The sequence below is a fragment of the Flavobacterium foetidum genome (assembly GCF_004634245.1).
Taxonomy (GTDB): Bacteria; Bacteroidota; Bacteroidia; order Flavobacteriales; family Flavobacteriaceae; genus Flavobacterium; species Flavobacterium foetidum.
In genome coordinates this window covers 403699-519041 of sequence record NZ_SJTF01000002.1, presented here as the reverse complement: position 1 = coordinate 519041, position 115343 = coordinate 403699, and the positions used below count along the sequence as shown (strand labels likewise).

The following is a 115343-nucleotide window of genomic DNA, read 5'->3' as shown; positions in this document are numbered from 1 at the left end:
ATCCGTACTTGGATTTGATGTTTGAAGAGTACAATAAACCCAAATCGACCTACTTTGTTGTCGATAATGAAGGAGATATCGTAGGTTGTGCAGGAATTGCGCCTTTGGAAAATGGCGATCCGAAAATCTGTGAACTACAGAAAATGTACTTCTTGCCCAAAACAAGAGGTTTGGGAATTGGAACAAAGATGATGGAAAAATGCTTAGAGAAAGCAAGAGAATTTGGTTTTGAGAAATGTTATATCGAAACGATGCCTTTTATGCATGCAGCTCAGAAATTATATAAAAAGTCAGGTTTTGAATATTTAGATGCTCCGCTTGGCTGCACGGGGCACAGTTCTTGCCCTGTCTGGATGCTGAAAAAATTATAAAGAATTTGTAACAAAATTTATTTCAAGATACTTATCAGCAGTGAAGAAAAAACCAGTGAATACTGGTGATTAATGTTCAAAAGCTTAAAATGAAAATTAAACAATACCGCACTCAATTTATTAAAGAACTGGCTCCTTTGTACGATGCTTATGAAGCGGAAAGTTTTTTTTATTTAATACTTGAGAATAAACATAAACTCAGACAGATTGATCTGGCCCTAAATCATGAATTGTTTTTTTCAGATGAGGATTTTACAGTCTGGAATTCGCTTTTAAAGCAACTAAAGAACGAAGTGCCTATTCAGTATCTGCTTGGAAAGACGAGTTTTTATGGACTCGACTTTGAGGTAAATGAAAATGTCTTGATTCCGAGACCAGAAACTGAAGAATTAGTCGAATGGATTATTGATGAAAACGCTTCTGCTGATAAAACCAGAAAATTAAAAATTCTAGATATCGGAACCGGAAGTGGCTGTATTGCCATTTCGCTGGCTAAAAACTTGCCCAATGCAGATGTTTATGCTATAGATGTTTCGAAAAAAGCACTTGAAACAGCCAAAAGAAATGCATTAAATAATAATGTAGAAGTCACTTTCATGTTCAAGAATATTCTGGATCTTGAAATTATGAAGTATGACTACGACATTATTGTTTCAAATCCGCCTTATGTCCGGAATTTAGAAAAAGAGGAAATCAGAAAAAATGTTTTGGATTATGAGCCTCATCTGGCGCTTTTTGTAGAAGACAACGATGCATTGATTTTTTATAGAAAAATAGCTTCGCTTGCGCAGAAGAACCTTTTGGAGAACGGACAGCTGTTTTTTGAAATCAATCAGTATTTGGGCAAAGAAACGGTCGATTTGTTAGAAAAAATGAATTTTAGAAATATCGAACTCCGAAAAGACATTTACGATAATGACCGTATGATCTCCTGCAAGGTTTCCAAAACCTTGTAGGTATTATTGAAGCAGTTGAATATGAAATTACAAATCAGAGATTTCAATACAAATCAAATAACTGAAAAAATTGATATCGAAATTCTGTCTGCTGATTCTTCAGGTTTAAAAGTTTTTTATGTTGACTTTGATTTTGAAGAAATGTCAGAATACAATATGACTGCAAAATTTTTTCTCAATGAAGATAATTTGAAATTAGATGATTCTAACTTTTTTTATTTCAATAGTTTAGGTTTTATTTTCTATCGATTTTTGTATCAATGGGGAATACATTGATGATTTATTTGCCGAAACTTTGACATTTCATGGAGAGACAATTGATGCAATTATGATTAAGCAACCTCATGAAGTTAATGAATTTGAGGATTATTTTGAATTCGATATCATTGGTGTTGCCAAAAGAAAATTATTGAAAAAATGAAACGTCTAATCTAGCCCCGATAGAAGTGAAAATCCTTTTGTATTGGGGTTCAATACAAAAGATTGCAACGGATAGCGGGACAGGTCGTTCTTTTGAAACGATTGTTTCTGCTTCAAATAATTACTCGTATCGCAAAGCTTCAATAGGGTCAAGTTTTGAAGCTTTTATTGCGGGATACAAACCAGAAACAATGGCAACCATAAAACTCGTTCCAAATGCTATAATAATGGCGAGCCACGGAATGACAAATGTAAATTTCATTGCTGTCGCTATTCCAAAACCTATCAGTATTCCGAGCATAATACCTACAAGGCCGCCTATTTGTCCTATAAGCAATGTTTCTATAAAAAACTGAAAAGCAACCGTGGATCGTTTGGCTCCTAAAGCTTTTCTGACTCCGATTTCGCGCGTACGCTCGGTCACAGATACAATCATAATGTTCATTAAGGCAATTGAAGAGCCTAAAATGGTAATAATACTAATTACAGCAGCGGCCCAATCTAAATATTGTGTAATTCCCAAAATACGGTTGATTAAATCGTCGCTTCGACCAATTCCGAAGTTATTTTCTCGGACCGGACTTAGTTTTCGAACTTTTCTCATCGTACTTGTAGCATTGTCGATTGCCTGGTCTAAAAGCTCTTTTTTAGAAACCATCACACTTATCGTATAATTGATGTTGGGAGCGGTAAATAAAGAGCGCGCTACCTGAATCGGAATTAAGACACGCAAATCCTGGCTGTTTCCAAATGTAGATCCTTTTTCTTTTAAAACACCAATCACTTTAAATCTTGCGCCACGTATCGAAATGATTTTATCAATCGGATTCACATCTTTTAACAGCCCTTTCTCAAAATCAGAACCTACAACACAAGAGTAGGTGTTGTTTTCGATATCAAACTGATTGAACGACCTGCCCAATGTCGTTTCTAGACCTGAGTTGTTTATAAAATGCTCATCAACTCCGACAATCTTTATTTCGGGATCGGTTTTGGTATCTAAATACTTAACTTCGGCTTTTGAGGTAGCCGTAAAAGAAAGTGAAGTTTCTGTAAACGGATATTTGTATTTGTTCTTAAAAGCAACAGCTTCGGGATATGAAATAATGGGATTGATGACTTCTCGTTCATTGCCGCCTCGATTACGAACAGTGTTTTCGTATTGGTTGATGTTGAAAGTATTGGCTCCCATCGATGCAAAATTGGTCGAAACGGTGTTTTCAAGAGCCGTAACAACAGTCAAAATTCCAACCAAGGCGGTAATTCCGATGGCAATAATTAATACAGTAAGAATGGTTCGCAGAATTTGAGTTTTGATAGAACCAAAAGCAATCCGGATATTTTCTTTAAATAATTTTAGCATCATGACCAATTTGTCACGAAAATACGGTTTTTGTTACAAGTTTGTTTTCGAAGTGTTATTATTTATTTTAAAAATAAGATATTTGCAGGCGATTTATGATTTTGAATAAAAATCAGAATAAAGAAATTAAATAGTAAAGTTTCTTGAGATTAGGATTGGAAAACAATCTAAAATCAGAAATCTAAAATCTAAAATAAGAAAGAGATGGCTTCAAAACCAAGCATTCCACAAGGTACAAGAGATTTTTCGCCTGCTGAGGTGTCAAAACGTCAATATATCATTCAGACGATTCGAACTAATTTTGAAAAATTTGGTTTTCAGCCAATCGAAACGCCTTCGTTCGAAAATTCAGATACTTTAATGGGGAAATATGGGGAAGAAGGCGATCGTTTGATTTTTAAGATATTGAATTCAGGGAATTTTTTCTTTAATAAAAATAAAATTGAGTTGCCAGAATCTTTAGAAGCACTTCAGTCTAATTCTGCTGAAACCATCAGCCTTGAGCAAAGAATTGAGCTGAACAAATTCACGGGAAGAATTTCAGAAAAAGCATTACGTTATGATTTAACAGTGCCTTTTGCAAGATATGTGGTGCAGCACCAAAACGAAATTGAATTTCCTTTCAAAAGATATCAAATTCAGCCAGTATGGAGAGCAGATCGTCCGCAGAAAGGCCGTTACAGAGAATTTTTCCAATGTGACGCCGATGTTGTTGGGTCAAAGTCACTTTGGCAGGAAGTAGAATTGGTTCAGTTGTATGATACTGTTTTTACTGCTTTAGGTTTAGAAGGTGTTACTATCAAAATCAATAACAGAAAAATTTTATCTGGAATTGCTGAGGTTATTGGTGCTTCAGATAAATTAATTGATTTTACGGTTGCTCTTGATAAATTGGATAAAATCGGCGAAGACGGTGTAAAGAAAGAAATGATTGAAAAAGGAATTTCCGAAGAAGCTTTGGTTAAAGTACAGCCGCTTTTTAGTTTTTCTGGAACTTTTGCAGATAAAATCAAACAGCTTTCAGAATTATTGTCTTCATCAGAAGAGGGAATGAAAGGTGTGGAAGAATTGAAATTTATTTGTGACAATGTTGCTGATTTGGGACTTTCGACTGCAATTTTAGATCTCGATGTGACTTTGGCACGTGGACTAAATTATTACACAGGAGCAATTTTTGAGGTGGCAGCGCCAAAAACCGTTTCAATAGGTTCTATTGGCGGTGGCGGAAGATACGACGATTTGACTGGTATTTTTGGTTTGAAGAATATGAGCGGTGTCGGAATTTCATTTGGATTGGATAGAATTTATTTGGTTCTGGAAGAATTAAACTTGTTCCCTGAAACTGTTGCAGCCACTTCAAAAGCAATATTCTTAAATTTTGGAGACAAAGAAGCTTTATACGCCTCAAAAGCGATTCAGAAATTAAGACACGAAAATATAAAAGTAGAATTGTATCCTGATAATGTAAAAGTAGGAAAGCAATTCCAATATGCAGACAAGCGTCTCATTCCGTTTGCAGTAATTGTGGGCGATCAAGAAATTGCTTCCAATTCTTATGCACTTAAAAATTTAGTAACGGGAGAACAAGTTTCTGTAGATTTTGACGGATTGAAGAATGTTTTGCTGCAATAAAGAGATTTTAATTTTTTATTCCACGCAGATTTCAGCAGATTTAAATTGATTTCTAATTGAAAGTCTGTTCACATCTGCTAAAATCCTTTTAAATTTGCGTGAAATAACTTTTTTTTATAACAGATTCTTAGAGTAAATGACTTTGTTTTGCTCAGATTATGAGAAACTTAATAGATTTAATTTGATTAAAAATCTATTTACATCTGCTGAAACCCTTTTAAAATCTGCGTAAAATAGTTGCGGGGCAAGAAAAAAAACTCTTAATTTGCCGACCTTAAGTTACGGGCGTAGTTCAAGGGTAGAATAGCGGTCTCCAAAACCGTTGATGGGGGTTCGAATCCCTCCGCCCGTGCAAAAAATAAATGACAGTTCTGTCATCAAAAGCTCAAATAAAAAAAAGCTTCGTCTTTATAGGCGAAGCTTTTTTTAATATAAGGTCAACTTGAATTAATAATTATTTTAATAGCCCGAGGCTAACCCTTAAATTCAATTTTAGATGATAATATTTAGTTGTTGTTTTCGTCTCAAATTTACAGCAAACTAAAACGTAATAGTCTTAAAATTATACTAAATTTTCTAATCTTGAAAATAAATTTTAATTTGCTCATTTTTAATAAAGTGACAATTTGACATTTTATTAGATTTGGCAGCACTTTTGCGATACAACAGAAAGAATAAAAAAATGAAGTTTAAAAATATTTTTAAAAATAAAAGCAATATGACTACGGAAAATACAGAATTCAATCAGGAATTAGATGATGCAACGATAGAGAATAACGCTAATGGAGAGCAATTAATTGTTGAAGAATTAAGTGTTGAAGAGCAACTGACTCAGGATTTGGCTAAAGAAAAAGATAAATTTTTGAGATTATTTGCCGAATTTGAAAATTACAAAAAAAGAACTTCAAAAGAGCGCATCGAATTGTTTAAAACTGCCAATCAGGACGTATTAATGTCGATGCTTCCGATTTTAGACGATTTTGACAGAGCTATGGTGGAAATCACTAAATCTGAAGATGAGACTTTGACGAAAGGGGTTGAATTAATTCACGAGAAATTAAAGAATGCTTTAGCTTCTAAAGGTTTAGAGATTGTTGACGTAAAAGCAGGAGACGCTTTTGATGCTGATTTTGCTGAAGCGATTACTCAAATTCCAGCGCCTTCTGATAAATTAAAAGGTAAAATCGTTGATGTTATCGAAAAAGGATACAAATTGGGAGATAAGATTATTCGTTACCCTAAAGTAGTTACTGGAAACTAAAAATGAAAATGAAGTTCTGAAAATCAACTTTTAAATATTGGAATTCAGAATTTTAAGATTTGGATTTTTAACTAAATTATGAAAAAAGATTTTTACGAAATACTTGGCATTTCAAAAAATGCTGACGCTGCCGAAATAAAAAAAGCATACCGAAAAAGTGCGTTGAAATACCACCCTGATAAAAATCCGGGCGACAAAGAGGCAGAAGAAAACTTCAAATTGGCTGCAGAAGCTTATGAAGTTTTAAGTGATCCGCAGAAAAAAGCGAAATACGATCAGTACGGTCATCAAGCATTTGATGGTTCTGGCGGATTTGGTGGTCACGGTGGCATGAATATGGATGACATTTTCAGTCAGTTTGGTGATATTTTTGGTGGCGGATTTGGCGGTTTCGGAGGCGGAGGCGGAGGTCCTCGTCGTGCCAAAGGAAGCAATCTTCGTATCAAAGTGAAACTTACTTTGGAAGAAATTGCAAATGGAGTAGAGAAAAAAGTAAAAGTAAAACGTAAAGTTCAGGCCAAAGGCGTAACTTATAAAACTTGTACCACTTGTAACGGTCAGGGGCAGGTTATGCGTGTAACCAATACTATTTTAGGAAGAATGCAGTCTGCGTCAACTTGTCCTACTTGTGGTGGTTCTGGTCAGATTCTGGACAAAAAACCTTCTGAGGCAGATGCGCAAGGAATGGTTCAGGAAGACGAAACCGTATCAATCAAGATTCCTGCTGGTGTTGCAGACGGTATGCAGCTAAAAGTTGCCAATAAAGGTAACGATGCACCAGGAAACAGCATTCCAGGAGATTTAATTGTGGCGATTGAAGAAATTGAGCACGAATTCCTGAAACGTGAAGGCGAAAACGTTCACTACGATTTATACATCAGTTTTCCTGAAGCGGTTTTGGGCGTTTCAAAAGATATCGAAGCCATCAACGGAAAAGTTCGTATCAAACTAGAGGAAGGAATTCAGTCTGGAAAAATTTTAAGGTTAAAAGGAAAAGGAATTCCAAGCTTAAATGGTTATGGTAACGGAGATTTACTGGTGCATGTAAACGTGTGGACTCCTAAAACATTGAATAAGGAACAAAAACAATTCTTTGAAAATGCCTTAAACAATGAACATTTTACGCCAAGTCCAGAGAAATCAGAAAAATCATTTTTTGAAAAAGTAAAAGATATGTTTTCATAATAGCTTTTCGAAAATGTTTAAATAAATTTAAAAAACCCATTCTAAGAAAAAAATTAGAATGGGTTTTTGCTTATTCATAGCAGGAATAACTACTAATTCTTTATTTTTACAACGCCTAATAGGCAATAGTCATTTTGACATCGAAAATCTAGAAAACAGCATGAGCAACTTACTCGAAGTACATAAAGTCGTAAAACAATATGGCAGTTATGTAGCGCTTAACGAAGTTTCATTAAATGTTCCTAAAGGGAGTATTTACGGGCTTTTGGGACCAAATGGAGCAGGAAAAACTTCTCTTATAAGAATCATTAACCAAATTACCCTGCCAGATCGCGGCGAAGTAATTCTGGACGGCGAAAAATTACAGCCGAAACATGTGCAGACCATAGGCTATCTGCCAGAAGAACGAGGATTGTACAGCTCAATGAAAGTTGGCGAACAATGCCTCTATTTGGCTCAGATGAAAGGCCTGTCTAAAGCCGAGGCCAAAAAACAACTCGATTACTGGTTCGACCGTTTAGGCATTCAAGGCTGGTGGAACAAGAAAATTCAGGAACTTTCTAAAGGAATGGCACAGAAAATACAGTTTGTCGTTTGCGTGCTCCATAAACCTAAACTGCTTATTTTAGACGAACCGTTTTCTGGTTTTGACCCCGTAAATGCCAATATAATAAAAGATGAGATTTTGGCCTTGAAAGAACAGGGCTCTACCATAATTTTTTCTACACACCGAATGGAAAGCGTAGAAGAACTCTGTGATCATATTTCTTTGATCCATAAATCGAATAAATTATTGGAAGGAAAAGTCGGAGATGTAAAACGACAGTTCAGAACCAATACCTTTGAAGTCGGAATCCTGACCAATAATGTTGAAGGCTTGATGTACGATATCACGCAACGATTTACAGTTTCGCCAGCAAGTTTTAAATCGTTGAATGATGATTTAAAACTGAATATCGAAATCGGAAATGCTACTCCAAACGAATTATTGAACATTCTGACACAGAGAGGACAAGTCACACACTTTGTAGAGAAAATTCCAAGCATAAACGATATTTTTATTCAAACAGTTACTGAAAACTCAAAGTAAAATTCCAAAAAAAGAATTCCAAATTCCAATATAAAAATGCTTTAAATTGGGATTTGGAATTTGAAAATTTAAACATTTATGAATATTATTTCATTAATTATAAAAAGAGAATTTATTGCCAAAGTCCGCAATAAGTCTTTTGTTGTCATGACTTTTTTGAGTCCGCTCTTGTTTGTTGCTGTCGCAGTTTTTATTGGATATCTGAGTTCGATGAAAGCAGAGACCAAACGTATTGCAATTCATGATGAAACAGGACTTTTTGCCACCGATTTCTTAAAAGAGAATAAGCAAGGCGCCGAATTCAAATATTACGATTTATCTCAAATTGAGGTAAAGGCGTTAAAAGACAGTATCACAAAAGAAAATTTTAGCGGTTTGATCGTTATTCCAAAATCGGATAATGTTAATGATTTAGAAAGCAAAATCGAGTTTATTTCTAATAATAGTCCGAGTATTTCTTTTATCGAAAACACTCAGGATGTAATTGCGTCAAAAATTACGAAACTAAATCTGGAAGAAGCAAAACTCGACACTTTGGCGATTCAGAAAGCACAATCAAAAGTTAATATTCATCTGGTTAAAGCTTCTGGTGAAGAAAGTTTAAAAGGATTGAATGAAATTAAAATCGGAATTGGAGGAGCTTTTGGCTATCTCATTATGATGTTTATTATCATTTACGGAAACATGGTGATGAGAAGTGTAATCGAAGAAAAAACAAATCGTATTATCGAAATCATTATTTCATCTGTAAAACCATTTCAATTAATGATTGGTAAAATTGTGGGAACTTCGTTGGCAGGAATTTTACAATTTATGATTTGGGCCATTATTGGGTTAGGATTAATGTTTGCGGCTTCGGCATTTTTTGGAGTAAATGTTGGGCCGACGTCGCGAATTTCGCCAGAAATGATGCAGTCTGCACAACATCAGTTGTCAGGTTCAGCCCAAATGTATATTGCTGAATTATGGAATCTCCCGATAGCAAGCATCATAATCGGATTTGTGGTTTATTTTATTGGAGGTTATTTCTTGTACAGCTCATTTTATGCTGCGATTGGTGCGGCAGTAGACAATCAAACCGATTCACAACAATTTTTGCTTCCTATACTAACACCGTTGATATTAAGTGTCTACATCGGATTTTTTACAGTTGTCAATGATCCTCACGGAACTATAGCAGTTGTCTTTTCAATGATTCCGCTAACATCCCCGATTGTAATGCTTATGCGAATACCGTTTGGTGTTCCGTGGTGGCAAATCGCAATTTCGGTATCATTATTGTTTGCAACCTTTTTCCTTGTGGTTTGGTTCGCTGCCAAAATTTACCGTGTCGGTATTCTAATGTACGGCAAAAAACCAACTTGGAAGGAATTGTATAAGTGGCTAAAATATTAGTTTTAAGTTACAAAGTGACATAGGGACAAAGTTGTAAAGGTTTTATTTTGATACTTTGAATCTGTGAAATTTGAATCTTAAGAAAAATTGTATAATAGTTGCAAGGTGTAAATAGCGACAAAGATTTTGAGCTTTGTCTCTTTGTCCCTTTGCAACTTTGAACCTTAGAAAAAAATGAGTAAAATACTAATCATAGAAGACGAAGCAGCGATCAGAAGAGTTTTGGTAAAAATTTTATCAGAAGAAAATGATTCGTATCAGGTAGATGAAGCAGAAGATGGAGTGAGCGGACTTGAAAAAATTAAAAGCAACGATTACGATTTGGTTTTGTGCGACATCAAAATGCCAAAAATGGACGGTGTCGAGGTTTTAGAAGAAGTAAAAAAAATAAAGCCCGAAATTCCGATGGTGATGATCTCTGGACATGGAGACATGGAAACCGCAATTCATACCATGCGTTTAGGAGCTTTTGATTATATCTCAAAACCGCCAGATTTAAATCGATTGTTGAATACGGTTCGAAATGCTTTAGATAAAAAACAATTAGTTGTTGAAAATAAAATCCTAAAGAAAAAAGTCAGTAAAAATTATGAAATGATTGGCGAGAGCGAATCTATCAATCACATAAAAGTCATGATTGATAAAGTTGCTCCAACCGAAGCCAGAGTTTTAATTACAGGACCAAACGGAACAGGAAAAGAACTGGTGGCACATCAGTTACATGAGAAAAGCGAAAGAGCAAATTTTCCTTTGATTGAAGTAAACTGCGCTGCAATTCCAAGTGAATTGATAGAAAGCGAACTTTTTGGTCACGTAAAAGGAGCTTTTACGTCGGCAGTAAAAGATCGCGCTGGAAAATTTGAAGCGGCAGATAAGGGAACTATTTTCTTAGACGAAATCGGAGATATGAGCCTTTCTGCACAAGCCAAAGTTTTACGTGCCTTGCAAGAAAGCATGATTACAAGAGTTGGTGCCGATAAAGACATAAAAGTTGATGTTCGTGTGGTTGCTGCAACCAATAAAGACCTAAAAACAGAAATTGCCGAAGGACGTTTTCGTGAAGATTTGTATCACAGATTGGCAGTTATTTTGATAAAAGTGCCACCATTGAATGAAAGACGAGACGATATTCCGGCTTTGATTGCGCATTTTGCTGAGAAAATCGCTTCAGAGCAAGGAAACGCTGTAAAAGGATTTTCGGCACAAGCCATAAAATTGTTGCAAGAATATGATTGGACGGGAAATATTCGTGAACTTCGAAATGTCGTGGAAAGACTTATTATTTTGGGAGGAAGCGAAATTTCTGAAACTGATGTAAAAATGTTCGCAAGCAAATAATGATTTAGTTTTTAATCTGAAATCTAAAATCATAAATCTAAAATTTAGAAATGAAACTAAAAAAAATAAACGAGAAATTACAAGACGGCTTAATCGAAAACGGTTTGACTGAAGCCAATGCTTTACAGTTGGAAACTTTTTCGACCATAAAAAGCGGCGCCGATTGCGTAATTATTTCGCCAAAAGGAAGTGGAAAAACGACAACAATTGTATTGAATGTTATTCAGCAATTGGCAGGAAAAAATGAAGAATCTCCAAGAGCCTTAATTGTTGTAGAAGACAAAGAAAAAGTCTTGGAGATGGAAGCGCTTTTTGAGAAATTTGGAAAATACACCAACCTCGAAGTGTATGGCGTACATGACAAGGGAGATATGGATTATGATAAAAATTATGTTTCTACAGGAATAGATGTTTTAATAGGAACGCCGACAAAACTGAATGATATGTTTAGTACGGCAGGCTACAATGTCAACCGTTTAAAAATGTTTATTCTAGATGATGCAGATTCAATTCTGAAATTGCGCCATGAACCTAAAATTATGCGTATTTCAAACAGTATCGCCAAAACACAGCGTATTGTTTTTGCCGAAAGCCTCACAGAACGCATTGAGATTCTTGCAGATAAAATGCTTATAGAGCCTTATTTATTTGATATGGATGAAGATGGCGAGGAACTAGACGAAGAAGAGGATGATATTGAAGAGGAGGAATAATCTAATCCGTATTTAGTAATAATGAAAAAAATACTTTTAATCGCTTTGGTCATTTTTTTTGGCGATTCACTATATTCTCAAAACCTGTATCCTGAGAAATATGAGGGTTGCCATTTGTCAAATTTTTGTTTGGATTGCGGAGACACCAAAGCAAATCCACCAAAAAGTATTTTAGATGAATTAAAAGAAAATTTTGATAAAAAAATAATAAGCGAATTAAAAGGCACGATTGAAGTACAGATTTTAATTGATGAAAACGGCAAACCATGTTTGTTAAGTTCGATAAATAAAACGAATATTCCGTCAAAGAAATTAAATCTGCCAAAAGTATTTAATAATGTGTCTGCATGGAAACCCGCCATTTCAAAAAACAAGCCACAAAACAGCTCTGTGTCTTTTGTTTTTGAATTTAATGATGGAGATTTTTCTATGAGAAGAAGAATACTTGATTTCAAAAATCAGACAAATATGAAATCAGTTGGGACACCAGCTGTTAAAGGAAGTGATAAAGATCAACTCACAAAAAACTGGATTGTTTATAAAAAACAAAATTCTGAATTGCCTTGGGACATGACAAGAGCGGTTGCTAATGATTTAGAAAACAATATCTGGATTGGAACAGATAACGGAATAGTTGAAATACAAAATAATAAATGGCGTCATTTTAATTCAGAAAACACAATCATTTCTCCAACTCCTTATGATAAAAGTAAAACACAGTCTGTAAGGGATATCGAAATCGACAAACAGAATAATAAGTGGTTTCTGATAGGCTGGGATGCCTATAAATATGACAATAATAACTGGACTAAATATGATTCCATAAATTCTCCTATTAGTTGGGCAAGACAGTTATTTGTTGATCATTCCAACAATGTTTGGTTTACTTCAAGCAAGGGAGTTGCGAAATTTGATGGTAAAACTTGGACAAAAATTGACAAGCAAAATTCGAATCTTCCAAGCGATAAAATTTCTGGTGTCTATGTTGACAATAAAAATAGAATTTGGATTGGAACTTCGGAAGGAAATGTGATTATTGAAAACGGAAGTACTAAATTGCTGGACCAGAAGAATTCTCCATTAGCAAAAGCATTCATCTCAAAAATGTATGAGGATAAAAAAGGAAATTTATGGTTTTGTCTAGAGAAAAATAAATCTTCTGATGCTGGAATTTATAGGTTAGATGTCTCTGGAAAATGGACTAGAATCAGTCATTCTGATTCTAAAATGTTTAGCGAAAATACTGTAAACGATTTTTATTTAGATGAAAATAATGATTTTTTATGGCTGACTCTAAATGGAGTGGGAGTTCTGAAATATGATTTGAATCTAAAAAAATGGGAGATTTATACTAATGAAAATTCTAATGTGCCTAGTATTCATTCCACGAAAATAACGAAAGATAAAGACGGTGCAATTTGGATAGCAACTTATGCTGGAGTAATAAAAACGGAATAAATCGTAAGTTAGATTTTTGGTAAGAAGCCAGCAAAAACGAGAAATTAGGTCAATGCTAAATTAAGATATGGAGATTTTAAAAATATTTAAATTTTTAGGGATTGTGCTTATATGCTTTTTCTTGATAATTTATGTTTTTGATTGTTTCGTACGTGTATTTTAATCAAGTCGGTATGGTTTTTCATAATTCAAAACTTCCAAAAAACTTCCAATTTGATTACCAGCAACCATTTATAGAAATGAATATTGCGTCTTTTGACGGAGCGGTTTTGAACGGATTATTGTTTAAGGCAGAAAACTCAAAAGGGCTTGTTTTTTACCTTCATGGAAATGCCGGAACACTTGAGACTTGGGGTGATATTGCAAAAGTATATACTGCCTTAGGTTATGATATTTTTATTTTAGATTATAGAGGTTTCGGAAAAAGCGAAGGCGAAATCGATGATGAAGAACAGCTAAGTAAAGATGTTTCTATCGTATATAAAAAAGTAGCCGAGAAATATCCTGAAAGTAAAATTATTATTACGGGCTACTCAATTGGTTCTGGTTTTGCGGCAAAATTGGCTTCAGAAAATAATCCGAAAGCTTTGATTCTTCAAGCGCCGTATTATAATTTCCTAGAATTGTCAAGTTCTAGAGTGCCATTTTTTCCTGATTTTATGAAAAAATTTAGCCTAGAAACAAATTTGAATCTTCCTAAAGTAAAAAGTCCGATTTATATTTTTCATTGAACGGTGGATCAGTTAATTCCAATTGAAAATTCAATAAGGTTAAAGAAATTATTGAAATCAAATGTGTATTTCTATCCGCTAAAAAACCAAGAACATGTTGGCATAAATGAAAATGAAGATTTTCAGGAACAATTAAAAAGAATATTACAGTAGATATATAAGCTATAGTCACAATTTTCGATTGTAGAAAACGACCAAAATTGCGACGAGAATTGAAAACTCCCAAAGATAAAATGCAATACAAAATGATTGTGCTCGACATGGACGATACCTTGTTGACCGATGACCACAAAATTTCTGATTTAAACAAAAAAGTATTATTAGAAGCTCAAGCTAAAGGCATCTATGTGGTTTTGGCTTCTGGCCGACCAACTACAGCAATGACGGCTTATGCAAAAGAACTGGAATTAGACAAAAATGATTCTTATATCATTTCGTTTAACGGAGCAGTTGTCAGCCGAGCCAAAGACGATTTGGTGTTTTTTGAGCAAAAGCTCACTCCAGAGCAGATTCATGAATTGTATGATTACAGCGTAAAAACGAAAACGCATATCATTACCTACCTTGATGATAAAATCATTAGCGAAACCGATTCGGAGTATATCGAAGTAGAGAAAGAAATAACAGGTATGGTGCACCATAAAGTGCCTAGCTTTAAAGATTATGTAGATCGTCCTGCCGTAAAATGCATACTTCTCGAAGATCCAGCCTATCTGGAACCATTAGAAAAAGATTTAAAAGCTGCTATGCCGCATTTAAGCGTTTCAATGTCGAAACCATTTTTTCTTGAGGTAGCGCAGCAAGGTATAGACAAGGCGGCCAGTCTGGCGCTTTTGGCAGAGAAACTGAATATCAAGCAAAGCGAAATCATTGCGGTAGGAAATGCAGGAAATGATTTAACGATGATAGAATATGCTGGTTTAGGAGTTTGGGTAGATAATGTTACGCCAGAATTGCGAGATAAAGCAGATTTAATCGTATCTTCAAATAATAATGATGGAGTTGCTGAGGTGGTTCAGCGCTATATATTGAATTGTCATAACATCTAGACAACATAATCTGGCTTTCAGAAGGGTTTTTCATGAAAATCTATTGCGTCTTTAAGCTTGGATTTATGTTTTTTAGCTGTTGAAAAATACGTTTAAATGAAAAAAACAATTGAAACCGAGCGTTTAATTTTAAGAGAATTACAACTTTCTGATGCCGAAGGTATGTTTGAGCTAGATTCGAACCCAAAAGTGCATCTTTTTCTTGGCAACAAGCCAGTGAAACATATTGAAGAAAGTATAGAGAATATCAAATTTATTCAGAAGCAATTTGCTGATTTAGGAACGGGCCGTTGGGCAGTCGTCCTCAAAGAAAATAATGAATTTATTGGCTGGTCGGGAATAAAATATAGTACCGATGAAATAAACAATCACAAGAATTTCTACGAATTAGGATATCGTTTTATCGAAAAACATTGGGGCAAGGGTTATGCAACAGAAGCAGGGCAAGCTTTTGTAGATTATGCTTTTACTGAAATGAATGTCGAAAAGCTGTATGCGTATACAGATGCGGGAAATGAAAACTCAAGAAGGATCTTAGAAAAATTAGGCTTTCATTTTGTGAATTCTTTTGAATACAACGAAGAAATAGAAGTCTGGTACGAACTTAAAAAGCCAGAGTAACAAAGAAATGTTTTCCAAATCTTTACATACTTAATAAAGTGAGTAAAGATTTGGAAACAAATCAGAGTTAAATGATATTATTTTTTAGCTACAGAAACAAAATATTTATTTCCGTCGCCCATTGTTAGTTTTACGCGTTCGTCGCAAAGGTCGATAGCAAAAGCTGCGCTTTCGTAACAGCTGCAAGTTGTGTTTTTGTCTTTAGACATTTCAGTTTTACAGTTGTTGTTTTTGAAAGTTGCCAACTGAGGTGTGTACAAACTTACAAGATCTGTAGAAGCTGTTACTAATGAAATGATACTTGCCGAATTGTTGTTGGTAATTCTGTACACAATTCTATCCGTGTAATTTACTTCATTAACAGTTACTTTACGAATGTAGGTGTAAGCAGTAGATTCTGCACCTGGTTCTTTTACTTCAAATTTAAAACCAACAGCACGAATTGCAACGTCAAATTGCTGCTGTGAGTTTAAACTTGCCCAGGTCGTTAATGTACTGATAGAAGGAAATGGATTTGTAGCTGGAACATTAGTTTGCGCTTGCGCACTAAAATAGGTTAAGAACATCAAGCAGATCGTGGGTAAAAATGCTTTCATAAAGTGGTATTGTATTTTAATTGTTGCCTACTCTCTTTGGTTTTCGGCTTTCCCATTTCATTTTGTTACACAAAACAACAACATAACGATTAAAATTCAAAATTGTTATGTCGGAATTATCATTTAATTAATCAACTTTCTGAAATTTTATTATTCGGATTTTTTTACATCCGAAAACTATTTAAAAGTAAATGTAAGATTTTTTGAATTTAAACCGAAGAAAAATGCATTTAATCGATGAAATTTGCATTTAATCGATTATTTTGTCATTTTATTCTTATCGAATTCCTTAAATCTTTTTATGAAAATAATTTGATCCTGAAATTGTTTCTAAAAATACGCCCTTTTTTTGATTCCATAAAATCTTTAGCAATCAAATTATTGATCAGAAGTCTATTATTAGCTTTCTTTTAATGAATATTGTTTGTAAATTTGCAACCTTAAATTTTTTGACAACGATTTCATTAATTTAAGAAAATTATGGAAAACAGAAAAAAAGTTGCCTTTTACACGCTGGGCTGTAAGCTGAATTTTTCAGAAACTTCTACAATTGCCCGAAGCTTTAACGACGAAGGTTTTGACCGCGTCGATTTTGAAGATGTTGCAGATATCTATGTGATCAATACCTGCTCTGTAACAGAAAATGCCGATAAACAATTTAAACAGGTTGTAAAAAAAGCAATGAAGCTTAATGATAAAGCTTTTGTTGCCGCTGTTGGCTGTTATGCACAGCTCAAGCCCGAAGAACTGGCCTCGGTTGATGGTGTCGATTTGGTTCTAGGAGCGACAGAAAAATTTAAAATTACGGACTATATAAATGATCTGAGCAAAAACGATATGGGTGAAGTGCACTCGTGCGAGATTGCTGAAGCCGATTTTTATGTAGGCAGCTATTCTATTGGCGACCGTACACGTGCTTTCCTGAAAGTTCAGGACGGTTGCGACTACAAATGTACTTATTGCACGATTCCGCTTGCTCGCGGCATTTCGCGTAGTGATGCCCTTGAGAATGTGCTGAAAAACGCCAAAGAAATTTCGGCTCAGAATATTCGCGAAATTGTTCTTACTGGTGTTAATATCGGCGATTACGGAAAAGGCGAGTTCGGAAACAAGAAACACGAACATACTTTCCTAGATCTGGTTCAGGCTCTTGATAAAGTAGAAGGAATCGAACGTTTGAGGATTTCGTCTATCGAACCAAATTTATTGAAAAATGAAACAATCGAGTTTGTGTCTAAAAGCCGCACTTTTGTACCGCATTTTCATATTCCGCTGCAGTCAGGAAGCAATGATATTTTAAAATTGATGAAACGCCGTTACTTGCGAGAAGTTTATACTGACCGCGTAAGCAAAATCAGAGAAGTAATGCCTGATGCTTGTATTGGTGTCGATGTTATTGTTGGTTTTCCGGGAGAAACCGACGAGCATTTTTTAGAAACATACCACTTTTTAAATGATTTGGATATTTCTTATCTGCACGTTTTTACCTACTCAGAGCGAGACAATACAGAAGCAGTCGGTATGGAAGGAGTTGTTCCGTCAAATGTTAGGGCAAAACGCAGCAAGATGCTTCGAGGCTTGTCTGTAAAAAAACGTCGTGCTTTTTATGAAAACCAATTAGGAACCAAAAGAATCGTTCTATTTGAAGGTGAAAATAAAGAGGGTTATATTCACGGATTTACCGAAAATTACGTAAAAGTAAAAACACCATGGAATCCGGAATTGGTTAATACTTTGCAGGAAGTTAACTTGACCAAAATTGATGAAGACGGAAGCGTTCGCTTAGAGTTTTTAAATAAGCTTGCTGAGGTTTAAACAATAAAAAGAGTTGTCTAAAAAATATAGCTCATTTTTTATAAGTTTCAGATGAGCAAAATATTACAATATAGAATAAAAAAAACTCCAGCAGAGCGACATATTTTTTCCTCAATATATGTCGCTCCGCTGGAGCTTCTTGCATTTAAGCATTGGAAATCTATAAATTTTCACCCCGCTGGAATTTGCCTGCAAATAATTTTTTGCAACTATTCTGTTTTTTTTTAAACTATTTCTGATCTTCTGGAATTACCAGTTTCAAAGAATTAATGTAATCGGTATCAAATTCAATGACACGGATTTTTTCGGGATTAAAGCCTAATTCTCCTCCAAAATTACCTCTGGTTTCAAGGAAATCTATGAGAAGTTCATCTTCAGTAAGGGAAATTAATCGTCCTAAATAAACTGCTTTGGAAGATTTTTTAGCAAGCTGAAAAATATCGTATTTGTGATCGAGAAATTGTAAAATCGAACTCAAGTCTTGAATTGGAATAATATCTTCGGCATTTATGTTTATGCCCTTCAAGCGAATTACTTTTTCGGTAAAAATGTGTCCTTCGTCTCGGTGGATTGCTTCGATGTTTTTGTTTCTTAAAATAACAAAACCATCCAGAACATAATCAACAGGATTGTTTCGAAGTAAAATCCAGTCGTCAGAATAATCAATTAGAAATCCTGTGTAAGTTTGTTTTTTATCCTGAAATTCTATTTCAATTAATTGTCTTAAATATTTTTCCATCATGATATGTTTTTAAAGTCTCAATATTAAAATTCCAAATTTCAAATTCCAAACGCAAACTCCAAATTCCAATGCTTGAGATTGGAATTTGGAATTTTAAAAATTTGTGATTTGCCTTTATGGATTGGTAGACCAAATACTGCTGTTTTTTATGAACACTCTTCGGTTCAGCTTCAGTTGAGAAACAATCAATTCTGCCATATCTTCAGCCTGCATTACTTTTTCAGGATTCCCGTCTGTCAGGTTTAAATCTTTTGCCATGTCAGTTGCAACTGTACTCGGAGTTAAAGCGGAAACTCGGATATTGTGTTTTCTCATTTCTTGCATCAAAGAATCGGTAAGACCCAAGACAGCAAATTTTGACGCGCTGTATGCACTTGTCAGTGCATTTCCGTTTAATCCCGCAGTAGACGAAATATTGATAATATCTCCAGTTTGTCTTTCAATCATATTCGGAATTACGGCACGTGTGGTATAATACGTTCCCATTAAATTAACCTGAATGATTCGTTCCCAAGCTTCTGGCTCTAGTTCCAGAAATTTCCCAAAAGATGCAATTCCGGCGCTGTTGATTAGAATGTCGATGCTTTTAAATTCTGCCAAAGCTTTTTGGACAGCCTTGTTTACAGAATCAATATCAGAAACATCTGCAACAAGTGCAACTGCTTTTACGCCAAGATTAGACGCTTCGTCAGCCAGTTGCTCAATATCGGTCTGAGTTCTTGAAACCAATATTAAGTTTACGCCTTCCTTTGCCAATGCAATTGCCACAGCTTTACCAATTCCTTTTCCAGCACCTGTAATAAGTGCGTTTTTATTTTTTAAGTTTGTCATGATTGTAGTTTTTAGAAATGCAGAAAGCATCATTTTGAGTGGTACAAAAATAAGCTTTTACACACAAAATTGATGCTTTAAGTTGGTTTCTTAATCTAAGTTTAACAACTTTTAAAACACATTAAATTTATTTTTTCACTACAACATCGATTAACAGATTATGGCTCTAAAACATCTTTTATCTTACGTGTGGTAACAATAATTGCGCCGTCTTCGCCTTTTGTTCCGTAAAATGCAACTGCTTCTTTTCCTTTTAAGACTTTTAGGCTTTCAATATCGTTAGGATTGATTTTTGAAAATTCTGCTGCGTTTACCGAAACTCCATCCAAAATGTACAAAGGCTCTTTTCTAAAGATAGTAGTTTTTGCTTTACAATTCTCTTTGTTGTGAGAAATTGTATCTGAAATTGGTTTTGCCTGTGCCGTAATTATGGTGCATATCAGCATAGTAAAAAGGGATATGACAAGTTTAAAATTTTTCATGATTATTTTTTTGGAATCGGTTTTCCGGTTTTGGTCGTAATGATTACCACGCCTTTTTTCCCTTTTTCACCATATTTTGAAGTTGCTTCCAGATCTTGTAAAATAGTTATCGTTTTAATCTCCTGCTGATTTAAAGGCGCGTAGGGACTGGTAGGATTGTCTCCAAACAAGTCGTTTTCAGAATAATAAATACCGTCAATGATATATAATGGTTCATCAAGAACCACAAGAGATTCGACATTTTCTGGATTAAGGTTCGGAAGTTCTTCCTGCATCATTTTGTCTCTCTTCACTTCATTGCTGTGTGCCATCGCAGTTCCGTTTAAAATTACAAGCGGACTGCTTTTTTTAGCTTTCGCTGATGATCTTTCTGCATAAGCAACTCGAGCAGCTTCTTTTGCGCTATTATAATCGGAAGCCGCTTTATCTTTATAAGACAACATATTCTTGTCGTTTTCGTCTTCAAAATAACCCTTAGCTGCAGAATGCGTAATTATGCTGTCTGCGGCAACAGTAGGGGCGGGAGGCGTCAAGACCATATCTGCGGCTGGAGCTGCTTCCTGCGCAGCAAAACCTCCACTATTTTGAATGTGATGTTCGATGATTTTAGCTCCTTCTTTATAAGAGATAATACCGCTATCAGCAGGAATCGTTTCTTTGGGCTGATCAAAAGCTGGTTTTTGATTATTTTCTTTTTGGTCGAAAACCACTTCTTGAGTTTCAGAATTTACGGTTTTATCAGAATTTAAAAATTGAAAACCGATAGAAAGCAATAGAAGAAAAGATGCAGCTATGGCAATTTTTTTCCATAACGAAATCGCTTTTTTATCTTCTTTTTTGTCTAGTTTTTCTTCAACACGCGACCAGACTTTTTCCATTGCGTCAAAGCCTTGAAATTCGGCATTTTTTGAAGCCTCTTTTATTTTTTCGAATAATTTATCTTGATTGTCCATGACTACTTTGCTTTTTGATAATACAATTTGTTCACCAATTCTTTCAGTTTGGTTTTGGCAGCGTTCAATTGCGATTTTGAGGTGCCTTCCGAGATTTTCAGCATTTCGGCTATTTCTTTGTGTCCAAAACCTTCTATCACAAAAAGGTTGAAAACAGTTTTACAGCCGTCGGGAATGTGGTTTAATAAATTGAGTAGGTCTTCTTCTTCTAAAGTATTGATTTCGTCGGTAAAAGGCTGTGAAAGCACTTTTACATCGTCGAGATACATATTAAAATTGGTGTTTTTTCGAATAGAAGCCAGACAGTGATTTACCGTAATTTTTCTGGACCAAGCTTCAAAAGCCTTGTCTTCTTTCAGTTGTTCCAGTTTTGTGAAAATGGTAAAAAAGGCGTCGGCCAGCACTTCTTCAATTTCCTCTTCTTTTTTAAGGTATCGTTTGCAAACGCGATACAATTTCGGAGCCATATGCTCGTAAACCTGACGCTGTGCCTCACGGTTCATTTTTTTGCAGTTAGAAATTATAGTTTCGTCTATCACAATTTTGGTCTTTATTTATAAAGAGAACTAAAAAGATAAAAAGGTTGGGAGGGAGTATAAAAATAATTTAAAAAAGTGATATAAAATCTTTTGCGGCCCTTGTTTGGAATCTCGCGACTATACTTTTGCAATCAGTAGCAATAAGTCCCATAAAAAATGGCAAACCATCAAGATTTTGATGTTTCGATATTTTTCGTACTGAAATGCAAATACAAGTCCGATAACGGTTGGTCCAATGATATTTAAAAGCGTTCCATAGCCAATATGAAGAAATCCAAACAAAATGCTAGAAAGCACAATTCCTAGATTTTTGCTTTTCAAAACAAATTCTAATCTTGGCAACAAGTAACCTCTAAAGATTAATTCTTCTGTAATTCCTGCTGTTACGCAAGTGAAGAAAAGCAAAAAGTGGCTTTTTTTAAAAAGTGCCAAAGCTTTGTTTAAGGCCGCGCTTTCTCCAGTGATTTTCAATAAAACGATAAGTAGAGTTGTAACATAAACAGCTACAGCTAATTTTATGAAAGTAATAAAGATTGCTTTTAGGAAAGCCGAAATAGAATATTTAGTTTCTGCCCAAACTAAAAAAGGCTGTTTTTCAATTTTTATGGAATATAGAAATAATAACAGTAGCGAAATCCAAAGTGCGAATCTCGAAATGTAGAATTGAGTTTCATTGTCAACACCTAGTTTTTTAATTAGCATTGAGAAATACATTGCTAAGAATGGCAGAAGAACTGAAAGTATTATGCCAATTAAAATTGTTTTTTTTGTTGTTTGCTTATTTTTAGGCATTTATTGGGGTTAGTAATTTTTATTTGTTCTGTACCAGGCTTCAATTTTTTTAATTGCTTCTTTATCTGTTTTCGGACTAGAATATAAGCCTAGATTGATTTTTTTTCTATCAATGTATGAATTAAGGAAAATTATTGCAAAACCTCCTACTTCTGCATCCTTATTAGGGAAAAAAGAAGAAAATACATTTTGGTAACTGCAGCATTTTTCCTTCGAATACATAATAGAAATTAAATAGTCTACATCATTTGGTTTAACCCAATTATCAGGAAAATCACCACTCATTGTTACAAATTTATATTCAGGATTTTTATTGTATTTCTTTTTTAAAAGCGAAATAAATGACTTGACATTTAAATCCTGTATTCTAATAAATTTTTCCTGATGTTTTTTAGTTTCATTAATGGGAAATCCTTCCATCTGAAAGACAATCAGAAAAAGTAGAGACGATAGAAGAATTCTTTTTTTCATTTTGTTAGATGAATTTATAGTAACCAATCACAAGTTTTTTTATTTAACAGGCAATGTCAATTTATAAATCTTAGTTTCCAAAACTTCAGTATCATTATCTTCGCAAAGTAAAAACTCGATTTTATTATTTTCTTTTTTATAAAATGTCAAGCCTTCGAATTTATTAGTTGAAGTAATTTTTTGTGTAAAATCAATTTTCATGGTTTTAAGGTCGATTCTACCAATGAAGCTTCCCAAAATTGCACCGTCGTCGTAGGTCGATTTGGTGTCTTCTGCTGTTGATAGAAAATAGATTTTGTCGTCGACTAAAACGGCATCAGTAAAACTAGAACGAACGCCTTTTATTTTCGGAAGTTTGTAATTCACCGAAATCAAAGCAAATTCTTCGTCGAGCTTTTTGGCATGAATGGTAAAAATGGTGTTTTTGTTTGAAACTCCATTTCCTCGATTGAATAAATACCAGTTTTCGCCATCAAAAATAGCACCTTCCAAATTGAAGTCTTCGGGTTTTATTTCGCCAAAACTCTGCATCAAAGCATACAAGTCGACTAGATTGTTCTTTTTTAAAACGGTTTTGTTTTTCAGGTCAAACTCAATCATTTTATTTCGACTTTCGGTTGAACCAGAACCAAAAACATAAAGCGTGTCATTATGAGCAGTCATGGATTCAAAATCGGGTTTTAGGTTTTTCGGAATGTTCTGTGTCGGATTATCAATTAAAGCATGTTGATTTAATTGTTGATGCTGCATATTGTATTCGTACAAAAAACCGCTGTTGTCGCCAATTACATAAAGTGCATCGTTATTATAAAATAATCCCGATGCTGAACCGATTCCGATGATTTGAAATAATATTTCTAAGGTGAATTTTTCCATGAATTGTTGTTTTTATAGTCTTAGATTTTTCTTGACTTTACTTTTTAAAATTATTGTTTTTTTCAGCTTCTGAAGTTGTTTTTTCGAGTAAATCAATAATTAATTTACTTTTTAAGTTGATGTTATGTTTGTAATTGATATTTATTAAGCCATCACTTTCTTTTTGTAAATTAAATATATCGAATAATTTTTCTGTTTTATTTCCATTTACTATCACACATAATTCCTGAAAGGTCGAATTGCCAATGCCGATGGCATATTTTTCCTTTTTAATATTTATATATTCGAAAAGCTTTCCTTTTTCATTATCTATAACTGTTTTATTTGAAAAATATATATTCCAAAATGAAGTATCTTCAGGTGTTAGTATAGTATACTCGTGGCAATAATTAATTTTTGTTAAAAAAAAACTGCCCTGTTTTTTCCAAAAGACATAGACAGGAGGATTGACTAAATCATCAAAACAGGTGTCTTTTTCATCTGAGGAAGGCTCTACAATAAATATTGGACGTTCAGGAGTAATTTTTTTATAAGTAATGAGAGTGTCGATTTTTTGAGTTGTAATAAAATCTGAAACTAATTCATTAATATTTACTTTTTGATAAGTTTGTGAGTTACTGACAAAAGTTAAGAACAAAAAAAATAAAAGGAATGCATTTCGAGTCATTATACTGTTTTTAAATTTTTATATGTTCTTTACAAAATAAATGCCTAACCCTAATAGCAATCAAAAGTATTGCGATGAATAGCAGTTCCAATAGCTATCGGAATTCGTAAAATTACTATATTTATAAGATATAAAATGAAAAAGATATGAAATCGATAGATCCGAATGATTTTAAAGTTATAGAAAAGATTAAGTTAAAAAAACTTCCGACCCGTTTAGATATTGAAGCAGATGATGATGAAAAAGAAGAAAAGCTGGAAAACGTAAAAGATAAACTGAGTGATTTGCAGGATGTAATGTACGCACATAATAAATATGCAGTTTTGATTTGCTTGCAAGGAATGGATACTTCTGGAAAAGACAGCCTTATTCGCGAAGTATTTAAAGAATTTAATCCGCGTGGGGTAGTGGTGCATAGTTTTAAAACGCCTAGTTCGGCTGAACTCGAACACGATTATTTATGGCGCCATTATATTGCATTACCCGAAAAAGGTAAGTTTGCGATTTTTAACCGTACTCATTACGAAAATGTGCTGGTAACACGTGTGCATCCGGAATACATTTTAGGAGAAAATCTTCCCGGAATTAATTCTGTTGATGATATTACACCCGAATTTTGGGAAAACAGACTCGAGCAAATCAATAATTTTGAAAAGCATATTGCGCAGAACGGTACGATTGTATTGAAGTTTTTTATGCACTTGAGCAAGGAAGAACAGCGAGAGCGACTGCTTCGCCGACTTGAGCAGGAAAAACACAATTGGAAATTTTCTCCTGGAGATTTAAAAGAACGCGGGTACTGGGATGAGTATATGAAATATTACGAAGAGGCCATCAATAAAACCTCGCAACCACACGCTCCTTGGTACATCATTCCGGCCGATGACAAAGAAATGTCAAGATATATTGTAGCAAAAATTATTTGGGAAGAAATGAAAAAATATACCGATATAAGAGAACCCGAACTCGACGAAAAAACTAAAGTTAATATTGAATTGTATAAAAAGGAACTTGGCGAAAGGTGATTTTGATAAGATAGTAGAAAAACTGCCAATTTGATGATTTTATCCCAATTGGTTCTCGAATTGGTTGGGATTAATTTTTAAATCAAAATTCTCAAAAATACAAAACCCGGCAGATTGTGGAGACTGCCGGGTTTTTACCAAAAACAAAAAAATAAATTAAACCTATATTTTATAAATCAAAACCATAAGCTAGACGCAATGCAACCTGATTGGTTTTGAATTTGTTATAGTCCTCATAACGGACACTGATATCGATATATTTGTTGGCGTATCCAATTCCTGGCGCCCATAAAAAAGTAGTGTCATTGTATCCGTTTGTTACGGCAAAACCGGCACCTACTTCACCTAAAACGTAAAATTGATCTTCCCAGATAAAAGCTTTAAAACCAGCTTTTGCAGGAATAAATCCAAGATCTTTTACGTCTACTCCGTTTTCATCCTTTCCTGTAAACAAATTGGTAAAACCGGTTGTTAATGTCAAAGATGTTTTTTTAGATAAATCGTATTGAAGACGAACGTCTCCACCAAGAGACCAGTCGTACGCATTGTCCGTCGGTAATCCTCCGTTTAATCCGAATCCTAATCTAAAACCCTGATCGTAATTTTTTACTTCACTGTCTTGAGCGAAAGTTGAGTTGGCGGATAAAAAAGAAAAGGCAGCTAGGCATAAAATTTGTAATTTTCTCATGACAATTAAATTTTGAATTATTAATAATGTAAAAGTAGATTTACACCCTTTCGGATTTGTTATATAATTTTTACAAATTGTTATATAATATTTGACTTTGGTCAAAATAGCCTTAAGATTTGCTTATGTTTTTAATAATTTGAGAGAATTGAAAGCTTCTAACTATCTTTGCGGCCTAAATAAGATTGAAAGTGAATTTAAAGCAGTACACCAAGGAGTTTTCATACAATTTAAGACTTGCCTATCCTGTTATTTTAGGAATGGTCGGCCATACTTTAATTGGTATTGTTGACAATATTATGGTTGGTAAAATTGGGGCTACCGAATTAGCGGCTGTATCGCTGGGAAACAGCATGATTTTTATAGCCATGTCTTTGGGAATTGGTTTTTCAACAGCCATCACGCCTATTGTTGCCGAAGGAGACGCAGAGAAAAATGATGGCAAAATCCGTTCTGCATTTCACCACGGTTTATTTTTGTGCACTATTTTAGGACTGATTCTTTTTGGCGTCATTATGATGGCTAAACCAATAATGGAAATGCTGCATCAGCCAGCTGAGGTAATTGTGCTGGCAAAACCTTATTTAGGCTGGGTCGCTTTTTCGCTTATTCCATTGATTATGTATCAAGGCTACAAACAATTTGCCGACGGTTTATCACTGACCAAGTATTCTATGTACGCCATGGTGATGGCAAACGTGCTTCATGTCGGGTTAAATTATGTGCTTATTTACGGAATCTGGTTTTTTCCGAAAATGGGTATTATTGGCGCAGCTTTGGGTACTGTAATTTCTAGAATTTTTCTGGTAATGTTTATGCACATCATGCTTTCGCGAAGAAAAGATCTGCAGCACTTTTTTCAAAATTTCAGTTTTGATGAAATAAAAACTGCAACGATAAAAAAAATAATTAGCATCGGATTTCCATCGGCGATGCAGATGCTTTTTGAAGTTGTTTTATTTACTGCTTCAATCTGGTTGTGTGGCAATATCGGAAAAACCAGTCAGGCAGCCAACCAAATTGCATTGAGTCTCGCTTCGATGACTTTTATGTTTGCAATGGGATTAAGCGTTACTTCGATGATCAGGGTGAGTAATCAGAGAGGTTTGACCGATTTTAAGAAACTGATTGTCGTAGCGCGTTCGATTTTCCTTCTTGCAATTATAGTCGAAACTTTTTTTGCCATTTTGTTTATTGCTTTTCATGACTATCTTCCTCATATTTTTCTGAATATGGAAAATACCGGACAGATTTTAGATAATACAGAAGTTATTGCCATTGCCTCCAAATTGCTGTTGATTGCGGCTGTTTTTCAAATTTCAGACGGAATTCAAGTAGTAGTTCTCGGTGCGCTTCGAGGTCTGCAAGATGTCAAAATTCCGATGTACATTACTTTTGTCGCTTATTGGGTAATTGGTTTTCCGATTTCATATTATTTGGGAGAACATACCGAACTGAAAGCTCAGGGTGTTTGGGTCGGACTTTTGGCAGGGTTGACGGCTGCCGCAATTTTGTTATATCTTCGCTTTAATTACCTAACCAATAAATTAATCAAAAATTCATTTTCAAATAACTAAATTTGGAAAATAATTGGCTAAAGTTTTTTAGAATCTGAAAAAACAGAATGCCCTTTAATCAAAAAATTAAAATTAAAATAATACTATGGAATTACCTAAATTTTTACTTGGAGACAATACCGATTTTCCAGACGATATTTTTATCATTCACCTTGATTATCCTCGTTTTATAATTAATTTAAAAGACGATGAGGTTGAATTTTTAGAAGAAGCCGAAGATCTTGACGAAGCGGAACTAAATGCAGAAATGGAAGGTCTGATTGAGCAGGCAAACGAATTTTACGATCGCGAGGTCAATCGTTACGAAGAATAATTTCTTTGTTTATTCTTACGTTCTTATCTGATGAAAAACTTGCGCTTTCTAAAACCTATCTTCAATTTTATAATAATCGGATTGTTGATTACAACTTTAAGCCGTTTATTTTTGTTTTTTCTTTTTAAAGAAAGAGTAACCGAAACGCCAAATTTCTGGTATATTTTTCCAATCGGTCTTCGAATGGATTTGATATTACTGTGTTATTTGTCGTTTCTTCCGGCCTTACTAATTACATTTCTTCCTGAAAGATGGATGAAATTTACCAATCGGTTTTTAGTATTTTACAGCTTTTTATTTCTTTTTTTGATTTTGTTTGTAGAACTGGCTTCACCAGATTTTGTGAAACAGTACGATACACGTCCGAACAAGATATTTTTGGATTATTTGATTTATCCAAAAGAAGTTCTTGGCATGCTCTTAAAAAGTTATCTGACTTCTATAATTCTGACTTTCTTAATTTTAGGTGTCACAATTTATTTTGCCTTCAAAAAAGGTAAAACGCTTTTTCATACAGAAAATGCAGGTTATAAAAATAAGCTGATTCTTTTTCCTTTTGTTGCATTTTTATTGTTTTTTGGAGCTCGTTCAAGCCTGACTTCTAAGCGTCCGATTAATGCCAGCAATGCAGTTTTTTCTACAGATCAATTGACCAATACATTAGGTTTGAACTCATTTTACACAGTTGCTTTTGCAGCTTATTCGATAAAAAATGAAGGAAATACCAAAATGTACGGCAAAATGGATGAGGCTGAAGCGATTTCTCGTGTCAAAAAATACATGATGGCAGGCAAAAATGATTTTACTGATGCTGAAATTCCTTTTCTCCATTTGCAGAAAGCAGATTCAGCTCAAGCAAAACCGTATAATCTTGTTATTTTTCTGCAGGAAAGTTTAGGTGCAGAATATGTTGGTGTTTTAGGTGGAAAACCCTTAACGCCCGAGTTCGACAAATTGTCTAAAGAAGGATTGTTGTTTACAAACTTATATTGTACAGGAACCAGAAGTGTTCGCGGTATAGAGGCTGTAGTTACAGGATTTTTGCCATCACCGTCTGAAAGCGTTGTGAAATTAGGAAACTCTCAGCAAGGATTTTTTACTTTGGCAGATGCTTTAAAGCAAAAGGGATATGATACAAGTTTCATTTATGGCGGAATGGCGAATTTTGATAATATGGCTTCCTTTTTTAACGGAAATGGTTTCAGTGATATCGTAGATCAAAGTGATTTTGAATCGGATGGTAAGAAATATGCCTTTAAAGGAACTTGGGGTTATTCTGATGAAGATTTGGTTACCAAAGCCAATGAATATTTTAAATCGAAAGGAGATAAACCGTTTTTCTCCTTGATGTTTTCAACGTCTAATCACGAACCTTTTGAATATCCTGCTGGAAGAATTAAACCATACGATAAAAAGGCAAATACGGTAAATAATGCGATGAAATATGCCGATTTTTCGATTGGGAAATTTTTCGAAATGGCGAAGAAAGAAGCCTATTTCAAAAACACGATTTTCATCGTCATCGCAGATCATAATACTAGGACTTACGGAAAAAATCTAGTTCCGATAAATAAATTCCATATTCCGGCTTTTATTATGGGGCCAGGTGTTCCAAAAGGTGCCGTTTACGATAGATTGGCAAGCCAGATTGATATTCCGCCCACTTTGTTAGGGTACTTAGGAATTCCTTTTGAAACGCCAATGGTAGGAAGAAATTTAGCGAAGTTAGATTCTAAGGTGCCGGGAAGATCAATCATGCAGTTTAACGACATCAATGCTTTTAGGGTCGAAAACCAAGTTGTGATTATGCAACCTAATTTGAAACCACTTCAATTCGAAATCAAAAATGACACAACTTTGGTTCCAGTAAAACTAAACGAAGAATTAGCAAAAGACGCTCTAGCTCACGTTGTCACTGCGGGGAATTTGTATAAGGAAAATAAGTATAAGCTTAGACCTGCAAAATAGGTTCAAAGATGCAAAGCAACAAAGTTTCAAAGATTTTACTTTGAAACTTTTTTATGAAGATTTATCACAAGATTGTGTGTAGAGATTGTTAATGATAATTGGTACAAAGATTAAAATGAGCAAGCGATATATTTTTTACTCTGCATCTTTGTCACTTTGAGCCTTTGTTCCTCTATCAAAATACAATTTTAATAAACTAGAAGCGGCTGCAAACGATGAAATCTCATTGTTTTGCACTGCTTTTTTGCTTTCTTCTAAAAGCGAAATTATATCAGGCTGATTATAGAAATTTTGTTTTAACTGCTCGTTGATGGTTTCCATCATCCAGAAATGATTTTGTTCGTTTCTTTTTTCTTGAAAAAATCCGGTTTCTTTCGTCATTTCAAAATATTCAGAAATTGTATTCCAAACTTCAGGAATTCCATCTTTTGTGAGTGAACTGCAAGTCGTTACTTTAGGCTGCCAGCTTGATTTTTTAGGAGGAAATAAATGCAAAGCTCGATTAAATTCAACTTTCGCCTGATTGGCTTTTTTAACGTTATCGCCATCGGCTTTGTTGATTACGATTGCATCTGCCATTTCCATTATACCGCGTTTAATTCCTTGAAGCTCATCTCCGGCACCTGAAATTTTCAATAATAAGAAAAAATCGACCATGCTGTGAACCGCAGTTTCGCTTTGTCCGACACCAACAGTTTCTATAATAATAGTATCAAAACCAGCTGCCTCGCACAGAATAATCGATTCTCGGGTTTTACGGGCCACACCTCCTAAAGTCTCTCCCGAAGCGCTTGGTCTGATAAAAGCATTTTCATTCTTAACCAATTCTTCCATGCGAGTTTTATCGCCCAAAATGCTTCCATGAGAAATAGAACTACTTGGGTCGACAGCCAGAACTGCTATTTTTTTTCCTAATTGCGTTAAATGCGTACCAAAAGCTTCTATGAAAGTGCTTTTTCCGACGCCGGGTACACCTGTAATTCCAATTCGGACCGATTTATTGGCATGAGGAAGACAGCCTTTGATGATTTGATTTGCTTTTTCGGCATGTTCAGGATTTGTACTTTCGATTAATGTAATCGCGCGGCTTAAAGCCGTTCGGTTGCCTTCGAGAATTCCAGAAACTAATTCGTGAGCGGTTGGCTGTTGTCTGCGTTTTATTTTAATTTGATTAATAGCCGAAAGGTTGGTGATTTCGGGAGATGAAATTCCAGCTTTTTCATATAAGCTGCCGGCTTGTTTATTAAAATCAGACAAAACGCATTTTTTAGAAATGTAAAAGTACTGAAAACAAAAACAGTTTCAAAAAATTAGTTCGCCACGACCCGAGCGATAGTGAACAGGCGAAGCAATTACGCGAATTTCCGCTAATTTGTTATTTTAAAATATGAGTAGAAAAAGGTTTGCCACGAATTACACGAATTTTCACTAAATTTTTATTTTCAAAAGAAGCTAAAAAAAGTAACTATTAAAGTTGTCATCCTGAAGAAGGATCAAGTAAAACAAAAATAATTTGTGTGAATTTGTGTAATTTGTGGCAAAAAAAACTTTGAAACTTAGAACCTCAGTATCTTAGCAACTCTTCTTAGTATCCAGCAGTAAATCTTACTTGGTGGTGTTTTGGATTTTCGGTTTCGTCTGCGATAACAACGGCTAGATCTTCTACAGAAAGAATACTTCTTTGTTCGTCATTAAAAACAGGATTTTCTAAGCCCAAACGGTATTTTCCAGTTCTGCCGGTTTTAGTTCCAGCATGCATTTCGAAAGCAGGACTAAAAAATGCCCAGTCTAAATCTTTTTCTTCTTTGATGATATTCAGATAATGTCTTGCGGCATTAGCTCCAGGGAAAATTTCTTTTGGAAAATCTGGAGTATCAACTGCTTGTAAATCTGGAGCAACGTATAAGCTTCCCGCTCCTCCAATTGTAATAAAACGTTTTACGCCCGATTTCTTCACCGCTTCCTGAATCGCTTTTGAACCTGCTAAAAAGTCATCGTAGATATTTGGATTCGTCCATCCAGGATTGTAAGCGTTGATTACAGCGTCGTGACCTTTTAAGATTGCCGCCAAAGCATCTACGTTAAAAATATCAGCCGCAACCCATGTAGCATTTGCCGTATCCTTTGGTGTTCTGGCAATAGCCGTAATTTCATGTTTTCTGTCTGCGAATTCGTTTACTAATGCCGAGCCTACAAATCCTGTGGCTCCAATAATTGCGATTTTCATAATATATAAATTTATTTAGTAATAAAAAATGTTACAGTTTTGAATAAAAAAAATCCTAAAATTGATTTGAAAAATCTTCCAGTGAAATGTTTTCAAGCTGTGCACTGACTTTTTGATTCATTTCATTGTACAAAGTTTCCAAATGCTTATTGATGTTTTTACCAACTGGACAGTCAGGATTCGGCTGGTTTTTTGCAAAGCCTAGTCCAATCGATTCAAAAGTCATTTCGAATATTTGTCTTAATGTGAGTTCGGTCGCATTTACTGCCAGTTTCGTTCCTCCGTTTTTTCCTTCTTTACTTTCTACGATATGATGTGCTTTTAGGTTGGCAATTTCTTTGCGAACCAAAACAGGATTCAGATTGATGCTTCCCGCAATAAATTCCGAAGACAAATAATCGTTTGGAAATTTATGCAGCAAGGTCAAAATGTGAATCGTTATGGCGAATTTACCTGAAATCATACTGTAATAAAATTTATTACAAATATAGTGCGTTTTGTAACACAAAAAACAATTTTAACTATTTTTTTGGAAATGAGTGATTAGTAAAAAGTTAAAAGTGATTGGTAATTAGCTTTTTGTAAGATGTGAAAAGTTATTGGGTTTAGAAATTAATGGGATGATGGGTGTTTGATTTTTGATTATTCCTAATAGAAGAAAAATATACCCAAAGTATAAAAAGAAACTGCAGTGGTATTCTAAGCCATAAATAGGATAGACCTCTGCCTGTATAGTCTGCAGTTTGCAAATTTATATTTTTACTTGCCGCATAAATGTTCGCTGGAAGTAGGAGGATGAAAAATAGAATAAGCAATTTTCCAGTAAACACTTTGGTGCTTGGCAATAGGAGTCCGATTGAAGCGATTAACTCTATAATTCCTGTAGCATATACAATGACATTTGCCCAAGGTAAAAAAGAAATCATCATTGCCATTCCTTTCGTAAAGGCAAAATGACCTATAGCGGTAAATGCCAGCATCAGTGCCATAGCAATTCTTCCTGAAAATGATAGTTCAAGTCGTTTGGTTTTAAGCCAGATAATAAGTAGAGTTGCAGCAAAAGCACCAAATAATACAATTAGGGTTTCCATATCTTTTTTTTATTGTACAAAGTTGCACAGTAAAAAAACTTAAAACAATGAACCTGGGTTAATAAATGCGCTTTCTAATTCGGCTTAAAGCTTGTGGAGTAATACCGATATAAGAGGCAAGGTATTTTTGAGGAATTTTTTGAATTAATTGAGGTTGTTCTGTAAATAAATTGAGGTAGCGCTGTTCTGCAGAATCATTTAGTAACGACAATTCTCTTTTTGATTTTTTAAGAAATAATCCTTCACTTGCAAAGCGGCCAATAGTATTGCCGATTTCGGTTTCGGCATAAATGTCCTGAAGATCGTTATAAGAGATGCGCCATAATACGGTGTCTGCAAGAGCTTCAATAGTATAATTTGCGGGTATTCGGGTAATAAATGAGTCGTAGCCGCTTGTAAATTCGCCATCAAATACGAAAGTAAAAGTGAGATCTTTATTTTCTGAAGGAATGTAATATCTAACGATTCCTTTTTCTATAAAGGAAAGGTAACCTTCAACGTGGCCATTTTGGAGAATTGTCGTTTTCTTTGGAAATTCCTGACGGATAAGTTTTGATGAAAAGATATTCCAGTCTTCATCAGAAAGTTTTATCATTCGTTCGAAATTGTCTCGTATTTGTTGCATTACTTTTTTTATTTATTAAAAGTAACAAAAAACTTAAAGAAGCGATACAATTTGTTCAGTATCGCAATTTATAAATCCCTATTTTTGTGGTGATTTAATAATATGACCAACTTTATACTAATATTTCTCTTTCTTTCGCTTGGTTTAGTTTTGCAGCATGTAAAACAGTTTCCTAATCATATTTATAAGACGCTCAATAAAATTGTCATTTATTTTTGCCTTCCTGCTATTACTTTATACCATATTCCAAAAATAAAATGGAGCAACGAATTGCTTTTTCCAATAGGAGCGGGCTGGATTACTTACATTTTGGCATTTTTGTTTTTTCATATTTTAGGAAAAAAACTAGGTTGGTCTAATAAACTCATAGGATGCCTTATTCTTACTGCGGGTTTAAGCAACAGTTCTTTTTTAGGTTATCCGATTATTGAAGCTTTATTTGGAAAAAAAGGTCTTGAAACCGCTGTTTTAGTTGATCAACCAGGAACCTTCGTTGTGGTTTCGACGTTTGGCGTTTTTACGGCCACTTTTTATTCTAAAGGAAGTCCGAATACTTTTGAGATTCTCAAAAAGATTATTTTGTTTCCGCCTTTTATCATGTTTGTTTTGTCCTGCCTTTTAAATGTTTTTGATTATGACTTGCATGAAAGTATCCAGTCACTATTGTTAAAAATTGGAAGTTTGGTCACGCCTTTGGCATTGCTTTCGGTTGGTTTACAGCTGACTTTTGATAAAAAAAGCAAACACTGGAAGTTTTTACGTCTAGGATTATTTTTCAAACTAATTCTGGTTCCGTTTACAATTTTGATTTTATATGTTTTTATTTTCAATCAGCGTTCTGAAGCGATAAAAATCACTTTGCTAGAAACCGCAATGGCACCTATGATTACCGGTGCAATTCTGGCATCGACTTATGGTTTGAAACCAAAATTGAGTAGTATGATGATTGGTTTCGGAATTCCGATTTCCTTTATTACGCTTGCGGTTTGGTACTTTGTTCTCACTTTTATTTAGTTTTAAAATAGTAACTATATCGAAAAAGTAGAATTTTAACTTTTTTTTACCTTTTGAATGTTTTCTAAATGCATTTTTTAGTTAATTTTAGATGAACTAAAAAATTAAAAATTATGTCAACATTAAGATTAGGTGATATAGCTCCAGATTTTCATGCAGAAACCACGCAGGGACCAATTAATTTTCACGAATGGTTAGGAGATTCATGGGGCGTTTTATTTTCGCATCCAGCAGATTTTACTCCGGTTTGTACAACTGAATTAGGAACAGTAGCGAATTATGTTCCTGAATTTTCAAAAAGAAATACAAAAGTTATTGCTTTGAGTGTTGATGGATTAGAATCGCACAAAGAGTGGATAAAAGACATAAATGAGACTCAAAATACGGAAGTGAATTTTCCGATTATCGCAGATGAAGATAAGAAAGTAGCAAACCTATACGATATGCTTCATCCAAATGCTAGCGATAAATTTACAGTTCGTTCTGTTTTTGTAATCGGACCTGATAAGAAAATCAAACTGACTTTGACTTATCCTGCTTCTACGGGAAGAAATTTTGACGAATTGCTTCGTGTGATTGACAGTCTTCAATTAACAGCAAATTACAGCGTTGCAACTCCTGCGAACTGGAAAGACGGTCAAGATGTGGTGATTGCTCCTGCAATTCCAGACAGCGATATTCCAGCTAAATTTCCGAAAGGTCATACACCGATAAAACCGTATCTGCGTTTGACACCGCAACCGAATAAGTAGTTTAAGCTTCTAAGTTTCTGAGCTGCTAAGGTTCTAAGTTTTGAGGTTTTATACTGCTAATAAAAAGCTTCTGAAATTCTAATTAAATTAGAACTTCAGAAGCTTTGTTTTAGGATGAGTTAAGATATCCAAGAAAAAAACTTAGAACCTTAGCACCTCAGAACTTAGCAACTTTTAAAAAAAATCTATACCTTCTTAAACAAAGCATTCATTTTCTTTTTGTCGCCGACTACCCATATTATATCATTTTTTTGCAGAATAATATTAGATTCCGGATTAAGATTTCGATTTCCGTTGCGCTCGATTCCGACAACCAGACCTCCGGTTTTTCCTCTAAATTGGCCAACACTTTTCTCTATAAAATCTTCATCTGCGATTTCAAGCTGACGCAACACAATTTCAGTTTCCTCCACTTCTTTAGCGGCTTCTGTTTCGTTTTGATTTAAATATTTGGTAAACTCTGCAATCTGTGCATCAGTACCGATAACGCATATTTCATCGCCTGGAAAAAGGCGCTCCGTTTTCATCGGAATCGAAATCGTAACATCGCCTCGCTTGATGTAAGCAATATTGATTCCCATCTGTTCACGAATGCGAAGTTCTTCTAATGTTTTTCCTGCTAGATTTGATTCCTTTCCGATATCAAAAAAAGACATATGCCCGTCCCAAGGCATCAAGTTGGCATAACGGCGATCTATTTTTTTGTTTTCGCGATCGTTTAGGTTTTTCAGGAAATGGCTTTCAATTTTATGATATTGCTCGTTCAGTTTTTTTGGGAAAATCTGGTACGCTCCGATTGCAATAATCAAGGCAACAAAAGCAACCAGCGGAGAAAAGAAAATATTCAATAAAAACCCGACGAAAAATAGGCCAAGACTCATTCTGATTAAAATCAGCATTAAAAGCGCTCCTCTGTACTTGCGTTCTTCCCATAATGATTCTACTTCCTCTACCTTTACACGACGTAAAGAAAGCGCCCATAAAAATGGTGCAATTATTCCAAGTGTAATCAGGGCCGCCAAGGTATTTCCGAATCTTGTATCGGCTACAAGAGGGGCTACAAATTTAGAAGACAGCAAAATAATCGCTGTAATGATTATGGTGTGCAGAATGATTTGCGTAATAGATGCTCGAAGCACAACTTGCCAGGTACTGACAGATTTAATCGCTTGCGCATTTACACTGTAACGATTGATGTTTTTAATCCATTTTTTAGGCAATTTTTGCTCTAGAGCGAATGCAAAAGGTTCTGAATATTTAATCAGAAACGGAGTTGTAAAAGTTGTAATGGCAGAAACGGCCACAATAATTGGATACAGAAAATCGCTGGTCACTTTAAGCGTCATTCCGAGAGTGGCAATAATAAAAGAAAACTCTCCAATCTGAGCTAGACTCATTCCGGTTTGTACAGATTGTTTTAAAGGCTGTCCCGAAATAAGCGCCCCTAATGAAGAACTGAATGCTTTTCCGAAAATGGTTAAAAGTGTAATAATTGCTACTGGTAAAGCATAGGTAAGCAATGTGTCAGGATTTATTAACATTCCAACAGATACAAAGAAAACGGCGCCGAATAAATCTTTTACTGGCTGAATGAGATGTTCTATTTTTTCGGCCATTGTGGTTTCTGCGATAATAGATCCCATGATAAACGCACCCAGAGCAGGTGAGAACCCAACATTGGCAGCAAAAATTACCATCATTAAACAAAGAGCCAACGAAATAATTAGCAACATTTCGTCTGTTAAAAGATGTTTTGCCTTTTTTAAGATTGTTGGGATGATAAAGATGCCTCCTAAAAACCAGATAATTAAGAAAAATATCAGTTTTAAAACAGATTGCAGTAATTCGCTTCCCGAAACCTGATCACTTACCGCAATCGTAGAAAGTAAAACCAGCATCAGAATAGCTACAATATCTTCAACAATCAAAGCGCCAAACACAATTCCGACGAATTTTTTTCCTTTTACACCGAGTTCGTCAAAGGCACGGATAATAATTGTCGTGGAAGAAATAGAAAGCGTCGCTCCAAGAAAAATGCTGTCCATTTTTCCCCATCCCATCCATTGTCCGACGCAATAGCCTATCAGAACCATGAAGATAATCTGGGTAATGGCCGTTACCGATGATGTGCCACCGACTTTCATTAGTTTCTTAAAACTAAATTCGAGTCCGAGACTGAACAACAAGAAAATCACTCCGATTTCTGCCCAAACTTCGACACTGTGCATGTCTGTAATTGAAGGGAAAAAATCAAAATGGTTTCCGGCAAGAAATCCTGCAATCAGGTAACCCAGAACCAGTGGCTGTTTCATTCTTTTAAAAAGCAAAACAGCGATTCCGGCAGTCATTAGGATTAATCCTAAATCACTAATCAGAGGTTTCAAATGGTGTGTAGTTTCAGCAGCGGCGCTTAAGGCAATCATAAAGTGGTATTTTTTTCTTTAAGAGCTGATCCAGCTTTTTATTTTTGTTTTGGGCTGGTTGCTCGAAATAATTAATAAAAAAAGCTATCTCGATAAAGATAGCTTTTTTTGACAAAATATTTTAGATTTTATTTAAATTCCTGTGTAATTGCTAGGAGTTATCTGCAATAATTCTGCTCTTACCGCATCAGAAACTTCCAAAGTGGCAATAAAGTTATGAATTGCATTTTTATCAATTGCTTCATTTGTTCTTGTCAGACCTTTTAAGGCTTCATATGGGTTTGGATATGCTTCGCGACGTAAAATAGTCTGGATCGCTTCTGCCACAACAGCCCAATTTTTCTCTAAGTCTTCGGCAAATTTACTTTCGTTTAGCAGTAATTTGTTAAGCCCTTTTAACGTAGCTTCAAAAGCAATTATTGTATGTCCCATCGGCACTCCCACATTTCTTAAAACCGTACTGTCGGTTAAGTCGCGCTGTAATCTTGAGATTGGAAGTTTTGCAGCCAAATGTTCAAAAATAGCATTTGCGATTCCTAAGTTTCCTTCAGAGTTTTCAAAATCGATTGGGTTTACTTTGTGCGGCATTGCAGAAGATCCGATTTCGCCCGCTTTGATTTTTTGTTTAAAGTAATCCATTGAAACGTAGGTCCAAATATCACGATCTAAATCGATAATGATATTGTTGATTCTTTTTAAGCCATCAAAAAATGCGGCAAAATGATCGTAATGCTCTATTTGTGTTGTTGGAAAAGAATGGTGCAAACCTAAATCGGTTTCAACAAATTTATTTCCGAATTGTTTCCAGTCAATTTGCGGATATGCTACGTGATGCGCATTAAAGTTTCCTGTTGCACCACCAAATTTAGCAGCAAACGGAATGTTGAACAACAAACGCATCTGCTCTTCTAAACGCTCTACGAAAACCAAAATTTCTTTTCCTAAACGAGTAGGAGACGCTGGTTGTCCGTGTGTGCGAGCCAACATCGGAATATCCTTCCATTCGCCGCTTAATTCTTTTAATTTTGCAATTAAGGCAACCAAAGTCGGCATATAAACCTGCTCAAAAGCTTCTTTCGTAGAAAGCGGAATGGCAGTGTTGTTGATGTCTTGTGATGTTAATCCGAAGTGAATGAACTCTTTGTATTGAGACAAACCTAATTTTTCAAAAGCGTCCTTAATGAAGTATTCAACCGCTTTAACATCGTGGTTGGTTACTTTCTCGGTTTCCTTAATCCAAAGTGCATCTTCGGTTGAGAAATTTTTATATATGTTTCTCAGGCTTTCAAATACATCTGAATTAATGCCTTGAAGTTGTGGTAACGGAATTTCGCATAAAGCAATAAAGTATTCAACTTCAACTAAAACACGATATTTTATTAAAGCTTCTTCAGAGAAGAAAGGTGCTAAATTTTTGGTTTTACTTCTATATCTTCCGTCAATAGGCGATATAGCATTCAATTCGTTTAGAGTAGTCATTGTTATGTTGTTTTTCGAAAGGTGCAAATATAAAGAGAATTTAGCGATTAGAAGTAACCAAAAGATGCATTTATGTGTTTAAAATGAATTTAATCGGTCTCTTAAATCGGCAACTCCTTCTGATGCAAATTTTGCAATGGTTTCTACTTTGTTTCGGATATTCGGAATAGAAATCGGATTTGGGTCGATGTAAAAAACAGGTGTTGAACTTGGTGTATAAGAAATTAATCCGGCCGCAGGATAAACTTGTAATGAAGTGCCTATTACGGCAAAATAATCTGCTGTTTCGGTAATATCAATCGCTTCTTCTAGAGCTGGAACTTCTTCGCCAAACCAGACAATATGCGGTCTCAACTGATTTCCATTGTCATCCAGATCTCCGGTTACCAAATCATCTGTCCAATCAAGGATATGATTTTTATTTTTTATGCTTCTTACTTTTAATAATTCGCCATGGAGATGCAAAACTTTGGTACTGCCGGCTCGTTCGTGTAAATCGTCTACATTCTGCGTAATAATGTGTACATCAAAATCTCTTTCTAATTCGGCTAAAATAGTATGTCCTAAATTGGGCTTTACTTCTTTGAGCTGTTGGCGTCTTTTATTGTAAAAATCTAAAACCAAGTCCTGATTTTTATGCCATCCTTCAGGTGTTGCCACTTGCATAACATCATGACCTTCCCATAGACCGTCGCTGTCTCGAAAAGTTTTTATACCACTTTCGGCACTAATTCCGGCGCCAGTTAAGACTACAAGTTTCTTTTTCATTGCTTAAAATGTATTAAAACATAAAAATAATAATTCTATAATTTATCCAGCTGAAAAAATTTAATGAAAGCATTTTTTGAAAGAAAAACTTCCAGTGTTTATACCTATTGTTTTAATGTCAGAATATTTTTATTTTTAGGCTTCAATAAAAATCCAAAAGCTAAATGATTCTAATACAGTTTACAGGGTTGTCAGGATCTGGAAAAACAAGTCTAGCTGAAAACGTATGTAATTTGCTTCGACAAAATGGCTATCAGTCCGAAATTGTCGATGGAGACGTGTACCGCAAAACATTATGCCAAGACTTAGGTTTTTCTAAAGAGGACCGATGCGAGAATATCAGAAGACTTTTTAAAGTCGGACAGGATTTTGTTGAATCGAATAAGATTGTTTTAATGTCTGTCATTAATCCCTATGAAGAGGTGAGGAGTGAAATCAGAAAAAATCAATTTGTAAGAACAGTATTTTTAGATTGTTCAATAGATAATCTGATTAAAAGAGACCCGAAAGGATTATATAAAAAAGCTTTGCTTCCAGAGAATAATGCTGAAAAAATAAGAAATTTTACGGGTATTGAAGATGTTTACGAAAGACCCTTAAATGCCGATTTATTTCTTAAAACCGATGTAGAACCCTTGTCTCTCTCAATCCAAAAATTATACAATTTTATTATCGATAACCTACCTACAAACCATTCAAAACTTAATTTTATGAATCCGTCAAGCTGTCAACTGCCAGTTTCTTTCTCTATCGAAAAACTGCAAAATGATCTTTTAGTATGCGAGACCAATTTATGGACTCCTCATTTTAACACCAATCGTTATGAAGGCAATTGGACAAGTGTGTCTTTACGTTCGCAGTCGGGATTAGAAACCGATATTTTTTCGTTTCCGGATAGAGAATATAAAAACACACCTTTGCTGGAAAAGTGTTTTTATTTTAAAGAAATCATGGATTGGTTTGAATGCGAAAAAGAAGCAGTACGTTTATTGAGGCTCGGATCTGGAAGCGAAATCAAAGAACATGTTGATAATGACACTTCTTATGAAGACGGTTTTTTTAGAATTCATATTCCTATTATAACAAATGATGAAGTGTTTTTTTATGTAGATCATAAACGTGTTGAAATGAAGATGGGAGAGTGTTGGTATGCCAATTTTCAGTTACCACATAGTGTAGAAAACAAAAGTTCTGAACCAAGAATTCATCTTACGCTGGATTGTATCAGAAACGAATGGTCTGATGAGTTGTTCTCTAAAATGGGATTCGATATCTACTTTAAAGCCACTAAGAAACAATATTCTGATGCTGAAAAGCAGTTGATTATTGAAGAACTTTTGAGAAATCCTTCTGAAATCAGTGCTCAGATTATTGCCGAACTTCAGTCAAAATAACTTCACAATGGAGAATGTAAAACACCCTATGTTTAATTGGATTCCGATTAAATTAGTAGAAAACGAAAACAAAATTTATTTTGAATGGATTTATTTGTCCGATTTAAAAATCATAGATCCATTTTTTGACGATACATTGGCAAAATGCAGAAGTTTTGCTCAAAATTCTACACGCTTTAAAGTGGTTAGTACTGTAGAAAATCTGATACAATGGTCTGAAGAACTAGAATCGGTAGAACTGAAAGGGTTGGTTTTTCATGTTTCAAGATGCGGTTCAACCATGCTCAGTCAGTCTTTGGCATCTTCGGAGGAAAACATTATGATTTCTGAAGCTTCAATACTAGATCAAATATTAAGAAGCGAGATTTTAAGTCTGGCGGCTAAAAGTCAAGTACTGAAATCGGTAATTAGATTGCTGGCTCACAAGCGTTTTTCGCAACAGAAAAATACAATCCTAAAGCTTGATGCTTGGAGTATTTTTAAGGTTGATTATTTAAGAAAAGTTTTTCCGGAAATTCCATTTGCTCTCTTGTACAGAAATCCAGCAGAAGTTTTGCGTTCACATCAAAAGATGTCGGGAATGCATATGGTGCCAAATATAATCCCAGCAAGCGTTTTTGGCATCAAAAAAAATGAGATGCAAGAATTATCTTTACCGCAATATCGAGCATTGGTTTTAGAAAAATATTTTAAAGCTTTTCTGGATTTCTATAGAAAACACAATAATGTCACTTTGCTGAATTATAATGATGGAATGAAAAATGTAGTCGAGAAGTTTATATCTTTTGCAAGCCTTCAATATTCTGATGAAGAAACAAATATTATGCTAGAGCGGCTTACTAAACACTCCAAAAATGAGAATGTTGTTTTTTGTGGCGATTCTTATGAAGGGGATGCTGTACTAGCAAATCTGGCAAATGTAAATGCCGTGCATGAAAAATTGAATGCTGTTTATGCAGGAAATCCGGTTTAACTAAAATACCTAAAGATACTTTTTGCTCTTGTATTTATGTGTATTTTTGCGCCAAACATAAATAAAATGATTGATTTAGATTACCTCGCATTTTTAGAAAATATTTTAACAGAAAACAGAAAAGCTAATTTTTTAAAAGTGTTGGAAAACCGCACTAAACATTTTACAGTTGCTGTAGAAGATGTGTACCAAATGCATAATACCAGTGCGGTAATGCGCAGTTGTGAAGTCTTTGGAATTCAAGAATTGAATGTAATCGAACAGCGTTTTGGCAAAAGAATAGATAAGGAGATTGCTTTGGGCGCTCAGAAATGGGTAGACATTAATCGTTTTGATTCGGTTTCAGGTTGTTTGTCTGACCTAAGAAGCAAGGGATATCAGATTATTGCAACAACTCCGCACGAGAAAGACTGTATGCTGGAAGATTTTGATATCTCAAAACCAAGCGCTCTGTTTTTTGGAACTGAAAAAGAAGGTTTGTCAAAAGAAATTATGGACAATGCCGACGGTTTCTTGAAAATCCCGATGGTTGGGTTCACCGAAAGCCTTAATATTTCGGTTTCAGCCGCAATCATTATTCAAAATCTAACCAACAGATTGAGAAGATCCGATATTGACTGGAAACTGACTGATGATGAAATTCTGGCAAAACGTCTGGATTGGGCAAAAAACTCTATACGAGATATAAAAAGAATTGAAGCGCGTTATTATCAAGATAATCCAAGATAAATTAGATTCTAAGCTTCTAAGTTTCTGAGATGCTGAGGTTTTTAAGCTCGAACTTCTGAGATTCAAAAAACTGTTTCTAAAAAAAATCCCTGGCTACCATTTTAAAGTAATCAGGGATTTTATTTTGAAGTATTCGATCATCAGTAAAGAACTGGATGCCGAACCACTGTAATAATTTATTATTTAACCAAAACCCATTCGCCAGAAGCGATTAAAGTCTCAGCTTTTTTAAATTTCATTGTTTCTGTTTTTCCAGTTGCAACTTCTTGAACTGTAACAGTGTCATTTCGGTTGATTTTCGGCATATCTCTTACGATAGTTTCTGTAACCTGACGCTGTTGTGTTTCGCCCGCTTCGCGGTTGATTTCTTCGCTGCTCGGAATTTCGTCTTTGCTTAGCTTTAAGTTCTCCTTTGGACGAGCTACTTCTCTTGCTTCGTGAATTTCAGGAGTATTCTGAGCTGGTAAATCACCTTTGAACAAGAACGAGATTACTTCTTTGTTTACATTATCCAGCATTCCTCTAAACAAGTTGAAAGCTTCTAGTTTGTAAATTAGCAATGGGTCTTTTTGCTCGTGAACAGCCAATTGAACAGATTGTTTCAATTCGTCCATTTTGCGTAAGTGTTTTTTCCAAGCTTCGTCAACGATAGAAAGTGTAATGTTTTTCTCGAAATCAGCGATTAACTGAGCACCTTCGCTGTCATAAGCTTTTTTCAAATCTGTTACAACATTCAGCGTTTTGATTCCGTCTGTGAACGGAACAACAATTCTTTCGAAATGATTGTTTGGCTCTTCAAAAACTCCTTTAATGATTGGGAAAGCTTCTCTTGCACTTCTTTCGGTTTTTTCGGTATAGAATGCTAAAGCCTCTTTGTATACTTTTCCTGTGATTTCGATTTCAGATAATTTTGTGAATTCTGCTTCTGAAACGGGAGATGTGATTCCGAAATAACGAATCAAATCAAAATCAAATCCTTTATAATCGTTTGTAACTTTATTCTGGCTGACAATCAATTCGCAGGTATCATAGAGCATGTTTGCAATATCCAGTTTCAAACGCTCGCCAAACAATGCATGACGACGACGTTTGTAAACCACTTCACGTTGTGCGTTCATTACGTCATCATATTCTAATAAACGTTTACGAACACCAAAGTTGTTTTCTTCTACTTTTTTCTGTGCACGCTCGATAGATTTTGTCATCATCGAATGCTGAATAACTTCGCCTTCTTTTAATCCCATTCTGTCCATTACTTTTGCAACTCTTTCAGAACCGAACAAACGCATAAGGTTGTCTTCAAGAGAAACATAAAATTGAGAACTTCCCGGGTCTCCCTGACGACCAGAACGACCACGCAACTGGCGGTCTACACGACGAGAATCATGACGCTCAGTACCCACGATTGCTAAACCTCCTGCAGCTTTAACTTCTGGAGATAATTTAATATCGGTACCACGACCAGCCATGTTTGTAGCAATGGTTACAACTCCCGCTTTTCCAGCTTCTTCAACAATTTGCGCTTCTTGCTTGTGCATTTTAGCGTTCAATACATTGTGTTGGATTCCTCTCATTTTAAGCATACGGCTTAATAATTCTGAAATCTCTACAGAAGTTGTTCCGATAAGGACAGGTCTTCCTGCTTGTGAAAGTTCTGTTACATCCTCAATAACAGCATTAAATTTTTCACGTGTTGTTTTATAGATATAATCTTCTTTGTCTTGTCTTGCAATCGGACGGTTGGTTGGAATCTCAACCACATCCAATTTGTAGATCTGCCATAACTCTCCAGCCTCGGTAACAGCAGTACCTGTCATACCTGCTAATTTGCTGTACATTCTGAAATAGTTCTGTAATGTTACAGTTGCAAAAGTTTGAGTTGCAGCTTCGATTTTTACATTTTCTTTTGCTTCAATCGCCTGGTGTAGACCGTCTGAGTAACGACGTCCGTCCATGATACGTCCTGTTTGTTCATCGACAATCAAAATTTTGTTGTCCATGATAACGTATTCTACGTCTTTTTCAAATAAGGCGTAAGCTTTTAAAAGCTGTGTTAACGTATGGATACGTTCGCTTTTTACGCCAAAATCCTGAAATAATCTTTCTCTGGCTTCTGCTTCGGCGTCTTTGTCTAATTTTTGTTTTTCGATTTTAGCGATTTCTGTTCCGATATCTGGTAAAACGAAGAAATCGGCATCAGTATCTCCAGAAAGGTATTTGATACCGTTGTCTGTCAATTCAACCTGATTGTTTTTTTCTTCAATCACAAAATACAAAGCTTCATCCACTTTGTGCATTTCACGATTGTTGTCCTGCATGTATTGATTTTCAGTTTTTTGAAGCAATTGTTTGATTCCTTCTTCACTTAAAAATTTAATTAATGCTTTGTTTTTAGGTAAAGATCTATAAGCTCTTAATAATAAGAAACCTCCATCTTTAGTATTTCCTTCTTTGATTAATTTTTTAGCTTCAGCTAAGAAACCATTCGCTAACTGGCGTTGTTGTGCAACTAAGTTTTCGATTTTTGGTTTCAATTCGTTGAATTCATGACGATCTCCCTGCGGAACCGGTCCAGAAATAATAAGCGGCGTTCTGGCATCGTCAATTAAAACCGAGTCAACCTCGTCGACAATGGCAAAATTATGTTTTCTTTGAACAAGGTCGCTTGGTGAGTGCGCCATATTGTCTCTTAAGTAGTCAAAACCAAATTCGTTGTTGGTTCCGTACGTGATATCAGCATCATAAGCTTTTTTTCTAGCCTCAGTACTTGGCTGGTGATTATCGATACAATCAACAGATAAACCATGGAATTCGAATAAAGGAGCTTTCCAAGTGCTATCACGTTTAGCCAGATAATCGTTGACAGTTACCAAGTGAACACCATTTCCTGTCAAAGCATTTAAGTAAAGAGGAAGCGTTGCTACCAAAGTTTTACCTTCACCCGTTTGCATTTCGGCCACTTTACCTTCGTGCAAAACCATACCTCCGATTAATTGGACATCATAATGAATCATATCCCAAGTAATGTCTTTTCCGGCCGCATTCCATTTGTTTGCCCAGATAGATTTTTCACCTTCAATAACGATATATGGTTTTGTTGCAGAGAATTCTCTGTCTTTTGCAGTTGCAGTAACTTCAATATGTGAGTTTTCTTTAAAACGACGAGCAGTTTCTTTGACAACCGCAAATGCTTCAGGAAGAATTTCCATTAAAGTTTTTTCAGAAATCTCATAAGCTTCTTTTTCAAGAGCATCTATTGCATCATAAATGTCTTCTCTTTTGTCGATGTCTTCGATGTTTTCTACCTCTGCCTTAAGCGCAGCAATTTTAGCATCTTTATCAGCTCTGGCATCTTTAATCTTTTGTTTAAAATAAGCGGTTCTAGCTCTCAATTCGTCGTGAGACAAATTGATTAGTGTAGATTCGAATGTTTTAATTTTGTTTAAGTAAGGTTGTAAAGCTTTGACATCTTTCTGCGATTTATCGCCTACAAAGACTTTAATAATGCTGTTTATGAAACTCATGATTTATTGTATTTCTGTTTTATGTATATATATTTGAGCCAAAAAAAAAGTCTCTATGATGAGAGACTTTTTCATTTGGTTTATTTTCTAATATTCATCCTCATTCCAAAGATAATCTTCGTCTGTTGGATAATCAGGCCATATTTCTTCCATAGATTCATATATCTCACCTTCATCTTCGATAGACTGAAGGTTTTCTACTACCTCTAATGGAGCACCAGCTCTAATAGCGTAGTCTATAAGTTCGTCTTTGTTAGCAGGCCATGGCGCATCACTTAAATAAGATGCTAATTCTAATGTCCAATACATCTGTTATCTATTTAGTTTGTGCAAAAATAAATTTTTTACTGAAAAAGACAAGTAAATTTTGATTTATTTTAATAAAATTTAAGAACGTCCGTTGATAAAACCCAATTTTTAGATTTCAAATTCCAAAAAAGAAGCTTGAAACCTCCAATTTTAAAGCTTTTAAGCATAGCTTAAATTCGAAGAATTTTAGTTTTTCATTGGAATTTGGGATTTCAATAATTTGGAATTTTTAGAAATTTATTTTCTCGGTATCCACTTCACTTCTTCCGCTTTTAAGTCAGAGGACAACTTCCGTGCCAAGACAAAAAGGTAGTCAGAAAGTCGGTTTAAGTACTGAATTGCAATTTCTGGAACGTGCTCATTGTGGCTTAAATGCACTGCCAAACGTTCTGCTCTACGGCAAATACAACGAGCTATATGACAATGTGACACAGTTGGATGTCCGCCTGGCAAAACAAAATGAGTCATCGGCAGAAGACTTTCGTCCATTTTATCTATTTCGTTTTCTAGTAATTCGATGTCCGAATCAATTATGCCGAGATTTTCTAAACGAAGTTTTCCGTTTTTTAGAACTTCTTTTTCTTGCGGAGTTGCCAAAATGGCGCCTACCGTAAAAAGACGGTCCTGAATTTCGATTAAAATGGTTTTATAATGAGAATCCATTTCTTGGTCACGAATTAATCCGATATAAGAATTCAGTTCGTCAACAGTTCCATAACTATCAATCCGAATATGGTCTTTTGGAACTCTTGTGCCTCCAAATAGAGCTGTTGTTCCTTTATCGCCGGTTTTGGTATATACTTTCATTTGATTTAGATGCTGAGGTTCTAAGGTACTAAGTTTTTTAGATTAGTCTTTTGAAAAACTGAGTTCACTTGTTAGCTTTTTGAGTTCTAATTTGGCTTTTTGGTTAAAATTTCCATTTAAATCGGCAGTTTCTGCAGATGATTCGAGCTGTGAGCACGCTATGCAAACTATGGTCTGGCATATCACTTCGTTGTTTCTAAAATAAACGAATCCGAGTCTTGGCTGGTAACAGCCTGCAATGTTAGGGTTCTCGAACATTTTCTTATTACTCAAAATTGAATTTAATCTTGAAATCTGCTCCCGACTAAGTTTTTGTTTTTTGCGAATGGTGCTTATGTAATTTCCTTTTTCGTTAATTGGAGAATAATAATGTTCGCCAGAAAATCCTATATAATCAATTCCGATAACCGAATCACATTCAAAACCTTTCAAGTAAGATAAATTACTTTTGGTTTTTATTTTAACTGGATTTTCTATCACCCATTTTATTTCTGTTTTCGGTGCTTTAGTCGGCAAAGAAATATGAGTGTTTTTATTCTCTATCTCCTTTTTGCAACAGGCAAAAGTTAGAAGGATAAATAAAAAGTAAAATAAACGCATATTCTTATTTAGATTTCTTTAACTTTTCGATGTAAAAACAAAATTATTTTGCTGTATCACTTTCGATTAAACCATCTCTTAAGCGAATAACGCGATGTGCATAAGCCGCAATATCTTCTTCGTGAGTTACAAGAATAACAGTATTTCCTTGCGCGTGAATATCTCCAAAAAGCTTCATGATTTCTACAGAAGTTTTGCTGTCTAAGTTTCCGGTTGGCTCATCGGCTAAAATTATCGAAGGTTTATTAACCAGAGCTCTGGCTACAGCTACACGCTGGCGTTGTCCTCCCGAAAGCTGATTGGGTTGGTGATCCATTCGGTCTGCCAGATTTACCTGCTTTAAAACCTCTGTGGCACGAGCAGTTCTTTCCGATTTTCCGTAACCAGCATAAATCATTGGTAGTGCAACATTATCGAGGGCCGTTGTTCTTGGCAGAAGATTAAAGGTCTGAAAAACAAAACCGATTTCTTTGTTTCTGATTTCGGCCAACTCATCATCTCGCATCTTGCTCACATCTTTGCCATTTAAAATATAAGTTCCCGAAGTAGGAGTGTCTAGGCAGCCCAGTAAATTCATCAATGTTGATTTTCCAGATCCGGATGGGCCCATTAAAGCTACATACTCACCTTTGTTTATCTCTAAATTAACACCTTTTAAAACGTAAACAATTTCATTTCCCAAGACAAAATTTCGTCTTATGTCGGTTATTTTAATTAATGGTTCTGCCATCTGTCTTACAATTTTTGGATTTAAAAGTACAAAACACTTTTCAATATTTAATATGTAGCAACGAAATGGTTTTTGTTACAGATAATGTACGCACTAAAATTAAATTACTAAACATTATAATCTACCTTCAATACTATAAATTGTATTACAAGATTTTGATTTGATTTTATATAATTATCATATTTTTTAAATTAAACTGAAAATAATTTATTTTAATCGCTAAATTTTTAAAAATAATTTACAAATATTCAAATTTTTAATTATATTTGTTTTATAAATTTTAAATATCAGTATTATGAAAAATATACAAGTTTTAGCAGGCGCATTGGTAATCGCCTTAGGTTTTACTTCATGTAAAGATGAAAAGCAAGAAAAAGCTCAAAAGACAATCGACTCTTATGTAGCTTATGTAGATTCTGTAAAAAATGTTTCAGCAGAAAATTTAAAGGAAAATTGGACAGCTGTTGAAGCAGAATATGACAGAAAATCTCAAGAAGCAAATGCTGCTTTGGCAGATTTGAAAGATAATACGGCAGCGACCGAAAAAATCAATTCTAGTAAAACAAAATTCGAAGAATTTAAAAATGAAATGACCACCGTTTTTGCCCCTCCGGCCGCCGCTAGTCCGAAACAGCAATTAAGAGATGCGCTATTTGGTGCAGGGAAAATTGGAGACGATATGAATTTCAGCTGGGTAAATGCACAAAATATTCATAGCGTTTATCAGCAATTTGTTCATACTGTAGAAGATAATAAAGATAAATATTCCCGTGAAGATTGGGACGAAATCAAGCTGATGTATGAAGCATTAGACAGCCGTAAAAATACAGTTGAAAAAGAAGGCTTAACAGCTGAGGATAACAGAAAAATTGCTGGTTTGAAAGTTAAGTTTGCCCCAATGTATACTGTAAACAGAATGGGTGCTAAATCTGAAGAGAACAAAGATGCAAAAAAATAATCTGTTATTATTTTGAATTAGATAGAACGAAAAAGACAATCGGAAATGATTGTCTTTTTTTTATGCTCGAATTATAAAATGTTCTTTTTCTTGTTCGTATCTAAAAAATACAAATCCCCATTGAAAAGTATCAATCGTAACCTTTACTTTCGGATGTTTTTTAATAATCTCCCAAGCTTCTTCCATATCTTTTGACCAGTGTATATCATCAAAAATCCAAACCGAATCGTTATGGGTTGTGCCCAACAACAATTCAAAATACTCTAAAGTTGCTTGTTTTGAATGATTGCCGTCAAAGTATATTAGGTCAAAATGCTCACTTTCTGGTTGTGAGCCGATTTTTTGAAGATAATTTCCAAATTCTGTTACAATCGGATTTACATTCAAACAATCAAATTTATTGAATTGATTTTTCGCTATTCCGCCAGTTTGAGGACATCCCTCAAGAGTAATTACTTTTGCTTTCAGATTTCCTAGTGACAAGGCTGCTGTCGCCAGGCCCAAAGATGTTCCGATTTCTAGGATGTTTTTTGGCTGAAAATAACTTGTAACACGAAAAAGCAACCTCGCTCTTTTGGAAGTAATTCCAGCGGTTTTTGCAATTTTAGAAATCTGCCTTTTATTGGATTTGAAAACTCTAGATCCAGCTCCAAAATCGGTGACTTCAATGAAATTACGATTTTCTAAAAGAGATTTGCGGTAATACTTTAAAATTGAATATTGCGATTTTTTCTTTTTATCGTAAAAACATTTCGTCAGCAGATTAAAAACGAACGGTGAATGAACACCATGTTCGTTTTTAGATTCCCAGAGAAATTTTAGGTAAGCTTTTAATTGAAAGAACATTTATGAGTTTCAAATCAGATTTAGTTATTTACAGAAATTAATTTTACATCAAAAATTAAAACTGAACCTGCTGGAATCCCATTTGTAGAGTAGCTCCCGTATCCTAAATGCGCTGGTACCAAAAGAACACCGCTGCCGCCTTCTTTAAAATAAGGAATTCCTTCTATCCAGCCTTTAATCAATCTGTCTAGTTGAAAAGTTGCTCCTTCAGCAGTACTTTGGTCAAAAACAGAACCGTTGGTAAGATATCCTTTGTAAGCCACAGTGACACTATTTGTGCTAGTAGCTTGTTTGCCTGTTCCAGGCTCATTAACAATTATATACAAGCCAGTTCCGGTTGCCATTGCTTTAGATGTAAGATTGTTTTTGGCTAGGTAATCTGTGATTTGTGCTTCGTTTTCAGCAGAATAATCTTTCGGTACGATATCTGCAGGATTTTTTCCGCCGTCTACAGAACAAGATGAAAGTACTGTTACGGTAAATAATAATGCTAATAGTTTTTTCATGATGGTATTGTTTTTTTAAGATTGCTAATATAATAAAAATTAGTTCGTTTGTTTTTTTAGCTATTTCACAATAAAAACGCAATAATCCTAGATTTAGTTTCCAAACAAGGTTTTAGCCTTCAAGTTTGGCCGAAAGCTCAAACCATCGTTCTTCTTTGGCTTCTATTTTGTTGATGATATTCTGAAGTTCGTTTGCTTTTTTTTCTATATCATTGTCAGCGACTTTTCCGTCAGAGAAAAGTTGTTCGATTTTCGATTTTTCGATTTCTAAATCTTTGATTTCTCGTTCGATTTTTTGATATTCTTTCTGCTCGTTAAAAGTTAGATTTCCTGATGTATTATTCTGTTTCCAATCTTTTTTTTCTGTTTTTGTTTCTTCTTTCACAGCAGTCACATCAGCACTGTCTTCGTAAGCCCTGAAATCGGAATAGTTGCCCGGGAAGTTTTCGATTTCGCCTTGTCCTCTAAATACAAATAAATGATCGACAATTTTATCCATAAAATAACGATCGTGAGAAACGACTAATAAACATCCTGGATAATCTAATAGAAAACTTTCAAGAACGTTCAGCGTAACGATATCCAAATCGTTGGTAGGCTCATCAAGAATTAAAAAATTGGGATTCTGAATCAAAACGGTACATAGATATAAACGTTTTAATTCTCCACCGCTTAATTTCTCTACATAATCATATTGTTTTTTAGCATCAAAAAGAAAACGCTCCAATAATTGCGAAGCCGAAATTATCTTTCCTTTTGCAAGCGGGATATATTCACCATATTCTTTTATGACATCTATAACGCGTTGTCCCGGTTTTGGATTAATTCCAGATTGTGTATAATAGCCCACTTTTATAGTATCGCCTTTTACTACACGTCCGCTGTCTGGCGGAATTGTACCGGTAAGCAGATTTAAGAAAGTCGATTTTCCGGTTCCGTTTTTACCAATAATTCCGATACGTTCTCCACGTTGGAAATCAAAGCTGAAATCATCCAGAATAATACGGTCTTTGAATTTTTTAGAAAGTTTGTGAAGCTCGATGATTTTGCTTCCCATTCTCTCCATATTAATTTCAAGTTCAACTTTATTTTCTTTTCGTCGGCTTTGTGCTTTTTCCTTAATAACATAGAAATCGTCCTGACGCGATTTAGATTTGGTTGTTCTCGCTTTTGGCTGACGGCGCATCCATTCTAGCTCTTTTACAAACAAGTTTTTGGCTTTGTCTATGCTGGCGTTTTCAGAAGTGATTCTTTCTTCTTTTTTCTGTAGGTAGTAAGAGTAATTCCCCTTGTATTGGTATAATTTACCGTTGTCTAATTCGATGATTTCATTGCAGACGCGTTCCAAAAAGAAACGGTCGTGAGTAACCATAAACAGGGTAATATTTTCTTTGGCAAAATAACTTTCAAGCCATTCAATCATTTCAAGGTCTAAATGGTTTGTCGGCTCATCAAGAATTAATAAATCCGGACGATTGATTAGGATGATGGCCAATGAAAGACGTTTTTTTTGTCCTCCCGAAAGGTTTTTTACCTTAAGTTTAAAATCTTCTAGTTTTAGTTTGAATAGAATCTGCTTGTATTGCGTTTCAAAATCCCAAGCATTATGCTGGTCCATGGCATCAAAAGCTTTTTGATAGGCCTCTGTATCATCGGGATTTTCTAATGCTTTTTCGTAAGCTTCAATTACTTTTAAAGTCTCATTATCAGAAGCAAAGATGCTTTCTTCTATGGTTAACTCATCCTGTAGATTATTGTCTTGAGAAAGAAATGCCATTCTGATTCCTTTTCTCAACACAACCTGCCCCGTATCAGGTTCTTCGGCGCCGTTAATGATGCTCATAAGCGTGGTTTTGCCCGAACCGTTTTTGGCAATAAAAGCAATTTTTTGGTCTTTGTTGATTCCAAACGAAATATTGTCAAAAAGAACTCTTTCGCCAAATGACTTTGATATATTTTCTACAGATAAGTAATTCACAAGAATAAAATTTTTTGCAAAAGTAAGGTATTATATTACGATTTACGAATTATTTATGGAGATACAAACCCAAAACAGAGCTCAAGTCTAAATAATGAATTTGTTGTGGTGTATTTATAACGGGTTTCCGAATCAAGGCTTCATTTGTAATAAAAAAATGTAAGCCGTCTTTTGATGTAATACCTTCTATTTGATGAAAGGGAAGTTTTAAGTCGATTTTTCGTTTGTTTCCCGAGGTAAAATCAAAGTCTTTAAAGTCATACAAAAGATATAAAAATGATTTTCCGGTTTTGGAATAGCCACACAAAACAATCAATTTTTTGTCTTCGAAATAAACAGCCCCCGTAACCAAGCCTTTTGTGTCTAATGTCGTTTTTAATTGAGCAGTATGATTTCCTGATTCTTTAGATAGGCTGTATATGCTTGTTTTTGAAGAGCTCCATTGTTTGGTAAACAAATAAATACTGTCTTTTGAAACAATAAAAGCTTCGCAGTCAAAATTGGTTTTGTTAGGTTTTAAAGCAGAAAAATCGGTTTGGTCAGAATAATTGAAAGAGATTTTTTCGATGATTGGATTTTCTTCTAAAAATGTTCTTTTTTCAATTTTCAATATCTGAAGATTTTTTCTGTTGCCCGAATAATTGTTTCCAAAATCGCCAATGTAAATGTATAAGCTGTCCTGTGCTATTTCTTCCCAATCATGATTAATGACATTTGCAAGAATAATTTTCTTTTTGATTACACCTAAAGAATCTAGTCCGTAAATAGTTTTATCGTGGTCATCATTATGTGTCCAGAGAAGATTATTAAAATCGATTAATCCTGATGTTTCTTTTATAGAATCACTTAGTTTTTTAGAATATCGAGGTCTGATTTTAAGATTTTCATACTCGCAACTTCCATCATTTAAAGTTGCATTCGGATTGTAGTTTAGGGAAAGAGAGTCTGTACAGCCGGGAATTTGGCTATAAATAGAATTTAGAAATAGAAAAAAGAATATTGCGATTTTTTTCATTTAATGCTGGTAATTACTGCAAAAAAAAAAGATTCTTACATTTTAAAGCTTGTTTGTCAATTAAAATAGAAATTGTCTTGCAGTTCAAATTTATCATAATATATGATACTCTAAAATATGCTTTAAAAAAAGTCTAAGTAAATTAAGAAAACGATAGCGGATTTTTGAACCGCCTTTTTTAATTTAACTTTTTAATAATCGACTTAAAGATGGTATAAGAATAATTAAAATATTATTTTCGTCTTAAATACACAACCAATAAATCTTCTTCGGATAAAGAAATTAAAGATGACATTTTTACAAAAACTATCTAGTTATCGATTTTCAAGATATTCAAAATTGCTTTTTGTCTGTTGGGATTTAATTATTCTGAATCTTGCTGTCTATCTATCTGCATTGGTTCGATTTGGAAACATTGACGCACTTTTGACCAAGGATGAAAGAACTGTTTTGTTGCTTGCAAATATATTCTGGATTGGCCTGTTATTACAAAAAGATGCGCATCGTATCATCAGGATAGAATATATTGAGACGATTTTGCAGAGAACAATAAAGAAAATATTCATACATGTTGCTCTCGTAATTCTATTTGTTGTTTTTTTAAAATTTGATGACATATCAAGACTTAGACTATTATATTTCTATATATTTTTCTTCTTTTTTTTAGTTTTTTCCAGATATGCTTTTATGAAAGTCTTAAAAATTATAAGAGCTAAAGGATATAACTTCAAAAAGATCATCATTGTTGGCGCCAATGAAACCGGCGAAAAAATGCGTAAAATTTTAGCTAAGGATTTAACGTACGGCTACAAATTTTTAGGTTTTTTTGATGAAATACGACAGACGGAAATAGATGTTCGAGGAGGATTTGATGAAGTGCAGGAATTTATAATCAAAGAAAAAGTAGATGAGGTTTATGTTGCCTTGCATATTGATAAAGTTGATGTTATTAATAAACTTATAAAAGTATGCGAGCAGAATATGGTCAGAATTAAGTTTATTCCAGATTTCCAATTGTACACAAAATCCAGCAAAGTCGAAGTCTCTTTTTATGAAAACACTCCGGTTTTAATGCTTCGATCAGAACCTCTTGAGTTGGCGGCAAATAGAATCATAAAAAAAGTCTTTGACGTTTGTTTCTCGCTATTGGTAATTCTTCTGATTTTTCCTTGGCTTTTTCCGATTGTGATGATTCTCATAAAGCTAGAATCTCCAGGACCGGTATTTTTCAGGCAGATTCGGTCAGGTCGTGACAACAAATCTTTCATCTGCCTAAAGTTTAGAAGTATGTATGTCAACGATCAGGCCCACAATAAACAAGCAGGAAAAGGAGATCTTCGAGTGACCAAATTCGGTTCGTTTATGCGAAAAACCAGTATTGATGAATTGCCACAATTTTTTAATGTTTTTGTCGGCAGTATGTCGGTTGTAGGGCCACGACCGCATATGATTAATTTAGCGAAAGAATATAGCGAATTAATAGGCAATTATTCTGTTCGCCATTATGCAAAACCAGGAATTACGGGTTGGGCACAAGTAAATGGTTATCGTGGCGAAACCAAAAAACTCATCGATATGGAAAATAGAGTAGAGTGTGACATCTGGTATATCGAAAATTGGAGCTTGCTTTTAGATATCAAAATTATAGTCCGTACTTTAATTAACATTGTACGAGGAGACGATAACGCTTATTAAAAAGTCGTTTTTTTGATTAAAATCTAAAAAACTCATTATTGGCGATAATTTCTTTTAAAGCTGGCAAACTTTCGATTTTGATTTTTTGATTCAGTGACTTAATATGATTTTGATGATGAATATCGGTTCCGGCAAAATCATACATTCCTTTCTTTAAAAGCTGTTCGGCGGTTTTTGTAACCTGATCGCCATAATACCCTACGGTAGATAAAAGATTCAATTGAAATAGACAGCCTGATTTTTTTAACTTCTCGTACTCGGCAAAATTTTTATGATAGAATATATACCTTTCCGGATGTGCTAAAACGGGAATATAACCTGCGACCTGAATTTCGAACAAAATCTTGTAGAGCTGAACCGGTGCGTTTAGGTAAGACATCTCAACCAAAACATAATTATCTTTTAGAGTAAGCAGTTTTTCTTCTTTAAAATGATTCTCGAACCAGTCGTCCATAAAATATTCTGCCGCGGTTCTTATCGGGATTTGTATTTTGTTGTCTTCAAGAGCAAGCTGTGTTTCCTTAAGTTTTGAAATAATAGTTGCGACAGAATTATTCCAAACATAATGGCTGATGTGTGGCGTGGTAATGATTTGCGATATTCCCAAATCCTGAAATGATTGAACGAGCTGCATCGATTTGGCCATAGAATTGGCACCATCATCAATTCCAGGCAGCAAATGAGAATGAATATCTATATAATCTCCGGCAAGAAGATCTTTTAAAAAAGGTTTTGATTTAAAGAAGGATAACATGACGCAAATGTAGATAAAAATGATTGCTTTCTCAATTTTAGAATTATGGTATATTTGAGAGATAGAAAAATATAGAGTTTTATGAAAATAAAGGAACAATTATTCAACAAAAGAATCATTTCGATAGATGCTCTTAGAGGTATTACCATTTTTGTAATGATTTTTGTAAACGAACTTGCAAGCGTTAAAAACATTCCGCAATGGATGAAACATATGCCCGCTGATGCAGACGCAATGACCTTTGTTGATTTAGTTTTCCCTGCTTTTTTATTTATTGTCGGAATGTCTATTCCGTTTGCCTTAAATGTAAGACTGATTAAGGGCGACAGCGCAATAACAATCTGGATGCATACTGTAAAAAGAGCATTGGCCTTGATTATAATCGGGGTTTTTATGGTAAATGCCGAATATGGTTACGATGCCTCGAAAATGATTATAATTCCGGCCTTGTGGGGACTTTTGGCGTACGCACTTCCAATTCCGATTTGGAATAAATATCCTAAAGATTTTCCTGTTTGGTTAAAAAATGTTTTGCAATATGGCGGAATCTTAGTTTTGATAACGCTCTATTTTCTATATGTTCAAGACACAGGCGAAAGAGGGATGACACCAAAATGGTGGGGAATTTTAGGACTGATTGGTTGGGCGTATCTTTTTACTGTACTTTTTTATTGGCTGGTTTCAGGCAATTTATGGTCAATGATTGGATTCTTGATTCTATGCGTATTACTAAATTCATTCAATTTAACAGAAGGCTCTTTTGTTCAAAATAGTTCTTGGCTTAGTTTTATTGCAGGTCATCTTACACACGCTTCACTAGTTGCTGCGGGAGTGATTATTTCTCTGTTGTTTTTTGAAAAGAAGGGCAATTCAGTCATCAATTGGCCGGTTATTGTTTTTATCTTTTTATTTATGCTGACAGCTGCTTTACTCCGTCCTTATTTCGGAATTTCAAAAATAAAAGGAACGCCGTCTTGGACCATGTATTCAGCTGCTATCTGCACAGTGATTTATTATTTTTTATTTTGGCTTATCGAAGTACGAAAACAGATCAGATGGAGTGAATTTTTTATGCCCGCGGCAGCGAATCCGTTGCTGATTTATATTCTTCCTGGCATAATTTATTATTGCAATGAGGTGTTTGGTCTTCATATTATACCCGATTATTTTAAAGAAGGGTTACCAGGAATTTTATGGTCGTTGCTGTTTTCTATCCTTATGCTTTTGCTGATGAAAATCTGTAACAAGTTTAAGATTCAGTTGCAGTTGTAAAGCTGTTTATTTAAGATTCAGATAGATCAAGTGCTTATGGAATCAGTAAAAACGACTAATCTTTGCGTGTAGATTAATCCGAAAATTTCTAACTTTCCGCCAAAATTTACAGAATCCTTTTTCATGCAATTATCAGTTGTTATCCTTAATTATAATGTACGCTATTTTCTAGAACAGTGTGTTTTAAGCGTTCAGGAAGCAATTTCTACGATAGATGCCGAAATTATTGTAGTCGATAATAATTCATCTGACGAAAGTCTTGTCATGATGAAAGAAAAATTCCCCAATGTAAAATTGATAGAAAACAAAGAAAATTTTGGTTTCCCAAAAGGAAATAATATAGGTTTTCGTCAAGCGAAAGGGAAATACGTTTGCATCTTAAATCCAGATACTGTGGTGGCTGAGGATACATTCGTGAAAATTCTGGCTTTCGCCGAAAGGCAAAACAATCTCGGAATTATAGGCTGTAAACTGATTGATGGAACTGGAGAATTTCTGCCCGAAAGCAAAAGAGGAGTTCCGACTCCTTGGGTTGCCTTTACAAAGATTTTCAGCTTGTACAAAATCTTTCCCAAAACAAAACTTTTTAATCAATATTACGCACAGCATTTAGACGAAAGCAAAACGGGAAAAGTGGATATTCTCGTTGGTGCTTTTATGTTTCTAGAAAGCAAACTTTACGAAAATTTAAACGGTTTCGACGAAAACTGTTTTATGTACGCCGACGATATCGATTTGTCGTATCGCGCCTTAAAGCTGCAAAAGAATAATTTTTATTTTGCCGAAACTATTGTATTGCACTATAAAGGAGAGAGCACGATAAAAGATGAGCATTACATGAAAAGATTTCAGGAATCTATGAATTTCTTTTATCAAAAGCATTTCAAAAAATCTTGGTTCTTCACTGTTTTTATTAAAATTGGTGCTTTTTTGTTTTCGTTCGCTAAAATGTTTCAAGGAAAACCACAAGATAATCCGTTGCCAGAAAGTTATTTTTTATACTCCCAAAATGAGAATTTCACTAAAAAACTGGCTTCGATTTTGGAAAATAAAGTTGGTTTTTTAGATTTCAAAGAGGAAAAAATGGTAAATTCGTGCCTGATTTTAAAGGGTAAAAAGACAGAGGTAATTTTGGATAATCACTATATTTCATTCAAAAAATGTATCGAAATCATAGAAACTCTTAAAGATAAGAAGGTTACTTTTAAAATATTTCCTAAAAATGCAGGTTTTATTATTGGAAGTAATTCAAGAAATGACAGAGGGCAAATTATAAAAATTGAGTAAAAAATTATATTAAGTGTAATTTATGTTTAAAATTTTAGTTAATTTCGCAATCTGAAAATCAAAAACATCTTTTAGATTAACAATATGGCAAGATTTGAATTAAAGCTTCCTAAAATGGGAGAAAGTGTCGCTGAAGCAACCATTACAAATTGGTTGAAAGAAGTTGGAGACAAAATTGAAGCTGACGAAGCGGTGCTGGAAATTGCAACTGACAAGGTTGACAGTGAAGTGCCTAGCGAGGTGTCGGGAATTTTAGTTGAGCAGTTGTTTGGAAAAGATGATTTAGTGCAGGTAGGGCAGACAATAGCAATTATTGAAACTGAAGGAGGTGAAGAAGCTCCAAAATCGGTTGAAGAAAATTCGGCGCCAGCAGAAGTTCAGGCTATCGAACAGACTATTGAAGCAGTAAAAGAAACTGTTGCACCAGTCCAGGATTTTTCGGGTTCAGAAAAGTTTTTATCTCCTTTGGTGAAGAACATCGCAAAAGAAGAGGGGATTTCTGCAGCAGAACTGGATAGTATTGCAGGTTCTGGAAAAGACGGACGTATTACAAAAGAAGATATTTTAAAATATATTGAGGGTCGCAAGTCGGGTGCTGTAAAAGTTGAGGTGGCGCAAAAAGAAGAATCAGCGCCTTTAGCTGAAACTCCAAAGCCTGAAACTGCAGCTCCAAAAACAGTAGAGGCTAGACCTGAACCAATAGTTCAAAAAAGCCAGCAAGTAGTTCCGGTTTCTGTAAACGGTGGAGACGAAATTGTTGAAATGGACAGAATGCGTAAACTGATTTCCGGTTATATGACAGCTTCAGTTCAGACTTCGGCACACGTTCAGTCATTTATTGAAGTTGATGTTACGAATATTGTAAAATGGAGAGACAAAGTAAAAACGGCTTTCGAAAAAAGAGAAGGTGAGAAACTTACTTTTACTCCAATTATGATGGAGGCTGTGGCAAAAGCGTTAAAAGATTTTCCGGGAATGAATATTTCTGTTGATGGAGATTACATCATCAAAAAGAAAAACATCAATTTAGGAATGGCGGCAGCATTGCCGAACGGAAATTTAATTGTGCCTGTAATTAAAAATGCCGATCAGTTGAATTTGGTCGGAATGGCAAAAGCGGTAAATGATTTAGGAAATCGTGCAAAAGCAGGAAAACTGAAACCAGACGATACGCAAGGCGGCACTTATACGGTAACAAATGTGGGTACTTTCGGAAGCGTTTTCGGAACGCCGATCATTAATCAGCCTCAAGTTGGGATTTTAGCTCTTGGAGCGATTCGTAAGGTTCCTGCGGTTATCGAAACTCCAGAAGGAGATTTTATCGGAATCCGTCAGAAAATGTTCTTGTCGCACTCTTACGATCACAGGGTGGTAGACGGAGCTTTAGGAGGAAGTTTTGTAAAAAGAGTGGCAGAATATTTAGAGGCTTTTGATATAGATAGAGATATTTAAAAATCTGCTTTAAATAAATTCAAATCCGGTAAGTTTTAAACTTGCCGGATTTTTTTATTTTGTAAGAAAAGGTAAAGTGTCGCTGAGCTGGCTACAAAAATCAGGCTTTTTAAAAGTTAAAAATGACAAAATGAAAGCATTTTTAGACAAAAAAAACAAGAATAGAGCAGGAATTTCGGCTTTAAAAATTACATTTGTAGACTTATAAAAATTAGAAATGGAATTAAAACTAAACAAACCAATTTGCTTTTTTGATCTCGAAACAACGGGAATTGATATCGGTAAAGATAGAATCGTAGAAATTTCAATATTCAAAGTTTTTCCGAACGGAAACAAAGAAAGTAAAACATGGTTGGTTAATCCGACAATTCCAATTCCGCCACAGACAACCGCTGTTCATGGTATTACCGACGAAAGAGTAGCCGGCGAACCAACATTTGCAGAACTGGCGCCTCATATTCATAATATGATTAAGGACAGTGATTTGGGCGGATTCAATTCTGATCGTTTTGATATTCCTTTGCTGGCAGAAGAGCTGTTGCGTGCAGGGGTAGATTTTGATATGAAGAATAAAGTTTCTGTAGACGTTCAGACTATATTCCATAAAATGGAAGAACGTACACTTAGTGCGGCCTTGAAGTTTTACTGTGGCAAAAGTCTGGAAAATGCGCATTCTGCAGAAGCAGATACTATGGCGACTTACGAAATCCTGAAAGCGCAGTTGGATCGTTATCCAGAATTGGAAAATGACATTAAATCTTTATCTGAATTTACAACTCGTAAAAAAATAGCTGATTTTGCCGGAATGATTGCTTTTGATCAAGACGGAGAGGAAATTTTTACTTTCGGAAAGCATAAAGGCGCCAAAGTGGAGAAGGTCTTAGAGGCAGAACCGGGCTATTTCAGCTGGATTCAAAATGCAGACTTCCCTTTATATACCAAGAAAGTTTTGACTGGAATAAAGTTGAGAAAATTAAACACAAAGTAAAGTATGCAGTATTCAGTTTTTAGTGTTCAGTCTTTGAATGCTAAAGGTTTTTCTGAATACTAAAAAACTGAGAACTGAACACTAAATAGTAATGAAGATTATCTGTGTCGGCAGGAATTATGCCAATCATATTGAAGAGTTAAAAAACGAACGACCAACTGAGCCGGTTGTTTTTATGAAACCTGATTCTGCGGTTTTGCTGAAACAGCATCCGTTTGTCATTCCGGAATTTTCGGAAGATGTTCATCATGAGATAGAGATTATTGTCAAAATCAATAAGGTTGGAAAGTACATCGAACCTAAATTTGCGCATAAATATTATGACGAAATCAGTGTTGGGATTGATTTTACAGCAAGAGACCTTCAGAGCAAACTGAAAGAAAAAGGGCTCCCGTGGGAAAAGGCAAAAGCCTTTGACGGTTCGGCCGTTGTTGGTGATTTTTTGCCAAAAAGTGATTTTGTTTCTATGGAAAATCTTAATTTTGAGCTCAAAAATAATGGCGAAACAGTTCAGAAAGGCAATTCTGAAATGATGCTTTGGAAGATTGATGAGCTTATTTCGTATGTTTCGCAGTTTTTTACCTTAAAGATAGGTGATATAATTTTTACAGGCACTCCAGAAGGAGTGGCAGCCGTAAAACCAAATGACGTTTTAGAAGGCTTTTTAGAAGATAAAAAATTATTCAGAATACAAGTAAAATAATGGCTTTAAAATACAACCTTTCGAAAGTCTATGCGCTTTCAGATAATGATCCTGAATTTGTAAACGAAATTCTTAAGTTATTTGTTACCGAGGTTCCTGAGGATTTAAAACAAATCAAAGAAGGGATTAAGAAAAAAGATCATAAATATGCCTATTCTTATGCTCATAAAATAAAGCCAACTTTAGATTTAATGGGGCTGAATGTAGCTTTTGAAGAAATTCTTCAGGTAGAAGCATGGACAAAAGCCGAAGGAAAGAAAAAAGATATTATCGAAACTTTTAAAAGCATCAAAATACAAGTTAAAGAAGCAATCAAAGAAATAAAAAAAGACTTTGATTTGTAAATACAATCATAAAACCCAATTTAGAAACTTGTATTAAGTTGTAAATTGGGTTTGTTTTTGCTTATTCTGCAATAAATCTTTCCGACCTAAGGTTTTGAAGTTGTGTCTGCTAAGCCACAAAGCAGAGAATTCTTTTTAAATAATAACTTGCTCGAGGCAAGTGAAAAAACAATCCAAGTTATGAAAGCAGCAATCGTTACAATCGGAGACGAGATTCTGATTGGGCAAATCATCGATACAAATTCGGCTTTTATGGCCAAAGCTCTCGACAGGATAGGGGTTGAGGTAACCGAAATGCTGTCAATCAGCGATGACAAAAAACATATTTTAGATACATTTGCTCATTTTCAGAATAAAGTAGAAGTCGTAATTATCACAGGAGGTCTTGGTCCGACCAAAGACGATGTTACCAAAAAAACTTTCTGCGAGTATTTTGACGATGAGTTGGTGGTAAATCAGGAGGTTCTGGCTCATGTAACAGAATTGATAGAAGGTTTTTATAAAAGGCCTATTTCGCAGCTTAACAAAGACCAAGCACTGGTGCCATCAACCTGCACTGTTCTTCCGAATAAGGTTGGGACCGCTCCGGGAATGTGGATGAAAAAGGAAAATACCGTTTTTATTTCGCTTCCAGGAGTTCCGTACGAAATGAAATATTTGGTTGAAGAAGAAATTATCCCAAAGATTGTTCGTGAATACAAACGCCCGTACATTATTCACAAAACCATTCTGACTTACGGTCAGGGAGAAAGCCTAGTTGCAGAACGTATCGAGCAATGGGAGAATAATCTGCCCGAATTTATAAAGCTGGCCTATCTGCCAAATCCAGGGCGTGTACGTTTGAGAATGACAGCATGTGGTACAGATAAAGAGCTTTTAGAAAAAGCAATTGAAGAAAATGTACAGTCGTTAGACGCTATAATTCATGACATTATTGTGGGTTATGACGAAAATGAGACCTTGGAAACTGTAGTGGGGAAATTGCTTGCCAGAGAAAATGCGACGATTTCTACAGCCGAAAGTTTTACAGGCGGAAAAGTGGCTTCGCTGCTGTCTGCCGTTCCCGGGGCATCGGCTTATTTTAAGGGAAGTGTCGTTTCTTATGCAACCGAAGCCAAGATAAATGTGCTTGGGGTTCCAGAAGGTTTAGTAAATGAGTTTTCTGTAGTTAGCGCCGAAGTTGCAAAAGCTATGGCTTTGAACGTGAAAAACTTACTGAAAACAGACTACGCCATAGCAACCACGGGCAATGCAGGCCCTTCAAAGGGCGATTCTGATGCCGAAATTGGCACTGTTTTTATCGCTTTAGCAACGCCAAACGGAGTGGTTGCAGAGGAATTTAACTTCGGACAACCACGTGAAAAAGTGATAGATAGGGCGACAGTTAAGAGTTTGGAAATACTGCAGAAAGAAATTTTAAAAATTGTGCAATAATTTTTTGCTACAATGGTTTATTTTTCTTTTCTTTGCACCCTGATTTTGAATAACGATAAAAGATAAGTATAATGTCAAGAGTTTGTGACCTTACAGGTAAAAGAGCGATGGTAGGAAATAACGTTTCTCACGCTATGAACAAAACTAAGAGAAAGTTTTCTGTAAACTTAGTTAAAAAGCGTTTTTATCTTCCAGAAGAAGATAGATGGATTACTCTTAGAGTAGCAGCATCTACGATAAAAACAATTAATAAAAACGGAATCACTGCTGTTTTGAAAAAAGCGCAGTCAGAAGGATTTATCAAATAATCTTTTCCTAAATAAATATATAGCAAGATGGCAAAGAAAGGTAATAGAATCCAAGTAATTTTAGAATGTACTGAGCACAAAACTTCTGGTGTTCCAGGAACTTCTAGATATATTACAACTAAGAACAAAAAAAATACTCCAGACAGATTAGAGATTAAAAAATTTAATCCAATCTTGAAAAGAGTAACTGTTCACAAAGAAATTAAGTAATAATTAGAGATTTTGATAAAATCTCAAATGGTTTTTCATTTGAAGATTTATTGAATTTCAAAACATTTGAATCATGGCAAAGAAAACCGTAGCATCGTTACAAACATCTTCTAAGAGATTATCAAAAGCCATCAAAATGGTAAAATCTCCTAAAACTGGTGCATATACATTCGTAGAATCTATTATGGCTCCTGAAGAAGTTGATGAATTCTTGAAAAAGAAATAATTACAATTACATTATATAGAAAAGCTACTTTCTTGCGGAAGTAGCTTTTTTATTACCTATATTTGTCTAAATTTTGAAAGAAGCACAACAATTTGCCTCTTTTAAACATTTTTCCCGCTATCCGCTATATCTTTTCTTGCCTAAAGAAGGCAACAAAAGGATATCGCTGCTATCGGGGCTAAATACAAACAATTCGCTTTTTTTAAGCATTCGGATTATCAAGAAAAAAAAATCTTGAAGTTCAAAAAAAACTAACAATCTATACAAAATGAGTTTTTTTAAAAAATTATTCTCTAGTGATAAAAAAGAGACATTAGACAAAGGTCTTGAAAAAACGAAAACTACTTTTTTCTCTAAACTGAGCAAAGCTGTTGCAGGAAAATCTAAAGTCGATGACGATGTATTGGATGATCTTGAAGAAGTTCTTGTAGGTTCGGATGTTGGGGTTAACACAACCTTAAAAATCATTCAAAGAATAGAAAAAAGAGTTGCTGAAGACAAATATTTAGGAACCGATGAACTGAATCAGATTCTTCGTGACGAAATTGGTGCTTTATTATCTGAGACCAATACAGGCGAAGCGACAGAATTTGAAATCCCAAAAGACAAAAAGCCTTATGTTTTAATGGTTGTGGGGGTAAACGGAGTCGGAAAAACAACTACTATCGGTAAGCTGGCTTATCAGTTTAAAAAAGCGGGGCATAAAGTGGTTCTAGGTGCTGCAGATACTTTCCGTGCGGCAGCTATCGATCAATTGCAAGTCTGGGCGGATCGCGTAAATGTGCCAATTGTAAGACAACAAATGGGAAGTGACCCAGCTTCTGTAGCCTTTGACACGTTGCAGTCGGCTGTTGCACAAGATGCAGACGTGGTAATTATTGATACTGCGGGTCGTCTTCATAACAAAATCAACCTAATGAACGAATTGACAAAAGTAAAACGCGTGATGCAGAAAGTTGTTGCTGATGCTCCACACGATGTGCTTTTAGTTTTGGATGGTTCAACAGGACAGAATGCTTTTGAACAGGCAAAACAATTTACAGCAGCAACTGAAGTAACTTCGCTAGCGGTAACTAAGTTGGACGGAACAGCAAAAGGCGGTGTTGTAATTGGAATCTCGGACCAATTTAAAATTCCAGTAAAATATATTGGTGTTGGCGAAGGAATTGAAGATTTGCAAGTCTTTAATAAATATGAATTTGTCGACAGTTTCTTTAAATAAAAAAATAATGAGTTTTGAATCTTTAAAAAATATATCCGCCGTTACTTTTTATTTTGTAAGCGTGATATGTTTTGTTTTGGCAAATGTTATTAAAGGCAGCAGTCTTTCGTTTTATTATATTTTATTAGTGATTGGTTTGGTTCTTTTCTTTTTGGGAGTCTTAAAAAGAAATCAGACTAAGCGATAATTCTAGAAAAAAAAGTTTTTAGCTTTTATGAAATATTGTGTTTGGATTTTGCTATTTAGTTTACTGTCATGTGTAAATAGAAATGAAGATTCAATAAAAGCTCAAAAAGTTATTGTTATTCAGCCTTTAGGCAATTTTCAGCAAAAACAAGCTCAAAAGGTTTTTGCTGAAATTAAAGCCATTAATCCGAAAGTGGTTTTAATGAAAAATATTGATTTTCCTGAAAACTCTTTTTACAAACCGCGTAATAGGTATCGGGCAGATAGTATTATTAAGAATCTTAAAAATAATATTGGCAGTGATTCTGTTATTGTTGGTTTGTCGCATTTTGATATTAGTACGACAAAAAATAATATCAAAGATTGGGGTGTGATGGGTTTAGGTTATATGCCTGGAAAAGCCTGTGTTGTTTCCGATTTTAGGTTGTCTAAAAAGCATAGAAATAGCCAATTTTATAAATTGGTTTTGCATGAATTAGGTCATACAGCGGGTTTACCGCATTGCAAAATTAAAACTTGTTTAATGCGTGATGCTGAAGGCGGAAACCCACTGAATGAAGAAAAAGATTTTTGTAAAAACTGTAAAGGCTTTTTAAAAAATAAAGGATGGCAATTGATTTAAACTGCAATTCATAATTTACTGATACAAAGCATTAATTTTCTCCCACAACGTTTTGTCAAAATCAGATAGAGCAAGATTGACATTGTCAGCGACATCCCCCATTCTGATTACGACCATTTTCTTGCTTGGAATAACATATATTTTCTGGTCGTTTTTGCCCAAAGCCATAAACATATCGCTTGGCGCGGTCGGAATTATACTGCCTTGAAATGTGAGCTGCGATTGTGGCAAGTGATAAGAAGCTTTTCCGTTGAGCCACCATAAATAACCATATCCTAAATTGATGTGTTGCGAAGTTGTGGTTGCTTCATTGAAATAGGCTTCGTTTAAGATTGTATTATTATCCCATTTTCCTTTGTTCAGCATTAATAATCCAAAACGTGCCATGCTTCTTGTGTTGCTTGTATAAACACTGTTTACGCCAAGTTGCACCCAAGTGCCGTTCATGCCGATTTTGTCTCTTAATTTGGCATTAAAATAGGTTTCCCATTTTTGTCCACTTGCTTTTTCGACTACATCTTGAAGTTTAACGTAGACATTATGATATGCCCATCTTGTTCCGGCATCGGCTTTATAGATTAAATCTTCGGGATCGACATCGTCTGTACTGTCATCAAGTCCAGAAGTCATCGTCAAGAGATGTTTGCAGGTAATCAGGTTTTCTTTGGCGAGTGCTTCGCTTGTCCATCCTGTTCCTAAATATTGTGAAACTTTATTGTTTATGTTCAATGCATTTTCTTGTTGTGCAATTCCGATAACCGTTGAAGTAAGTGTTTTGCCAGCGCTTGCCCAATACCAGCTTGTTGTAGCGGAATGTCCGTTGAAGTAATTCTCTAAGACGATTCTTCCGTTTACGAGAATCATAAAAGATTTAGAGTTTTTTAGTTGTAAATAATCTAAAAGGGGCTGTACTGCTGTCTGCTTCCATCCTAATTCGGCTACTGTTTTGGTTTCCCAGGTTGTGCCTGTTAGAGGTGGGAAATACATTTTTTCTTCTTTAGTGGGAGATTCTTCTTTCGGATCGGTGCTGCAGCTGATAAAGCTTAAGATTATCAGTGCTTTAAAAATGGTTTTGGTCATGTTTTAGTTTTTTGGTTTCAGGCTTTGACCAAAAATATAGAAAATAGTTTAATGTGTTTCCTTATTTTTATTTCTTTTGAGGATTATAAGACTATCTTTGTAGTCCGAAAAAATCTTTTGGAAACTGAAGCCCTAGCCCTGATGGAAGCGGCATCTCCCGATTTAGAAAGCAAGGCTTTTTAGCCGTAGTTTTGTTTATCGGGAATACAGCGGACAGCAGGTATCAGCTCCTTATAAAAATTCAAATACTTATGAAAAACACTCTTATGATTTTGGTTTTATCACTCTTGTTTGTAAGCTGTAAACAAGAAATTAAACCTGAAGATATTGCTAAACTGAACGGATATTGGGAAATTGAAAAAGTGATTATGGAGAAAGGCGAGGAGAAGGATTATAAGATGAACGAGACTTTTGATTTTTTTCAAATTAAAAATAATAAAGGGGTTCGAACTAAAGTGGCTCCGCAGTTTGATGGTACATTTTTAACGACAGATACTTTTGAAAATGTTTCGGTTCGTTTTGCAGGTGACCAGGTATTGTTAGATTATAAAACTGATTATGCGAAATGGAGCGAAGAAATTATTTCGCTATCAGATGATAAATTGGTAGTTAAGAATCCGCAGAAAATAGAATATCATTATAAAAAAGCAGGACCCATAAATCTTTTGAAAGATGGCAAAGAGACTAAATAACGAATCGACAATAAGTGCTGTATTACAGCAAATCATTCAGGTAAATAAATTGCAGCCCGGAATGGATCAGATTGATGTGCGTGATGCCTGGAAAAATCTTATGGGTAGCGGTGTAAATACGTACACCCGAAATGTTGTGTTGAAAGGCAGCACACTTTACGTTGAATTGGGCTCTTCTGTTCTTCGTGAAGAGTTAAGCCACGGAAAATATAAAATCGTAAAAATGATTAACGAAGAGCTTGGGCGTGAGGTCGTGAAGGATGTAGTTCTGAGATAGTGGTCAGTGTTCAGTTTTTTTAGTGTTCAGTTCTGATCAAAATAAAAAAAATCCCGATTTTTTGAAAATCGAGATTTTTTTATTGTAACTGCCAGCTAAAAAACTGAACACTCAATACTAGAACTGCTCTCTTCCTGCAAAGTGGAATGCGCTTTCGATTGCAGCGTTTTCGTCGCTGTCAGATCCGTGAACTGCATTTTCACCGATAGAAGTTGCGTATGCTTTACGAATAGTTCCTTCAGCAGCTTCAGCTGGATTTGTAGCTCCAATCAAAGTTCTGAAATCTTCTACAGCGTTTTCTTTTTCTAAAATTGCAGCAACAATTGGTCCACGAGACATAAATTCAACTAATTCTCCGTAGAAAGGTCTTTCTGCGTGAACTGCATAAAATGCTTTTGCATCTGCTACAGTTAATTGAGTCAATTTTAATGAAACGATCTTGAAACCTCCGTTAGTAATCATTGCTAAGATATTCCCAATGTGTCCGTTTGCAACAGCATCTGGTTTAATCATTGTAAAAGTTCTATTTGTTGCCATTTTTTATTTATTAAATTTTGTGCAAAAGTAGACTTTTTTTGTGAATTGATTTTAATAAATTCATAATTAAAACGTTTGAGAATGGCGTTTTGACCAAAAAAAACTTTTTTCAGAGATTTGGTAGAGACGCACCGCAATACGTCTATCTGCATAAATATGGAAAAATTAGACTTTGAAAATCAATTTGTTTCGGTAAAAGATCCATAAAATAAATGTCCAGATACAAACGTAAACCAATGCTCCGACCAATGAAGCCGTCATCGGATTGCTAAAAAACGGCGCTATCCAGAAGCTGTACAGATAATTTAAGAGATTGATTTTTTCTGAGGAATTATGAGGGTTTCGAAATTCAATCATGACCAATGCCTGTGGAATAATCTGAGAAGCAAAAAACACAATCATTGGGTTTACGCCCCAGATCACGAACAGTCTAAAAGCCTTTCTATAATCGACAATGTCAATTAGGTAATATAAAATTGTAAAAAATACGGTGGCCAAACCCGTGGTGTACAAGACATAACTGCTGGTCCAGAGCGATTTGTTGATCGGGAAAACCAAGTCCCACATTAATCCTAAAAAAATAAGCAAAGTCCCCACGATACCCATTTTCTGTGCTTTTAGAATTTTTGAAGCATCGCGCAATAAAAGCTGCCCAATTAGGAGTCCGATAATTCCGTTAACAATCGAAGGTACGGTGCTTAAAATTCCTTCGGGGTCCCAAGTTACGGTTCCTTGATACATATGTCCTTTTAACAGAATACTGTCAATCCAAGCAGATAGATTGGTTCCTTTTTCGAGATTAGCTTCTCCGATGCCGGGAACTGGAATTAAGGTCATTACAGCCCAATATCCCAATAAGAGAACTAGTCCTGTTATAATTTGTGTTTTTTGGGAAGTTTTTAAATAAAGAAGCGAAACAACAAAATAAACAATCGCAATTCGCTGCAAAACACCCGGAAGACGTACATCCTGGTAAGCTTCGATGCCGCTGTAAGCCAAAATGAGATAGCTAAAAAGTATTAACCAAGCCAGAATATTCTTGAGCTTTAGATTGAAATTTCCCATTAGGGCATAACCTACCGCAAAGGTGATCAGTAAGCGTCCTGTAAGCAACGGAACTCCGTCTAATCCAAACAGCTGAATTTTTCCGAAAAAATTAAAGAAAATACCGAGACACAACATTCTAAGGGAGCGAACCAAAATTTTGTTAAAGGTACTGCCGTCATAAAATTTTTCAGGCATTGCGAGCGGAACAGCAACTCCCATTATGAATACAAAAAAGGGAAAAACCAAATCTGTTGGGGTGCATCCGTTCCAGTCGGCATGAAGTAAGGGCGGATAAACATTGCCCCAATCTCCGGGATTGTTGACGATTGTCATTAATAAAATAGTGAGTCCACGAAAGACATCTAGCGAAATTAAGCGTTCTTTTACCATGGTTTTGGATAAAAAGGTTAGTTAATAATTTTAAAAATCGCTATTTGGTTTATATAACAATAATTTAGAGAAGAGGTGGTTATTTGGTTCTCGTCAATTATGTTTTGTTTTTTAGCCACGAATTACACGAATTTTCACTAATTTTTAAAGAATTTAATTCGTGAAAATTAGTGTAATTTGTGGCAACTTATTTAAATTGTTATAATGTTGAAATTCATTTCTAAAGGTTTTAATTTTTGCACTAAAAGCGGAATCAATTGCTCGCCGTTTTCCAAGTAAAATTCAGAAAAATTATTCTGGCGTTCTTGCAAACTGTTATTTGGGAACAATTCAAATTGCAAATCAGTAATGCGTTGTAATTGGTCTTGCAATTTTCTTTTTTGTGCTTTTAACAAACGTTTTTCTAGATTTTCTAAACCTTTCTTTTGTTTTGTTTCCTGAGCCTTTACAGCTCCAGAAAACGATTTGTCGGTTTGTTCGGCCAATTCAAAAAGATATTTGAACTGATTTTCTAATGCTTGTTTCTGCATTGTCAAATCAATTGGAAACGGTGAAAGTTTATGCGTAACTTGATTGATTAAATTTTCAGGTTTCGAAAATAAATCTTTCCAGCTTAAGTTTAAATTGTCTGCTTTTTTTGCTTGTTTTTCGGTTGCGAGAAGAACAGAATTACGAACTAAAAGTATTGGGAATGTAATGTTTACAGCATCAAAAAAAGCTTTTAGTTCCAACCAATAAGCAATTTCGCCGCCTCCGCCAATGTAACATAGATTTGGCAAGATAATTTCCTGATATAATGGGCGCATAATTACATTTGGACTGAATTTTTCCGGATGGTTTTGCAATTCAGAGAAGATTTCCTCCTTAGAAAATGAGATTTTGGTATGGTTTACATAATATTTGTCATTTTCAAAAATGATTCTTTCACGCAGTTTATCTTCAATGTAAAATAAATTGATTTCGCGCGGATTTACCTGTACACTATATTGGTCCAGTTTTTTGATTGTTTCCTGAACAGTTTTATAAGAAGTTTGATTTTCTAATTCTTCTTTTGCAAACGGAATAAAAGCACGTTTTAAATCGGCGTCGTCTGCATCAATAATCACCAATCCATACGAAGCAAATAAGCTGTTGGCTAAAAAACGAGTGGCATCGGCAAGATTTTCATGTTTTAAATAAGCGTCTTCAAAAAGTTTTTTTAGTGTATTGGCATTGGTGCTTGATCCTAATTCTTTAGAGTATATTTCAAAAAACTCTTCAAGTCCTTTTGTAGAAAGTCTTCCAACCGGGCCGGTGCTTTCTGCGTTCCAGCGGAACTTTTTTCCTCTAAAGTTAAAGTAGTTTATTTCCTCAAAATCATGATCTTCTGTCGCCATCCAATAAATGGGAACGAAATTGTAAGAAGGATAGTTAGACTTTAATTCTTTAGTTAAATTGATTGTCGAAATAATTTTATATAAGAAATACAATGGTCCGCTGAATAAATTCAGCTGATGTCCGGTTGTAATTGTGAATGTATTTTCGAGCGCTAAAAGTTCAATATGCTGCTTCGTTAAATCTGAAATTTCAATATTGGCATATTGCTTTTTTAAGGTATTCACTAAAGTGCTTCGATTGGCCGAATCAAAATTGGATTGTTTTTCTTCGATTTGTTTTTCAAAGTTTTCCAGAGTTGGAAAATGATTGTACAGCGGTTTTAATTCTGATTTCTGATCTAAATAATCTTGCATTAGTTTAGAGAAATATCCTGAAGTTTGGTAGCTGATACAGTCGGTAGGCATAATTATAGATTTATTTTTGACAGCTGTAAATTTAATGAAAATATACTCTTAAAAATGGATTTAACGAATGCTTAAGATTTGTTTTTTGGTATGTGTTTAAGATCTTAAATATCAGTAATTTGGTTTTTGATTATGCATTTGAAAATATGATTCTCTAAAGTCGCATTTTCCAATAGCTGATTTGTGTTTTTTGTTAAAATATTGAGAGTATGATAAAAGTATTGTTTGTGAATATGTGTTTTTAATAATGAAACTCTATTTTTGCAAGAAAATGTTTTTTGTAAAGACTCCGTTTGTTTTTTGAAAAGCAGTTAAGAAAAAATATCAGAACTAAATGAAAACAACTTCTAATCAAAAGAACTCACTAAAACATGTTCTTTTTGGCAGCTTAATTGGCACCACAATCGAATTTTTTGACTTTTATATTTATGCCAATGCTGCAGTCCTGGTTTTTCCGCAGTTGTTTTTTCCAAGTTCTAATCCGGCAATGGCAACTTTAGAGTCTTTAGCGACTTTCTCAATAGCCTTTTTGTCGCGTCCGTTGGGATCGGCATTTTTTGGACATTACGGAGATAAAATTGGTCGCAAATTTACCTTGGTTGCAGCTTTATTAACCATGGGAATTTCGACAGTAACCATCGGATTTTTGCCGAGCTACGATAGTATCGGTTTCGCCGCTCCTCTGCTTTTAATGCTTTGCAGATTCGGACAGGGAGTGGGCTTAGGAGGCGAATGGGGTGGGGCAGTGTTGCTCGCCATAGAAAATGCCCCACCCAATAAACGTGCTTGGTACGGAATGTTTCCGCAATTAGGTGCTCCAATCGGATTACTGCTTTCCGGCGGGACTTTCCTTTTATTGACAGATTCGATGAGCAATAAAGATTTTATGGATTATGGCTGGAGAATCCCGTTTATTGCCAGTTCGCTGTTGGTTGTAGTTGGTTTTTATATCAGAACAAAAATTACAGAAACGCCTTCATTCGAAAATTCTAAAAAAGAGCACGAAGAAGTAAAAGTTCCTTTTTTGACTCTAGTCAAATCATATAAAAACCAATTGATTTTTGGAACATTTGCGGCAATAACAACATTTTTGGTCTTTTATCTTATGACGGTATTTACCTTGAGCTGGGCAACTTCAGACTTGGGAATTGTAAAAAGAGACGGATTGTTGATTCAATTATTCTCAGTATTGTTTTTCGCACTTTTTATTCCAGTTTCGGCTGTTGTGGCAGATAAAATAGGTCGCCGTAAAATGTTGATTGCAGCAACAGCAGCCATCGGTATTTTCGGTTTTTTCTTTTCTTATTTTTTAACCGAAGGAAATATCGCATTGGTCGCTACTTTTGCCTGTATCGGAATGACCTTGATGGGATTCACTTATGGCCCGCTGGGAACTTTTCTGTCTGAATTATTTCCGACAAATGTTCGTTATTCTGGCGCATCATTAACTTTTAATTTGGCAGGAATATTAGGAGCAGCATTTGCGCCCGTAATTGCAATCTGGCTTGCTTCTACCTATAGCGTAAGTTATGTAGGTTTGTATTTAACGGCGGCGGCATTAATATCTTTGATTTCATTTTTAGTGATAAGTAAAGACGAACATAAGTTTTAACGGGTTCATAAAAATATTTAAAAGCAGTAATGTAAAAAATTACTGCTTTTTTTTTGCTAGTTTAAAAAGTATTTAGATATTTGTCTAAATATGTAAATAGATGAATGATATTTTTAAAGCATTAAATGATGCAACCCGAAGAGAAATTTTGGAACTCTTAAGGCAAAAGGATTTGTCTGCGGGCGAAATTGCAGATGCATTTAGTATATCTAAACCTAGCATTTCGCATCATTTGGATATTTTAAGACGAGCAGATTTAATTACGTCCGAAAAAAAAGGGCAATTCATCATTTATTCCATCAATACCACCATAATGGAAGATGTTTTGCAATGGATACTAACCTTTAAAAAATAAAAAATGAATTTAGAATTTAAAAAAGAGCTTCCAATTATTGGAATTGTTTTGATGCCTTTTGTTTATTTGGCTCTAATTTGGAATAGTTTGCCTGAAAGAGTACCTATTCATTGGAATTCTGACGGAGAAATAGACAATTGGGGAAGCAAATTTACTTTAATCCTTATGCTGTTTATGCTTCCTGTTCTAACATATGCAATTATGTCTGTGGTTTCAAAAATCGACCCTAAAAACAAAATGCCGTTAATGGGAGGCAAATTCTACCAACTTAAATTTTTCTTGGTTCTTTTTATGTCATTGCTTGCTTTGGTCATCGTTTATATGACTAAAACAAAATCTTCTAGTCCGAGTTTTGTTTTTGTATTAATAGGTTTTTTATTTACATTTTTTGGTAATTATTTTAAAGTAATTCGACCAAATTACTTTATCGGGATAAGAACGCCTTGGACTTTAGAAAGCGAGGAGGTATGGAGGATAACCCATAATTTTGCTGGCAAGCTTTGGTTTGTATCCGGATTTTTAATCATTGCAGGGAGTTTTGTTATCGAAAGTTCCGTTTTTGTGATGGTCTTCTTAGGAATTGTTCTTGTTATTTCGCTTATTCCTGTTATTTATTCGTTTTTGACGCATAAAAGATTAAAGAAGTAAAATATATAAAATCGATGCTAGTGATTCATGTTTTGATGCTTTTAAAACAGCTTTTTGTTTCACTATCAAATAATTGCTGCTGATTTTAAACATAAAGGTTCGTAAAAATAGTATTTACGAACCTTTTTGAATTAATGCGAATTGATGATTTTTTATCTCTTCAAACTAAAATGGCCTCTAAATTCGGCTCCATTAAGTCGGGTAACAACAAACCAGTAGTCTGAAGAAGGCTCTTGATATCCTAGATAAGTTCCGTCCCAAGAAGTGTCGGAACGTAATTCCTTAATTAACTTTCCGTAACGGTCAAAAATTCGGATACTGCTGTTAGGAGCTAAATAAGCAAAATCAATTGTCCATGTATCATTATGACCATCATTATTTGGAGTAAAGAATTTTGGATAAGGAAGTTCCTCAACAAAATGGATACAATCACCAGTTGTTGCTTCTAAAATGTTTATGGTAACAGGAATTCTATCGCTTTCACATTTATTAATAGTTTGAGTAGCATAATAAGTAATTCCATTTTCAAGAAGTGTTGATTCCGATAAAGGATTATTTGAAGAAATACTTTCATACCATTTTATATCCTGTCCAGAAATCTCAATATTTTTGATTTTTGCATTTTTTTGAATACAAAATGATTGCGGAGAATCTGAAATAGGAATTTGCGTATCGTGGATTTTTACTGTTACAGCAAATCGCAGACTTTCGCAATTATCTAAAGTTTGTGTAGCATAATAAACTGCGTTTTGTAACAAGGTTGTTTCGGGTAAAGGTATTCCGCTTGTCGCTGTTTCGTACCATTGTATGTTGGTTCCTACTACATTTAAATTTTCTAAAGTAGCAATTTCATCAATACAGAATTGTTGGCTGTTATTTCCAGTTGGGAAAGCAGTATCATAGACCTTTACTAAAACAGCTATTCGGTCGCTTTCACAACCAATAGTTTGCGAAGCATAATACGTTTTGTTGTTTTCTAATACAGTTGAGTTGGGTAAAACTGCTGCTGCGAAATTAGTATCGTACCATCTTATATTTTGTCCGTTAATCTGAATATCTTGTAGAGTCGGGTTTTCGCTTTTACAAAATTCTGTATTCCCATTTGCATTTGGCGCAATCGGTGTGTCTATAAGTGAAACTGTAACTCCAAACCTAGAGCTTTCACAATTGTTTTCTGTTTGAGAAGCGTAGTACGTTTTGCCATTCTCGATAGTTGTTGTTTCAACTAATAACTTTCCATTTGTTAGTGCATCGTACCATTTTATTGAAGTACCTGCAATTTTTACGAGTGCTAAAGTCGGATTTTGTCCTGTGCAAAATGTCTGATTCGCATCAGCAGAAGGCGCAGGAGTATCTTGAATTTTTATAGATACAGCTATTCTCTCGCTTTCACAGCCGTTTATTGTTTGTGAAGCATAATAGGTTTTGTGGTCTTGAAGTAAAGTTGTGTTAGGCAAAAGAGATCCATTTGTTAAGTCGTCGTACCACTTTAAGTTTTGACCAGTAACAACAATTGAATTCAGTGTAGCATTTTGTTGAATGCAGAAGATTTGAGGGGTCTCTAAAGTAGGTTTTTGAGTAAAATTTGTAAAAGGAGTTATAACAACTGTGGTTGCATTCGAAACACAGCCATTGTTATTTTTGATCTTAACAAGATAGTTTTTTGGGTCAAGGTTTGTTTTTGTAGCATTTGTAGTCCAGCTAATACCATCGTCAAAACTATATTCTGATGCAATTTCGGTAATTGTAATACTGCCTTTAGGATTATTGCAATCGGGCTGGATAGTTGTAAATGCAGGATTGTTTGGATAATCTGTTGGAGTATTAATGGTCGCAGCTAATGGAGCAGACTCGCATCCACTACTGTTTTTGACGCGAACCATATAATTTCCAGCGACTAAATTTCCAGAATTTGGATTTGTTGAATAATTTTTACCATTATCAAAACTGTATTGATCAGCGGTACTTGTAATTAAGATTGAGCCAAACGGATTACTACAAGTAACAGGCTGCGTAATATTTAAAGTTGGAATTGCGGGAGCATCTGGTGCTGCATTTATAGTGGCTTTATATGCAATAGAAGCACAGCCGTCTGTGTATTTTATGCGGATAAAATAACTTCCAGGAGATAAACTAGCCGTATTGTTGGTATTCCAAGTAAAGCCGTCATCAAAACTATATAGATTTGCAACCGTAGAAACCATAACGGTACCCGAAGCAGAATTACAGCCAGTTGGGTCTGTGACTACCACTTGCGGTGCTGCAGGAATTGCAGGTGCCGCTTGTATAGTGACAGATGCTGGAAGAGAAATGCAACCAGAACTATTTTTAATCACCAAATCATAGGTTTTCTCAAGTAAATTAGATTTTGTATTGGATGTGCCAAATGTGATTCCGTTATCAAAGCTATACAAATCGGCAGCAGTATTGATTGTAATTGATCCCGTAGAATTGGTACAGGTGGGGTGAGTTGCTGTAAAATCAGGAGCAGGAAGTGCTGATACAGGAGAAATTGTAACAGGAGCAGCATCTGAAATACAACCTGATGCATTTTTAATTTTTATAAAATAAGTTCCAGGAGAAAGATCTGTTTTTGTATTCGAAAAAACATAGGTCAATCCGTTATCATAGCTATAGGTTGCTGCATTTGTTGTAATGGTAATAGAACCTTTTGATGAGTTGCAGCTTGGCTGAGTCGTTGTAAAATCTGGAGCCGCAATCGTAGTGCCAGAACTCAGATTCACAACAGTTGTTGCCGATTCGCAACTATAGGAGTTTGTTATGATTTTAATAATATAAGTACCAGCTCCAATATTTGTTTTTGTAGGATTTGTTGTCCAGCTATTTCCGTCATTGAAACTGTAACTTAAGGCTGACGTAGTTATAGTGATGCTGCCATCAGTAGCACCACAGGAAGAAGGTTGTACAATCTTTACAGCTGGTGCCGCAGGAATTGCTGGAGGAGTATTTATATTAGCGTAACGCATTGAAGAGGTACAGCCTTGAGCGTTTTTTATCATTACATCGTATGAGCCGCCAGCTAAATTTTTCTTTATGGGGTTTGTAGTCCAAGTTGCTCCTCCATCAAAACTATATTGGTCTGCAGTAGAATTAACTATAATAGTTCCAGTAGGAGTGCCGCACGTAGGCTGGATAGTATTTATAGTCGGAGTTGGTAAATAATATTTGTTTATAGATACATATTTCAAATTTGATTTACAGCCTATTGCATTTTTAATTAGGATGTTATAAAATGAATTTGAAGGATTTAAAAGAATGGGATTTGTAGTCCAAGTGCTTCCCCCATCAAAACTATAATTGTCCGCAGGAGTTGTAACAGTAATACTTCCTCCGTTGCCACAACTTGGTTGAACTACTTTTACGTTTGGAGTGGGAAGATAATAAGGTTTGATGTAGATGGATATGCTATTAGATTTACAACCTGTTGCATTTTTTATCATAATACTGTAATAACCAGAAGTAAGTCCGGAAAGAACTGGATTAGTTGTCCAAGTATTTCCATTGTCAAAGCTGTAAGAATTTGCAACTGTTGCAATAGTAATACTTCCATTCGTACCACATGTTGGCTGGATTACTGTAAAATCTGGATTAGGTAAATAATATTGTTGTAAGTAAGCGGATGTACCATACCGATAAGACGTGCAACCAGAAGCACTTTTTACTACTAAAGCGTAAGAGTTTGGACTTAGATTAGTAAAGACAGGATTAGTACTCCAAGTTGTACCTCCATCTATACTATATTGTGTTTCAGTTGAGGTAAAGGTTATGCTTCCTCCAACTCCACAAGTTGGTTGTGTTATTTTATAAGTAGGTGCTGGAAGATAAAACTCTTGAAGTGATACTTGGGTTGAGTTAGAAATACAGCCTTGAGCATTCTTGATTATTGGATAATAATACCCAGCTGAAAGATTCGAAAAAACAGGATTTGTGGTCCAAGTTATCCCGTCAATACTATAAGAGCTAGCGGTTGTATTGATTGTAATACTTCCTTTTGTTCCGCATCCTGGCTGTATGGAGATTACTTTGGGCTGTGCCAACTTCGAGGTATCCATATAGATAGAAATGTAATTGGATGTACAATTATCTTTTTTTATCATTAAATTGTAATATCCCTGACCTAAATTATTAAAAACATTACTTGTACTCCAGGTTGCACCAAAATCGATACTGTAATAATCTGCAGTAGTGTTGAATGTGATATTGCCAATATTCCCACAACTTGGATTGGTAACCGTATAATCTGGATCAGGAAGTTTTGGATTGTTAATCGAAATGCCTACGGAGTTAGAAACGCATCCTAAATTGTTTTTTATTGCAATGACGTAACGCCAGTAAGAATTAAGATTTGTTAAGGAGGGAGACGTTCCCCAGGTATTACCTCCATCAAAACTATAAAAATCTGCAACTGTATTTATTGTAATGCTGCCTGAGGATGTACATGTAGGTTGAACAGCAGTATAATCGGGTACATCTATATTTGGATTATTTAAGTAAATAGTATATGGAGAAGATGTGCAGCCAAGATTATTTTTTATAATGATGCTGTAAATACCTGGAGGTAATGATTTAGAATTAAGGGTTGTCCACGTCGCTCCATTGTCAAAACTATAGAAGTCGGATAATGAGTTGATGGTGATTCTACCATTTACACCACAAGTTGGCTGTTCTGAGGTGATAATTGGCGAATTCAGGTAAGGCTGATACAAATAAACATAATTAGCGGCGCTGATACATCCCGCACTGTTCTTTATTTTTATCTGATAGGTTCCATAAGGTAAAACTTTAACATTATTGCTAGTCCAAGTCGCACCATTATCAAAACTATAGGAATCTGCTACTGTATTAATAGTAATGGTGCCATCCGTTCCGCAAACTGGTTGTTCAGTTGTATATTCAGGATAGGAATCTTTAAAATCATTTAAATATGCATAAGTGTAAAAAGACGTGCAGCCCAAAGCGTTTTTGATTCCTAAAGGATAACTTCCCGGATTTAAATTGCTCATTGTATTGTTTGTAACCCATGTAGCTCCTCCGTCAAAAGTGTAAAAATCTGCAACAGTATTGATGGTTATACTGCCTTTTGTGCTACAAGCGGGTAATACAACGGTATAAGTTGGGGTTTCTAGCGTATTGCTGCTGATAAGTACATTGTTTGCCGACGAAATGCAACCTTGTAAATCTTTGGTACGAATTTTATAATTGGCTGGAGAAAGATTGTTTGCAGTAGAATTATTTACCCAAGTAACACCATCATCAAAGCTATAGTATGAAGCTGGAGTTGTGATGATAATACTGCCTTTATCTCCACAAAACAAAGGATTGGTATAGGTGTAATTTGGATACAAAGTAGAAGCACCTGTAATAGTTACGCTTTGAGAATAGGAAGTACATCCATTTACGGTCTTTATTTTTACTAAATAAGTTCCAGGGTATAAATTGCTTTTTGTGTCGTTTGCGCTCCAAGTCCGGCCGTCATCAAAGCTATATTCTGATGCTGGTGAGGTTACTTTTATTGTTCCAGTTGTAGAAAAACAAGAAGGTTGCGTAATTTGCAAGGCAGGCGAAACAGCGGTTTGGCTAGGTTCAATGGTGACACTTGCATTGCTCGTGCATCCAAACGAATCAGTAACAGTAACCGAATAATCTCCTAAAGAAGTCACTCTAATACTTTGCGTTGTTTCTCCTGTGTTCCATAAATACGAAGATCCTGAAGAAGCAGTTAATACAGTACTCCCAGAACAAACATTTAGTATTCCACTAATGTTTGCAGTAGGATTTCTTACCTCCAAACTGGCAGAAATTATTTTGTAGCACGTAGCATCCTTACTTACCCTAACAAAGATAGAAGCGCTTGAACTTGGATAACTGGTAAAATTTGTAATCGGATTCAAGTTTGACTCTGCTTCGTTGTAATTTTTGAAGTAACTAAAATTTAAACCAGCAGTAGAAGAGACAATTAAAGGATTTAATTTAGATAAATCAAAATTTTCACTTCCATCACGGTTTGCATCGCATTCTGATATTTTAGCAGTCGTTACATTAATGGTACAATCTGAAGAGCAATTCAAAAAAGAAATATCCCACCCAGGATTTGCATCAGAGTCAGTGGCTGAGTCAAAGGTGGTTCCGGTGCAAGAATTCCCAGAAATGTCATAATCTATTTGTACACCTACATTATAATTTGCATTTGTAATGTTTGGAAAATCACTAGGTTTTAATGAAAAGCAAAATTTTTTGTTTGCAATATCTAAGCTTGATGTAGTCGATGTAGTATAAACCGAAACATTATTGCTGTTGTAGACATTTAAGGTGATTTGTTTTACTGATGCAGAGATTCCTCCAGAGTTAGGAATAGTATAACTGCCACACACTGAAATTGGTAAAGTTGGACAAACTTTGTTCAAAGGATCAAGCTCAATAGATCCTTGCAGGTTTTCTGCAGAATTTAAGACGCAGACATCGTCTACATACATATATCCGAAATGCCCACCTAATCCGCATCGTGAAGCCATAAACTCAACTGTAAATTCTTCGTTGTTCGGAATTGATGAAATGTTCAATAATCCAGATTGCCAATTAGAAGTATATAGGGTAACATAACCCGAAGACTGACTCGGAACCTTACTGAAAATGCAATTTTTTTCATCTCCTACCAAACAAAATTCACTAACAACAACCTTGTTCTTATTTAAAATGCGTGCTTTTACAAAAGCTTGGTTATCAGTATGACTATTGTCGTAAACACTTTGCAATACGGCTTTGTAGTTAAACTTTAGATAATTTTCATTATTTGTTTTAAATCGTTTTCCCTGAACAATAGACCCGTAAGTCGACGAGTTCTCGTAATTAATTTTAAGAGCATATTGATCAAATGCTTTGATGTCTCCTATATATGGGTCAACTAGATTGGCAGAAACGGTAGTTGCCATAATGTTCATATTATTAGGATTATAGCGATTGATATAGGAATCGGCAGTATTAGAAATAGATCGGCATTGCGTTGGGCCAGGAGGGTCGCCAATTGTGTACAGAAAATTTTTGAGATAACTGCTTCCGCTAATTGTTTCATATTGTTCAAAACCTCCGTTTGTACACATTTCTACTCCCTGAAGGATTGTGGCTGCTTTAGAAGTCAGACTGCCATCATTCGAATTAAGAATTATTTTTCTTAAACTAAGGACTTCAGCTTTTCTTTTTTCTTCTCTGATTTTCAAAAACTGTTTTTGTTCTTCCAAATTTTGAATTATGTGACCGTATTTATCTTCCAATAAAGATAAATTCGGATTAGCTTCTTGTGCAAAAACACAAGTAATTTTCATGAAAACAGTAAATAAGAGTAAAATTCTAAGCTTCATTTAGTAAAATTTTGTTGACAAATATAGACAAAAAACTATGCGCTAAATCTTAAACCCAAACTGTTTTTGTAAGTTTTATATCGATAAAAAAAACTTAAAACATTTTAGTGGCATAAGCCTAATGCTACGACTTATTTCTTTTGTCAAAACAAAGCTAAATATCCCGTACTTTTGCAAAAAAAACTCTTTTGAAAACAAAACTTTTTGTAATTACACCGCCATTTACCCAACTGAATACACCGTATCCGGCAACGGCTTATATAAAAGGTTTTTTGAATACTAAAAACATCGAATCTGTTCAGGCCGATTTGGGTATTGATGTAATTTTGGAATTGTTTTCGAAGAAAGGACTTTTGGAACTGTTTCAGGTTTCAGGTTCTAAGTTTCAAGTTGTTGGAAATGAAATCTCAGATAACTCGAAACGTATTTTTGCTTTACAGGACGAATACATTAAAACGATTGATTCTGTAATCCAGTTTTTGCAGGGTAAAAATCCGACTTTGGCATTGCAGATTTGTCAGGAAGATTTTTTGCCAGAAGCTTCTCGTTTTGCACAGTTAGAAGAGCTCGACTGGGCCTTTGGGACCATGGGAACTCAGGACAAAGCGAAACATTTGGCTACTTTATACCTAGAAGATATTTCGGATTTTATTGTAGAATGTGTCGATGAGAATTTTGGCTTCAGCCGATATGCCGAACGTTTAGGACGAAGTGCCAATTCGTTTGACGAATTATATTTCGAGCTTCAAAAAGAACCGACTTACATCGATTCAATTTTAATTTCGCTTTTAAAAGCAAAAATTGAAGCGATAAAACCAAGCTTATTTTTAATCTCTGTTCCGTTTCCGGGAAATTTATACAGTGCATTTCGATCAGCACAATGGGTAAAACAAAATTATCCCGAAATTAAGATTTCGATGGGTGGCGGTTTTCCAAATACCGAATTGCGTTCGCTTTCGGATAAACGTGTTTTTGAGTTTTTCGATTTTATTACTTTAGATGATGGTGAAGTTCCGATTGAAGAGTTAATAACCAATTTAGAAAAACCTGATTATAATTCATATAAAAGAACTTTTCTGCTAGAAAATGGAGAAGTGGTTTATAAAAATAATTCGTTAAAACACGATTACAAGCAATCTCAGGTTGGAACTCCGGATTATTCCGATTTACCTTTGGATAAGTATATTTCGGTAATCGAAATCGTAAATCCGATGCACAGAATGTGGAGCGATGGTCGTTGGAATAAACTCACCATGGCGCACGGCTGTTATTGGGGAAAATGTACGTTTTGTGATATTTCTTTAGATTACATAAAAGTTTACGAACCTGTCGCGGCAAGCCTGCTTTGCGACCGAATAGAAGAATTGATCGAAAAAACAGGACAAAACGGATTCCATTTTGTCGATGAAGCGGCTCCGCCAGCTTTGATGCGTGCTCTGGCACTCGAAATCCTAAAAAGAAAACTAGCTGTAACCTGGTGGACGAATATTCGCTTCGAAAAAAGTTTTTCTAAAGACTTATGTTTGTTATTAAAAGCTTCTGGTTGTATTGCTGTTTCTGGCGGCTTAGAAGTTGCTTCAGATCGATTACTAAAATTAATCGACAAAGGAGTTACGGTTGAACAAGTCGCAAAAGTGACACGAAATTTCACCGAAGCCGGAATCATGGTTCATGCCTATTTAATGTACGGATATCCTACTCAAACGATTCAAGAAACTGTGGACAGTCTTGAAATGGTACGCCAATTATTTGAGGCTGGAGTTTTGCAGTCTGGATTCTGGCATCAGTTTGCTTTGACGGCTCATAGTCCTGTCGGATTGTATCCCGAACAGTTTGGCGTAACTAAGAAGACAGAAACAATTGGAACTTTTGCCAATAATGATATCGAATATACGGATGCAACGGGAATCAATCACGATAAATTCAGCTTCGGATTAAAGAAATCGCTGTTTAATTTTATGCACGGAATCTGTTTTGATTACGAATTGCAGGATTGGTTCGATTTTAAGATTCCGAAAACCAAAATTCATCCCGATTTTATTTTTAATGCACTCGAAGAACAAAATGATTTCAACACAAAGCCAAATGCAAAAGTGGTCTGGCTTGGCGGAAAACCATCGGCAGAAATTTTTACAAAATCAAAAAAAGGAAGAAGCTGGGAAATGATGGCTCTTACTTTTCATGATAAAAAAGAAAGTTTTGATATTCAGACCAGCAAACAAGAAGGTGAGTGGTTGATTTCGATTCTATCTAAAATTTCAATTTCGAATAACAAAAATTACACTTTTCAGGAAGTAAAAAATGATTTTGAAACTGAATTAGAAGATTTTGAATTGTTTTGGTATTCCAAACCTGTAAATACTTTGCGTGAATTTGGATTATTGGTTTTATAGCTAATATTCTACACATTCCCCATCATTTGGAACAACTGTTTTTCCTAAAAGACCATGGTCAGACAATGCTGTTTTTAATTGCAATCTTGTGGTCGGGCAATGATTTAGGGCTTCTAAATGATTCGCAAAAACTTTTCCGGGAGCGAGTTCAGTAAATTTTAAAATTTCATCCATTCGCATCAGTAAAGGTTGTCCAAAATCTAATCGAGCAGTTCCGCAAGCTACGATGGAAATGTCAGGTTTATGTTCCGTTAGAACTTTCTGGACATGGTCAGTAAATACAGTGTCAGAACTTACATAGATTGATTTTTCTCCGTCTAGCTCGATGAGAAATCCCATTACGTTACCCATTACTTTTGCAATAAAACCATAACCGTGGATTGCGGGAATTCCAGTTATTTTTCCGTCTAAGAATTTTTGGGGTTCCCAGTAATCTAGTGTCTGAATTACAGACAGGCCTCTTTGAGTCAATGCTTTTTCATCTTTTGAACTACAGATGACAGAAACGTTGTTTCGTCTCAAAAAGACTTCACCAGCCTTGTCGATGTGATCGGGATGAAGATGTGTAATCAGGCAATGTGTCACTTTGCTTAAAATTTCCCTGCTGTTTTTGGGCAGCGCCACAAGCGGATTTCGTTTTGGCTTATATCTAAAAATGGTAAATGGCGGAATGGTTTTTCGTTTGCCTAACATTGGGTCAACTAAAATGACATGCTTTTCTGTTTCAATTACCAAAGTGGCATTTCGCAAATGATGTAATTTCATATCTGGGAAAATTTAGATATTAAAAATACAAAGTTTTTAGAAAATTAATTTGCACATTTTTCTTTATTTTTAGCAGAATTGTTATTATTTAAGTTTACGTCTAGTATGTCATTTCGACCGAAGGGAGAAATCACACTAGGAACTCTGCAAAGTATATCGACAATCTTTGGCGATCAACGTGTGTGATTTCTCCCTTCGGTCGAAATGACAAAACGTTTTCGTTACTTTGCTTCAAAAGAAAAGTTTACCCAATAGAAAACCTAAAGCCAATTCCATGCAGGTTTTCTATCGAAATCCCATCCTCGTTTGCCAGGATTTTCCGCAGTCGCGAAATAAAAACGTCTAGACTTCTTCCCATAAAATAATCATCTGTTCCCCATAAAGAGGTTAAGATTTGTTCGCGTTTTAAAACAGAATTTTTATGATCTAAAAATAACTTCAATAATTCGGCTTCACGTTGCGTAAGTCCGACTTTCTCTTCATCATTAAAAAGAATAAAGTTTTTAGTGTCAAACTGATATTTTCCAACTTCATAGATGGTTTTTGCAGCCGGAATATTTTTCTGAGAACGCTTTAAGAAGATTTCAATTTTTAATAATAATTCTTCAATGCTGAAAGGTTTTACCAAATAATCATCTGCTCCAAGACGCAAACCTTTAATTCTATCTTCTTTTAAAGTTTTAGCCGAAAGAAAAATAATCGGAACATCAACATCAATTTTTCGAACCGCTTCAGCCAAATCAAAACCGTCCATTTTAGGCATCATTATATCAAAAATGCAAATATCGAATTCTTCCTCTTCAAAAATTTTCAAAGCTGATTTTCCGTCAGAACAATGTGTTACATCATAATTGTTTTGCTCCAAATTGTCTTTGGTTAAAAACGCAAGAGTTTCATCGTCTTCGGCATAAAGTATTTTGAAGTTTCTCATTTTTTATAAGGAATAGATAAAGTTATGGTAACGCCCTTCTCAGGATTATTTTCGGCTTTTATTTTCCAGCTCTGAAGACTGCAGATCTCTTTTACATAATACAAACCAAGACCAAATCCGTTAACTTCATTGCTTTTTTCGTTCTGAACGCGATAAAACTTATCAAAGATAAAAGATATTTTTTTAGGATTAATCCCAATTCCATTATCATTAAACTCAAGTTTTAAACAATTGTTTTCTTCTGTGATTTTAATTTTAATTTCAGGTTTTTCATTGCAATATTTCACTGCATTGTCCAATAAATTATAGACCAGATTACCAAAATGAAAAGCATCTGTTTCGATTAAATATTGAGTTGATGCTGTTTCAATAGAAAGAGAAGCTTCAGGATATTTCAGCTTGATATTTTCGATAGCTTCTTCAATTATCGGAACAATCAGAATACTTTCTTTGTTGAGTTCCAAAGGAGCATAATCCGATTTGGCAATATTTAAAATCTTTTCAATATGACTGTTTAGCTTATTCCCCTGATTGATAATAATATCAGTATAAGTAAAAAGTTTTTTGTCTTCTTTAATAGGTTTTTGTTCGATCAAATATTTAGAAGCAATAAGAATGGAAGCCAAAGGCGTTTTAAATTCATGCGTCATATTGTTGATGAAATCGCGCTGCAATTCTGAATATTTTTTTTGCTGAAGGAGCTTAAATATCGAATAAACATAAATCAGTAAAATAAAGATTAAAGCCGTCGAAAGAATAAACCAAAATCGCATTGAACTGAATAAATACGTAGTTTCGTTCGGAAAGCGAACGGCAAAATAATAAACCAGATTTTTATGTTTCGGGAAATAGACGGTTTTTTTGCATTCTGCTTTTTTCTTCGAAAGCGAAATATAATCGCCATAAATCATCTCGTCGCTCTGACAGTTGTACATGGCATATTCAAAGTCGGTGGTGATGTTCATTTTTTTGAACTCTGTCTGCAGATAAAATTCTAAAATATCGGGTTCAAATTCGTTATCAACATTTACAATATAATAATCATTTGATATTTTCTGCACCGGATTCTGAGCCGGAAGTTCGTGATTGGTTCCTTCATAAAGCTTTTTGGCAACTTCCAATAAGGCAATATGAGCTTTCTGGCTGAGCTTTTTCTGCTCAAGCGTAAAAGCTTCTTTAGTCCAAAGCAATTGAGCGACCAATATGCTGATGATGGCAATTAGTCCTAAAAGTATGATGCTGTTGAGTTTATTAATTTTCAAGAAAATGAGTTTTGAAAGTGTAATATTAATCAATTTTATACTGAAAATAAGCGATTAACAAGTCGTTAACAAACATTTGAGAGCGGTTAACAGCACTTTGTTTTTTTGAGAATTACTTTTGAAATATAAAATTTGAACTTTAAACCATTTAAAATAAACCGTTATGAAAGTAATCAGAATTTCAATGTTAGCTTTGGCTTTAGGCCTTATGTCTTTTTCGGCAGTTGCGCCGGTAAAATCTTTGGTTTCAAAAATTGAAACTGTAGAAACAGCTGCTTCTACAATTGTTTGGAAAGCAGAAACAATTGATGTTGGACAAATTCCACAAGGAACTCCAAAAGCGATTGTTTATGAATTTAAAAACACTGGAAAAACTGCTGTAGTAATTACAAATGTTCAGGGTTCTTGCGGTTGTACTGCTACAGATTATACAAAAGAGCCTGTTCTTCCTGGAAAATCGGCAAGAGTTATCGCAACTTACAACGCTGCAAATAAAGGTGCATTTAGCAAAACAGTTACCGTAACGACAAGTGCTGAAACTACACCAAAAATCCTTACTTTAAAAGGTACTGTTATCTAAAATTTTTATTAGGTTAGTTATATGGCAAAGCTTCAGATAGACAATTATCTGGAGCTTTTTTTGTTACTGTGAAACGTTTTTTTTTGCTTTTTAATACACTCATTAATTGGTTAGGAAAAATTTTCAACTCGATTATGTTTGTAATGTATTTTTTTTACTTTTATTAAAAATTTTACTATGAAAATCTGGTATCCCTTAACCGCCTTATTTGTTATTTTTACGATAGCATCTTGTAATTCTAAAGCCGATAAAAAAGAAGAAAATGCCAAAACTTCTGAAAAAATTATACCGGAGTTAAAACTGACTATAGACAGCAGCCGAGTGGCTTCTTTTTATGAAACATATCCCAAACTGATTAAGTTTCAGAAAGATGTAGCTGCGTTGTACCTTAAAAATAAATCGACACAATTATGGCTTGATAATAAAGGTGTTGTAGAATTCGGAAATACCTTATTCGATAAATACAAAGGTTTAAGTGATGAAGGCCTGAAAGCTAATTTTCCGTATAACGAAAAACTGAGCGGTATTTTCGAAAACAATTCGGTCAATAAAATGAACAAAGAAGAAACCGACTTGATGATTTCGAATCTGTATTTTTATTACGCTGAAAAAGTATATGCAGGATTTGATGAAAAGACCTCGATTTCTCTCGAATGGCTGCTGCCTAGAAAAAAGCTTAATTACCAAGTCCTGACCGATTCTATCTTTAAGAAATCTACCATTAGCGACGACAAGAAAAGCAAAATGTTCAGCCAGTATTACAAACTTCGAGATGCCCTTAAAGAATACAGGGAAATTGAGAAAAAAGGAGGATGGGCAGCAATTGAAATTGGAGAAGATTATAAAGGTCTTAAATTAGGAGATTCTAGTACAATAATTGGCCAAATTCGGGAACGACTTTATATCTCCGGAAATTTAAAAGAAAACACTAAAAGCAATGTTTGCGATTCTGTGCTGATGAAAGCGGTTAAGGAATTTGAACTGCGTCATGGAAACACACCAAAAAATACTATTTTAAAAGAACATATTGCCGAGATGAATGTTCCGGTTTCAGACAGAATCAAAACGATTATCGCCAATATGGAGCGTTGCCGATGGATTGATCCCGAGCTTGAAAAGGGAAAAGAATTTATAGAAGTCAACATTCCAGAATTTAAGCTTTACATGGTTCGAAACGGCGAAATAGTATTCACTTCTCCAGTTGTGGTAGGAAAAGCAATGACAAAAACGGTCATTTTCAGCGGTATGATGCGATATATTGTTTTCAGTCCGTATTGGAACGTGCCGCCAAGCATCATCAAAAGCGAGATTAAGCCTGGAATGGCAAGAAACAAAAATTACCTCGCACAGAAAAATCTGGAATGGAATAATGGTGCGGTGCGACAGCTTCCGGGTAAAAATAATTCGCTCGGACTGGTAAAATTTCTTTTTCCGAATTCTAATAATATATATCTGCACGATACTCCTTCAAAAAGTTTGTTTGAGAGAGAAAGCCGAGCCTTCAGCCACGGATGTGTACGTGTAGCAAAGCCTAGAGAATTGGCTATAGAACTTCTCAAAGACGACCCGAAATGGACACCCGAAAAAATAGATAAGGCAATGCACGCCAGCAAAGAAAACTGGTACACTTTAAAAAAGCAAGTTCCGGTCTATATTGGCTATTTTACTGCTTGGGTTGATCGAGAAGGAAATTTGAATTTCTATAAAGATATCTACCAAAGAGATGAAAGTCTGATAAAATTATTGACAGAAGAATAAAAGTTTAAATTCCAATCTCGAAAATCCAAATTCCAAAATTGGCATTAAAATTTGATGAGATTTGATTTGTAGGAAAAAGTTAAAGCCCCAGATTAAAAAGATTAACACTGATTTTTTATAATCTATTTAATCCTTTTAATCTGTGGCAAAAATTAATTCGCGAAAATTCGTGAATTGCTTCGCCTGTTCGCTATCGCTCGAGTCGTGGCTAACAAAAAACTATTTAGCCAAAACATCAACACATTTATAAAAGCGTTTGGTATAATGTTCTGTATTAAGTTCTGTTATAGTAACTTGCTGTGCTTTTCCTGATGAAGCATGAATAAATTTGGACTGCATTCCGTTGGCTTCGCAGATGATGCCTACGTGCCCCACAATATTTCTGTTTTTGTATCCATAAAAGACTAAAACATCACCCACTTTAAAGTCTTCCGGTTTTAAAGCCGTTCCTAAATTTTTGTAGCCGCTTGAACTTCTTGGCAGTGTTACTCCAAAATTGCTGAAAACATAACTCACAAATCCCGAACAATCAAAACCTTTTTTCGGATTGCTGCTTGCGTATGCATAGGGAGTTCCTAGATATTGTTTAGCGAAAGCGATGATAGAATCACGATTTATTGTGTTCTCAATTCTATTGTTTTGAACTACTATTTGTGGTTCTTTCTTTTTTAAATTAAAGGAAGAAAGTAAAATAACGGGCAGTAGAAATAATAGTAGGCGCGATTTCATATTTTTAGTTTTGTATAAATTGAAACGCTAAAGATAAACTGTTATTTTACTTTAAAAAGAACAACAATACTCTAAATAGTATAAATACGTATCATTTAGTCATTAATTGATGTGTTTATGTGGTGTTTTTTTATTGCTTTTTGACATTTTAGTATCTTTCTGTGTAATTCATTTCAAATATATTTGTGAATCGTATTTATATTTTAACAAATAAATTATGTTTCTCAAAAAAATAACTGTTTTAATTTCGTTTTTGCTGATTTCGGCTGTTTCGAATGCACAAACTCAAAATTCTAAAAAAACTTTTTTATATCAAGGCCGAGTGGATCAGCTGCAAAATGATCAGGTTATTTTAATTGGTACTGCCTCTTCGGTCTCTTTTAATTTTACGGGAAAAGAATGCTCAATTTCGCTTCAAAGTGTAGATTCTTACGAGCATCATAACTATGTTCAGCTGGTTTTGGACGGAAAATATATCGGAAAAATCAGAATCGAGAAAGGAGCCATACAGTCATTTCCAATAAAAGTGACTTCAAATCAAAAGGAGCATCGATTAGAAATTTACAAAAATACAGAAGCACAGAGTGGCAATATTTTGTTTGCAGGAACAACCGCAAAACTGACACCCATTTCATTTAAAAAGAAAAAGAAAATTGAATTTATTGGTGATTCTATTACCTGTGGCGCTGCCAGCGACGGTTCTGATGTTCCCTGCGATAAGGGAGAGTATATGGATCATCATAACGGATATTATGCTTATGGTCCCAAGCTGTCAAGAGCGATTGGTGTCGATTATTTGATGAGCTGTGTTTCGGGAATCGGTATGTACCGAAATTGGAATGACGAAAATAAAGAAGAAGCCATCATGCCAGATGTATATCAGAATCTGTATTTGACAAAAGATGCATCAAAACCAAAGTATGATTTTGCTTTTCAGCCAGACATTATAAGTATCGCTTTAGGAACAAATGATTTTTCTGGCGGAGACGGCAAGAAAGAACGTCTGCCCTTTAATCCTGAAAAGTATGTTTCAAATTACATCAATTTTATAAAAATGCTGTACAAACATAATCCGAATATTCAAATTGTGATTACCAATAGCCCGATGGTCGGAGGAGAAAAAGGAGTTGTTTTTGAAGATTGCCTGAATAAAGTTAAAAACGCTTTCGCGAATGATAAAGCGCATAAATCAATCCGAATTTTCAAATTTAAGCCAATGATTCCAAATGGCTGTTTGGGACATCCAGATGTGGCAGATCAAAAAGTAATGGCAGAACAATACGGACCTTTTTTAAAGAAGCTTCTCAATGAAAAATAATATATTTAAGTTTGTTCTCTTTCTGTTGATTTCCAATACTATGATAGCAAACGTTTCTCTTCCGAATATTTTTGGCGACAATATGGTTTTACAGCGCAATTCTGAAGTTAAAATTTGGGGTTGGGGCAATCCAAAAGAAGAAATCAAATTGGTTTCGAGCTGGAATAATCAGGAATGTAAAACGGCTGCAAACAATCAGGCAAAATGGGAATTGACCATTAAAACTCCTGAAGCAGGCGGACCTTTTACCATTTCGATAAAAGGTTATAACGAAGTTATTATCAAAAATATTCTAATTGGAGAAGTCTGGCTTTGTTCTGGACAATCAAATATGGAAATGTCTGCCAGCTGGGGAATTGACGATGGCGAAGAAGAAATGAAAAATGCCACAAATCCGAATATCCGATTTTTTACGGTTCCGAAGTTGACAGCCGAAAATCCACAGCATAATTTATTGGGAAATTGGACTGAATCAACTCCTGAAACCATGAAGTATTTTAGTGCAGTGGGGTATTTTTTTGCGAAACGTCTTCGCGAGGATTTAAAAAATGTTCCCATCGGATTGATTTCTTCCAACTGGGGCGGCACTCCTGCGGAAATCTGGATGTCATCAGAAGTTGTTAATAACGATTCTGTTTTATTAGAAAATGCTAAAAAACTCAATGAACAAGAATACGGACCCAGACAACCTGGACGCGCTTACAATGCCATGATTTATCCAATTATCGGATTTAAAATTGCGGGAGTGCTTTGGTATCAAGGAGAATCAAATGTGGGTTCTTTGGTTTATGATAAAACGTTGGGTGCTTTGATTACTTCCTGGAGAAAAGAATGGAAACACGAATTTCCATTTTACTATGTTCAGATTGCGCCATTTAAAACAGGTTCGAATAATTTCTCCAATGTAACAGTTCGAAATTCCCAGAGAAAACTGCTGAAAGAGGTTTCGAAAACCAGAATGGTAGTTATCAGCGATGTTTCAGACACTATTGATATTCATCCAAAAAATAAAAAAGCGGTTGGAGTTCGTTTGGCCAATTTAGCTTTAGCTGATACTTATAAAATCAATTCTAATTTAGTTAATGGACCGCTCTTTAAATCCATTAAAATAGATAAAAACAAAGTTACCGTTTCTTTTGATTATGCTGAAGGATTATATTTTAAAGACAAAAAATCGAATCAGTTTGAAGTGGCCGGAGTAGATGGAGTTTTTTATCCAGCCGAAGCTTCAATTAAAAACAACGAAGTTATTTTGAGCAGTAAAAAAGTGTCTTCTCCGGCAAAAGTGAGATTTGCGTGGGGAAACACAACGCAATCGGATTTGTTTAATAAAGCCAATCTGCCAGCTTCTTGTTTTGTTTCTGAGTGAATGTTTAAAGAATAAAGAAACAAGATTTTAGATTTTTTGTCAGGCTGAGCGAAGTCGAAGTCCCGCAAAGTGATATGCAAAGTTTGTCATTTCGACTGAAAGGAGAAATCAGAATAGAAACTCCACACAGAATTTAGCCAATCTTTGTCGAATCCCGAGTGTGATTTGCTTCGCCTGTTCGCTGTCGCTCGGGTCTCCTTCGTCGAAATGACAAGATTGCGTCTTTTGAAACCGATTTGCGTGAGGGATTGAGGCGGTATCCTTTTGTGGAGAGAAACGGAACAAAAGATATAGCCGAAAGCCCGACCCGCCTTTTTCGGCGGGACACGCCCAAAGAAAACTTAGAACCTTAGTATCTCAGATCCTTAGCAACTCAAAAAAACTAACCACGCTATGAAAAACAAAAAAATAATATTTATTGGGGTCTTTTCCCTTTTTACGATTGGAAATATGAATGCACAAAAAAAGCCGTATCTGGATAAGAATAAAACTGTTGAGCAGCGTATAGATTTGCTTTTGCCTTTAATGACATTGGAGGAAAAAGTCGGGCAGATGAATCAGTATAACGGTTTTTGGGATGTTACTGGACCAGCGCCAAAAGGCGGAACGGCAGAATTAAAATACGAACATTTAAGAAAAGGATTGGTAGGTTCGATGCTGACGGTGCGAGGCGTGAAAGAAGTTCGTGCCGTTCAGAAAATTGCGGTGGAAGAAACACGATTAGGAATTCCGTTGATTATAGGTTTTGATGTAATACATGGTTATAAAACGTTAAGTCCGATTCCGCTGGCAGAAGCAGCGAGTTGGGATTTAGAAGCGATTAAAAAATCTGCGGCAATTGCTGCAGACGAAGCTTCGGCATCTGGAATAAACTGGACTTTTGGCCCAAATGTCGATGTGGCAAATGATGCGCGTTGGGGACGTGTAATGGAAGGCGCTGGAGAAGACCCGTATTTAGGAAGCAAAGTGGGGTATGCTCGAGTAAAAGGTTTTCAGGGAGAAACGGTTGCCGATTTGGCTAAAGTAAATACCATTGCTGCCTGTGCGAAACATTTTGCAGCTTATGGTTATGTTGAAGCCGGTTTGGAATATAATATTGTAGATATCAGTAATTCGAAATTGTATAATTCGGTTTTACCTCCTTTTAAAGCTACTGTAGATGCTGGGGTTCGTACGTTTATGAATTCGTTTAATACTTTGAATGGCGTTCCGGCAACTGGAAATGCCTTTTTGCAAAGAGATATTTTAAAAGGAAAATGGAAGTTTGACGGATTTGTGATTTCTGATTATGCATCGATTCGTGAAATGATTGCGCACGGTTATGCCAAAGACGAAGCCGATGCAACGGCGAAAGCTGTAATCGCTGGTTCTGATATGGATATGGAATCATATTTATATGTGGCGAAATTGGTTGATTTGGTAAAATCAGGAAAAGTGAAAGAATCTTTGGTTGATGACGCCGTTCGCAGAATTTTAAGAGTGAAATTTGAGTTGGGATTATTTGATGATCCGTACAGATACTGTGATGAAAAACGTGAGAAAGAAGTGGTTGGAAGCAAAGCCAATAATGATGGCGTTTTGGACATGGCGAAGAAATCTATCGTTTTATTAAAGAATGCTTGTCCGCCGGGGCGGAAAGAGAATCTGCTTCCGCTAAAGAAATCGGGACAGAAAATTGCTTTGATTGGTGCTTTGGCAAACGATAAAAACAGTCCGTTAGGAAGCTGGAGAATCGCAGCGTCTGATGATACTGCAGTTTCGGTTTTAGAAGGAATGCAGCAATACAAAGACAATCAATTGACTTTTGAAAAAGGAGCTGATTTATTGAAACAAAAAGCGACTTTCTTAACAGAAACAGTTTTCAACACCACAGACAAAAGCGGCTTTGAAGCAGCAAAAACAGCAGCAAAAAATGCTGATGTTGTGGTAATGGTTTTAGGAGAATATGGTTTTCAAAGCGGTGAAGGAAGAAGCCGTACCGATTTAAATCTCCCAGGTTTACAGCAAGAATTATTAGAAGAGATTTACAAAGTAAATCCGAATGTGGTTTTGGTTTTAAATAACGGTCGTCCGTTGAGTATTCCGTGGGCTGCAGAAAATGTTCCGGCGATTGTAGAAGCCTGGCATTTGGGAACTCAGGCAGGAAATGCGGTTGCACAGGTTTTATACGGAGATTATAACCCGAGTGGAAAACTGCCAATGTCTTTCCCAAGAAATGTAGGTCAAGTACCAATTTATTATAACAAATACAGTACAGGAAGGCCAATTGACAGTGATAAAAATGTTTTCTGGTCGCATTATATGGATGTAGAAAAAACGCCTCAGTTTCCGTTTGGTTTTGGTTTAAGCTACACTAAATTTGATTATAAAAACCTGAAACTGAATAAAACATCTTTTGCTAAAGGAGAAAAGGTTCAGGTTACTGTAGAGGTTTCTAATACAGGGAATTATGATGGAAAGGAAGTAGTACAATTATACATTCATGATGAATACGCCAGTATCGTGCGTCCGATAAAAGAATTAAAAGGTTTTGAATTGGTGAATCTGAAAAAAGGAGAAACTAAAACAGTAAACTTTACTTTAACAGATAAAGAATTAGGATTTTATAACAACGAAGGAACTTATTTGGTTGAATCGGGAACTTTCAAAATCATGGTTGGAGGAAGTTCTGATAAAGGGTTGCAAGTTGGTTTTGAAATAAAAGAATAGTTTTTTTGAGGTTCAAAGAGACAAAGTCACAAAGGTTCAGAGTTTTTTAATCTCGCAAAGACGCAGAGTCGCAAAGATTTTTTAATAGCCCCTAGCTTCAGCTAGGGGAATAAGGTTTGAATAGGAAAAGGGCTTTAGCCAAACTTTGCGGGTTTGGCTAAAGCCCTTTTAATACGTCCTATTTTTACATCCAGCTAAAGCTGGATGCTATTGACTTGTTATGCTGCAAAGGCTAAAGCAGCAAGAATATGTTCTTTATTTAACTCTGGAAAATCCTCAATAATTTCTTCAAAAGACATTCCGGTAGAAAGCCATGAAAGAATATCCGAAACACAAATTCTAGTTCCTGTTATCACGGGTTTGCCAAATCTGATATCAGGATTTATTGAAATTAAATTTTGCCAATTAGTATTCATATTTTGAGTTTAAACAAATTTACAAAATTAATAGTGAATTAAATTGTAATTATTTGAGCTTGTTTTTTACCATGATTTCTTTTTTAGATAAAAATCTTTGTGTCTTAGTGCCTTCGTGGCAAAACAAACAAAACTTAGTATTTTTTTCTATCTTTAAAATCTATTAAAACTCCAACTTTAAATTAAAACAATGAAATATAATAGATGCGGGAAAAGCGGTTTGCTGCTTCCAGAGATTTCCTTAGGATTATGGCATAACTTCGGTTCGGTAGATAATTTCGAAAACGCAGAAAGTATCGCCATTGAGGCTTTTGATAAAGGAATTACCCACTTTGATTTGGCTAATAATTATGGGCCAGTTCCGGGTTCTGCTGAGGAGAATTTCGGAAAAATATTATGGCATAATTTTCAGGGAAACATGCGTGATGAAATTGTGATTTCGACAAAAGCAGGTTATACAATGTGGAAAGGACCTTACGGAGATTGGGGTTCTCGCAAATATCTTTTGTCTAGCTTAGATCAGAGCTTAAAGCGAATGAATATTGATTATGTGGATATTTTTTATTCGCATCGCCCAGACCCAGAAACTCCGATTGAGGAAACCATGATGGCGCTGGATCACGCTGTAAGAAGCGGAAAAGCTTTGTATGTTGGAATCAGTAACTATTCTGCTGAACAAACTCGTGTTGCGGTCGACGTTTTGAAACAGTTAGGAACGCCTTGTCTGATTCATCAAGCGAAATATTCTATGTTGCAACGCTGGGTGGAAGATGGTTTGCTGGATGTTTTAGAAGAAAAAGGAGTGGGCTGTATTGCATTTTCACCTTTAGCGCAAGGACTTTTGACCGATAAATATTTAAATGGAATTCCTGAAAATTCAAGAGCGCATAATCCAAACGGACATTTAAGAGAAGATGAGGTTACGCAGGAGCGCGTTCAGAAATTAATTCAGCTGAATGAAATTGCGCAGAACAGAAATCAGTCTTTAGCGCAAATGGCTTTGGCTTGGCTGCAAAAAGACAAACGAATTACATCGGTTTTAATTGGTGCGAGTTCTGTAAAACAATTGTGTAATAATATTGATTGTCTTCAGAATACTGATTTTACGGCTGATGAGTTGAATGCGATTGAGAGTATTTTATCGTAATATATTCAAACCTAACAGGTTTTTAAAACCTGTTAGGTTTCTACATTTCATATTTTCTATAATCATCGCCAAACCGCCACCGCTAGCCAAATGATATTTTAATTTCGTTGTGGAATCTACAGTAACAATTTCCTTTTTATAATCAGTTGCCGCTTTGTCTGCGTTTATTCCATCTGAAAAAATTTCAGCTTGGAATTTTTTGCCTTTTTCAAGGAAAGAAAAATCAATCGTAATGTCTCTGGAATTCCAGTTTGTAATAGAGCCTAAATACCAAGTGTTTCCTTTTCTTCTAGCGATTGAAACGTATTTTCCGACTTCTCCATCAAGAGCGACAGTTTCATCAAAAGTGGTTGGAACTTTAGCAATAAAATCGGTGCTTTCCTGTTCTTTCATAAAAGCGGTTGGGCTGTCGGCCATCATTTGTAAAGGTGCTTCAAAAATAGTGTAAAGTGCCAATTGATGACATCTGGTTCCCTGACTCATCGGTGTAGAATGACTAGGTTTGAATTCGCTTTTTGTGGCGTTTCGCATCGCGCCTGGTGTGTAATCCATAGGCCCAGCCATCATTCGGATAAATGGAATAGTACAATCGTAAACCGGAACATCATCATTTGGTGTCCATTTATTGTTTTCGAGACCTTTTACGCCTTCAAAATTTAAAATATTTGGATAGGTTCTCTGAATTCCAGTTGGTTTGTACATTCCGTGGAAATCGATTATCAATTTATGTTTTGCCGCTTTTTGTGCAATATCATAAACGGAATTCACCATTTTGGCATCGTCACGGTCAATGAAATCAACCTTAAAACCTTTTACACCCAATTTTGCATAATTGTCAAAAACGGCTTCAGTTTTATTATTGATTGCCATCCATGAAGCCCACAAAATAATGCCGACGTTTCGTTCTTTCGCGTAAGCAATCAATTCTTCCAAATCTACATTTGGATTGTGTTTCATAATATCCGTTTCAACACTCCAGCCTTCGTCTAAAACTACATATTCAACTTTGTTTTTAGAAGCAAAATCAATATAGTATTTATAAGTCTGCGTATTGATTCCCGCTTTGAAATCGACGTTGTAAATATTCCAGTCGTTCCACCAATCCCAAGCGACTTTTCCTGGTTTTATCCACGAAATATCTTTTATTCTTGACGGTTCTGCCAATTTCTGAACCATGTCGTTATTGGCTAAATCGGCATCATTTTGAGCAATGACAATCGCTCTCCACGGAAAAGTTCTGGTTCCTTTGGTTTTTACCAAATAATCTGCTCTTTCGGTAATTAATTTGTTTAAAAAATTAAATCCGCCGTTGGTTTCTTGGGTTGGATATTTCGAGAAACGAGATTCAAAACCTGTCTTAGTTTGATTGTTGGTGACGAATAATCCTGGATAATCTTCTAAATCAGCTTCTAAGAAAACGGCTTTTTTATGGTTTTTATAATCAATTAAAAAAGGTAAAAATGCTAAAGTATCTTTCGCAAATTCGCTTACTTTTTTGTTTTCATAATGTGATTCAAACGAAGAAATAAACTGATCTTTCGGGTTTCTCAAATCACGGACATACGGCATCAAAGTATTGTAATCCTGATCAAAATTTAAAAGTACTTCTTCTGATTTTACTGTAATCTCTTTTTTCTTTTTGGTAATAAAGCGATATGCTGCTCCATCATCAAAAACACGGAATTCAATGCTGAAATCATTTTTAAAATTTAAAATCAATTGATTGTAATGATTTTGAACTGATTTCTTTTTGTAAAGAGGTGTTTCAAACGAAGTGTTAACAGTTTCTTTTTTTGAATTAATGGGAACTGGATTTTTTCCCAAAACTTGATTTCCGTCCAAAGTCAAAGACATTTCAGACGATGCTAAAATCAAATCTTTATCATGCGAAATAGACCATGAAATTTTATCATTTACTGCAATTTTAATATCGATTTTTCCATTTGGAGAAATTACGTTAAAATCCTGTTTCTTTTGTGAAAAAGAAAATTTTGCGAGTATAAAACAAAAAAGAATAAATATATTTTTCATTAGAATGTTTTTAAACCATATAAGTGATATAAGTTCATTAAAGAGTTTGACTTAAGCATTTACTAAAATGAACCTGTTGGGTGTAATTAAAAAATAAAAGCATTTTAACACATAGAAGCATAGTTTTTTGTGCCGAGAAAAGAAAATGGAAGAAACAAGTTTCCAAACATAGCTAAACTATGTGCATTTAGACTAGTGAAACGCCTTTTTTAAGTTTAGTTAAACTATGTTTCTATGTGTTGAAATTAATTTCACCCAACGTGTTAAAATGAACTTATATCACTTATATGGTGGAAATAAAACTACTTTTTCTTTAATTCTAAATTGTATTTTTTTACAATTTCTAAAGTCGATTTATCATCGTTAAAAACAGAATTTAAACCTTGTGGTTCTTGTGGCGGGTCTGTTGTTAAAGGTTCCCCTGGATTCCATTTTCCATCAGGATGAATTGCTTTTCCTTCACCACCATAACCCCAGAAATTGGCAGCTTGCAACGGACCGCCATTTTTGACGCTTTCTGCAACTCTGTCGAATATGTAGCTGTAAAATTTATCTCTATAAACAGAAGAAGCTCCAGCATTCAAATTCTCATTTTCTCTCGGAAGACCAAATTCTTCAATAATGATGGGTCTTTTTAAATTGTTGGCGACTTTAATATGGTCATCAATATATTTACCAGCATTTTCAATTGTCGCAGGTATTGTAACTTCGGGATTGTCCGCTTTGAACCAATTCCAGTTTTTAGGCCAGATGTGCATCGTTAGATAATCGATATTCGGATTTTGATGTGTTCTTTCGAAGATTTCCATACTGTCGTTGGAACTGTTTTTTCCTTCAGAACCTGTAGAAACCAAATGATTTTTGTCTAAACTGTCAATTAAATCTACAATGTTATTAAGCCATTTCGTGAATTTTGCTTCGTTTTCAATTGTAAAAAGCCTAGGTTCGTTTCCAACCTGCCATGACATAATCGTATTATCTTCATTGTATTTCTTTTTGGAATATGCATTTGTTCTTCCAATAATAAATTTGACATGATTATTTAAAGCTTCCATACAAGGTTCACAGCTGTGAAATTGTTCTGTGTACGACATAAACTGAGGCCAAGTGTTTGGTGGAATATTCGGAACCGGAATTGCACCTTTTCCATTCCATTCCAAATATTGCGACATCCCGCCAGACCATTCCCAGTTATTGGTTAAGTATAAAACAGCATACATATTACGTTTGCTCATTTCATTAATCAAGAAATCTAAGCCGTCCAGTAAATCTTCATCGTATTTTCCCTGCTCGTATTGCAGGGCAGGACGAACGGTAAAATCGTATTTTCCGCCATCGGCACCGACCAAGATTCTTAGATTATCAATTCCGTTTTTTTTCATTAAGTCCAATTCGCGGAGCAGTCTTTTGCGATCGCCGATTTTATTTGAAGCCAGCATGCTCCCGTACCAATAATTGGTTCCGATATATGCATAAGGTTTGTCGCCTTTGTAAAACTGGTTTCCTTTTACGGTAATTTTTTCCTGCGCCTGGCAAGCTATTGTAGAGAAAATCAAGACTAGAGAAAGTATTTTGAGAAATCTGTTTTTCATAATTTATATTTTAAGGAGCTAATCCCGCTATCCGCTGTATCTTTTATGGTGAACCCCCACCATAAAAGGATGCCGCTTCTATCGGGGCTAGGACAATCCGTTATTTTACACGTTTTATTGTGAACCTGAAACTTTAAGCCTGACTCGAGGCTGAAAGCCGAATAGGCGAAGCAAACGAAAATACTATTTCGGCATTTCGTACATTTTCGGCAAGGAATTTACCAAAGCTGATTTTGTTTTGAGACTGTAAGTTTTAAAATCGGCTGTATTAGAAACCGTTCCATTTGGAACATAATAACCGTCTGCGTTATTATTCCAAAACATAACATAACTTATCTGAATATCATTTTTGGTTAACGCATTGTATAATAAATTCGAAAACCAATTTGTAATCGCTGGTGTTGTATTGGTAACACGATAACCTGTTTCTGTCAAAGCAGCTATTTTTACTTTTGCTTTCGCGTAATCTGAAAGGATTTTCAGCTTAGCATTGGCTTTGTCAGATCCAGTCTGCCCTTGATTATTAAAATCACCATAATTATCCATTCCGATAATATCGACATATTTATCTCCGGGATAGCGACTTAGATATCCTTCTGATGTTGTATACGAATTGTCGGGAGAGAATGCGTAGAGAATATTGTGAACTCCTTTTGTGTTTTTTAAATAATCAACCGTAAACTGATAGGCTTTTTTGTATTCATCTGCTGTACAGAAATCGGCTCCCCACCAAAACCAGCTTCCGTCAAATTCGTGAAATGGCCTGAAGATTATCGGAATCAGTTCGCCGTTGGCACTTTTCAAGTTTGACACAACGCTAGCCACTTTGTCTAATTTTTTCTTGTACCATTCGTTATTGGCTCCTCCGGGCAAAATACTCTTAAAGGCTGTTGCTTTTTGTTCTGAAGTCATGTCTGCGGTGTAGAACGAATTTTCGCTATAAGGTTCTCTCAAATGCCAGCTGAATGTATTTATTATGCCTTTTGCATAAGCGTTTTTGACATCAGAAATAATTTGGAGTTCCTGCTGATAGAACCAATTGTTGCTTTGGCCGTTATTGCTTTTGTCTGTAATAAACATAAAATCAGAACCCAGAACAGCGGGATCAAAGCCAGTATTCTTTTTTATGTCAGATTCACCGCCTGCATCTTGATAAAAACCAGTAAAGGCGTCCTGCTGACCAATAGCGGTTTTGTATTTGGAAAGCCTTTTTAAGTTATAGAATAAGGCCGTGGTTTCTTTTGTTGCGTTTGCGTCGACCATAAATGATGCCGCGTTTGCTGTAGTCATAGCATCGTCTGGTGATACTGTTGGGTCTATAATTATTTCTGGAGACGTATCATCATTAGTAGAGCAGCTTGCTAAAATGAAGAAACTTAGTAGTATGGTTGTGGTTAGATAGCTTTTCATATTTTTTATTTGGAGTCCGAATTCAGTTTAGAATATGCTTCTTCTGTAAGAGTAATGAGTTTCACGTCATCAAAAAATACAGTTCCGCTGGTTTGAGCCAAAGCCAGCATGATTCTGATTTTTTTGGCATCGGCAGGAACTTTTATTATTTTTTTATAATGAGTCCATTCTGTACTGCCGGTTGCTTGAGCGATATTTTCGGTACTGATTTGTTTTTCAACAGCATCTGTAAATTCCAGAATTACCGCGCCGGCTTTATAAGCTTCTTTTTGTGTTTCGACTTCATCGGTTTTCATCCAGACGCTGCATTCGACAGCAAAAGTATTCTTCGGAATTGAAATGATTTGGTCTAGAGCTTTCCATTCAGCATCAACAAACTGCGTGATATTGGCGCCACTTTTTCCTGATTTTTTTTCGTACGGAGAAATCATGGCACTTTCCTCTCCGCGCCAGTCTATAAATTCGTTTTCAAAACTTCCATTTTTGATTAGGTTGGTTTGAGCATTTGCAGGGAGCATCATTAATAATAAGCCCAGAAAAAAAAGCTGTTTCATAATCATTTTGATTTAAAGTAATACGAACTAATCTTGAATTCGATGCATTAATTCTAAACAAGCACGGCCGTTATGATAAGGACATTTCCAAAATCCGGCTTTGTCTTTTTTAATCAAAGCGTAATCGTGATAAATACCCCAATGCCATTCTCCGTTTTGTTTGTCGCGCATATATTTTTTTATGAATTTCCAATTTTTGTAAACAATTTCCAAATATTCTTCGTTTCCCGATAATTGATAAGCATTGTAAAATCCAATTAAGGCTTCTGCCTGAGGCCACCAATGTTTTTCGGCAATCAGCTCTTTTTTATGAGGATCAAATTCATACCATAAACCACCATCAGCATCGAAACCCTCTTTTGTAGCTTCGGCAATCTGAAGTGCATATTTTTTATAATTTGAAATTAATGTTTCGTCTTCAGAAATCACTGCGCATTGCTGCAACAACCAAGCGGCTTCAATATCATGTCCATAGGAAATGACATCTGGCTTTTCATTCCAATTTTCATCAAAAAACAATTTCAAATGCCCTGTTTTTGTATTGATAAAATGCTTTTCAATAGTTTCAAGAAGCTCAATCATAATATTTTGAAGCGTCTTGTCCTTCCACACTTTATATAGATTAGCATAAGCTTCAATAATATGAAGATGCGTATTCATCGTTTTTTTTTCGTTGGCATCTTTTTCGCTCAGACGAAGATCTTCAATAGGTTTCCAATCTCTTGTAAAAGCCTCCAGATAACCTTTGTTTACAGGGTCGTAGCTGTAATCTTGTATTTTAGAATACAGATTGATTGCTATTTGCAGTGCTTTGTCGTCTTTAGAAATCGCATAATATTCAGACAGTCCGTAAATTGCAAAAGCCAAGGCATAAATCTGATTTTTGGTGTCTTTTGGAGTTTTGTCTGAATTAATACTCCAAAAGAGACCTCCAAAAGTACTGTCATAAAAATAGTCAGCCAAAAAATCGAACGCTCTTTTTGCCAGTTTTTTATGGTTTTCGTTTTTAGTGGTTTGATAACTGGCAGAGAACGTCCAGAGAATCCGAGCATTTAAGACCGAACCCTTTTCTGTATTTGCAATAATATGATCTTCAAAATCTATTTGACCCACAAAACCGCCATTCTGGTAGTCAACAGTATGTTTGGCCCAATATTTTAAGATTTCGTCAAGTTCTGCGGTCAATTCAGATTTTAAAAGCTTTAATTTTAATGACACGGTTAGATTGCGTTATTTTTTTCGATTTGTTTGATAATTGTATTTACAGAACCAGCAGAAATAAATGTGTCTACAGGTGTATTAGACGCATAGTCAATCAGTTTTTCGACAGAAGAAACTGCTACGTGCATTCTGGTATCTGAAGATGCATAGTAGATGTAAACAGTTCCATCTTCATCTTCAATCCATCCGTTTGAGAACAATACGTTTGAGACATCTCCAACTCTTTCTATACCTTCAGGCCCCATAAAATGTCCCGCCGGAACATGAATAACTTTAGAAATGTCGTTTAAATCGGTCATAAATACATAAAGTGTGTAACGCAGTCCAGCAGCGGTATTGCGTACGCCGTGCGCGAGATGCAACCAGCCTTTTTTTGTTTTTATGGGAGCAGGACCAAGACCATTTTTCAGTTCATAAATTGTATGATACTGTTTTCCAAAAATGATTTTTTCATCCTTAACAACAGGATTCGTCATATCGTCTACATATCCTAAACCAATTCCGCCACCAGAGCCGACATCAATAAAACCATCCTGCGGACGGGTATACAATGCATATTTTCCGTTTACAAATTCAGGATGCAATACTACATTTCGTTGCTGGCCTGTGTTTGAAATCAAATCAGGAAGTCTTTCCCAATTTATCAAATCTTTTGAGCGTACAATTCCGGCATTGGCAACAGCAGAGCTTGTATCGCCTTTTGGCGCTTTGGGGTCTTTTCTTTCGGTGCAGAAAATTCCGTAAACCCAGCCGTCTTCGTGCTGTATTAAACGCATGTCGTAAACATTTGTATCTGGATCTTCGGTTTGCGGAATCACGCAAGGCTTATCCCAGAACTTAAAATTATCGATTCCGTTTGGACTTTCTGCTATAGCGAAAAACGATTTACGATCGATTCCTTCAACACGAACAGCCAGCAGATATTTTCCATTCCATTTCATCGCGCCGGCATTAAAAGCGGCATTTATTCCGATTCTCTCCTGTAAAAACGGATTTGTTGTTTCGTTAAGATCGAAACGCCAATTTAGAGGTACATGGGCCGCGGTTACTACTGGATTTTTATAACGTTCAAAAATACCGTTTCCTGCATTTCCCAGTGGTTCGTTTTTAAGCTCGATAAGGTTCGTATGTTCTTTTTCTAATGCCTTTTTTCTGTTTAAAAAAGTGGCTGAAGATGTTATTGTTGTCATATATAGTATTTTCTGTCTATGAAATTAATTGATCTGATTTCTTTGTATGCTTAAGTCTTGCTCAATGATTTGCAGTTTTTCTTCTGTTAATGGATAAAAAAATATGAAAACTACAGACAATGCGGCCGCGATGGCAGGAAGTATGCTTAACATTAATTGGATTCCGTTTTGAGTTACTGCAGTCTGCTCGACATTGGCCTGAAAACCATAGTAAGCTAAAAGCCAGCCTGCTCCGGCTCCTCCGATTGTCCAGCCGAATTTTTGTGACATTGATGAGGCTGAAAATACCAATCCGGTGGCTCTGCGTCCTTGTCTCCATTCTGAATAATCGGCGCTATCGGCATACATTGACCAGATCAGCGGAAATATGCATCCTGCACAGATACTGATTAAAATCTGGAAAGTCATAATCAAAATCACATCTTCTTTTCCGAAAAAATAAAAAATCAGACTTAAGATTGCAGCCAGAAACATGGCTCCGAAAAACGTATTCTTTTTACCGATTTTATTGGCGATAGGCGTTGCGATAATTACGCCGATGATATTTGCGGCCTGTCCTAGAATTAAATAAAGCGATGTGGGCGTCATGTGAAAACTGGTTCCGAAAATTGAAAAATCAAAGTTGATGTTGCTGCTCACATAATATTTAAAATAATAAACTGCCGCGCCATCTCGTATAGAGTTAAAAATCAAGGCTCCGATTCCTGCTCCAAGCAATATCCACCACGGCCTGTTTTTAAGTAAGTCTTTCAGGTCTTCTTTTAGATTGTTTTGTTCGTTCTCGATAGGTTTTACTCTTTCTTTAGTGAAAAGAAAACATCCCCAGAAAAATATCGTAGTGATTAATCCAAAAATGGCGATTGCAGAAAGCCAGCCGGATTTTGAATTTAAGTTTCCGCCAAAATAAGTTACCAAAGGCTCAATCAGCCATAAAGCCAGCAGACTTCCCCCAAAGGCAAAGACCATTCGGTAAGAAGAAAGTGTATTTCGTTCTTTTCGATCGGCAGACATTACGCCCAAAAGCGAAGCGTAAGGCACATTTATCAGCGAATAAATCATCATCATGGCAGAATAGGTTATGTAAGCATAAATGATTTTTCCTTTTTCATCAAAATCAGGGGTGTAAAAAGTCAAAACGCCGATTAGCGCAAAAGGCACAGCAACCCAGAGTAGATAAGGTCTAAATTTTCCCCATTTAGATTTAGTACGATCGGCCAGAATCCCGACAATTGGATCAAAACAGGAATCCCAAATTCTGGTTATCAGAAACATGGTTCCGACCACAGCTGGTGCTAGTCCGAAAACATCGGTGTAAAAAAACAACAGATACATGCTGAAAATTTTCCAAAACATACAAGAGGCAGCATCTCCGAGACCGTAACCTATTTTTTCTTTTAAGCTAATTTTGTCGTGCATTCGATTTTTTTTAAGATTTGAATATAAATTGGGGTTTACTTTTTCAATGTTTTGATGTCTTTCTCAAACAAAGTCTGTTTTAAATGGTAAAAATCAACAAAGTCTTTTTCGCTTACCTGCCCTGGAAACGGAGCATAATAATGCATTTTCTGTTCCTTTTCCTGCCAGCCGTGATTCCTCCATAATAAGACATAAGAAATTTTGTAATTTCCGATCGCCTTTAGCAGTGTTCCAGTCCACCATTTTGAATCGGGGATACCTTCGAAACCGGCTTCTGCGATGGCAAAAGGTTTGTTTTTCTGGTAAGCAATATCGCTCAAAATTTTTAATTGATTCTGAAATTCAGTAACGAATTTGCTTCCGTTGGCATCATTACTGTTCTGATAAATATCAAAGCTTAAAATATCGGCATAGTCGTCGCCAGGATAATGGTCAAGAAAATCTTCCTGATTGTTAAAACTTCCCGTGTTATAGACATATATAAGATTATGAACCCCTTTTTGCTGCAAATAGTCAAAAGTGAATTTCCAGATAGATTTGAATTCTTCAGCCGTACAATTCCCTTTTCCCCACCAAAACCAGCCTCCTGTTAGTTCATGGAAAGGTCTAAAAAGAATTGGGATGTTTTTTCCCTTTTTATCTTTTAAGGACAAAAAGAAATTTGCGGCTTTGTCTAGCCATGTAATGTATTTTTGGTGGTTTTCTCCACCTTGAAGAATAGTTTTTATAGCATTTGGAGTATTGTCCCAAGCATTTTTTCCCGTAGCTGGATTGTCAAAATGCCAGCTAATCGTAGAAATACCACCTCTTTGATTGGCTTCTATAATATAATGTTTCATTTTTTCGAAAGGTACGCCGTCTATATTATTGAGGTCGTCTTTTTCTAGGCCTGCGATATCCCAGCCATAAACAGCAGGATAATCTCCTGTTACCTCTTTAACATCACTTCGACCTTTTTCGTATTTCCAGTTAACACCGTAGGCAAGATCGTCTTGATGCCCAAAAAGAAAACCTCTTTGGCTCAATTGATTGAGTTTACGGTATAATGCTTTTGTTTCTGGGGTCGCTTTTTTATCTGCGAGTGACAAATTTGTATTGGTTTTTATTGCTGCAAACGAAAAATTGCTAGCGGCGGTTATTGCAATTATAAAATTTAATAGTTGTTTCTTCATTTTGCAAATCATTGGTCTAAGCCTTTATTAAAAGGGTTTTTAAGGCTATATTGTTGGTTTTTAGGCTTGTGTTATTTCTTAAGGATTTTCGATTAAAATTATTAAAACTATAAAAAGATTATCGTTTAAAAATGATAAATATTTATTATTGGCGGACTTTTTATATAATCGATAATTCTATTTTTCAAAGATAAATGTATGTTTATGGAGTAATTAATATTATTTTATCAATTATATATCATATTATTGCAAACAAAAAACAGATAATCCTTTCCTTAAAATCGTAATAAAGATGAGTAACGCTAAAAATTTTTACAGAGAAATTGCCCCATTGTCAGCAGGCGACAGCTTTTTGGTTTTTGACAGAGTAAAAGATAGTTTTGATTTCCCCGTGCATTACCATCCGGAATTCGAGATTAATTTTATTCTGAATGGGAAAGGAGTGAAGCGTGTTGTGGGAGATAATATTGAAGAAATCGATAATGTAGAATTGGTTCTTATTGGTCCGAATTTATACCATGGCTGGGAGCTTCATAAATGCACGAGCAAAAAAATTCATGAGATAACGATTCAGTTTCACAATGATTTATTTCATGAATCTTTGCTTTCGAGAAGAATTATGAATCCGATACGCGATATGTTTAACCGTTCTATTCACGGAATCCTTTTTTCCAAAAAAACAGCTGAAGAGCTTACTCCAAGGCTTGTAAGGCTTTCAAAACTAGATGGTATGGATTATTTTTTGGAAATCACTTCCTTGTTGTATGATTTGGCAAATTCCAGAAATCAACGGCTTCTTTCTACCTATACAGTCGACTACGACACATTTGATGATTACGATAAAATGAAGCTTGTATATGAATATGTGCAAAAACATTTCGCCGAAAAAATAACACTAGAAGATGTTGCCGGTGTCGCAAGCATGTCTATTATTTCTTTCAACAGGTTTATCAAAAAACGAACTGGAAAAACTTTTGTCAACTATATAAACGATATCAGAATCGGTTACGCTGCTCGTTGGCTGGTCGAAAAAGATATGAGTGTTTCTGAAGTTGCTTTTAGATCTGGGTTTAATAACATCGCCAACTTTAATCGTAGTTTTAAAGCTATTAAAAACTGTACTCCTAGCCAATATCGTGAAGACTTTTCTGGTCTTAAACGTATTTTATAATGATACTTTTTTTGCATGTGAATGTATTATTTTTAACGAAATCGTTTGATATTTATGATTTTGTTAAGATTAGTGCATCGTTTTTGCTTTGAAATGAGGGTTTATTGAGGAAAATATAATTTTTACTATGTTTTATTTTGATATGTGTTTTTTTAAGCCGATATAGTAAAAATATTATCATTAAATGATATAATATTATCGATTTGATATTTCCTTCTGTTATAGATTTGTTAAATAATTTTAAAGATAAAAAGTCCCCTTTTATGATTTAAGATTGCAAACTTACTTTTTAAACTAACCAAACATTTATTATGAAAAAACTAATGACTAATTTTATTCATTGGAACGCTAACCACAGATTGGTTCCTTTGATTTTATTTTTGTTACTGACCAGTAATTTCATTACAGCACAAGTAAAAGTGTCAGGAACTGTAGCTGATGAAAAGGGATTATCGATTCCAGGGGCAAATATTTCAGTTGCAGGTTCTAAGGTGTCTGCTTCTACAGATTTTGACGGGAAATATTCTATTGATGTTCCCGCAAACGCTACCTTATCATTTTCTTTTATCGGATTTACCACTCAAAAAGTTGCAGTAGACGGAAGAACAACCATTAATGTGATCCTTAAATCTAATGCAGAAGATTTGAAAGATGTGGTGGTAATTGGATACGGAACGCAGAAAAGAAAAGACGTAAACAGTGCTATTTCAAGTATCTCTTCTAAAGATATTGAAAATTTGAAAGTTGCATCTTTTGATCAAATGATGCAAGGTAAAGCTGCGGGGGTTGTTGTCAACAGTAACTCTGGAGAGCCGGGAAGTAACGTTTCGGTAAGAATTAGAGGTGTTTCTTCGCTGACGGGAACCAATGAGCCGCTTTATGTTATAGATGGTGTTCCAATTTCGGGAGATGCTCGTAATTCGTCTACTTCGGGAAGAAATGCTCAGGGGAATTCTAATTTTTCCAATAATGGTAACATTACGCAAAGTCCGATGGCATTGATCAATCCAAACGATATCGAATCTATCGATATTCTAAAAGATGCATCTGCAACCGCTATTTATGGTTCGCGAGGTGCAAACGGGGTAATCATTGTAACTACTAAGTCGGGGAAAAAAGGAACGGGAAAACTATCTTTTGAAAACTCTTACTCTATTAGCAATCTTCCTAAAAAACTGCATTCAATGAATTTGCAGCAATATGCGATTCACCAGAATGCATTAGCAGATGTCTATGATCCAACCTCGAAAAGACCTGAGTTCGCGCATCCTGAGGTTTTAGGAAAAGGTACAGATTGGCAAGATGCTATTTATGAAACTGGACTGATGTCTTCGAATCAGCTTTCTTTTTCAGGTGGTAAAGAAGGAATTAACTACTATATCTCGGGAGGAATCTTGAATCAGGAAGGTATTGTAATCGAATCTGGTTTTAAAAGATATAATTTTAGATCTAATATAGATGCTAAAGTCAATAAATTTATAAAAGTTGGTGTAAATGTAAGCGGGGCGATTACAGATGAAAAACTGACTTTGAATGGACAGTTTAACGGAGTAGTGGCTACTTCATTGCTTGCCACGCCAGATGTTGCGGTGCGAGAATTATCGGGCGCATTTGCGGGACCGCCTACAGGAGGAAATACTTCTTTTGTAAATCCGGTGGCGACTTCTTTGTTGGGTTCCAATACTTTAGTTAGAAAAAATTATTCTGGTAACTTTTATACACAGGTAGATATCTTAAAAGGTCTGGAATATCGTTTTGAGGCCGGTGGTTATATCTATGATAACTTAGGGCAAAGATTCGATCCTATGTACTCTTTAGGAAATGCAGTAAAAAGTTTTGCCAACTTGTACTATAATCCTTCTAGCGGCAATTCGTGGAACTTAAAAAACATGCTTACTTATAGAAATACGATTGGCAATCACAATTTCACAATTTTGGCGGTTCAAGAATCCAACAGAGCGCATTGGGAAGGTTATTCTATAACTGCTGAAGGTTACACAGACAACAATAATAAAACGCTTGCTGCGTCAGATTTGACCAAAGCGGTAACAAGCGGTGTGTATTCTGGAACTCAAACTTTAGCTTCTTACCTGGGAAGAGCAGTGTATGATTATGCCGATAAGTACGGAATTGCGGCTTCTATAAGAACAGACGGATCCTCTAAATTCTATGTTGGCAACAAATGGGGTGTTTTTAGCTCTGTAAGTGGTTCATGGAAAATCTCTAACGAGAGTTTTATGGAAAGCACGCGTAAATATGTTGATAATATCAAAATAAGAGCGGGCTGGGGACAAACTGGTAATAATCAGATTGGTAATAACTTGTATGATTCGAATCTCCATGTGGTAAACAGTTCGATGGGAACTTCTTATCTTCCGTCAAATACTGCAAATCAAAACTTGAAATGGGAAACTCAGACTCAGACCAATTTAGGTTTAGATTTTACCATGTTCAGTTCTAAACTGACAGCTTCGGTAGATTTGTATCAAAAAGTTTCTAAAGATTTCTTGTATCAAGTGCCGCTTCCTAACTTTCTTTCGGGAGGTGGTGATTATGAAGGTGGTGTAAACCCTCCTTATTACAACTTAGGAAGCATGAAAAATAAAGGTATAGAGGTTACGCTCGGTTATACAGAGAAATTCACAGAGAATTTTTCGTGGAATGCTAATCTAAATTTTACTAGATATGTAAATGAGGTTACCAATATGGCTGGATTAAATATTGTAAAAACAATGGGAACTCTTGCTTACAATACCGTAACAGTTTCTAGAACTGTAGAAGGTCTGCCGATTGGTTCTTTTGTAGGTTACGAGGCTTTGGGAATTTATAGAACAGACGAAGACCTACTTGCATATGGTCATACAGACGGATCTGGAAATAGAGTGATTCTGAAAAACGGAACGAATTCTTTGATGCCGAATTTCCAAAAAGGAGATGTGATTTATAAAGACCAGAATAATGATGGGGTTATTGATCAGAATGATATTAAGGCAATCGGTAATCCAAACCCAAAATTCACTTACGGATTTACAAACAACTTTAAGTACAAAAATGTAGACTTGTCTATATTCTTACAAGGAAGCGCAGGGAACAAACTGATGAATTTGACTCGTCTGTCTGGTACGCTAAACAGTAGTTTGGGAACAAATTATTTAACCGAAGCCTCAGATTTTTATTCTGCTTCGAACACTAACGCTTCTCTGCCGAGACCTTCAACTTATGACGATGTTAACAATGCAGTTTCAACTCGTATTATTGAGGATGGTTCTTATTTAAGAATCCAGAATGTCACTTTAGGATATTCTCTTCCATCTGATATAATTTCAAAAATAAAACTATCAAGATTAAGATTGTACGCTTCAGGACAAAACCTGTTTACGTTTACCAAATACAAAGGATATGATCCTGAAGTAGGTGCTTACAATCAGGATGCATTATTAACAGGTGTCGATAACGGCCGTTATCCTGTTCCAAGACAAATCACTTTTGGTTTTAATGTTGAATTTTAATACGAATTAATATGAAAAATATAATAAAAAGAGGCGGTGTTTTTAGTTTAGCAGTTCTTATGCTGCTTTCATCTTCTTGTTCTCAGGATTTTCTTGATGTTCCGGCAGAGGCTGCACCTACAATAGGCAACTATTACGATTCTGATGTAAAACTCGACAATGCAGCCAACGGATTGTATGGCCTTGTTTGGTTTAATTTGAATAAATCTGCTTTTTACGGAATTACAGATGTGATTTCTGGAAATATGTATGCAGATGTTTACAATGATTTTGGGAAATTTACAGATCTAAGTTTTACAAATTCGCAATCATTTATTTCTGATGCATGGAGATCATGTTTTGGGGCTGTAGCAAATTCGAATGCCTATATCAACAGCCTTCCGCAAAGTGTTGGTCCTAATGTAAGTAAAGCTGCGCTGAATAATGCCTTGGGAGAGGCTCATTTTATAAGAGCTTTTTCTTATTTCTTTTTGGTAAGATTATGGGGAAATGTGCCTATTATAGAAGATAATAGTGATTACTCTTTAAACTTTGTTATACCAAGCAATCCAACTGAAGATGTATATAAATTTATTGAAAACGATTTGAAATTTGCCATTGAGAATCTGAGAACTAAAAACAGAGGCTCAGATTATGCTGCAAACGCTCATGTTTCGAGCGGATCTGCAAAAGCACTTTTGGCTAAAGTTTATTTATATCAGAAAAAATATGATTTAGCACGCGCATTGGCTCAGGAAGTTATCAATAGTGGCGAGTTTAAGTTATTGGGAGGAGACGCACTGCCAACTAAATCTTTTGCCGATTTATGGCTTCAAAAAAATAATAATAACGAAGAATCTATCTTTTCATGGCAATGGAATGGAGCAGGAACTTATTTTGACGGTAATTTTTCGAACACCTTGTTTGCTCCCGAAAATAGATTGGTAGAAACGACTTATTCGGGTCAGATTGCGCCTTCTCAAGATTTAATTCATAATGTTTACGAACCTGGTGACAAGCGTAGAATAGAAACTTTTATGTTGCCAGGAGATTATTATCCGAATCTGACTTATGCAGAATCACTGGAAGTAGACGCTAAACTTATTTTGGGCTATACTTTTGATATTAAATATGAAGCGCAAAGATCTGGTGCTGGATTGAAAAAGTATGTAATCGGAAAAGAAAACCTGCCAATTACAGGACCTTTTAATCCTCAGTTTAACGGAGAAAGCAGCATGAACAGCTACATGATGCGTTATGCAGAATTATTGCTTATCCACGCAGAAGCGGTTTTGGGTTCTCAATCGGGAAGCACTTCAGATCCGGCGGCGCTGGCGTCTTTTAATGCTGTACGAAGAAGAGCTGGTGTTCCTGAAAAAACCTCAATCTCTTTTGATGATATCTTTAAAGAAAGACGTGCAGAATTAGCTTGTGAAGGCGATTACTATTTTGATTTAGGACGTATTCCTTTCGCAAAAGCAAAAGCAATATTGGAAGCGCAAAACCGTGGAAACAGAGAAGTTGAAAAACATATCACAATTACTGCAACCAACCTTT

General features: G+C 35.3%; 101 protein-coding genes and 1 tRNA gene (2 of these 102 only partly in view). 54 read left to right on the top strand and 48 right to left on the bottom strand.

Features of this window, described 5'->3' with window-relative positions; translation table 11 throughout:
* The 3 genes from E0W73_RS04620 to E0W73_RS04610 all read left to right on the top strand — a co-directional run.
* Positions 1-371: the 3' portion of a GNAT family N-acetyltransferase gene (locus E0W73_RS04620; protein ID WP_135220912.1), read on the top strand. It extends 115 nt beyond the left edge of the window; only the last 371 of its 486 coding nucleotides appear in the window; the start codon falls outside the window, past its left edge; its stop codon occupies positions 369-371.
* 89 nt (positions 372-460) lie between these two features.
* The gene (gene prmC, locus E0W73_RS04615) at positions 461-1327 is read left to right on the top strand and encodes a peptide chain release factor N(5)-glutamine methyltransferase (protein ID WP_135220911.1); all 867 of its coding nucleotides are present in this window, start codon (positions 461-463) and stop codon (positions 1325-1327) included.
* A gap of 21 nt (positions 1328-1348) precedes the next feature.
* Entirely contained in the window at positions 1349-1603 is a 255-nt protein-coding gene (locus tag E0W73_RS04610) for a hypothetical protein (RefSeq protein WP_135220910.1), read from the top strand.
* A gap of 265 nt (positions 1604-1868) precedes the next feature.
* Here the strand turns inward: E0W73_RS04610 and E0W73_RS04605 are convergent, their stop codons facing one another.
* Positions 1869-3113 carry an ABC transporter permease gene (locus tag E0W73_RS04605; RefSeq protein WP_162847658.1) on the bottom strand — a complete coding sequence of 415 codons (1245 nt, stop codon included), beginning with the start codon at positions 3111-3113 and terminating at the stop codon, positions 1869-1871.
* Between the two features lie 201 nt (positions 3114-3314).
* Between E0W73_RS04605 and hisS the strand changes: the two genes are divergently transcribed.
* The 12 genes from hisS (at position 3315) to E0W73_RS04545 (ending at position 15583) form a co-directional block, all read left to right on the top strand.
* Positions 3315-4742, top strand: a complete 1428-nt coding sequence (gene hisS, locus E0W73_RS04600; protein WP_135220909.1) for a histidine--tRNA ligase — start codon at positions 3315-3317, stop codon at positions 4740-4742.
* Positions 4743-5023: 281 nt separating this feature from the next.
* Positions 5024-5094 (top strand) — tRNA-Trp (locus E0W73_RS04595).
* A 330-nt stretch (positions 5095-5424) separates the two neighbouring features.
* Positions 5425-6003 carry a nucleotide exchange factor GrpE gene (locus E0W73_RS04590; protein ID WP_135220908.1) on the top strand — a complete coding sequence of 193 codons (579 nt, stop codon included), beginning with the start codon at positions 5425-5427 and terminating at the stop codon, positions 6001-6003.
* A gap of 78 nt (positions 6004-6081) precedes the next feature.
* Positions 6082-7188 (top strand): molecular chaperone DnaJ, encoded by a 1107-nt coding sequence (dnaJ, locus tag E0W73_RS04585; RefSeq protein WP_135220907.1) that lies wholly within the window; start codon positions 6082-6084, stop codon positions 7186-7188.
* A 160-nt stretch (positions 7189-7348) separates the two neighbouring features.
* Positions 7349-8278, top strand: coding sequence for an ABC transporter ATP-binding protein (locus tag E0W73_RS04580; protein ID WP_135220906.1), 930 nt, complete (start codon positions 7349-7351; stop codon positions 8276-8278).
* Between the two features lie 78 nt (positions 8279-8356).
* Positions 8357-9673 (top strand): ABC transporter permease, encoded by a 1317-nt coding sequence (locus tag E0W73_RS04575; RefSeq protein WP_135220905.1) that lies wholly within the window; start codon positions 8357-8359, stop codon positions 9671-9673.
* A 174-nt stretch (positions 9674-9847) separates the two neighbouring features.
* Positions 9848-11011 carry a sigma-54-dependent transcriptional regulator gene (locus tag E0W73_RS04570; protein WP_135220904.1) on the top strand — a complete coding sequence of 388 codons (1164 nt, stop codon included), beginning with the start codon at positions 9848-9850 and terminating at the stop codon, positions 11009-11011.
* Positions 11012-11061: 50 nt separating this feature from the next.
* Positions 11062-11724 carry a DEAD/DEAH box helicase gene (locus E0W73_RS04565; RefSeq protein WP_135220903.1) on the top strand — a complete coding sequence of 221 codons (663 nt, stop codon included), beginning with the start codon at positions 11062-11064 and terminating at the stop codon, positions 11722-11724.
* 21 nt (positions 11725-11745) lie between these two features.
* A complete protein-coding gene (locus tag E0W73_RS04560) occupies positions 11746-13182 on the top strand; it encodes a ligand-binding sensor domain-containing protein (protein ID WP_135220902.1) in 1437 nt (478 codons plus the stop codon).
* Positions 13183-13355: 173 nt separating this feature from the next.
* Positions 13356-13913: an alpha/beta hydrolase gene (locus E0W73_RS04555; RefSeq protein ID WP_244248435.1), complete on the top strand. Its 558-nt coding sequence runs from the start codon at positions 13356-13358 to the stop codon at positions 13911-13913.
* A gap of 212 nt (positions 13914-14125) precedes the next feature.
* Positions 14126-14962 carry a Cof-type HAD-IIB family hydrolase gene (locus E0W73_RS04550; RefSeq protein ID WP_244248434.1) on the top strand — a complete coding sequence of 279 codons (837 nt, stop codon included), beginning with the start codon at positions 14126-14128 and terminating at the stop codon, positions 14960-14962.
* Positions 14963-15058: 96 nt separating this feature from the next.
* Positions 15059-15583 carry a GNAT family N-acetyltransferase gene (locus E0W73_RS04545; RefSeq protein ID WP_135220901.1) on the top strand — a complete coding sequence of 175 codons (525 nt, stop codon included), beginning with the start codon at positions 15059-15061 and terminating at the stop codon, positions 15581-15583.
* A 77-nt stretch (positions 15584-15660) separates the two neighbouring features.
* Here E0W73_RS04545 and E0W73_RS04540 read toward each other — a convergent pair whose 3' ends face one another.
* Positions 15661-16179, bottom strand: coding sequence for a hypothetical protein (locus E0W73_RS04540; RefSeq protein WP_135220900.1), 519 nt, complete (start codon positions 16177-16179; stop codon positions 15661-15663).
* A 480-nt stretch (positions 16180-16659) separates the two neighbouring features.
* Between E0W73_RS04540 and mtaB the strand changes: the two genes are divergently transcribed.
* Positions 16660-17994 (top strand): tRNA (N(6)-L-threonylcarbamoyladenosine(37)-C(2))-methylthiotransferase MtaB, encoded by a 1335-nt coding sequence (gene mtaB, locus E0W73_RS04535; protein ID WP_135220899.1) that lies wholly within the window; start codon positions 16660-16662, stop codon positions 17992-17994.
* 229 nt (positions 17995-18223) lie between these two features.
* Here the strand turns inward: mtaB and E0W73_RS04530 are convergent, their stop codons facing one another.
* From E0W73_RS04530 to E0W73_RS04490, 9 genes are all read right to left on the bottom strand, one after another.
* On the bottom strand, positions 18224-18736 hold the full coding sequence (locus E0W73_RS04530) for a hypothetical protein (RefSeq protein ID WP_317129316.1): 513 nt from the start codon (positions 18734-18736) through the stop codon (positions 18224-18226).
* Between the two features lie 114 nt (positions 18737-18850).
* A complete protein-coding gene (locus tag E0W73_RS04525) occupies positions 18851-19567 on the bottom strand; it encodes a 3-ketoacyl-ACP reductase (RefSeq protein WP_135220898.1) in 717 nt (238 codons plus the stop codon).
* Between the two features lie 158 nt (positions 19568-19725).
* Positions 19726-20049, bottom strand: coding sequence for a TonB-dependent receptor plug domain-containing protein (locus E0W73_RS04520; RefSeq protein WP_135220897.1), 324 nt, complete (start codon positions 20047-20049; stop codon positions 19726-19728).
* A 2-nt stretch (positions 20050-20051) separates the two neighbouring features.
* Entirely contained in the window at positions 20052-21002 is a 951-nt protein-coding gene (locus tag E0W73_RS04515) for a hypothetical protein (RefSeq protein WP_135220896.1), read from the bottom strand.
* Between the two features lie 2 nt (positions 21003-21004).
* Positions 21005-21505, bottom strand: a complete 501-nt coding sequence (locus tag E0W73_RS04510) for an RNA polymerase sigma factor (protein ID WP_135220895.1) — start codon at positions 21503-21505, stop codon at positions 21005-21007.
* Positions 21506-21658: 153 nt separating this feature from the next.
* Positions 21659-22243: a CPBP family intramembrane glutamic endopeptidase gene (locus E0W73_RS04505; RefSeq protein ID WP_162847657.1), complete on the bottom strand. Its 585-nt coding sequence runs from the start codon at positions 22241-22243 to the stop codon at positions 21659-21661.
* 99 nt (positions 22244-22342) lie between these two features.
* Positions 22343-22804, bottom strand: coding sequence for a hypothetical protein (locus E0W73_RS04500; RefSeq protein ID WP_135220893.1), 462 nt, complete (start codon positions 22802-22804; stop codon positions 22343-22345).
* Between the two features lie 39 nt (positions 22805-22843).
* Positions 22844-23680, bottom strand: a complete 837-nt coding sequence (locus E0W73_RS04495) for a DUF6929 family protein (protein WP_135220892.1) — start codon at positions 23678-23680, stop codon at positions 22844-22846.
* A gap of 37 nt (positions 23681-23717) precedes the next feature.
* On the bottom strand, positions 23718-24347 hold the full coding sequence (locus tag E0W73_RS04490) for a hypothetical protein (protein ID WP_135220891.1): 630 nt from the start codon (positions 24345-24347) through the stop codon (positions 23718-23720).
* Between the two features lie 146 nt (positions 24348-24493).
* Here E0W73_RS04490 and E0W73_RS04485 point away from each other — a divergent pair, with 146 nt between their 5' ends.
* Positions 24494-25372: a PPK2 family polyphosphate kinase gene (locus E0W73_RS04485; protein ID WP_135220890.1), complete on the top strand. Its 879-nt coding sequence runs from the start codon at positions 24494-24496 to the stop codon at positions 25370-25372.
* A 169-nt stretch (positions 25373-25541) separates the two neighbouring features.
* Here E0W73_RS04485 and E0W73_RS04480 read toward each other — a convergent pair whose 3' ends face one another.
* The gene (locus E0W73_RS04480) at positions 25542-26060 is read right to left on the bottom strand and encodes a hypothetical protein (RefSeq protein WP_135220889.1); all 519 of its coding nucleotides are present in this window, start codon (positions 26058-26060) and stop codon (positions 25542-25544) included.
* Between the two features lie 191 nt (positions 26061-26251).
* On the opposite strand from E0W73_RS04480, the gene E0W73_RS04475 reads away from it, so the two are divergent.
* The 3 genes from E0W73_RS04475 (at position 26252) to E0W73_RS04465 (ending at position 29918) form a co-directional block, all read left to right on the top strand.
* Positions 26252-27637, top strand: coding sequence for an MATE family efflux transporter (locus E0W73_RS04475; protein WP_135220888.1), 1386 nt, complete (start codon positions 26252-26254; stop codon positions 27635-27637).
* 85 nt (positions 27638-27722) lie between these two features.
* Complete coding sequence (locus E0W73_RS04470; RefSeq protein WP_135220887.1) at positions 27723-27950, top strand: hypothetical protein; 228 nt, start codon at positions 27723-27725, stop codon at positions 27948-27950.
* Positions 27951-27980: 30 nt separating this feature from the next.
* Complete coding sequence (locus E0W73_RS04465; RefSeq protein WP_135220886.1) at positions 27981-29918, top strand: LTA synthase family protein; 1938 nt, start codon at positions 27981-27983, stop codon at positions 29916-29918.
* A gap of 135 nt (positions 29919-30053) precedes the next feature.
* Here E0W73_RS04465 and meaB read toward each other — a convergent pair whose 3' ends face one another.
* From meaB to E0W73_RS04440, 5 genes are all read right to left on the bottom strand, one after another.
* Positions 30054-31175 (bottom strand): methylmalonyl Co-A mutase-associated GTPase MeaB, encoded by a 1122-nt coding sequence (meaB, locus tag E0W73_RS04460; protein ID WP_135220885.1) that lies wholly within the window; start codon positions 31173-31175, stop codon positions 30054-30056.
* Positions 31176-31503: 328 nt separating this feature from the next.
* Positions 31504-32145 (bottom strand): NAD(P)-dependent oxidoreductase, encoded by a 642-nt coding sequence (locus E0W73_RS04455; RefSeq protein WP_135220884.1) that lies wholly within the window; start codon positions 32143-32145, stop codon positions 31504-31506.
* Between the two features lie 55 nt (positions 32146-32200).
* On the bottom strand, positions 32201-32608 hold the full coding sequence (locus E0W73_RS04450) for an RrF2 family transcriptional regulator (protein WP_135220883.1): 408 nt from the start codon (positions 32606-32608) through the stop codon (positions 32201-32203).
* Positions 32609-32750: 142 nt separating this feature from the next.
* Positions 32751-33236 carry a DoxX family protein gene (locus E0W73_RS04445; protein ID WP_135220882.1) on the bottom strand — a complete coding sequence of 162 codons (486 nt, stop codon included), beginning with the start codon at positions 33234-33236 and terminating at the stop codon, positions 32751-32753.
* A 58-nt stretch (positions 33237-33294) separates the two neighbouring features.
* Positions 33295-33861, bottom strand: coding sequence for a Crp/Fnr family transcriptional regulator (locus tag E0W73_RS04440; RefSeq protein ID WP_135220881.1), 567 nt, complete (start codon positions 33859-33861; stop codon positions 33295-33297).
* Positions 33862-33963: 102 nt separating this feature from the next.
* Here E0W73_RS04440 and E0W73_RS04435 point away from each other — a divergent pair, with 102 nt between their 5' ends.
* Both E0W73_RS04435 and E0W73_RS04430 read left to right on the top strand, forming a co-directional pair.
* Positions 33964-34875 (top strand): AEC family transporter, encoded by a 912-nt coding sequence (locus tag E0W73_RS04435; RefSeq protein ID WP_135220880.1) that lies wholly within the window; start codon positions 33964-33966, stop codon positions 34873-34875.
* Between the two features lie 113 nt (positions 34876-34988).
* A complete protein-coding gene (locus E0W73_RS04430) occupies positions 34989-35627 on the top strand; it encodes a peroxiredoxin (RefSeq protein WP_135220879.1) in 639 nt (212 codons plus the stop codon).
* A gap of 185 nt (positions 35628-35812) precedes the next feature.
* Here the strand turns inward: E0W73_RS04430 and E0W73_RS04425 are convergent, their stop codons facing one another.
* The 3 genes from E0W73_RS04425 to E0W73_RS04415 all read right to left on the bottom strand — a co-directional run bounded on the left by E0W73_RS04425 (position 35813) and on the right by E0W73_RS04415 (position 40297).
* A complete protein-coding gene (locus E0W73_RS04425) occupies positions 35813-38050 on the bottom strand; it encodes a cation:proton antiporter domain-containing protein (RefSeq protein WP_135220878.1) in 2238 nt (745 codons plus the stop codon).
* 132 nt (positions 38051-38182) lie between these two features.
* Positions 38183-39529 carry an adenylosuccinate lyase gene (gene purB / locus E0W73_RS04420; protein WP_135220877.1) on the bottom strand — a complete coding sequence of 449 codons (1347 nt, stop codon included), beginning with the start codon at positions 39527-39529 and terminating at the stop codon, positions 38183-38185.
* Positions 39530-39607: 78 nt separating this feature from the next.
* A complete protein-coding gene (locus E0W73_RS04415) occupies positions 39608-40297 on the bottom strand; it encodes an SIR2 family NAD-dependent protein deacylase (protein ID WP_135220876.1) in 690 nt (229 codons plus the stop codon).
* A 164-nt stretch (positions 40298-40461) separates the two neighbouring features.
* Here E0W73_RS04415 and cysC point away from each other — a divergent pair, with 164 nt between their 5' ends.
* The 3 genes from cysC (at position 40462) to E0W73_RS04395 (ending at position 43393) form a co-directional block, all read left to right on the top strand.
* Positions 40462-41691 (top strand): adenylyl-sulfate kinase, encoded by a 1230-nt coding sequence (gene cysC / locus E0W73_RS21555; protein ID WP_244248433.1) that lies wholly within the window; start codon positions 40462-40464, stop codon positions 41689-41691.
* 7 nt (positions 41692-41698) lie between these two features.
* Positions 41699-42664: a sulfotransferase family protein gene (locus E0W73_RS04400; RefSeq protein WP_135220875.1), complete on the top strand. Its 966-nt coding sequence runs from the start codon at positions 41699-41701 to the stop codon at positions 42662-42664.
* 66 nt (positions 42665-42730) lie between these two features.
* Positions 42731-43393: a TrmH family RNA methyltransferase gene (locus E0W73_RS04395; RefSeq protein ID WP_135220874.1), complete on the top strand. Its 663-nt coding sequence runs from the start codon at positions 42731-42733 to the stop codon at positions 43391-43393.
* Positions 43394-43572: 179 nt separating this feature from the next.
* On the opposite strand, the gene secA is transcribed toward E0W73_RS04395, so the two are convergent.
* The 5 genes from secA to E0W73_RS04370 form a co-directional block, all read right to left on the bottom strand.
* A complete protein-coding gene (gene secA, locus E0W73_RS04390) occupies positions 43573-46917 on the bottom strand; it encodes a preprotein translocase subunit SecA (protein ID WP_135220873.1) in 3345 nt (1114 codons plus the stop codon).
* Between the two features lie 87 nt (positions 46918-47004).
* Entirely contained in the window at positions 47005-47226 is a 222-nt protein-coding gene (locus E0W73_RS04385; protein ID WP_007138072.1) for a DUF2795 domain-containing protein, read from the bottom strand.
* A 237-nt stretch (positions 47227-47463) separates the two neighbouring features.
* Complete coding sequence (locus tag E0W73_RS04380) at positions 47464-48033, bottom strand: cob(I)yrinic acid a,c-diamide adenosyltransferase (protein ID WP_135220872.1); 570 nt, start codon at positions 48031-48033, stop codon at positions 47464-47466.
* A gap of 42 nt (positions 48034-48075) precedes the next feature.
* Entirely contained in the window at positions 48076-48549 is a 474-nt protein-coding gene (locus E0W73_RS04375) for a hypothetical protein (protein ID WP_135220871.1), read from the bottom strand.
* 127 nt (positions 48550-48676) lie between these two features.
* On the bottom strand, positions 48677-49363 hold the full coding sequence (locus tag E0W73_RS04370; RefSeq protein WP_135220870.1) for an ABC transporter ATP-binding protein: 687 nt from the start codon (positions 49361-49363) through the stop codon (positions 48677-48679).
* A 295-nt stretch (positions 49364-49658) separates the two neighbouring features.
* Here E0W73_RS04370 and E0W73_RS04365 point away from each other — a divergent pair, with 295 nt between their 5' ends.
* Positions 49659-50321 (top strand): DUF6565 domain-containing protein, encoded by a 663-nt coding sequence (locus E0W73_RS04365; RefSeq protein ID WP_135220869.1) that lies wholly within the window; start codon positions 49659-49661, stop codon positions 50319-50321.
* Between the two features lie 60 nt (positions 50322-50381).
* On the opposite strand, the gene E0W73_RS04360 is transcribed toward E0W73_RS04365, so the two are convergent.
* The 4 genes from E0W73_RS04360 to E0W73_RS04345 all read right to left on the bottom strand — a co-directional run bounded on the left by E0W73_RS04360 (position 50382) and on the right by E0W73_RS04345 (position 54666).
* A complete protein-coding gene (locus tag E0W73_RS04360) occupies positions 50382-51167 on the bottom strand; it encodes an O-methyltransferase (protein WP_135220868.1) in 786 nt (261 codons plus the stop codon).
* Positions 51168-51187: 20 nt separating this feature from the next.
* Positions 51188-51673: an FKBP-type peptidyl-prolyl cis-trans isomerase gene (locus tag E0W73_RS04355; protein ID WP_135220867.1), complete on the bottom strand. Its 486-nt coding sequence runs from the start codon at positions 51671-51673 to the stop codon at positions 51188-51190.
* 112 nt (positions 51674-51785) lie between these two features.
* Positions 51786-53651, bottom strand: coding sequence for an ABC-F family ATP-binding cassette domain-containing protein (locus tag E0W73_RS04350; RefSeq protein WP_135220866.1), 1866 nt, complete (start codon positions 53649-53651; stop codon positions 51786-51788).
* 49 nt (positions 53652-53700) lie between these two features.
* Positions 53701-54666, bottom strand: a complete 966-nt coding sequence (locus tag E0W73_RS04345) for a T9SS C-terminal target domain-containing protein (RefSeq protein WP_135220865.1) — start codon at positions 54664-54666, stop codon at positions 53701-53703.
* A 288-nt stretch (positions 54667-54954) separates the two neighbouring features.
* Here E0W73_RS04345 and E0W73_RS04340 point away from each other — a divergent pair, with 288 nt between their 5' ends.
* The gene (locus E0W73_RS04340) at positions 54955-56361 is read left to right on the top strand and encodes an undecaprenyl-phosphate glucose phosphotransferase (protein ID WP_135220864.1); all 1407 of its coding nucleotides are present in this window, start codon (positions 54955-54957) and stop codon (positions 56359-56361) included.
* Between the two features lie 16 nt (positions 56362-56377).
* Here E0W73_RS04340 and E0W73_RS04335 read toward each other — a convergent pair whose 3' ends face one another.
* On the bottom strand, positions 56378-57115 hold the full coding sequence (locus E0W73_RS04335) for a tyrosine-protein phosphatase (protein ID WP_135220863.1): 738 nt from the start codon (positions 57113-57115) through the stop codon (positions 56378-56380).
* A gap of 81 nt (positions 57116-57196) precedes the next feature.
* Between E0W73_RS04335 and E0W73_RS04330 the strand changes: the two genes are divergently transcribed.
* The 12 genes from E0W73_RS04330 (at position 57197) to E0W73_RS04270 (ending at position 67369) form a co-directional block, all read left to right on the top strand.
* Entirely contained in the window at positions 57197-58387 is a 1191-nt protein-coding gene (locus tag E0W73_RS04330; protein ID WP_135220862.1) for a DUF5009 domain-containing protein, read from the top strand.
* A 123-nt stretch (positions 58388-58510) separates the two neighbouring features.
* Positions 58511-59674, top strand: coding sequence for a glycosyltransferase family 2 protein (locus E0W73_RS04325; RefSeq protein ID WP_135220861.1), 1164 nt, complete (start codon positions 58511-58513; stop codon positions 59672-59674).
* Between the two features lie 84 nt (positions 59675-59758).
* Positions 59759-61126 (top strand): dihydrolipoamide acetyltransferase family protein, encoded by a 1368-nt coding sequence (locus E0W73_RS04320; RefSeq protein WP_135220860.1) that lies wholly within the window; start codon positions 59759-59761, stop codon positions 61124-61126.
* A gap of 217 nt (positions 61127-61343) precedes the next feature.
* Positions 61344-62114, top strand: a complete 771-nt coding sequence (locus tag E0W73_RS04315; protein ID WP_135220859.1) for a 3'-5' exonuclease — start codon at positions 61344-61346, stop codon at positions 62112-62114.
* Between the two features lie 91 nt (positions 62115-62205).
* The gene (locus E0W73_RS04310) at positions 62206-62817 is read left to right on the top strand and encodes a fumarylacetoacetate hydrolase family protein (RefSeq protein ID WP_135220858.1); all 612 of its coding nucleotides are present in this window, start codon (positions 62206-62208) and stop codon (positions 62815-62817) included.
* Positions 62817-63161: an Hpt domain-containing protein gene (locus tag E0W73_RS04305; protein ID WP_133524699.1), complete on the top strand. Its 345-nt coding sequence runs from the start codon at positions 62817-62819 to the stop codon at positions 63159-63161. Before E0W73_RS04310 ends, E0W73_RS04305 begins: the two co-directional genes overlap by 1 nt.
* A gap of 180 nt (positions 63162-63341) precedes the next feature.
* Positions 63342-64595, top strand: coding sequence for a CinA family nicotinamide mononucleotide deamidase-related protein (locus E0W73_RS04300; RefSeq protein WP_135220857.1), 1254 nt, complete (start codon positions 63342-63344; stop codon positions 64593-64595).
* 71 nt (positions 64596-64666) lie between these two features.
* The gene (gene rpmB / locus E0W73_RS04295; protein ID WP_008468080.1) at positions 64667-64903 is read left to right on the top strand and encodes a 50S ribosomal protein L28; all 237 of its coding nucleotides are present in this window, start codon (positions 64667-64669) and stop codon (positions 64901-64903) included.
* 27 nt (positions 64904-64930) lie between these two features.
* Positions 64931-65113, top strand: coding sequence for a 50S ribosomal protein L33 (gene rpmG, locus E0W73_RS04290; protein WP_008253902.1), 183 nt, complete (start codon positions 64931-64933; stop codon positions 65111-65113).
* Positions 65114-65186: 73 nt separating this feature from the next.
* Positions 65187-65339 (top strand): DUF4295 domain-containing protein, encoded by a 153-nt coding sequence (locus E0W73_RS04285; RefSeq protein ID WP_008468081.1) that lies wholly within the window; start codon positions 65187-65189, stop codon positions 65337-65339.
* A 268-nt stretch (positions 65340-65607) separates the two neighbouring features.
* Complete coding sequence (gene ftsY / locus E0W73_RS04280) at positions 65608-66561, top strand: signal recognition particle-docking protein FtsY (protein ID WP_135220856.1); 954 nt, start codon at positions 65608-65610, stop codon at positions 66559-66561.
* 214 nt (positions 66562-66775) lie between these two features.
* Positions 66776-67369 (top strand): zinc-dependent metalloprotease family protein, encoded by a 594-nt coding sequence (locus tag E0W73_RS04270; RefSeq protein WP_135220854.1) that lies wholly within the window; start codon positions 66776-66778, stop codon positions 67367-67369.
* Positions 67370-67384: 15 nt separating this feature from the next.
* Here the strand turns inward: E0W73_RS04270 and E0W73_RS04265 are convergent, their stop codons facing one another.
* Entirely contained in the window at positions 67385-68449 is a 1065-nt protein-coding gene (locus tag E0W73_RS04265) for a serine hydrolase domain-containing protein (protein ID WP_135220853.1), read from the bottom strand.
* A 251-nt stretch (positions 68450-68700) separates the two neighbouring features.
* Here E0W73_RS04265 and E0W73_RS04260 point away from each other — a divergent pair, with 251 nt between their 5' ends.
* Positions 68701-69141, top strand: coding sequence for a lipocalin-like domain-containing protein (locus E0W73_RS04260; protein ID WP_135220852.1), 441 nt, complete (start codon positions 68701-68703; stop codon positions 69139-69141).
* A complete protein-coding gene (locus tag E0W73_RS04255; protein WP_135220851.1) occupies positions 69122-69418 on the top strand; it encodes a DUF721 domain-containing protein in 297 nt (98 codons plus the stop codon). The genes E0W73_RS04260 and E0W73_RS04255 overlap by 20 nt, the downstream gene beginning before the upstream one ends.
* 117 nt (positions 69419-69535) lie before the next feature.
* On the opposite strand, the gene E0W73_RS04250 is transcribed toward E0W73_RS04255, so the two are convergent.
* The 3 genes from E0W73_RS04250 to bshC form a co-directional block, all read right to left on the bottom strand.
* On the bottom strand, positions 69536-69955 hold the full coding sequence (locus tag E0W73_RS04250; protein WP_071634812.1) for a nucleoside-diphosphate kinase: 420 nt from the start codon (positions 69953-69955) through the stop codon (positions 69536-69538).
* Between the two features lie 165 nt (positions 69956-70120).
* On the bottom strand, positions 70121-71392 hold the full coding sequence (locus tag E0W73_RS04245; protein ID WP_135220850.1) for an acyltransferase family protein: 1272 nt from the start codon (positions 71390-71392) through the stop codon (positions 70121-70123).
* Positions 71393-71583: 191 nt separating this feature from the next.
* Positions 71584-73173, bottom strand: coding sequence for a bacillithiol biosynthesis cysteine-adding enzyme BshC (gene bshC, locus E0W73_RS04240; protein WP_135220849.1), 1590 nt, complete (start codon positions 73171-73173; stop codon positions 71584-71586).
* A gap of 334 nt (positions 73174-73507) precedes the next feature.
* Between bshC and E0W73_RS04235 the strand changes: the two genes are divergently transcribed.
* The 3 genes from E0W73_RS04235 (at position 73508) to E0W73_RS04225 (ending at position 75788) form a co-directional block, all read left to right on the top strand.
* Positions 73508-74785 (top strand): MFS transporter, encoded by a 1278-nt coding sequence (locus E0W73_RS04235; RefSeq protein WP_135220848.1) that lies wholly within the window; start codon positions 73508-73510, stop codon positions 74783-74785.
* A 100-nt stretch (positions 74786-74885) separates the two neighbouring features.
* Positions 74886-75140, top strand: coding sequence for an autorepressor SdpR family transcription factor (locus tag E0W73_RS04230; RefSeq protein ID WP_135220847.1), 255 nt, complete (start codon positions 74886-74888; stop codon positions 75138-75140).
* Between the two features lie 3 nt (positions 75141-75143).
* Positions 75144-75788, top strand: coding sequence for an SdpI family protein (locus tag E0W73_RS04225; RefSeq protein ID WP_135220846.1), 645 nt, complete (start codon positions 75144-75146; stop codon positions 75786-75788).
* A gap of 152 nt (positions 75789-75940) precedes the next feature.
* On the opposite strand, the gene E0W73_RS04220 is transcribed toward E0W73_RS04225, so the two are convergent.
* Positions 75941-83164 carry a T9SS type B sorting domain-containing protein gene (locus tag E0W73_RS04220; RefSeq protein ID WP_135220845.1) on the bottom strand — a complete coding sequence of 2408 codons (7224 nt, stop codon included), beginning with the start codon at positions 83162-83164 and terminating at the stop codon, positions 75941-75943.
* Positions 83165-83352: 188 nt separating this feature from the next.
* On the opposite strand from E0W73_RS04220, the gene E0W73_RS04215 reads away from it, so the two are divergent.
* Positions 83353-85557 carry a B12-binding domain-containing radical SAM protein gene (locus tag E0W73_RS04215; RefSeq protein WP_135220844.1) on the top strand — a complete coding sequence of 735 codons (2205 nt, stop codon included), beginning with the start codon at positions 83353-83355 and terminating at the stop codon, positions 85555-85557.
* On the opposite strand, the gene E0W73_RS04210 is transcribed toward E0W73_RS04215, so the two are convergent.
* The 3 genes from E0W73_RS04210 to E0W73_RS04200 form a co-directional block, all read right to left on the bottom strand.
* Positions 85558-86322 (bottom strand): MBL fold metallo-hydrolase, encoded by a 765-nt coding sequence (locus E0W73_RS04210; protein ID WP_135220843.1) that lies wholly within the window; start codon positions 86320-86322, stop codon positions 85558-85560.
* A gap of 244 nt (positions 86323-86566) precedes the next feature.
* On the bottom strand, positions 86567-87253 hold the full coding sequence (locus E0W73_RS04205; protein ID WP_135220842.1) for a response regulator transcription factor: 687 nt from the start codon (positions 87251-87253) through the stop codon (positions 86567-86569).
* Positions 87250-88515 carry a sensor histidine kinase gene (locus E0W73_RS04200; protein ID WP_135220841.1) on the bottom strand — a complete coding sequence of 422 codons (1266 nt, stop codon included), beginning with the start codon at positions 88513-88515 and terminating at the stop codon, positions 87250-87252. Before E0W73_RS04200 ends, E0W73_RS04205 begins: the two co-directional genes overlap by 4 nt.
* Before the next feature lie 163 nt (positions 88516-88678).
* Between E0W73_RS04200 and E0W73_RS04195 the strand changes: the two genes are divergently transcribed.
* Positions 88679-89095, top strand: coding sequence for a DUF1573 domain-containing protein (locus E0W73_RS04195; RefSeq protein ID WP_135220840.1), 417 nt, complete (start codon positions 88679-88681; stop codon positions 89093-89095).
* A 177-nt stretch (positions 89096-89272) separates the two neighbouring features.
* The gene (locus E0W73_RS04190) at positions 89273-90853 is read left to right on the top strand and encodes a L,D-transpeptidase family protein (RefSeq protein WP_135220839.1); all 1581 of its coding nucleotides are present in this window, start codon (positions 89273-89275) and stop codon (positions 90851-90853) included.
* A 219-nt stretch (positions 90854-91072) separates the two neighbouring features.
* Here the strand turns inward: E0W73_RS04190 and E0W73_RS04185 are convergent, their stop codons facing one another.
* On the bottom strand, positions 91073-91582 hold the full coding sequence (locus tag E0W73_RS04185) for a C40 family peptidase (RefSeq protein ID WP_135220838.1): 510 nt from the start codon (positions 91580-91582) through the stop codon (positions 91073-91075).
* A 217-nt stretch (positions 91583-91799) separates the two neighbouring features.
* Here E0W73_RS04185 and E0W73_RS04180 point away from each other — a divergent pair, with 217 nt between their 5' ends.
* The 3 genes from E0W73_RS04180 to bglX all read left to right on the top strand — a co-directional run bounded on the left by E0W73_RS04180 (position 91800) and on the right by bglX (position 96978).
* A complete protein-coding gene (locus E0W73_RS04180; RefSeq protein ID WP_135220837.1) occupies positions 91800-92900 on the top strand; it encodes an SGNH/GDSL hydrolase family protein in 1101 nt (366 codons plus the stop codon).
* A complete protein-coding gene (locus E0W73_RS04175; protein ID WP_135220836.1) occupies positions 92890-94269 on the top strand; it encodes a sialate O-acetylesterase in 1380 nt (459 codons plus the stop codon). Before E0W73_RS04180 ends, E0W73_RS04175 begins: the two co-directional genes overlap by 11 nt.
* Before the next feature lie 393 nt (positions 94270-94662).
* Positions 94663-96978, top strand: coding sequence for a beta-glucosidase BglX (bglX, locus tag E0W73_RS04170; protein WP_135220835.1), 2316 nt, complete (start codon positions 94663-94665; stop codon positions 96976-96978).
* A gap of 218 nt (positions 96979-97196) precedes the next feature.
* Here bglX and E0W73_RS04165 read toward each other — a convergent pair whose 3' ends face one another.
* Positions 97197-97394 carry a DUF433 domain-containing protein gene (locus tag E0W73_RS04165; RefSeq protein ID WP_135220834.1) on the bottom strand — a complete coding sequence of 66 codons (198 nt, stop codon included), beginning with the start codon at positions 97392-97394 and terminating at the stop codon, positions 97197-97199.
* Positions 97395-97584: 190 nt separating this feature from the next.
* Here E0W73_RS04165 and mgrA point away from each other — a divergent pair, with 190 nt between their 5' ends.
* Positions 97585-98541 carry an L-glyceraldehyde 3-phosphate reductase gene (gene mgrA / locus E0W73_RS04160; protein WP_135220833.1) on the top strand — a complete coding sequence of 319 codons (957 nt, stop codon included), beginning with the start codon at positions 97585-97587 and terminating at the stop codon, positions 98539-98541.
* Here the strand turns inward: mgrA and E0W73_RS04155 are convergent.
* The 8 genes from E0W73_RS04155 to E0W73_RS04120 form a co-directional block, all read right to left on the bottom strand.
* Positions 98533-100572 carry a glycoside hydrolase family 97 protein gene (locus E0W73_RS04155; RefSeq protein WP_135220832.1) on the bottom strand — a complete coding sequence of 680 codons (2040 nt, stop codon included), beginning with the start codon at positions 100570-100572 and terminating at the stop codon, positions 98533-98535. The genes mgrA and E0W73_RS04155 overlap by 9 nt on opposite strands.
* A 302-nt stretch (positions 100573-100874) precedes the next feature.
* Positions 100875-102164: a glycoside hydrolase 5 family protein gene (locus tag E0W73_RS04150; protein ID WP_135220831.1), complete on the bottom strand. Its 1290-nt coding sequence runs from the start codon at positions 102162-102164 to the stop codon at positions 100875-100877.
* 183 nt (positions 102165-102347) lie between these two features.
* Positions 102348-103574 carry a glycoside hydrolase family 26 protein gene (locus E0W73_RS04145; protein ID WP_135220830.1) on the bottom strand — a complete coding sequence of 409 codons (1227 nt, stop codon included), beginning with the start codon at positions 103572-103574 and terminating at the stop codon, positions 102348-102350.
* 5 nt (positions 103575-103579) lie between these two features.
* The gene (locus E0W73_RS04140; RefSeq protein ID WP_162847656.1) at positions 103580-104128 is read right to left on the bottom strand and encodes a carbohydrate binding domain-containing protein; all 549 of its coding nucleotides are present in this window, start codon (positions 104126-104128) and stop codon (positions 103580-103582) included.
* Positions 104129-104155: 27 nt separating this feature from the next.
* On the bottom strand, positions 104156-105346 hold the full coding sequence (locus E0W73_RS04135; protein ID WP_135220828.1) for an AGE family epimerase/isomerase: 1191 nt from the start codon (positions 105344-105346) through the stop codon (positions 104156-104158).
* A gap of 2 nt (positions 105347-105348) precedes the next feature.
* The gene (locus E0W73_RS04130) at positions 105349-106539 is read right to left on the bottom strand and encodes a glycoside hydrolase family 130 protein (protein ID WP_135220827.1); all 1191 of its coding nucleotides are present in this window, start codon (positions 106537-106539) and stop codon (positions 105349-105351) included.
* 24 nt (positions 106540-106563) lie between these two features.
* Entirely contained in the window at positions 106564-107955 is a 1392-nt protein-coding gene (locus tag E0W73_RS04125; protein ID WP_135220826.1) for an MFS transporter, read from the bottom strand.
* Positions 107956-107990: 35 nt separating this feature from the next.
* The gene (locus E0W73_RS04120; RefSeq protein WP_135220825.1) at positions 107991-109127 is read right to left on the bottom strand and encodes a glycoside hydrolase family 26 protein; all 1137 of its coding nucleotides are present in this window, start codon (positions 109125-109127) and stop codon (positions 107991-107993) included.
* Positions 109128-109419: 292 nt separating this feature from the next.
* Between E0W73_RS04120 and E0W73_RS04115 the strand changes: the two genes are divergently transcribed.
* From E0W73_RS04115 to E0W73_RS04105, 3 genes are all read left to right on the top strand, one after another.
* Complete coding sequence (locus tag E0W73_RS04115) at positions 109420-110298, top strand: helix-turn-helix domain-containing protein (RefSeq protein ID WP_135220824.1); 879 nt, start codon at positions 109420-109422, stop codon at positions 110296-110298.
* 311 nt (positions 110299-110609) lie between these two features.
* Entirely contained in the window at positions 110610-113807 is a 3198-nt protein-coding gene (locus tag E0W73_RS04110; RefSeq protein ID WP_135220823.1) for a SusC/RagA family TonB-linked outer membrane protein, read from the top strand.
* Positions 113808-113818: 11 nt separating this feature from the next.
* On the top strand, positions 113819-115343 hold the 5' portion of the coding sequence (locus tag E0W73_RS04105; protein WP_135220822.1) for a RagB/SusD family nutrient uptake outer membrane protein. It continues 74 nt past the right edge of the window; only the first 1525 of its 1599 coding nucleotides appear in the window; the start codon lies at positions 113819-113821; its stop codon lies beyond the right edge, outside the window.

Excerpts from the sequence above, each read along its gene's own strand:
- prmC (WP_135220911.1), top strand. The coding sequence starts at position 461 with ATGAAAATTAAACAATACCGCACTCAATTTATTAAAGAACTGGCTCCT.
- E0W73_RS04610 (WP_135220910.1), top strand. The coding sequence starts at position 1,349 with ATGAAATTACAAATCAGAGATTTCAATACAAATCAAATAACTGAAAAA.
- E0W73_RS04605 (WP_162847658.1), bottom strand. The coding sequence starts at position 3,113 with ATGATGCTAAAATTATTTAAAGAAAATATCCGGATTGCTTTTGGTTCT.
- hisS (WP_135220909.1), top strand. The coding sequence starts at position 3,315 with ATGGCTTCAAAACCAAGCATTCCACAAGGTACAAGAGATTTTTCGCCT.
- E0W73_RS04590 (WP_135220908.1), top strand. The coding sequence starts at position 5,425 with ATGAAGTTTAAAAATATTTTTAAAAATAAAAGCAATATGACTACGGAA.
- dnaJ (WP_135220907.1), top strand. The coding sequence starts at position 6,082 with ATGAAAAAAGATTTTTACGAAATACTTGGCATTTCAAAAAATGCTGAC.
- E0W73_RS04580 (WP_135220906.1), top strand. The coding sequence starts at position 7,349 with ATGAGCAACTTACTCGAAGTACATAAAGTCGTAAAACAATATGGCAGT.
- E0W73_RS04575 (WP_135220905.1), top strand. The coding sequence starts at position 8,357 with ATGAATATTATTTCATTAATTATAAAAAGAGAATTTATTGCCAAAGTC.
- E0W73_RS04570 (WP_135220904.1), top strand. The coding sequence starts at position 9,848 with ATGAGTAAAATACTAATCATAGAAGACGAAGCAGCGATCAGAAGAGTT.
- E0W73_RS04565 (WP_135220903.1), top strand. The coding sequence starts at position 11,062 with ATGAAACTAAAAAAAATAAACGAGAAATTACAAGACGGCTTAATCGAA.
- E0W73_RS04560 (WP_135220902.1), top strand. The coding sequence starts at position 11,746 with ATGAAAAAAATACTTTTAATCGCTTTGGTCATTTTTTTTGGCGATTCA.
- E0W73_RS04555 (WP_244248435.1), top strand. The coding sequence starts at position 13,356 with ATGGTTTTTCATAATTCAAAACTTCCAAAAAACTTCCAATTTGATTAC.
- E0W73_RS04545 (WP_135220901.1), top strand. The coding sequence starts at position 15,059 with ATGAAAAAAACAATTGAAACCGAGCGTTTAATTTTAAGAGAATTACAA.
- E0W73_RS04540 (WP_135220900.1), bottom strand. The coding sequence starts at position 16,179 with ATGAAAGCATTTTTACCCACGATCTGCTTGATGTTCTTAACCTATTTT.
- mtaB (WP_135220899.1), top strand. The coding sequence starts at position 16,660 with ATGGAAAACAGAAAAAAAGTTGCCTTTTACACGCTGGGCTGTAAGCTG.
- E0W73_RS04530 (WP_317129316.1), bottom strand. The coding sequence starts at position 18,736 with ATGATGGAAAAATATTTAAGACAATTAATTGAAATAGAATTTCAGGAT.
- E0W73_RS04525 (WP_135220898.1), bottom strand. The coding sequence starts at position 19,567 with ATGACAAACTTAAAAAATAAAAACGCACTTATTACAGGTGCTGGAAAA.
- E0W73_RS04520 (WP_135220897.1), bottom strand. The coding sequence starts at position 20,049 with ATGAAAAATTTTAAACTTGTCATATCCCTTTTTACTATGCTGATATGC.
- E0W73_RS04515 (WP_135220896.1), bottom strand. The coding sequence starts at position 21,002 with ATGGACAATCAAGATAAATTATTCGAAAAAATAAAAGAGGCTTCAAAA.
- E0W73_RS04510 (WP_135220895.1), bottom strand. The coding sequence starts at position 21,505 with ATGAACCGTGAGGCACAGCGTCAGGTTTACGAGCATATGGCTCCGAAA.
- E0W73_RS04505 (WP_162847657.1), bottom strand. The coding sequence starts at position 22,243 with ATGCTAATTAAAAAACTAGGTGTTGACAATGAAACTCAATTCTACATT.
- E0W73_RS04500 (WP_135220893.1), bottom strand. The coding sequence starts at position 22,804 with ATGAAAAAAAGAATTCTTCTATCGTCTCTACTTTTTCTGATTGTCTTT.
- E0W73_RS04495 (WP_135220892.1), bottom strand. The coding sequence starts at position 23,680 with ATGGAAAAATTCACCTTAGAAATATTATTTCAAATCATCGGAATCGGT.
- E0W73_RS04490 (WP_135220891.1), bottom strand. The coding sequence starts at position 24,347 with ATGACTCGAAATGCATTCCTTTTATTTTTTTTGTTCTTAACTTTTGTC.
- E0W73_RS04485 (WP_135220890.1), top strand. The coding sequence starts at position 24,494 with ATGAAATCGATAGATCCGAATGATTTTAAAGTTATAGAAAAGATTAAG.
- E0W73_RS04480 (WP_135220889.1), bottom strand. The coding sequence starts at position 26,060 with ATGAGAAAATTACAAATTTTATGCCTAGCTGCCTTTTCTTTTTTATCC.
- E0W73_RS04470 (WP_135220887.1), top strand. The coding sequence starts at position 27,723 with ATGGAATTACCTAAATTTTTACTTGGAGACAATACCGATTTTCCAGAC.
- E0W73_RS04465 (WP_135220886.1), top strand. The coding sequence starts at position 27,981 with ATGAAAAACTTGCGCTTTCTAAAACCTATCTTCAATTTTATAATAATC.
- E0W73_RS04455 (WP_135220884.1), bottom strand. The coding sequence starts at position 32,145 with ATGAAAATCGCAATTATTGGAGCCACAGGATTTGTAGGCTCGGCATTA.
- E0W73_RS04450 (WP_135220883.1), bottom strand. The coding sequence starts at position 32,608 with ATGATTTCAGGTAAATTCGCCATAACGATTCACATTTTGACCTTGCTG.
- E0W73_RS04445 (WP_135220882.1), bottom strand. The coding sequence starts at position 33,236 with ATGGAAACCCTAATTGTATTATTTGGTGCTTTTGCTGCAACTCTACTT.
- E0W73_RS04440 (WP_135220881.1), bottom strand. The coding sequence starts at position 33,861 with ATGCAACAAATACGAGACAATTTCGAACGAATGATAAAACTTTCTGAT.
- E0W73_RS04435 (WP_135220880.1), top strand. The coding sequence starts at position 33,964 with ATGACCAACTTTATACTAATATTTCTCTTTCTTTCGCTTGGTTTAGTT.
- E0W73_RS04430 (WP_135220879.1), top strand. The coding sequence starts at position 34,989 with ATGTCAACATTAAGATTAGGTGATATAGCTCCAGATTTTCATGCAGAA.
- E0W73_RS04425 (WP_135220878.1), bottom strand. The coding sequence starts at position 38,050 with ATGATTGCCTTAAGCGCCGCTGCTGAAACTACACACCATTTGAAACCT.
- purB (WP_135220877.1), bottom strand. The coding sequence starts at position 39,529 with ATGACTACTCTAAACGAATTGAATGCTATATCGCCTATTGACGGAAGA.
- E0W73_RS04415 (WP_135220876.1), bottom strand. The coding sequence starts at position 40,297 with ATGAAAAAGAAACTTGTAGTCTTAACTGGCGCCGGAATTAGTGCCGAA.
- cysC (WP_244248433.1), top strand. The coding sequence starts at position 40,462 with ATGATTCTAATACAGTTTACAGGGTTGTCAGGATCTGGAAAAACAAGT.
- E0W73_RS04400 (WP_135220875.1), top strand. The coding sequence starts at position 41,699 with ATGGAGAATGTAAAACACCCTATGTTTAATTGGATTCCGATTAAATTA.
- E0W73_RS04395 (WP_135220874.1), top strand. The coding sequence starts at position 42,731 with ATGATTGATTTAGATTACCTCGCATTTTTAGAAAATATTTTAACAGAA.
- secA (WP_135220873.1), bottom strand. The coding sequence starts at position 46,917 with ATGAGTTTCATAAACAGCATTATTAAAGTCTTTGTAGGCGATAAATCG.
- E0W73_RS04385 (WP_007138072.1), bottom strand. The coding sequence starts at position 47,226 with ATGTATTGGACATTAGAATTAGCATCTTATTTAAGTGATGCGCCATGG.
- E0W73_RS04380 (WP_135220872.1), bottom strand. The coding sequence starts at position 48,033 with ATGAAAGTATATACCAAAACCGGCGATAAAGGAACAACAGCTCTATTT.
- E0W73_RS04370 (WP_135220870.1), bottom strand. The coding sequence starts at position 49,363 with ATGGCAGAACCATTAATTAAAATAACCGACATAAGACGAAATTTTGTC.
- E0W73_RS04365 (WP_135220869.1), top strand. The coding sequence starts at position 49,659 with ATGAAAAATATACAAGTTTTAGCAGGCGCATTGGTAATCGCCTTAGGT.
- E0W73_RS04360 (WP_135220868.1), bottom strand. The coding sequence starts at position 51,167 with ATGTTCTTTCAATTAAAAGCTTACCTAAAATTTCTCTGGGAATCTAAA.
- E0W73_RS04355 (WP_135220867.1), bottom strand. The coding sequence starts at position 51,673 with ATGAAAAAACTATTAGCATTATTATTTACCGTAACAGTACTTTCATCT.
- E0W73_RS04345 (WP_135220865.1), bottom strand. The coding sequence starts at position 54,666 with ATGAAAAAAATCGCAATATTCTTTTTTCTATTTCTAAATTCTATTTAT.
- E0W73_RS04340 (WP_135220864.1), top strand. The coding sequence starts at position 54,955 with ATGACATTTTTACAAAAACTATCTAGTTATCGATTTTCAAGATATTCA.
- E0W73_RS04335 (WP_135220863.1), bottom strand. The coding sequence starts at position 57,115 with ATGTTATCCTTCTTTAAATCAAAACCTTTTTTAAAAGATCTTCTTGCC.
- E0W73_RS04330 (WP_135220862.1), top strand. The coding sequence starts at position 57,197 with ATGAAAATAAAGGAACAATTATTCAACAAAAGAATCATTTCGATAGAT.
- E0W73_RS04325 (WP_135220861.1), top strand. The coding sequence starts at position 58,511 with ATGCAATTATCAGTTGTTATCCTTAATTATAATGTACGCTATTTTCTA.
- E0W73_RS04320 (WP_135220860.1), top strand. The coding sequence starts at position 59,759 with ATGGCAAGATTTGAATTAAAGCTTCCTAAAATGGGAGAAAGTGTCGCT.
- E0W73_RS04315 (WP_135220859.1), top strand. The coding sequence starts at position 61,344 with ATGGAATTAAAACTAAACAAACCAATTTGCTTTTTTGATCTCGAAACA.
- E0W73_RS04310 (WP_135220858.1), top strand. The coding sequence starts at position 62,206 with ATGAAGATTATCTGTGTCGGCAGGAATTATGCCAATCATATTGAAGAG.
- E0W73_RS04305 (WP_133524699.1), top strand. The coding sequence starts at position 62,817 with ATGGCTTTAAAATACAACCTTTCGAAAGTCTATGCGCTTTCAGATAAT.
- E0W73_RS04300 (WP_135220857.1), top strand. The coding sequence starts at position 63,342 with ATGAAAGCAGCAATCGTTACAATCGGAGACGAGATTCTGATTGGGCAA.
- rpmB (WP_008468080.1), top strand. The coding sequence starts at position 64,667 with ATGTCAAGAGTTTGTGACCTTACAGGTAAAAGAGCGATGGTAGGAAAT.
- rpmG (WP_008253902.1), top strand. The coding sequence starts at position 64,931 with ATGGCAAAGAAAGGTAATAGAATCCAAGTAATTTTAGAATGTACTGAG.
- E0W73_RS04285 (WP_008468081.1), top strand. The coding sequence starts at position 65,187 with ATGGCAAAGAAAACCGTAGCATCGTTACAAACATCTTCTAAGAGATTA.
- ftsY (WP_135220856.1), top strand. The coding sequence starts at position 65,608 with ATGAGTTTTTTTAAAAAATTATTCTCTAGTGATAAAAAAGAGACATTA.
- E0W73_RS04270 (WP_135220854.1), top strand. The coding sequence starts at position 66,776 with ATGAAATATTGTGTTTGGATTTTGCTATTTAGTTTACTGTCATGTGTA.
- E0W73_RS04265 (WP_135220853.1), bottom strand. The coding sequence starts at position 68,449 with ATGACCAAAACCATTTTTAAAGCACTGATAATCTTAAGCTTTATCAGC.
- E0W73_RS04260 (WP_135220852.1), top strand. The coding sequence starts at position 68,701 with ATGAAAAACACTCTTATGATTTTGGTTTTATCACTCTTGTTTGTAAGC.
- E0W73_RS04255 (WP_135220851.1), top strand. The coding sequence starts at position 69,122 with ATGGCAAAGAGACTAAATAACGAATCGACAATAAGTGCTGTATTACAG.
- E0W73_RS04250 (WP_071634812.1), bottom strand. The coding sequence starts at position 69,955 with ATGGCAACAAATAGAACTTTTACAATGATTAAACCAGATGCTGTTGCA.
- E0W73_RS04245 (WP_135220850.1), bottom strand. The coding sequence starts at position 71,392 with ATGGTAAAAGAACGCTTAATTTCGCTAGATGTCTTTCGTGGACTCACT.
- bshC (WP_135220849.1), bottom strand. The coding sequence starts at position 73,173 with ATGCCTACCGACTGTATCAGCTACCAAACTTCAGGATATTTCTCTAAA.
- E0W73_RS04235 (WP_135220848.1), top strand. The coding sequence starts at position 73,508 with ATGAAAACAACTTCTAATCAAAAGAACTCACTAAAACATGTTCTTTTT.
- E0W73_RS04230 (WP_135220847.1), top strand. The coding sequence starts at position 74,886 with ATGAATGATATTTTTAAAGCATTAAATGATGCAACCCGAAGAGAAATT.
- E0W73_RS04225 (WP_135220846.1), top strand. The coding sequence starts at position 75,144 with ATGAATTTAGAATTTAAAAAAGAGCTTCCAATTATTGGAATTGTTTTG.
- E0W73_RS04220 (WP_135220845.1), bottom strand. The coding sequence starts at position 83,164 with ATGAAGCTTAGAATTTTACTCTTATTTACTGTTTTCATGAAAATTACT.
- E0W73_RS04210 (WP_135220843.1), bottom strand. The coding sequence starts at position 86,322 with ATGAAATTACATCATTTGCGAAATGCCACTTTGGTAATTGAAACAGAA.
- E0W73_RS04205 (WP_135220842.1), bottom strand. The coding sequence starts at position 87,253 with ATGAGAAACTTCAAAATACTTTATGCCGAAGACGATGAAACTCTTGCG.
- E0W73_RS04195 (WP_135220840.1), top strand. The coding sequence starts at position 88,679 with ATGAAAGTAATCAGAATTTCAATGTTAGCTTTGGCTTTAGGCCTTATG.
- E0W73_RS04190 (WP_135220839.1), top strand. The coding sequence starts at position 89,273 with ATGAAAATCTGGTATCCCTTAACCGCCTTATTTGTTATTTTTACGATA.
- E0W73_RS04185 (WP_135220838.1), bottom strand. The coding sequence starts at position 91,582 with ATGAAATCGCGCCTACTATTATTTCTACTGCCCGTTATTTTACTTTCT.
- E0W73_RS04180 (WP_135220837.1), top strand. The coding sequence starts at position 91,800 with ATGTTTCTCAAAAAAATAACTGTTTTAATTTCGTTTTTGCTGATTTCG.
- E0W73_RS04175 (WP_135220836.1), top strand. The coding sequence starts at position 92,890 with ATGAAAAATAATATATTTAAGTTTGTTCTCTTTCTGTTGATTTCCAAT.
- bglX (WP_135220835.1), top strand. The coding sequence starts at position 94,663 with ATGAAAAACAAAAAAATAATATTTATTGGGGTCTTTTCCCTTTTTACG.
- E0W73_RS04165 (WP_135220834.1), bottom strand. The coding sequence starts at position 97,394 with ATGAATACTAATTGGCAAAATTTAATTTCAATAAATCCTGATATCAGA.
- mgrA (WP_135220833.1), top strand. The coding sequence starts at position 97,585 with ATGAAATATAATAGATGCGGGAAAAGCGGTTTGCTGCTTCCAGAGATT.
- E0W73_RS04155 (WP_135220832.1), bottom strand. The coding sequence starts at position 100,572 with ATGAAAAATATATTTATTCTTTTTTGTTTTATACTCGCAAAATTTTCT.
- E0W73_RS04150 (WP_135220831.1), bottom strand. The coding sequence starts at position 102,164 with ATGAAAAACAGATTTCTCAAAATACTTTCTCTAGTCTTGATTTTCTCT.
- E0W73_RS04145 (WP_135220830.1), bottom strand. The coding sequence starts at position 103,574 with ATGAAAAGCTATCTAACCACAACCATACTACTAAGTTTCTTCATTTTA.
- E0W73_RS04140 (WP_162847656.1), bottom strand. The coding sequence starts at position 104,128 with ATGAAACAGCTTTTTTTTCTGGGCTTATTATTAATGATGCTCCCTGCA.
- E0W73_RS04130 (WP_135220827.1), bottom strand. The coding sequence starts at position 106,539 with ATGACAACAATAACATCTTCAGCCACTTTTTTAAACAGAAAAAAGGCA.
- E0W73_RS04125 (WP_135220826.1), bottom strand. The coding sequence starts at position 107,955 with ATGCACGACAAAATTAGCTTAAAAGAAAAAATAGGTTACGGTCTCGGA.
- E0W73_RS04120 (WP_135220825.1), bottom strand. The coding sequence starts at position 109,127 with ATGAAGAAACAACTATTAAATTTTATAATTGCAATAACCGCCGCTAGC.
- E0W73_RS04115 (WP_135220824.1), top strand. The coding sequence starts at position 109,420 with ATGAGTAACGCTAAAAATTTTTACAGAGAAATTGCCCCATTGTCAGCA.
- E0W73_RS04110 (WP_135220823.1), top strand. The coding sequence starts at position 110,610 with ATGAAAAAACTAATGACTAATTTTATTCATTGGAACGCTAACCACAGA.